Source organism: Microbacterium sp. NPDC055988 (assembly GCF_042269505.1).
Taxonomy (GTDB): Bacteria; Actinomycetota; Actinomycetes; order Actinomycetales; family Microbacteriaceae; genus Microbacterium.
Genome location: NZ_JBHJXY010000001.1, coordinates 3,394,849 through 3,508,378 on the forward strand (window position 1 = coordinate 3,394,849; position 113,530 = coordinate 3,508,378).

The 113,530-nt window shown below is 67.7% G+C and carries 110 protein-coding genes and 2 tRNA genes (2 of these 112 running past the window's edge); 24 read left to right on the forward strand and 88 right to left on the reverse strand.

Annotated elements, in window-relative coordinates:
- The 10 genes from clpX to ACFC14_RS16345 all read right to left on the reverse strand — a co-directional run.
- Window positions 1–626 carry the start of an ATP-dependent Clp protease ATP-binding subunit ClpX gene (gene clpX / locus ACFC14_RS16300; protein ID WP_136042123.1) on the reverse strand. The gene continues 643 nt to the left of window position 1, outside the view, so only the first 626 of its 1,269 coding nucleotides appear in the window; it begins with the start codon at window positions 624–626; its stop codon lies off the left edge, out of view.
- Window positions 627–802: 176 nt separating this feature from the next.
- Window positions 803–1,654 carry an aldehyde dehydrogenase family protein gene (locus ACFC14_RS16305; RefSeq protein ID WP_376106672.1) on the reverse strand — a complete coding sequence of 284 codons (852 nt, stop codon included), beginning with the start codon at window positions 1,652–1,654 and terminating at the stop codon, window positions 803–805.
- Window positions 1,651–3,093, reverse strand: a complete 1,443-nt coding sequence (locus ACFC14_RS16310; protein WP_376106675.1) for an aldehyde dehydrogenase family protein — start codon at window positions 3,091–3,093, stop codon at window positions 1,651–1,653. The genes ACFC14_RS16305 and ACFC14_RS16310 overlap by 4 nt, the downstream gene beginning before the upstream one ends.
- Before the next feature lie 34 nt (window positions 3,094–3,127).
- Window positions 3,128–4,129, reverse strand: coding sequence for a deoxyribose-phosphate aldolase (deoC, locus tag ACFC14_RS16315; protein ID WP_376106678.1), 1,002 nt, complete (start codon window positions 4,127–4,129; stop codon window positions 3,128–3,130).
- The gene (locus ACFC14_RS16320) at window positions 4,126–5,061 is read right to left on the reverse strand and encodes a sugar-binding transcriptional regulator (RefSeq protein WP_376106681.1); all 936 of its coding nucleotides are present in this window, start codon (window positions 5,059–5,061) and stop codon (window positions 4,126–4,128) included. Before ACFC14_RS16320 ends, deoC begins: the two co-directional genes overlap by 4 nt.
- 154 nt (window positions 5,062–5,215) lie before the next feature.
- Window positions 5,216–5,857, reverse strand: coding sequence for an ATP-dependent Clp protease proteolytic subunit (locus tag ACFC14_RS16325; protein WP_376106684.1), 642 nt, complete (start codon window positions 5,855–5,857; stop codon window positions 5,216–5,218).
- A gap of 20 nt (window positions 5,858–5,877) precedes the next feature.
- A complete protein-coding gene (locus ACFC14_RS16330; protein WP_017830295.1) occupies window positions 5,878–6,474 on the reverse strand; it encodes an ATP-dependent Clp protease proteolytic subunit in 597 nt (198 codons plus the stop codon).
- A gap of 81 nt (window positions 6,475–6,555) precedes the next feature.
- A complete protein-coding gene (locus ACFC14_RS16335; RefSeq protein ID WP_376106687.1) occupies window positions 6,556–7,050 on the reverse strand; it encodes a tetratricopeptide repeat protein in 495 nt (164 codons plus the stop codon).
- Window positions 7,051–7,121: 71 nt separating this feature from the next.
- The gene (gene tig, locus ACFC14_RS16340; RefSeq protein WP_376106690.1) at window positions 7,122–8,600 is read right to left on the reverse strand and encodes a trigger factor; all 1,479 of its coding nucleotides are present in this window, start codon (window positions 8,598–8,600) and stop codon (window positions 7,122–7,124) included.
- Window positions 8,601–8,662: 62 nt separating this feature from the next.
- Window positions 8,663–8,736, reverse strand: a tRNA-Pro gene (locus ACFC14_RS16345).
- Between the two features lie 123 nt (window positions 8,737–8,859).
- Here ACFC14_RS16345 and ACFC14_RS16350 point away from each other — a divergent pair.
- Both ACFC14_RS16350 and ACFC14_RS16355 read left to right on the forward strand, forming a co-directional pair.
- A tRNA-Gly gene (locus ACFC14_RS16350) sits at window positions 8,860–8,930 on the forward strand.
- A gap of 124 nt (window positions 8,931–9,054) precedes the next feature.
- On the forward strand, window positions 9,055–10,290 hold the full coding sequence (locus ACFC14_RS16355; RefSeq protein ID WP_376106693.1) for a hypothetical protein: 1,236 nt from the start codon (window positions 9,055–9,057) through the stop codon (window positions 10,288–10,290).
- A gap of 74 nt (window positions 10,291–10,364) precedes the next feature.
- Here the strand turns inward: ACFC14_RS16355 and ACFC14_RS16360 are convergent, their stop codons facing one another.
- The 17 genes from ACFC14_RS16360 to ACFC14_RS16440 all read right to left on the reverse strand — a co-directional run bounded on the left by ACFC14_RS16360 (window position 10,365) and on the right by ACFC14_RS16440 (window position 27,140).
- The gene (locus ACFC14_RS16360; RefSeq protein WP_017830291.1) at window positions 10,365–10,718 is read right to left on the reverse strand and encodes an RNA polymerase-binding protein RbpA; all 354 of its coding nucleotides are present in this window, start codon (window positions 10,716–10,718) and stop codon (window positions 10,365–10,367) included.
- Entirely contained in the window at window positions 10,718–10,966 is a 249-nt protein-coding gene (secG, locus tag ACFC14_RS16365) for a preprotein translocase subunit SecG (protein ID WP_029261623.1), read from the reverse strand. The genes ACFC14_RS16360 and secG overlap by 1 nt, the downstream gene beginning before the upstream one ends.
- A gap of 81 nt (window positions 10,967–11,047) precedes the next feature.
- Window positions 11,048–11,839, reverse strand: coding sequence for a triose-phosphate isomerase (gene tpiA / locus ACFC14_RS16370; protein ID WP_136042130.1), 792 nt, complete (start codon window positions 11,837–11,839; stop codon window positions 11,048–11,050).
- Window positions 11,830–13,044 carry a phosphoglycerate kinase gene (locus tag ACFC14_RS16375; protein WP_376106697.1) on the reverse strand — a complete coding sequence of 405 codons (1,215 nt, stop codon included), beginning with the start codon at window positions 13,042–13,044 and terminating at the stop codon, window positions 11,830–11,832. The genes tpiA and ACFC14_RS16375 overlap by 10 nt, the downstream gene beginning before the upstream one ends.
- Before the next feature lie 10 nt (window positions 13,045–13,054).
- Window positions 13,055–14,065: a type I glyceraldehyde-3-phosphate dehydrogenase gene (gap, locus tag ACFC14_RS16380; RefSeq protein WP_136042132.1), complete on the reverse strand. Its 1,011-nt coding sequence runs from the start codon at window positions 14,063–14,065 to the stop codon at window positions 13,055–13,057.
- Between the two features lie 115 nt (window positions 14,066–14,180).
- Window positions 14,181–14,807 carry a superoxide dismutase gene (locus ACFC14_RS16385; protein ID WP_029261619.1) on the reverse strand — a complete coding sequence of 209 codons (627 nt, stop codon included), beginning with the start codon at window positions 14,805–14,807 and terminating at the stop codon, window positions 14,181–14,183.
- Window positions 14,808–14,963: 156 nt separating this feature from the next.
- Window positions 14,964–15,734: a hypothetical protein gene (locus ACFC14_RS16390; RefSeq protein WP_376106702.1), complete on the reverse strand. Its 771-nt coding sequence runs from the start codon at window positions 15,732–15,734 to the stop codon at window positions 14,964–14,966.
- A 12-nt stretch (window positions 15,735–15,746) separates the two neighbouring features.
- Window positions 15,747–16,724 (reverse strand): DNA-binding protein WhiA, encoded by a 978-nt coding sequence (gene whiA / locus ACFC14_RS16395; RefSeq protein WP_017202788.1) that lies wholly within the window; start codon window positions 16,722–16,724, stop codon window positions 15,747–15,749.
- Between the two features lie 67 nt (window positions 16,725–16,791).
- On the reverse strand, window positions 16,792–17,664 hold the full coding sequence (rapZ, locus tag ACFC14_RS16400) for an RNase adapter RapZ (RefSeq protein WP_376106705.1): 873 nt from the start codon (window positions 17,662–17,664) through the stop codon (window positions 16,792–16,794).
- A 34-nt stretch (window positions 17,665–17,698) separates the two neighbouring features.
- On the reverse strand, window positions 17,699–19,603 hold the full coding sequence (gene uvrC, locus ACFC14_RS16405) for an excinuclease ABC subunit UvrC (RefSeq protein ID WP_376106708.1): 1,905 nt from the start codon (window positions 19,601–19,603) through the stop codon (window positions 17,699–17,701).
- Complete coding sequence (gene uvrA / locus ACFC14_RS16410; protein WP_376106710.1) at window positions 19,603–22,491, reverse strand: excinuclease ABC subunit UvrA; 2,889 nt, start codon at window positions 22,489–22,491, stop codon at window positions 19,603–19,605. Before uvrA ends, uvrC begins: the two co-directional genes overlap by 1 nt.
- A gap of 9 nt (window positions 22,492–22,500) precedes the next feature.
- Complete coding sequence (locus ACFC14_RS16415) at window positions 22,501–23,037, reverse strand: hypothetical protein (protein WP_376106713.1); 537 nt, start codon at window positions 23,035–23,037, stop codon at window positions 22,501–22,503.
- 44 nt (window positions 23,038–23,081) lie between these two features.
- The gene (locus ACFC14_RS16420; protein WP_376106716.1) at window positions 23,082–24,395 is read right to left on the reverse strand and encodes a DUF58 domain-containing protein; all 1,314 of its coding nucleotides are present in this window, start codon (window positions 24,393–24,395) and stop codon (window positions 23,082–23,084) included.
- On the reverse strand, window positions 24,392–25,363 hold the full coding sequence (locus ACFC14_RS16425; protein WP_376106718.1) for an AAA family ATPase: 972 nt from the start codon (window positions 25,361–25,363) through the stop codon (window positions 24,392–24,394). The genes ACFC14_RS16420 and ACFC14_RS16425 overlap by 4 nt, the downstream gene beginning before the upstream one ends.
- Window positions 25,350–25,874 (reverse strand): hypothetical protein, encoded by a 525-nt coding sequence (locus ACFC14_RS16430; protein ID WP_376106721.1) that lies wholly within the window; start codon window positions 25,872–25,874, stop codon window positions 25,350–25,352. Before ACFC14_RS16430 ends, ACFC14_RS16425 begins: the two co-directional genes overlap by 14 nt.
- The gene (locus ACFC14_RS16435; protein WP_376106724.1) at window positions 25,871–26,626 is read right to left on the reverse strand and encodes a DUF4129 domain-containing protein; all 756 of its coding nucleotides are present in this window, start codon (window positions 26,624–26,626) and stop codon (window positions 25,871–25,873) included. The genes ACFC14_RS16430 and ACFC14_RS16435 overlap by 4 nt, the downstream gene beginning before the upstream one ends.
- 70 nt (window positions 26,627–26,696) lie before the next feature.
- Complete coding sequence (locus ACFC14_RS16440) at window positions 26,697–27,140, reverse strand: MarR family winged helix-turn-helix transcriptional regulator (RefSeq protein WP_376106726.1); 444 nt, start codon at window positions 27,138–27,140, stop codon at window positions 26,697–26,699.
- A gap of 45 nt (window positions 27,141–27,185) precedes the next feature.
- On the opposite strand from ACFC14_RS16440, the gene ACFC14_RS16445 reads away from it, so the two are divergent.
- Window positions 27,186–27,428: a hypothetical protein gene (locus ACFC14_RS16445; protein ID WP_376106729.1), complete on the forward strand. Its 243-nt coding sequence runs from the start codon at window positions 27,186–27,188 to the stop codon at window positions 27,426–27,428.
- 66 nt (window positions 27,429–27,494) lie between these two features.
- Here ACFC14_RS16445 and uvrB read toward each other — a convergent pair whose 3' ends face one another.
- From uvrB to rpsA, 10 genes are all read right to left on the reverse strand, one after another.
- Entirely contained in the window at window positions 27,495–29,567 is a 2,073-nt protein-coding gene (uvrB, locus tag ACFC14_RS16450; protein ID WP_136042142.1) for an excinuclease ABC subunit UvrB, read from the reverse strand.
- Between the two features lie 37 nt (window positions 29,568–29,604).
- The gene (locus ACFC14_RS16455) at window positions 29,605–30,147 is read right to left on the reverse strand and encodes a hypothetical protein (RefSeq protein WP_376106732.1); all 543 of its coding nucleotides are present in this window, start codon (window positions 30,145–30,147) and stop codon (window positions 29,605–29,607) included.
- 157 nt (window positions 30,148–30,304) lie between these two features.
- The gene (gene coaE / locus ACFC14_RS16460; RefSeq protein ID WP_376106735.1) at window positions 30,305–30,904 is read right to left on the reverse strand and encodes a dephospho-CoA kinase; all 600 of its coding nucleotides are present in this window, start codon (window positions 30,902–30,904) and stop codon (window positions 30,305–30,307) included.
- Window positions 30,905–30,936: 32 nt separating this feature from the next.
- Window positions 30,937–31,527: a CoA-binding protein gene (locus ACFC14_RS16465; protein WP_376106738.1), complete on the reverse strand. Its 591-nt coding sequence runs from the start codon at window positions 31,525–31,527 to the stop codon at window positions 30,937–30,939.
- Entirely contained in the window at window positions 31,524–32,828 is a 1,305-nt protein-coding gene (locus ACFC14_RS16470) for an O-acetylhomoserine aminocarboxypropyltransferase/cysteine synthase family protein (RefSeq protein ID WP_376106741.1), read from the reverse strand. Before ACFC14_RS16470 ends, ACFC14_RS16465 begins: the two co-directional genes overlap by 4 nt.
- Window positions 32,825–34,825 (reverse strand): acetate--CoA ligase, encoded by a 2,001-nt coding sequence (acs, locus tag ACFC14_RS16475; RefSeq protein WP_376107236.1) that lies wholly within the window; start codon window positions 34,823–34,825, stop codon window positions 32,825–32,827. The genes ACFC14_RS16470 and acs overlap by 4 nt, the downstream gene beginning before the upstream one ends.
- Window positions 34,822–35,679 (reverse strand): ABC transporter permease, encoded by an 858-nt coding sequence (locus ACFC14_RS16480; protein ID WP_376106744.1) that lies wholly within the window; start codon window positions 35,677–35,679, stop codon window positions 34,822–34,824. The genes acs and ACFC14_RS16480 overlap by 4 nt, the downstream gene beginning before the upstream one ends.
- Window positions 35,676–36,716 (reverse strand): aliphatic sulfonate ABC transporter substrate-binding protein, encoded by a 1,041-nt coding sequence (locus tag ACFC14_RS16485; protein ID WP_376106746.1) that lies wholly within the window; start codon window positions 36,714–36,716, stop codon window positions 35,676–35,678. Before ACFC14_RS16485 ends, ACFC14_RS16480 begins: the two co-directional genes overlap by 4 nt.
- Window positions 36,713–37,564 carry an ABC transporter ATP-binding protein gene (locus tag ACFC14_RS16490; RefSeq protein ID WP_376106749.1) on the reverse strand — a complete coding sequence of 284 codons (852 nt, stop codon included), beginning with the start codon at window positions 37,562–37,564 and terminating at the stop codon, window positions 36,713–36,715. The genes ACFC14_RS16485 and ACFC14_RS16490 overlap by 4 nt, the downstream gene beginning before the upstream one ends.
- A gap of 142 nt (window positions 37,565–37,706) precedes the next feature.
- Window positions 37,707–39,164, reverse strand: a complete 1,458-nt coding sequence (rpsA, locus tag ACFC14_RS16495) for a 30S ribosomal protein S1 (protein ID WP_105710170.1) — start codon at window positions 39,162–39,164, stop codon at window positions 37,707–37,709.
- A 239-nt stretch (window positions 39,165–39,403) separates the two neighbouring features.
- Between rpsA and ACFC14_RS16500 the strand changes: the two genes are divergently transcribed.
- The 3 genes from ACFC14_RS16500 to ACFC14_RS16510 are packed head-to-tail and all read left to right on the forward strand — an operon-like array spanning window position 39,404 to window position 41,671.
- The gene (locus ACFC14_RS16500; protein ID WP_376106752.1) at window positions 39,404–39,955 is read left to right on the forward strand and encodes a hypothetical protein; all 552 of its coding nucleotides are present in this window, start codon (window positions 39,404–39,406) and stop codon (window positions 39,953–39,955) included.
- Entirely contained in the window at window positions 39,940–40,695 is a 756-nt protein-coding gene (locus ACFC14_RS16505; RefSeq protein ID WP_376106755.1) for a hypothetical protein, read from the forward strand. Before ACFC14_RS16500 ends, ACFC14_RS16505 begins: the two co-directional genes overlap by 16 nt.
- A gap of 31 nt (window positions 40,696–40,726) precedes the next feature.
- On the forward strand, window positions 40,727–41,671 hold the full coding sequence (locus tag ACFC14_RS16510; RefSeq protein ID WP_376106758.1) for a 5'-3' exonuclease H3TH domain-containing protein: 945 nt from the start codon (window positions 40,727–40,729) through the stop codon (window positions 41,669–41,671).
- An 18-nt stretch (window positions 41,672–41,689) separates the two neighbouring features.
- On the opposite strand, the gene ACFC14_RS16515 is transcribed toward ACFC14_RS16510, so the two are convergent.
- Both ACFC14_RS16515 and trpD read right to left on the reverse strand, forming a co-directional pair.
- A complete protein-coding gene (locus ACFC14_RS16515; protein WP_376106761.1) occupies window positions 41,690–42,676 on the reverse strand; it encodes a PHP domain-containing protein in 987 nt (328 codons plus the stop codon).
- Window positions 42,677–42,678: 2 nt separating this feature from the next.
- Window positions 42,679–43,749 carry an anthranilate phosphoribosyltransferase gene (gene trpD, locus ACFC14_RS16520; protein WP_376106764.1) on the reverse strand — a complete coding sequence of 357 codons (1,071 nt, stop codon included), beginning with the start codon at window positions 43,747–43,749 and terminating at the stop codon, window positions 42,679–42,681.
- A gap of 299 nt (window positions 43,750–44,048) precedes the next feature.
- Between trpD and ACFC14_RS16525 the strand changes: the two genes are divergently transcribed.
- From ACFC14_RS16525 to ACFC14_RS16555, 7 genes are all read left to right on the forward strand, one after another.
- Window positions 44,049–44,606, forward strand: coding sequence for a heme-copper oxidase subunit III (locus ACFC14_RS16525; protein ID WP_205828862.1), 558 nt, complete (start codon window positions 44,049–44,051; stop codon window positions 44,604–44,606).
- 20 nt (window positions 44,607–44,626) lie between these two features.
- Window positions 44,627–45,427: a c-type cytochrome gene (locus ACFC14_RS16530; protein ID WP_136042154.1), complete on the forward strand. Its 801-nt coding sequence runs from the start codon at window positions 44,627–44,629 to the stop codon at window positions 45,425–45,427.
- Window positions 45,428–45,463: 36 nt separating this feature from the next.
- Complete coding sequence (locus ACFC14_RS16535) at window positions 45,464–46,540, forward strand: ubiquinol-cytochrome c reductase iron-sulfur subunit (RefSeq protein WP_136042155.1); 1,077 nt, start codon at window positions 45,464–45,466, stop codon at window positions 46,538–46,540.
- Window positions 46,537–48,351, forward strand: a complete 1,815-nt coding sequence (locus tag ACFC14_RS16540; protein WP_376106768.1) for a cytochrome bc complex cytochrome b subunit — start codon at window positions 46,537–46,539, stop codon at window positions 48,349–48,351. Before ACFC14_RS16535 ends, ACFC14_RS16540 begins: the two co-directional genes overlap by 4 nt.
- A gap of 79 nt (window positions 48,352–48,430) precedes the next feature.
- Window positions 48,431–48,838 carry a RidA family protein gene (locus ACFC14_RS16545; RefSeq protein WP_376106771.1) on the forward strand — a complete coding sequence of 136 codons (408 nt, stop codon included), beginning with the start codon at window positions 48,431–48,433 and terminating at the stop codon, window positions 48,836–48,838.
- A complete protein-coding gene (locus tag ACFC14_RS16550; RefSeq protein ID WP_376106774.1) occupies window positions 48,838–49,428 on the forward strand; it encodes a GNAT family N-acetyltransferase in 591 nt (196 codons plus the stop codon). Before ACFC14_RS16545 ends, ACFC14_RS16550 begins: the two co-directional genes overlap by 1 nt.
- A 9-nt stretch (window positions 49,429–49,437) precedes the next feature.
- Window positions 49,438–49,857 (forward strand): rhodanese-like domain-containing protein, encoded by a 420-nt coding sequence (locus ACFC14_RS16555; RefSeq protein WP_376106777.1) that lies wholly within the window; start codon window positions 49,438–49,440, stop codon window positions 49,855–49,857.
- Window positions 49,858–49,925: 68 nt separating this feature from the next.
- Here ACFC14_RS16555 and ACFC14_RS16560 read toward each other — a convergent pair whose 3' ends face one another.
- The 5 genes from ACFC14_RS16560 to ACFC14_RS16580 form a co-directional block, all read right to left on the reverse strand.
- Window positions 49,926–50,360 (reverse strand): cytochrome c oxidase subunit 4, encoded by a 435-nt coding sequence (locus ACFC14_RS16560; protein ID WP_029261586.1) that lies wholly within the window; start codon window positions 50,358–50,360, stop codon window positions 49,926–49,928.
- Window positions 50,361–50,363: 3 nt separating this feature from the next.
- On the reverse strand, window positions 50,364–52,097 hold the full coding sequence (ctaD, locus tag ACFC14_RS16565; protein ID WP_205820323.1) for a cytochrome c oxidase subunit I: 1,734 nt from the start codon (window positions 52,095–52,097) through the stop codon (window positions 50,364–50,366).
- A 3-nt stretch (window positions 52,098–52,100) separates the two neighbouring features.
- Window positions 52,101–53,003: a cytochrome c oxidase subunit II gene (gene coxB / locus ACFC14_RS16570; RefSeq protein ID WP_136042160.1), complete on the reverse strand. Its 903-nt coding sequence runs from the start codon at window positions 53,001–53,003 to the stop codon at window positions 52,101–52,103.
- A 140-nt stretch (window positions 53,004–53,143) separates the two neighbouring features.
- Window positions 53,144–53,506: an iron-sulfur cluster insertion protein ErpA gene (gene erpA, locus ACFC14_RS16575; RefSeq protein WP_029261583.1), complete on the reverse strand. Its 363-nt coding sequence runs from the start codon at window positions 53,504–53,506 to the stop codon at window positions 53,144–53,146.
- A gap of 70 nt (window positions 53,507–53,576) precedes the next feature.
- Entirely contained in the window at window positions 53,577–54,980 is a 1,404-nt protein-coding gene (locus ACFC14_RS16580) for a dipeptidase (RefSeq protein ID WP_376106781.1), read from the reverse strand.
- A gap of 45 nt (window positions 54,981–55,025) precedes the next feature.
- Between ACFC14_RS16580 and ACFC14_RS16585 the strand changes: the two genes are divergently transcribed.
- Complete coding sequence (locus ACFC14_RS16585; protein ID WP_376106783.1) at window positions 55,026–55,598, forward strand: DUF3043 domain-containing protein; 573 nt, start codon at window positions 55,026–55,028, stop codon at window positions 55,596–55,598.
- Here ACFC14_RS16585 and ACFC14_RS16590 read toward each other — a convergent pair.
- The 29 genes from ACFC14_RS16590 to ACFC14_RS16730 all read right to left on the reverse strand — a co-directional run bounded on the left by ACFC14_RS16590 (window position 55,573) and on the right by ACFC14_RS16730 (window position 85,812).
- Window positions 55,573–56,610, reverse strand: coding sequence for a quinone-dependent dihydroorotate dehydrogenase (locus ACFC14_RS16590; protein WP_376106786.1), 1,038 nt, complete (start codon window positions 56,608–56,610; stop codon window positions 55,573–55,575). The genes ACFC14_RS16585 and ACFC14_RS16590 overlap by 26 nt on opposite strands.
- A 10-nt stretch (window positions 56,611–56,620) precedes the next feature.
- The gene (gene nrdR, locus ACFC14_RS16595) at window positions 56,621–57,091 is read right to left on the reverse strand and encodes a transcriptional regulator NrdR (RefSeq protein ID WP_136042164.1); all 471 of its coding nucleotides are present in this window, start codon (window positions 57,089–57,091) and stop codon (window positions 56,621–56,623) included.
- 10 nt (window positions 57,092–57,101) lie between these two features.
- A complete protein-coding gene (hisD, locus tag ACFC14_RS16600) occupies window positions 57,102–58,406 on the reverse strand; it encodes a histidinol dehydrogenase (RefSeq protein WP_376106790.1) in 1,305 nt (434 codons plus the stop codon).
- Window position 58,407: 1 nt separating this feature from the next.
- Window positions 58,408–59,616, reverse strand: coding sequence for a hypothetical protein (locus tag ACFC14_RS16605; RefSeq protein WP_376106793.1), 1,209 nt, complete (start codon window positions 59,614–59,616; stop codon window positions 58,408–58,410).
- A 70-nt stretch (window positions 59,617–59,686) separates the two neighbouring features.
- Window positions 59,687–63,205, reverse strand: coding sequence for a DNA polymerase III subunit alpha (gene dnaE, locus ACFC14_RS16610; protein WP_376106796.1), 3,519 nt, complete (start codon window positions 63,203–63,205; stop codon window positions 59,687–59,689).
- 74 nt (window positions 63,206–63,279) lie between these two features.
- Window positions 63,280–64,386, reverse strand: coding sequence for a hypothetical protein (locus ACFC14_RS16615; protein ID WP_376106799.1), 1,107 nt, complete (start codon window positions 64,384–64,386; stop codon window positions 63,280–63,282).
- On the reverse strand, window positions 64,361–64,966 hold the full coding sequence (locus tag ACFC14_RS16620) for an RNA polymerase sigma factor (RefSeq protein WP_376106802.1): 606 nt from the start codon (window positions 64,964–64,966) through the stop codon (window positions 64,361–64,363). The genes ACFC14_RS16615 and ACFC14_RS16620 overlap by 26 nt, the downstream gene beginning before the upstream one ends.
- A gap of 113 nt (window positions 64,967–65,079) precedes the next feature.
- On the reverse strand, window positions 65,080–66,108 hold the full coding sequence (locus ACFC14_RS16625) for a hypothetical protein (RefSeq protein ID WP_376106805.1): 1,029 nt from the start codon (window positions 66,106–66,108) through the stop codon (window positions 65,080–65,082).
- A gap of 22 nt (window positions 66,109–66,130) precedes the next feature.
- Window positions 66,131–66,736 carry an RNA polymerase sigma factor gene (locus ACFC14_RS16630; protein WP_376106807.1) on the reverse strand — a complete coding sequence of 202 codons (606 nt, stop codon included), beginning with the start codon at window positions 66,734–66,736 and terminating at the stop codon, window positions 66,131–66,133.
- A 31-nt stretch (window positions 66,737–66,767) separates the two neighbouring features.
- Entirely contained in the window at window positions 66,768–67,367 is a 600-nt protein-coding gene (locus ACFC14_RS16635; protein WP_376106810.1) for a GNAT family N-acetyltransferase, read from the reverse strand.
- Between the two features lie 48 nt (window positions 67,368–67,415).
- Complete coding sequence (locus ACFC14_RS16640) at window positions 67,416–68,336, reverse strand: RluA family pseudouridine synthase (RefSeq protein ID WP_376106813.1); 921 nt, start codon at window positions 68,334–68,336, stop codon at window positions 67,416–67,418.
- A 2-nt stretch (window positions 68,337–68,338) separates the two neighbouring features.
- Window positions 68,339–69,016, reverse strand: a complete 678-nt coding sequence (gene lspA, locus ACFC14_RS16645) for a signal peptidase II (protein ID WP_136042170.1) — start codon at window positions 69,014–69,016, stop codon at window positions 68,339–68,341.
- Between the two features lie 8 nt (window positions 69,017–69,024).
- Window positions 69,025–69,621 carry a DivIVA domain-containing protein gene (locus ACFC14_RS16650; RefSeq protein WP_136042171.1) on the reverse strand — a complete coding sequence of 199 codons (597 nt, stop codon included), beginning with the start codon at window positions 69,619–69,621 and terminating at the stop codon, window positions 69,025–69,027.
- A gap of 184 nt (window positions 69,622–69,805) precedes the next feature.
- Window positions 69,806–70,102, reverse strand: a complete 297-nt coding sequence (locus ACFC14_RS16655) for a YggT family protein (protein WP_376106817.1) — start codon at window positions 70,100–70,102, stop codon at window positions 69,806–69,808.
- Window positions 70,103–70,105: 3 nt separating this feature from the next.
- A complete protein-coding gene (locus tag ACFC14_RS16660) occupies window positions 70,106–70,579 on the reverse strand; it encodes a cell division protein SepF (protein WP_017830233.1) in 474 nt (157 codons plus the stop codon).
- Between the two features lie 43 nt (window positions 70,580–70,622).
- On the reverse strand, window positions 70,623–71,300 hold the full coding sequence (locus tag ACFC14_RS16665; protein WP_376107240.1) for a YggS family pyridoxal phosphate-dependent enzyme: 678 nt from the start codon (window positions 71,298–71,300) through the stop codon (window positions 70,623–70,625).
- A 26-nt stretch (window positions 71,301–71,326) separates the two neighbouring features.
- Complete coding sequence (gene ftsZ, locus ACFC14_RS16670; RefSeq protein ID WP_376106821.1) at window positions 71,327–72,469, reverse strand: cell division protein FtsZ; 1,143 nt, start codon at window positions 72,467–72,469, stop codon at window positions 71,327–71,329.
- A 186-nt stretch (window positions 72,470–72,655) separates the two neighbouring features.
- Window positions 72,656–73,468, reverse strand: a complete 813-nt coding sequence (locus ACFC14_RS16675; protein ID WP_376106824.1) for an FtsQ-type POTRA domain-containing protein — start codon at window positions 73,466–73,468, stop codon at window positions 72,656–72,658.
- 134 nt (window positions 73,469–73,602) lie between these two features.
- Window positions 73,603–75,003 (reverse strand): UDP-N-acetylmuramate--L-alanine ligase, encoded by a 1,401-nt coding sequence (gene murC / locus ACFC14_RS16680; protein ID WP_376106827.1) that lies wholly within the window; start codon window positions 75,001–75,003, stop codon window positions 73,603–73,605.
- Window positions 75,004–75,043: 40 nt separating this feature from the next.
- On the reverse strand, window positions 75,044–76,120 hold the full coding sequence (locus tag ACFC14_RS16685; protein ID WP_376106829.1) for a glycosyltransferase: 1,077 nt from the start codon (window positions 76,118–76,120) through the stop codon (window positions 75,044–75,046).
- Window positions 76,117–77,334, reverse strand: a complete 1,218-nt coding sequence (ftsW, locus tag ACFC14_RS16690; protein WP_136042177.1) for a putative lipid II flippase FtsW — start codon at window positions 77,332–77,334, stop codon at window positions 76,117–76,119. The genes ACFC14_RS16685 and ftsW overlap by 4 nt, the downstream gene beginning before the upstream one ends.
- Window positions 77,303–78,838, reverse strand: coding sequence for a UDP-N-acetylmuramoyl-L-alanine--D-glutamate ligase (gene murD / locus ACFC14_RS16695; protein WP_376106832.1), 1,536 nt, complete (start codon window positions 78,836–78,838; stop codon window positions 77,303–77,305). The genes ftsW and murD overlap by 32 nt, the downstream gene beginning before the upstream one ends.
- On the reverse strand, window positions 78,828–79,934 hold the full coding sequence (gene mraY / locus ACFC14_RS16700) for a phospho-N-acetylmuramoyl-pentapeptide-transferase (protein WP_376106834.1): 1,107 nt from the start codon (window positions 79,932–79,934) through the stop codon (window positions 78,828–78,830). Before mraY ends, murD begins: the two co-directional genes overlap by 11 nt.
- Entirely contained in the window at window positions 79,931–81,343 is a 1,413-nt protein-coding gene (murF, locus tag ACFC14_RS16705; protein ID WP_376106837.1) for a UDP-N-acetylmuramoyl-tripeptide--D-alanyl-D-alanine ligase, read from the reverse strand. The genes mraY and murF overlap by 4 nt, the downstream gene beginning before the upstream one ends.
- 27 nt (window positions 81,344–81,370) lie before the next feature.
- Window positions 81,371–83,140, reverse strand: a complete 1,770-nt coding sequence (locus tag ACFC14_RS16710) for a peptidoglycan D,D-transpeptidase FtsI family protein (RefSeq protein WP_376106839.1) — start codon at window positions 83,138–83,140, stop codon at window positions 81,371–81,373.
- Window positions 83,141–83,165: 25 nt separating this feature from the next.
- Window positions 83,166–83,726: a hypothetical protein gene (locus tag ACFC14_RS16715; RefSeq protein WP_376106842.1), complete on the reverse strand. Its 561-nt coding sequence runs from the start codon at window positions 83,724–83,726 to the stop codon at window positions 83,166–83,168.
- Window positions 83,723–84,661 carry a 16S rRNA (cytosine(1402)-N(4))-methyltransferase RsmH gene (rsmH, locus tag ACFC14_RS16720; RefSeq protein WP_376106845.1) on the reverse strand — a complete coding sequence of 313 codons (939 nt, stop codon included), beginning with the start codon at window positions 84,659–84,661 and terminating at the stop codon, window positions 83,723–83,725. The genes ACFC14_RS16715 and rsmH overlap by 4 nt, the downstream gene beginning before the upstream one ends.
- Before the next feature lie 102 nt (window positions 84,662–84,763).
- Entirely contained in the window at window positions 84,764–85,195 is a 432-nt protein-coding gene (mraZ, locus tag ACFC14_RS16725) for a division/cell wall cluster transcriptional repressor MraZ (RefSeq protein ID WP_056418591.1), read from the reverse strand.
- 242 nt (window positions 85,196–85,437) lie between these two features.
- Window positions 85,438–85,812, reverse strand: coding sequence for a DUF3040 domain-containing protein (locus ACFC14_RS16730; protein ID WP_376106848.1), 375 nt, complete (start codon window positions 85,810–85,812; stop codon window positions 85,438–85,440).
- A 97-nt stretch (window positions 85,813–85,909) separates the two neighbouring features.
- Here ACFC14_RS16730 and ACFC14_RS16735 point away from each other — a divergent pair, with 97 nt between their 5' ends.
- Entirely contained in the window at window positions 85,910–86,998 is a 1,089-nt protein-coding gene (locus tag ACFC14_RS16735) for a polyprenyl synthetase family protein (RefSeq protein WP_376106849.1), read from the forward strand.
- 12 nt (window positions 86,999–87,010) lie between these two features.
- On the opposite strand, the gene ACFC14_RS16740 is transcribed toward ACFC14_RS16735, so the two are convergent.
- On the reverse strand, window positions 87,011–87,370 hold the full coding sequence (locus ACFC14_RS16740) for an Rv2175c family DNA-binding protein (protein ID WP_376106851.1): 360 nt from the start codon (window positions 87,368–87,370) through the stop codon (window positions 87,011–87,013).
- Window positions 87,371–87,500: 130 nt separating this feature from the next.
- Here ACFC14_RS16740 and ACFC14_RS16745 point away from each other — a divergent pair, with 130 nt between their 5' ends.
- Window positions 87,501–88,688, forward strand: coding sequence for a LysM peptidoglycan-binding domain-containing protein (locus tag ACFC14_RS16745; protein ID WP_376106854.1), 1,188 nt, complete (start codon window positions 87,501–87,503; stop codon window positions 88,686–88,688).
- A 77-nt stretch (window positions 88,689–88,765) separates the two neighbouring features.
- Window positions 88,766–90,721 carry a Stk1 family PASTA domain-containing Ser/Thr kinase gene (pknB, locus tag ACFC14_RS16750; protein ID WP_376106856.1) on the forward strand — a complete coding sequence of 652 codons (1,956 nt, stop codon included), beginning with the start codon at window positions 88,766–88,768 and terminating at the stop codon, window positions 90,719–90,721.
- A gap of 59 nt (window positions 90,722–90,780) precedes the next feature.
- On the opposite strand, the gene ACFC14_RS16755 is transcribed toward pknB, so the two are convergent.
- Together ACFC14_RS16755 and ACFC14_RS16760 are read right to left on the reverse strand one after the other, a co-directional pair.
- Window positions 90,781–92,121 (reverse strand): class II 3-deoxy-7-phosphoheptulonate synthase, encoded by a 1,341-nt coding sequence (locus ACFC14_RS16755; RefSeq protein WP_136042188.1) that lies wholly within the window; start codon window positions 92,119–92,121, stop codon window positions 90,781–90,783.
- A gap of 48 nt (window positions 92,122–92,169) precedes the next feature.
- Entirely contained in the window at window positions 92,170–92,859 is a 690-nt protein-coding gene (locus ACFC14_RS16760; protein ID WP_136042189.1) for a 1-acyl-sn-glycerol-3-phosphate acyltransferase, read from the reverse strand.
- Window positions 92,860–93,009: 150 nt separating this feature from the next.
- Between ACFC14_RS16760 and ACFC14_RS16765 the strand changes: the two genes are divergently transcribed.
- The gene (locus ACFC14_RS16765) at window positions 93,010–94,842 is read left to right on the forward strand and encodes an AMP-dependent synthetase/ligase (RefSeq protein ID WP_376106858.1); all 1,833 of its coding nucleotides are present in this window, start codon (window positions 93,010–93,012) and stop codon (window positions 94,840–94,842) included.
- A gap of 61 nt (window positions 94,843–94,903) precedes the next feature.
- On the opposite strand, the gene def is transcribed toward ACFC14_RS16765, so the two are convergent.
- From def to ACFC14_RS16780, 3 genes are all read right to left on the reverse strand, one after another.
- The gene (gene def / locus ACFC14_RS16770) at window positions 94,904–95,395 is read right to left on the reverse strand and encodes a peptide deformylase (RefSeq protein ID WP_376106860.1); all 492 of its coding nucleotides are present in this window, start codon (window positions 95,393–95,395) and stop codon (window positions 94,904–94,906) included.
- Window positions 95,395–97,197, reverse strand: coding sequence for a MinD/ParA family protein (locus ACFC14_RS16775; RefSeq protein ID WP_376106862.1), 1,803 nt, complete (start codon window positions 97,195–97,197; stop codon window positions 95,395–95,397). The genes def and ACFC14_RS16775 overlap by 1 nt, the downstream gene beginning before the upstream one ends.
- A 67-nt stretch (window positions 97,198–97,264) precedes the next feature.
- Window positions 97,265–100,672: a pyruvate carboxylase gene (locus ACFC14_RS16780; RefSeq protein ID WP_376106864.1), complete on the reverse strand. Its 3,408-nt coding sequence runs from the start codon at window positions 100,670–100,672 to the stop codon at window positions 97,265–97,267.
- Between the two features lie 93 nt (window positions 100,673–100,765).
- On the opposite strand from ACFC14_RS16780, the gene ACFC14_RS16785 reads away from it, so the two are divergent.
- The gene (locus ACFC14_RS16785; protein WP_029261541.1) at window positions 100,766–101,578 is read left to right on the forward strand and encodes a ParA family protein; all 813 of its coding nucleotides are present in this window, start codon (window positions 100,766–100,768) and stop codon (window positions 101,576–101,578) included.
- 73 nt (window positions 101,579–101,651) lie between these two features.
- On the opposite strand, the gene ACFC14_RS16790 is transcribed toward ACFC14_RS16785, so the two are convergent.
- The 3 genes from ACFC14_RS16790 to ACFC14_RS16800 all read right to left on the reverse strand — a co-directional run bounded on the left by ACFC14_RS16790 (window position 101,652) and on the right by ACFC14_RS16800 (window position 103,469).
- Window positions 101,652–102,197 carry a MerR family transcriptional regulator gene (locus tag ACFC14_RS16790; protein ID WP_136042194.1) on the reverse strand — a complete coding sequence of 182 codons (546 nt, stop codon included), beginning with the start codon at window positions 102,195–102,197 and terminating at the stop codon, window positions 101,652–101,654.
- Window positions 102,198–102,297: 100 nt separating this feature from the next.
- Entirely contained in the window at window positions 102,298–102,984 is a 687-nt protein-coding gene (locus ACFC14_RS16795) for a MerR family transcriptional regulator (RefSeq protein WP_376106867.1), read from the reverse strand.
- Window positions 102,984–103,469 (reverse strand): FHA domain-containing protein, encoded by a 486-nt coding sequence (locus tag ACFC14_RS16800; RefSeq protein ID WP_029261538.1) that lies wholly within the window; start codon window positions 103,467–103,469, stop codon window positions 102,984–102,986. Before ACFC14_RS16800 ends, ACFC14_RS16795 begins: the two co-directional genes overlap by 1 nt.
- A gap of 101 nt (window positions 103,470–103,570) precedes the next feature.
- Here ACFC14_RS16800 and ACFC14_RS16805 point away from each other — a divergent pair, with 101 nt between their 5' ends.
- Entirely contained in the window at window positions 103,571–104,221 is a 651-nt protein-coding gene (locus ACFC14_RS16805; RefSeq protein ID WP_376106870.1) for a copper resistance protein CopC, read from the forward strand.
- Between the two features lie 9 nt (window positions 104,222–104,230).
- On the forward strand, window positions 104,231–105,628 hold the full coding sequence (lpdA, locus tag ACFC14_RS16810) for a dihydrolipoyl dehydrogenase (protein WP_376106872.1): 1,398 nt from the start codon (window positions 104,231–104,233) through the stop codon (window positions 105,626–105,628).
- Window positions 105,629–105,695: 67 nt separating this feature from the next.
- On the opposite strand, the gene ACFC14_RS16815 is transcribed toward lpdA, so the two are convergent.
- The 6 genes from ACFC14_RS16815 to ACFC14_RS16840 all read right to left on the reverse strand — a co-directional run bounded on the left by ACFC14_RS16815 (window position 105,696) and on the right by ACFC14_RS16840 (window position 110,093).
- Complete coding sequence (locus ACFC14_RS16815; protein WP_376106875.1) at window positions 105,696–106,817, reverse strand: FAD-dependent oxidoreductase; 1,122 nt, start codon at window positions 106,815–106,817, stop codon at window positions 105,696–105,698.
- A complete protein-coding gene (locus ACFC14_RS16820; RefSeq protein WP_376106878.1) occupies window positions 106,804–107,529 on the reverse strand; it encodes a methyltransferase domain-containing protein in 726 nt (241 codons plus the stop codon). Before ACFC14_RS16820 ends, ACFC14_RS16815 begins: the two co-directional genes overlap by 14 nt.
- Window positions 107,526–108,686 (reverse strand): type III polyketide synthase, encoded by a 1,161-nt coding sequence (locus tag ACFC14_RS16825; protein WP_376106881.1) that lies wholly within the window; start codon window positions 108,684–108,686, stop codon window positions 107,526–107,528. Before ACFC14_RS16825 ends, ACFC14_RS16820 begins: the two co-directional genes overlap by 4 nt.
- Before the next feature lie 62 nt (window positions 108,687–108,748).
- Window positions 108,749–109,363, reverse strand: a complete 615-nt coding sequence (locus tag ACFC14_RS16830) for a CYTH domain-containing protein (protein ID WP_376106884.1) — start codon at window positions 109,361–109,363, stop codon at window positions 108,749–108,751.
- Window positions 109,356–109,571 carry a response regulator gene (locus tag ACFC14_RS16835; RefSeq protein ID WP_136042202.1) on the reverse strand — a complete coding sequence of 72 codons (216 nt, stop codon included), beginning with the start codon at window positions 109,569–109,571 and terminating at the stop codon, window positions 109,356–109,358. The genes ACFC14_RS16830 and ACFC14_RS16835 overlap by 8 nt, the downstream gene beginning before the upstream one ends.
- A 51-nt stretch (window positions 109,572–109,622) precedes the next feature.
- Window positions 109,623–110,093, reverse strand: a complete 471-nt coding sequence (locus tag ACFC14_RS16840) for a prepilin peptidase (RefSeq protein WP_376106887.1) — start codon at window positions 110,091–110,093, stop codon at window positions 109,623–109,625.
- A 133-nt stretch (window positions 110,094–110,226) separates the two neighbouring features.
- Between ACFC14_RS16840 and ACFC14_RS16845 the strand changes: the two genes are divergently transcribed.
- The 3 genes in view from ACFC14_RS16845 to ACFC14_RS16855 are tightly spaced (each overlapping or abutting the next) and all read left to right on the forward strand, a layout consistent with a single transcriptional unit that may run on beyond the window.
- On the forward strand, window positions 110,227–111,009 hold the full coding sequence (locus ACFC14_RS16845) for a hypothetical protein (RefSeq protein ID WP_376106890.1): 783 nt from the start codon (window positions 110,227–110,229) through the stop codon (window positions 111,007–111,009).
- Window positions 111,006–112,544, forward strand: coding sequence for a DNA polymerase Y family protein (locus tag ACFC14_RS16850; protein WP_376106893.1), 1,539 nt, complete (start codon window positions 111,006–111,008; stop codon window positions 112,542–112,544). Before ACFC14_RS16845 ends, ACFC14_RS16850 begins: the two co-directional genes overlap by 4 nt.
- A protein-coding gene (locus ACFC14_RS16855; protein WP_376106896.1) for an error-prone DNA polymerase crosses the window boundary here: on the forward strand, window positions 112,544–113,530 show its start. 2,481 nt of this gene lie beyond the right edge of the window; only the first 987 of its 3,468 coding nucleotides appear in the window; its start codon is at window positions 112,544–112,546; its stop codon lies beyond the right edge, outside the window. Before ACFC14_RS16850 ends, ACFC14_RS16855 begins: the two co-directional genes overlap by 1 nt.

Consider the following 113,530-nt stretch of genomic DNA (forward strand, 5'->3'; position numbering starts at 1 on the left):
GACACGTCGCGGGTGATCGACGGGTTCTCGGCCTTGCGGGCGATCTTGTCGACCTCGTCGATGTAGATGATGCCCTGCTCGGCGCGCTTGACGTCGTAGTCTGCGGCCTGGATGAGCTTGAGCAGGATGTTCTCGACATCCTCACCGACATACCCGGCCTCGGTGAGTGCGGTGGCGTCGGCCACGGCGAAGGGCACGTTGAGTCGCTTCGCGAGCGTCTGCGCGAGGTAGGTCTTGCCGCAGCCGGTCGGACCGATGAGCAGGATGTTGCTCTTCGCGATCTCGACCTCTTCAGCCCGCTGCTCGGCGGTCTGCAGCGTGCCGTGCGCCCGGACGCGCTTGTAGTGGTTGTACACGGCGACGGCGAGAGCGCGCTTGGCGGGCTCTTGACCGACGACGTATTCCTCGAGGAACGAGAAGATCTCGCGCGGCTTGGGCAGCTCGAACTCCGCGACACCGTCGCCGGAGGACTCGGCCATCCGCTCCTCGATGATCTCGTTGCAGAGCTCGACGCACTCGTCGCAGATGTACACGCCGGGTCCGGCGATCAGCTGCTGGACCTGCTTCTGACTCTTTCCGCAGAAAGAGCATTTGAACAGGTCAGCGCTTTCACCGATGCGGGCCATGCGCGTCCTCCTATGGGGGATCAGAGATCGTTCTTCGAGCCTAACCGCTGCATACGACACTGGGCCGCATTGGAACGTACTCGGCATCGGGTCGCGACACGTGAGGGGTCGGAAACCGCCGCGACCCGCGGTTCCGGGGCGGCGATTTCCGACCCCTCACGAGATCGGCAGAGGGCTCAGACCATGCTCTTCGTGTGCCAGACCGTCTTCACCTCGGTGAAGGCGCCGATCCGCTCGGGCGAGGCGATGACCTCGCCGGGCGTGAGGACGCGCTTGAGAGTGTCGGCGGCCGCGATCTGCATGTCGACCCAGTCGAGGTCGCCGGCACCGGCCAGGTCCAGGGCGTTCACGTCCTGGTGCGAGGCCAGCCACGGGGCGATCTCCGCGGGCGAACCGGTGAGCACGTTGACGACGCCGCCGGGGACGTCGCTGGTGGCCAGCACCTCGGCGAGGCTGATGGCGGAGAGTGGATGCCGCTCGCTGGCGACCACCACGACCGTGTTGCCCGCCACGAGGGCCGGAGCGACGACCGCAACCAGACCCAGCAGCGCGGAGTCCTGCGGCGCGACGGTCGCCACGACCCCCGTCGGCTCCGGGACCGAGATGTTGAAGTACGGCCCCGAGACCGGGTTCGCGTTCCCCGCGACCTGCGCGTACTTGTCGCACCAGCCCGCGTACCAGACCCAGAGGTCGATGGCGTCGTCCACCTGCGTGGCCGCGGCGGAGGACGAGAGCCCCTCCTGCGCAACGATCTCATCGATGAACTGTGCACGCCGGCCCTCGAGCACCTCGGCGACACGGTAGAGCACCTGGCCGCGGTTGTAGGCGGTCGCTCCGGACCAGCCCTTGACCGCAGCGCGCGCGGCCACCACGGCGTCGCGGGCGTCCTTGCGGGAGCCCTTCGCGGCGTTGGCGAGGAATGCTCCCTTGGGCGTGAGCACCTCGTACGTGCGGCCGGACTCGCTGCGCGGGAAGGCTCCGCCGATCGCCAGCTTGTACGTCTTCGGGACGGTCAGGCGCTTGCTCATGCTGCGGCTCCCTTGAGGTAGGCGGTGAGTCCCTGACGTCCGCCCTCGCGGCCGTACCCGGACTCCTTGTATCCACCGAACGGGCTCGACGGATCGAATCGGTTGAACGTGTTGGCCCAGATCACCCCGGCGCGCAGCCGGTCGGCCACCGCGAGGATGCGGGATCCCTTGTCGGACCAGATGCCCGCCGAGAGCCCGTAGGGCGTGTTGTTCGCCTTCGCGACGGCCTCGGCCGGCGTGCGGAAGGTGAGCACCGAGAGCACCGGGCCGAAGACCTCGTCGCGGGCGATGCGGTGAGAAGCCTCGACACCGGTGAAGATCGTCGGAGCGAACCAGAAACCCTGCTCGGGGATCGCGCAGTCCGCCGTCCAGCGCTCTGCGCCCTCGGCCGCGCCGATGTCGCTCAGCTCGCGAATCCGAGCGAGCTGAGCGGCGGAGTTGATCGCCCCGATGTCGGTGTTCTTGTCGAGCGGGTCGCCGAGGCGCAGCGTCGACAGGCGCGTCTTGAGCCGGTCGACGACCTCGTCGTGGATCGACTCCTGCACCAGCAGGCGGCTCCCCGCGCAGCAGACGTGGCCCTGGTTGAAGAAGATGCCGTTGACGATGCCCTCGACGGCCTGGTCGATCGGGGCGTCATCGAACACGATGTTCGCAGCCTTGCCGCCGAGCTCGAGGGTCACCTTCTTCTTCGTTCCGGCCACGGCGCGCGCGATGTCGCGACCGACGCCGGTCGATCCGGTGAAGGCGACCTTGTCCACATCCGGGTGGCGCACGAGGGCCGAGCCCGTGGCTCCCGCACCGGTGACGATGTTCACGACACCGGCCGGAAGATCCGCCTGCTGCAGGATCTCCGCGAAGATCAGTGCCGTGAGCGGCGTGGTCTCGGCGGGCTTGAGGACGACGGTGTTGCCGGCGGCGAGAGCGGGCGCGATCTTCCACGCGAGCATCAGCAGCGGGAAGTTCCACGGGATGATCTGCCCGGCGACGCCGAGAGCACGGGGGTTCGCTCCGAGCCCGGCGTGATCGAGCTTGTCCGCCCAGCCCGCGTAGTAGAAGAACCAGGAGGCGACGAGCGGCACGTCGACGTCGCGGCTCTCCTTGATCGGCTTCCCGTTGTCGAGGCTCTCGGCGACGGCGAGCTCCCGAGCGCGCTCCTGCACGAGGCGCGCGATGCGGAAGAGATACTTCCCGCGGTCGCGACCGCTCATGCGCGACCAGGTCTTCTCGTAGGCGCGACGCGCAGCCTTGACGGCTCGGTCGACGTCTTCGTCACTCGCGGAGGAGATCTCAGCGATGTGCTTCTCGGTCGCCGGGGAGATCGTGTTGAAGGACGCGCCCGAGCCGTCGACGAACTCGCCGTCGATGAACAGCCCGTAGCTGTCTTTGAGGTTCAGAACGGCAGTGGACTCCGGTGCCGGAGCGTATTCCAGAAATGTCATTTGAATTCCTTGGGTTGCTGAGCCAGTCGAAGCATCAGTCGATCGTGACGTAGTCGGGGCCCGAGTAGTGGCCGGAGCTGAGCTTCTGACGCTGCAGGAGCACATCGTTGAGAAGGCTGGAGGCGCCGAAACGGAACAGGTGCGGCTGGAGCCACTCCTCCCCCACGGTCTCGGTGACCGTGACGAGGTACTTCACGGCGTCCTTCGACGAACGGATACCGCCGGCCGGCTTCACGCCGATCTTCTCGCCCGTGCCACGGTGCCAGTCGCGCACAGTCTCGAGCATCAGCAGCGTCGTCGGAAGGGTCGCGGCCGGCTGCACCTTTCCGGTCGAGGTCTTGATGAAGTCCCCTCCGGCCAGGATGCCGAGCCACGAGGCGCGCTTGATGTTGTCATACGTGTTCAGCTCACCCGTCTCGAGGATCACTTTGAGGGAGGCGTATGAGCCGTCTTCACGGCGGCAGGCCTCCTTCACCTGAGCGATCTGGTCGAACACGAGGCCGTAGCGACCGGAGAGGAAGGCTCCCCGATCGATGACCATGTCGATCTCATCCGCGCCGGCGGCGACCGCCTCAGCGGTGTCGGCGAGCTTGATCGCGAGCGACGCACGGCCGCTCGGGAACGCCGTGGCTACCGCCGCGACCGAGATCAGACCGTCGTCGGGGTCGCCGTGCAGGCTGCCGAGGGCGGTGACCGCGTCGCCCACCATGTCGCCGTACACACACACCGCGGCGACCCGAGGAGTCGACGTGTCGGCGGCATCCGGGGTCTTCGCCTTGGCGACGAGCGAGCGCACCTTGCCGGGGGTGTCCGCACCCTCGAGCGTGGTGAGGTCGATCAGCTTGATGATGGTGTCGAGCGCCCAGGCCTTCGAGGTGGTCTTGATGGAGCGGGTTCCGAGCCCCGCAGCGCGCTGCTCCAGTCCGACGGCGTCGACACCGGGGAGCCCGTGCAGGAAGCGACGGAGGGTGGCGTCGTCCGGCTCACCGCCGAGGACATCCACCGCCGTCCTGCGGCTGATTTCTGTGGTCGTCACTGTTCCTCCAACAATGCTCGTGCTGTGGTCTCATCGGTCACCAGAACGCCGCACAGACCGCTGGTCACGACCGTGCGTGCGATGTCGTGCTTGGCGGGGCCGGCGGTGACGAAGATCGCGTGGGCGGCTCCGCGCAGCCGATCGAGCGATACGCCGACCGTTCGGGCGTCGAGCTGCGAGTCGACGATGTTGCCCTCGGCGTCGACGTAGCGGCCGAGGACATCGCCGACCGCACCGCGACGTGCAAGCTCCTCGACTTCCTCACCCGTGAGGTAGCCGTTCTCGACGTGGGCGGACGAGGCATCGCAGGGTCCCGCGGTGAACAGGAACGCCTGCGCCTCGGCGGCTTCTTCGAGGACCGCCGCGACCGTGCGATCGGACTCGATGGCCTGCTTGGTCTCCACGCGCTCGAGGATCGCCGGGCTCGGCAGCAGCGACACCTGGCCCGAAGCACGCTGAGCGATCGTGACGGCCAACCCGGCCGCACCGCCCGAGCGGCGGTTCAGGCTGACGCCGCCGTTGAGCTGCACGACGGTGACGCCGTTCGCCCAGCCGTCGGGGAGCGCCTCGGCGACGGCACGGAGAGTGCGGCCCCAGCTGACGCCGAGGGTGCGCGGAACCGGCCGCAGTGCGGTCAGGAAGTCGGCGGCAGCCTGTGCGACGCGTTCGAGCGTCCCGTCATCGCCTTCCGGTGCAGGCACGACGACGGCATCCGTGAGGCCGAACCGCTCCACCAGCATCCGCTCGAGACCGAGCCGGCGGGCGCGCGGGTGCACGATCTCGATGCGCACGATCCCGCGCTCCTTGGCCTGGACCAGGAGCCGGCCGACCTTCCAGCGGGAGATCTTGAGGAGTCCGCCGATCTCGTCCTGAGTCTTGTCCTCGTCGTAATAGAGCTCGGCGACGCGAACCATGAGCAGATCGTCTTCCACGGCATCCTCCTTCCTCGTCCAGAGTATGCCGGAATCCGCGTTCGCGCATCCGAATGCTCATATGAGCATTAGCCGCGGAACAAGTGCACATCCGCCGGGGACGAAGAAAGGGCGTCCGTCGTGATGACGGACGCCCTTTCAGGACCGAACGGTCTCAGGCGCGCTTGCGCGTGGTGAGCACCTGGTCGACGATGCCGTACTCGAGGGCCTGCGCGGCGGAGAGGATGTTGTCGCGATCGATGTCGCGGTTCACCTGCTCCGGCGTGCGCTTGGTGTGCCCGGCCAGGGTCTCTTCGAGCCAGGTCCGCATGCGGAGGATCTCCGCGGCCTGGATCTCGATGTCGGAAGCCTGGCCGTGCCCGGCTTCCCCCATCGCGGGCTGGTGGATGAGCACTCGGGCGTTCGGCAGCGCCAGACGCTTGCCGGGCGCTCCGGCCGCGAGCAGCACGGCCGCGGCGGATGCTGCCTGGCCGAGCACGACGGTCTGGATCTGCGGTGCGACGTACTGCATCGTGTCGTAGATCGCCGTCATCGCGGTGAACGAGCCACCGGGCGAGTTGATGTACATCGTGATGTCGCGCTCGGCGTCCTGGCTCTCCAGGACGAGGAGCTGCGCCATGACGTCGTCAGCAGACGCGTCGTCGACCTGCACGCCGAGGAAGATCACGCGGTCTTCGAACAGCTTGTTGTACGGGTCCTGACGCTTGAAGCCGTAGGCCGTACGCTCCTCGAACTGCGGGAGCACGTAGCGGCTGGAGGGCAGGTCACCGGATGAGCGGAAGGTGGGTGTGTACATGAGCGTCCTTTCGCTTTCCGTTACTCGGTGTCCTGGTCGGTTCCGCCGCCGCCGATGACGTCGGAGGCCGATTCGCGGATGTGGTCGACGAAGCCGTACTCGAGCGCTTCTTCGGCGGTGAACCAGCGGTCGCGGTCACCGTCGGCGTTGATCTGCTCGACCGACTTGCCGGTCTGCGCCGCAGTGATCTCGGCGAGGCGGTTCTTCATCGACATGATGAGCTGCGCCTGGGTCTGGATGTCGCTCGACGTACCGCCGAAGCCACCGTGCGGCTGGTGCAGCAGCACTCGGGCGTTGGGCGTGATGTAGCGCTTGCCCTTGGTGCCCGCGGTCAGCAGCAGCTGGCCCATCGATGCGGCCATGCCGATGCCGACGGTGACGATGTCGTTCGGCACGAACTGCATCGTGTCGTAGATCGCCATACCCGCGGTGATCGAGCCACCAGGCGAGTTCACGTAGAGGTAGATGTCTCGCTCGGAGTCCTCTGCGGCGAGAAGAAGGATCTTCGCGCAGATCTCGTTCGCGTTCTCGTCTCGCACCTCCGAGCCGAGCCAGATGATGCGGTCCTTCAGCAACCTGTCGAAGACGCTCGTTGCGAGGAGGGGTTCTGCAGCCATGTCAGCTCCTGATTCCGTGTTTCAGTGATTCGAATCTACCGGCGACGACGCAGCACTCAGGCCGTGTTCGCCGTCGGCATATCAGGTGTCGGTGCCGGCGATCTCGTGGGCGTATGCCGTCATCGAGCGGTGGTACCGCGGGAGGTGCGGCACGAGCGCGAGCAGTGCCACCGAGAGCCCCTGCGCCGGTCGTCCGGCGCTCGCGAGGATGAGGGCATGGACCGTCGCGACGGCGTCGCGATAGGGCCCGTCCGTCGACAGCTCCTCCTCGGCGCGGATCACGGCGAGAGCCTCGTCGTACTCCCCCAGGTTGCGCAGCGAGCTGGCCAGCTGGATCACGCACTGCGGACGGTGCTCCTCGTCGAGCCCCAGCGCGAGCGCGCGCCGGTACAGCTCCACGGCCTCGGCCGGCTTTCCCGCCGAGTCCCGCGCGCCGGCACGTTCGAACTCCGCGCGTGCATCGTCCGACCCGCGCTCGGCGGCCAGGGCGTCGATCCGCGCGATCGTGTCGTCGCCGACCTCTTCGCCCGACGCATCCGTCCAGACCTCGTCGATGCGGTCATCCCACGTCTTCATCACTGCTCTCCCTCGGATGGAAAAGAGGGCGGATGCCGCAGCACCCGCCCTCTTCACTGGATCGTGTCCGATCACTCGGCCTTGTCGGCCGCCTTCTTGGCCGGAGCCTTCTTGGCGGCAGGCTTCTTGGCAGCCGGCTTCTTCTCGGCGGGCTCCTCCGCAGCGTCGGCGTCGGCCTTCTTGGCCGGAGCCTTCTTCGCGGGCGCCTTCTTGGCCGGAGCCTTCTTGGCGGGCTTCTCCTCGGCTTCGCCCTCGCCCTCGGCGGCCTCATCGTCCGTGACGATGAAGTCGGAGAGGTCGACGGCCTTGCCGTTGCTGTCGACGACCTTGACCTTGCCGAGCGCGATGGCGAGAGCCTTGTTGCGGGCGACCTCGCCGACGAGCGCGGGGAGCTGGTTCGAGGACTGCAGCGCCTCGACGAACTCCTGCGGCGCCATGCCGTACTGCGCGGCCGACTGGATCAGGTACTGGCTCAGCTCTTCCTGCGAGACCTGCACGTCGGCCTGCTCGGCGATCGTGTCGAGCAGCACCTGCGTACGGAACTGCTTCTCGCTCGCCTCGGTGACCTCGGCACGGTGCACGTCGTCCTCGAGGCGGCCTTCGCCCTCGAGGTGGTTGTGCACCTCGTCCTCGATGAGCTGCGGCGGGACCGGGATCTCGATCTTCTCGAGCAGCGCCTCGACGAGCTTGTCGCGCGCGGCGGAACCCTGCGTGAAGACGCCCTGCTGCGCGACGCGCTCGGCCAGGCTCTCACGGAGCTCTGCGATGGTGTCGAACTCGCTCGCGATCTGCGCGAAGTCGTCGTCGGCCTCGGGAAGCTCGCGCTCCTTGACGGCCTTGACGGTCACGGAGACCTCGGCCTCGGAACCGGCGTGGTCGCCGCCCACGAGGGCCGAGCGGAACGTGGTGTCCTCACCGGCGGTGAGCGACTCGATCGCGTCGTCGATTCCCTCGAGCAGCTCGCCGGAGCCGATCTCGTAGGAGACGCCCTCGGCGCGGTCGATCTCGGCGCCGTCGATCGTGGCGACCAGGTCGAGCTCGACGAAGTCGCCCTTGGCGGCCGGACGGTCGACCGGGACGAGCGTGCCGAAGCGGGCGCGCATGTTGTCGAGCTCGGCATCCAGTGCGGCCTCGTCGGCCTCGATGGCGTCGACCGTCACGGTGATGTCGTCGTAGGCGGGAAGGTCGATGTCGGGGCGCACGTCCACCTCGATGTCGACGAGCAGGTCTCCGGAGAAGTCCTTCTCGTTCGGCCACTGCGTGATGTCGGCGGCCGGACGGCCGACCACGCGCAGCTTGTGCTCGACCGTGGCGTCACGGAAGAACTTGTCCAGGCCCTCGTTCACCGCGTGCTCGATGACCGCACCGCGGCCGATGCGCTGATCGATGATGGGCGCCGGGACCTTGCCCTTGCGGAAGCCGGGGATCTGCACGTCCTGAGCGATGTGCTCGTAGGCGTGAGCGATGCTGGGCTTGAGGTCGTCCGGGGTGACCGTGATGCTGAGCTTGACCCGGGTCGGGGTCAGCTTCTCGACGGTGCTGTTCGCCATGCTGGTGTGTTCTCCTTGTGATTTCCGCGCGGTATCGCGGCTGTAAGGTCCGTGGGGCCGTGTCGGGGCGACAGGAGTTGAACCTGCGACCTCCCGCTCCCAAAGCGGGCGCTCTACCAAGCTGAGCTACGCCCCGGGGAATCCGCACGCAGATTCAGCCCCACCGAGTCTAACGGACGAGAGCACGCCCGACTGTCCGGTATGATCGATGAGTCCGGAGTTGCGACTCCGGCCCGTCCCCGAGATTCCGCGGGGATCCGGGGCTGTAGCTTAGTGGTAAAGCCTTAGTCTTCCAAACTAATGATGCGGGTTCGATTCCCGTCAGCCCCTCCGGACAAGAAGGCCCTCATCGAATACGGTGGGGGCCTTCTCGCGTGCTCGGTGACCGGTCCAATACGCTGGCAGCACCGACGCACGCAGTCTCCGACCGGAAGGCAAACGAAATGGGCACGACGTGACCGCCCCGCTTCGGCCCGGCCCCGAGACGCACGCACTCCCCCCGACGCGCGGCGCCCACGAGCTTCCGCCGCGCTTCTCTTCGAGTCCGAGCCCCGTCGCGGGCCCCCGGGCGCGCCGACGCCCGCGCCGAGGCCTCGTCATCGGCATCCTCGGGGGCGCGGCAGTGATCGCTGCGCTGGGCATCACGCAGCTGTCCGCGAATCTCGGTTACGACGACACCGCTGACCGACTCGACGACACCCTCCGCACCGCGACGGCGGTGAAGGCGGAAACCGATCACACCCGCGACACGCTGACGCAGGCGACGGATGCCGGCCACGTCATCCTGGACGTGACCGAGGCGCGGATCGCCGTGACGGAAGATGCCGTATCGGCGCTGTCCACCGCCGTCGCCGAGGGCGAGGAGGCAGGAGCTGCCGCGGAGACGCTCGACGCCATCGCATTCCCGTCTCCGGGCGAGAAGCCGGTCTGGTTCTGGGAGCTCTTCGGAGAATCCGCGGAGCTTGCCGATGACGAGAACTCACTCGAGGATCTGGTGCGGGACCTCGAAGCCGCATCCGAGGATGCGGCCGAGGCCGAGGACGCCGTGCAGGAGACCGGATTGGCGGTGATCTCCGCAGCGGCTGAGGCGGCAGCGGGGTTCGAGGCGGCACACCTCTCCGCGCGCAACGACGCCGTGATCGCACTCCGGGACGCCGCGGCGGATGCACTGGCCGTGACGAGCATCGATGGCGACGCGGCGACGACCTATGTCGCGCTGCAGGACGCCGCCGCTCAGATCATCGCGACAGAGTCCGAGGAACTGGCCGAGAAGTCGGGTCCGCTGCAGGGCGCGCGCCTGGAGATCGAGGCGTTCGCCCGTTCCCTCGCACCGGGCGTGCTGCTCGAGTTCGACTGGTCCCCCGTGGTCAACGGCGCGGGCTACAACGGAAGCATGGGCGGGTACACGACCTGGTGGTGGGACGACCCCGGACGCGCGAACATCGAGCTCTCCGACTCGGTGGCCGAGCAGTGGCCGGCGGAGCGGAGCAAGGCACTCGTCGCGCACGAGGTGGGTCACGCGATCAGCGTGAAGTGCCAGGACATGTACGACTCCTCGACGCAGGACAGCATCGAAAAGTGGGCCACCGCGTGGGCCATCAGCATGGGCTACACCGACGATGCCAACGGCGTCTGGGCATACGGATACCCGCCGCAGGAGTACATCGACGCCGCCGCGGGCTGCCGCTGACCACACAGCGCGACCGCGTGACAGAAGAGGCCGCCGTGATCACTCACGGCGGCCTCTTCGATGTCAGGTCGAGGTCACTGCCCCCGACGTTCGCGCAGCTGCGTGAGCGCGTCGTCGAGAAGCTGGACGGCCTCCTCGTCGGTGCGACGCTCCTTCACATACGCGAGGTGCGTCTTGTACGGCTCCGCCTTCGCGAGAGCAGGAGGGTTCTCCTTGTCGCGCCCAGCCGGGAGACCCGACTGCGGGTGATCGATCGTCTCGGGGATCTCCTCTTCCGGGAGCCCTGCGGCGAAGTAGCGCACCGTCTCGTTGCCGAGACCGTCCCAGTACGAGACCGCGATGCGATCGGCGTGATAACCGTGATCCTGCTCGCCCATCGGGCCGGAGCCCACACGGGTGCCGCGGATGGCGTTTCCACCGGTAGCCATCAGATGACCTCGAATTTCGTGATGAGGCCCAGCGCGACGATGGCGACGAACCATGTCAGTGCCAGGACGACGGTGAAGCGGTTGAGGTTGCGCTCCGCGAGACCGGAGGAGCCGACCGCAGAGGTCATGCCGCCACCGAACATGTCGGACAGTCCACCGCCGCGACCTTTGTGCAGGAGGATGAGGAGGGTCAGCAGAACGCTGGTGATGCCCAGCACGACCTGCAGGACGAACTCGAGAATTGCCACGAGAAAGAGCCTTTCGCTGGGGCCGGAACGCCCCCGTAACGGTCAAGTATACGGTGCAGCGGGGCCGCAGCCCCGCTGCACTCACACGCCGACGTGCTTCTCGAAGCGGATGATCGCTGCGAACTCGTCCACGACGAGGCTCGCCCCGCCGACGAGTGCGCCGTCCACATCGGGCTCGCGCATGAAGCTGGCGATGTTCGCCGCCTTGACCGATCCGCCGTACAGGATGCGGGTGCGGGCCGCAGCCTCGTCTCCGAGAACCTTCGCGATGACCGCGCGCAGAGCGGCGCAGACATCCTGCGCCTGCTGCGGCGTCGCGGCCTGTCCGGAGCCGATCGCCCACACAGGCTCGTACGCCACGACGATGTCCGCCTTCGGTGAGACGCCCTGAAGCGCGGCCTCGAGCTGCGACACCGGAACGGCGCTGGCACCGAACTTCTCCAGATCACCCGCGGTCTCGCCGACGCAGATCACCGGCACGAGGCCGTGCTTGAGCGACGCCTGCACCTTGGCCGCCACGACGTCGTCGCCCTCGGCGTGGTACTCACGACGCTCCGAGTGACCGATGATGACGTACTTCGCGTCGAGCTTCGCCAGGAAAGCCCCGGAGACCTCGCCGGTGTATGCACCGGAGTCGTGAGCCGAGACGTCCTGCGCACCGAGTGCGAACGGGATCTTGTCCGCGTCGATGAGCGTCTGGACGCTGCGGATGTCGGTGAAAGGCGGGAAGACCGCGACCTCGACGGATCCGTCCTCGTGCTTCGCATCCTTCAACGTCCAGTGCAGCTTCTGCACGAACGCGACCGCCTGAAGGTGGTCGAGATTCATCTTCCAGTTTCCCGCGATCAGCGGGGTACGGGAGTTCACGCCCATCCGAGGACCTCCAGCCCAGGTAGTTTCTTGCCCTCGAGGAACTCGAGGCTCGCGCCGCCGCCGGTCGAGATGTGACCGAACTGGTCGTCGGTGAATCCGAGCTGACGCACGGCCGCGGCGGAGTCGCCGCCCCCGACGACGCTGAGGCCGTCGACCTCGGTGAGCGCCTGCGCGACGGTCTTGGTGCCGGCCGCGAACGCCGGGAACTCGAACACGCCCATCGGACCGTTCCAGAACACGGTCTTCGACTCGCGGATGACCTCGGCGAAGCGCGCCGCCGTCTCCGGACCGATGTCGAGTCCGATGCCGGAAGCACCGAACGGTGTCGACTCGATCGCGTCTGCCGCGGCCACTTCGTGCGCGGCGTCCGCGCCGAAGGACGCGGCGACGACGACATCGGTGGGGAGCACGAGCTCCACGCCGCGTTCCGCCGCCTCCGCGATGTAACCGCGGACCGTGTCGAGCTGATCCTCTTCCAGCAGGCTGGAGGCCACGGCGTGGCCCTGCGCCTTCAGGAAGGTGAAGAGCATTCCGCCGCCGACGAGGATCTTGTCGACGCGCGGCAGCAGGTGCGAGATGACTCCGAGCTTGTCGCTGACCTTCGAGCCGCCGAGCACCACCGCGTACGGACGCTCAGGCTTCTCGGTCAGACGGTCGAGCACGTCGAGCTCTGCTGCGATCAGCAGACCGGCCGCCGATGGGAGCAGCTCGGCGAGTTCGTAGACGCTCGCCTGCTTGCGGTGCACGACCCCGAATCCGTCGGAGACGAGCACGTCGCCGAGTTCTGCGAGTTCCGCCGCGAAGGCTGCGCGCGTGGCGTCGTCCTTCGAGGTCTCCCCCGCGTTGAACCGCAGGTTCTCGATGACGACGACCCCGCCGTCCTCGAGGGACGACACGGCTTCCTTCGCCGACTCGCCGACCGTATCGCGTGCGAACGCGACCGGAGAACCGAGCAGCTCCGACAGCCGCTGAGCCACCGGCTCCAGGCTGTACTGCGGGTCGGGCGCGCCATCCGGCCGCCCGAGGTGAGAGCACACGACAACGCGGGCGCCCGCGTTGATGAGTGCATTGAGGGTCGGCAACGAGGCGCGGACACGGCCATCGTCCGTGATGATCCCATCCCGCAGGGGGACGTTGAGATCACAACGGACGATGACGCGCTTGCCCTCGAGCGACCCCAGTGTGTCCAGGGTGCGCAGAGTCATGTGTCTGAGCTTAGAGGCGCTCGGCCACGTACTCGGTCAGGTCGACGAGACGGTTGGAGTAGCCCCACTCGTTGTCGTACCAGCTCGAGACCTTGATCAGGTTGCCGCTCACGTTGGTGAGCGTCGAGTCGAAGATCGACGAGTGCGGGTTGTGCACGATGTCGCTCGAGACGATCGGGTCTTCGTTGTACTGCAGGAAGCCGGCGAGACGACCCTCGGCAGCAGCCTTCTTGTACGCCTCGTTGACCTCGTCGACCGTGAGGTTCTCGCGGTCGGTGATCAGGGTGAGGTCGACGATCGAGCCGGTGGGAACCGGCACGCGGTACGACGAGCCGCTCAGCTTGCCCTGGAGCTCCGGGAGCACCTCGCCGATGGCCTTCGCGGCACCGGTCGAAGCAGGGGTGATGTTGATCGCGGCGGCGCGTGCACGACGGAGGTCGCTGTGCGGGCCGTCCTGCAGGTTCTGGTCGGCGGTGTACGCGTGCGCCGTCATCATGAAGCCGCGGTCGATGCCGAACGCGTCGTTGAAGACCTGTGCCAGCGGCGCGAGGCAGTTGGTGGTGCAGGACGCGTTGGAGATGATGTGATCCGTCTCCGGGTTGTACGTGTCCTCGTTCACGCCCATGACGAACGTGCCGTCGACGCCGGTACCGGGAGCCGAGATGAGGACCTTCTTCGCGCCGGCCTCGATGTGCTTCTTGGCGAGCTCGGCCTTGGTGAAGAAGCCGGTCGACTCGATGACGATGTCGACGCCCAACTCGCCCCACGGGAGACCTGCGGGGTCGCGCTCGGCGAACGCCTTGATCTTCTTGCCGTTGACGGTGATGCTCTCGTCGTCGTAGCTGATCTCGGCGTCGAGGACGCCGCCCACCGAGTCGTACTTCAGCAGGTGCGCCAGGGTCTTGTTGTCGGTGAGGTCGTTGACGGCGACGATCTCAAGGTCCGCTCCCTGCGCGAGAGCCGCGCGGAAGTAGTTGCGTCCGATGCGGCCGAAGCCGTTGATACCGATCTTGACAGACACTCAGGTCTCCCTGTTTCTCGTGCGCTGCACACAGCTTTCCAGCATGAGTGAAGCGCGGGGTTTTTTGGCTGAGAGGGCGTCCCGACGAGCCGGGGCCCGTCGGGACGCGACCCGATTACGACAGTACCAGCAGGCCGTTCGTCTGCTTGCGGGCGACCTCGAGGCGCTGAGCGACGTTCTCCCAGTTCGCGATGTTCCACGCGGCCTTGACGTAGTCGGCCTTGACGTTGAGGTAGTCGAGGTAGAACGCGTGCTCCCACATGTCGAGCTGGAAGAGCGGGATCGTGCCCTGCGCCGTGTTCGACTGCTGGTCGAACAGCTGCTGGATGATCAGGCGCGAGCCGATCGAGTCCCAGCTGAGCACGGCCCAGCCGGAGCCCTGGATGCCGGTCGCCGCTGCCGTGAAGTGCGCCTGGAACTTCTCGAACGAGCCGAAGTACTCGTCGATCGCCGCCTTCAGCTCACCCTCGGGCTGGCCTCCGCCGTTCGGCGACAGGTTCGTCCAGAAGATCGAGTGGTTGACGTGACCGCCGAGGTTGAAGGCGAGATCCTTCTCGAGCTTGTTGACGTTCGCGAGGTTGCCGCTCTCACGGGCCTCGGCGAGCTGGTCGAGCGCGGTGTTCGCGCCGGCGACGTACGTCGCGTGGTGCTTGTCATGGTGCAGTTCCATGATCTTGCCGCTGATGTGCGGCTCGAGGGCTGCGAAGTCATAGGGAAGGTCGGGGAGCGTGTAGGTCGCCATATCGCTTTCATCCAATCCGCGCCGCGCCGCGGCGCTTGCCGATCCTCCGCGCCGCCGATGTGCGGCGTAGAGCGGACATCTTTCATCCTACTGACGACAACGCGGGTGCGCCCCGGAACCTTCCGCCTTATGACGCATCGGGGTGTCCGGGTCGGATCAGGCGTTCAGCCCCATGTGCGGGATTCCGAGAACGAACGGACTGAGCGCGAGCTTCCGACGCTCGATGTACATCAGCGAGTCCTGTCGGAGTGCCGCCGGATTCGGGGCACCCGTGACCGCGACCTGCTCCAGGAGGGCGGCCGCAGCGGTCACCGCGTTCTCGGGCGTGGCGGGGAACGAGATCCGATCCGCAAGCGCCCTTCCTCCCACCGGCATCACATGCATGTTGCCGGTGCCCGCCTTGAAGGCGATGCTCAGCGAGGTCTTGCGTCGCGCCGCCCAGCGCTCGGCCCTGGCGAGGGCGTCGTGCGCGGGGTCGGCGTACCAGAGGTGCAGCTGCGCCTCGGAACGCCCTTCCCCGAGCGCCGCCGTCGCCTCGTGGAGTGTCACGATCGTCCGGCTCAGGACGGGAGCCAGAGCCTCGAAGTCGTCGACGAACCGCTCCCCCGGCAGATAGCTGCCGTCGGGGAGCAAGGCGATGTCATCTGCGCGCCACCGGTAGGGAAGCGCGGAGTCGGGTAGCGACTCGAAGTTCCGGTACTCCTCGGCGGCGGCGGCATCCGCATCCGCGACGAGGATCTGGGCGCCGCCGCTGCTCGATGGACGGACGGAGACCTGCCGCTCACCGTCGTACCAGCGCACGAGAGGCCCCTCGGTGATCGTCGGGGCGACGCCGAGGTGGGTGATCGCCTCGCGGATCGCCTCAGCGAAAGGCGTTTCCACCGTCGTCGCACCGAAGTCTGCTCCGCGCCAGTGGAAGACACTCATGCGGGGATTCTCTCAGACGTCGAGCCCGACAGGGACCGCGGCTTCGGTCCCCGGGATGCCCTCCTGCTGGGCGCGCTTGTCGGCCATCGCCAGCAGGCGGCGAATGCGTCCGGCGACGGCATCCTTCGTCAGCGGCGGGTCGGCGTGGTGGCCCAGCTCGTCGAGGCTGGCGTCCCGGTGCGCAAGACGCAGCTCTCCCGCGACCTTGAGGTGATCGGGCACCTCATCGGCCAGGATCTCGAGTGCGCGCTCGACGCGAGCACAGGCGGCGACCGCGGCCTGTGCCGAGCGGCGCAGGTTGGCGTCGTCGAAGTTCACGAGGCGGTTGACCCCCGCTCGGACCTCGCGGCGCTGACGGAGTTCCTCCCACGCGATGGCGGTCTTCTGCGCGCCCATCTCGTTGAGGATGGTGCGGATCGCCTCTCCCTCACGCACGACGACGCGCGGCATGCCGCGCACCTCGCGCGCCTTGGCGGCCACGCCGAGCCGGTGCGCCGCACCGACGAGCGCCATCGCGGCCTCGGACGACGGGCAGACGACCTCGAGCATCGCCGAGCGGCCCGGCTCGCTCAGGGTGCCGGCGGCGAGGAACGCACCTCGCCACAGACCGGCGACCTCGGCCCGGGAGCCGGTCGTGAGACGGTTCGGCAACCCGCGCACGGGGCGCCGCCGCTGGTCGAGGAGCCCCGTCTGACGGGCGAGCGTCTCGCCCTGCGCGATCACCCGCACGGCCCACCGGGCACCGTCGTTCGCGGTGCTCGACTGCACCTGCGCGATCTCGGGGCGCACGCCGTAGATCTCGGCGAGGTCACGCGCGACGCGGCGCGCGAGCGTCTCGGCATCCACCTCGGCCTCCACGGCCACACGGCCGGCGATCGAATGCAGACCACCGGCGAACCGGAGGATCGCGGTGACCTCCGCAACTCGCACCGTCGGGGGTGCATTGCGGATGCTGACCAGCTCGGCCTTGACGTCGGTGGTTAGTGCCACGACACTCCTTCACGTTCACGCGCCGGGTCGCGGCGCAAACGTCCAGCTTACTCGGCCGGGCGGGCCCCTATTCTCGGCCGAGATCGCGGTGGCGGACGCTGACCGCGACGCCCGGAATCGCGGAGAGTCGGCGTGCCAGCTCCTCCGACATCGCAACCGAACGGTGCTTTCCGCCCGTGCAGCCGATCGCGATCGTGGAATGGCTCTTGTTCTCCCGCTGGTAGCCCTCGAGGACCGGGACGAGCGCGGTCGAGTAGGCATCCAGGAACTCCATCGCCCCCGGGCGGGAGAGAACGTACTCTCGGACCGTCTCGTCTTGCCCGGTCAAGCCGCGGAGATCTTCGTTCCAGAACGGGTTGGGAAGAAACCGCATGTCGGCGACGATGTCGACGTCTGTCGGCAGACCGTACTTGAAACCGAAGCTGAGGAGCGTCACCCGGTGACGTGCCTCGCCCTCCTCGGAGAAGATGTCGGAGACCTGCGTCGCCAGTTGATGGATGTTGAGCGTCGAGGTGTCGATGACCAGGTCGGCAGCCTCGCGGATGGGCGCGAGCCTGGTGCGCTCGATACGGATGCCGTCGAGCAGCGTCCCTTCCCCCTGGAGCGGATGCGGGCGACGAACGGACTCGAAGCGCCGCACGAGCACGTCGTCGGACGCATCGAGGAACAGCACGCGGACGGACCCGCGGGAGCGGAGAGCGCGCGCGACGCCGGGGAAGTCGTCGAAGAGGTTGCGTCCACGGACATCGACCACGGCAGCGACCTTCGGGAGGGCATTGCCTCCCATATCGGTCAGCTCCAGCAGCGGCCGGAGAATCTGTGGCGGCAGGTTGTCGACGACATACCAGCCGAGATCCTCGAGCGCATTCGCCACCGTCGTCCGGCCCGCGCCGGACATTCCTGTGACGATGAGGAATTCGCCCTTTTCCTCGTCAGACATTGCTCAGTGCTCCCTCTCCCCCTCGGCCTCCAGCCTAGCGAGTGGACAGGTGCGAATGAATGTTCTGCGCGAGCACCGGTCCGATTCCCTGTACCTCTTCGATCTGCCCCGGTTCGGCCGCACGGAGCGCCGTCACCGAGCCGAAGTGCTTGAGCAGGACCTTGATGCGGGAGGCGCCGAGCCCTGGGACCTCGGCGAGCACGGAGGAGATGTCGTTGCGGCGTCGCTTGCGCTGGTGCGTGATCGCGAATCGATGCGCCTCATCACGAAGACGCTGCAGCAGATAGAGGGCCTCGCTCGTGCGCGGCAGGATCACCGGGAAGTCGTCGCCGGGGAGCCAGACCTCTTCCAGCCGCTTCGCGATGCCGCACACCGCGATCTCGGTGTGACCGGCGTCGCGGAGCGCACGGGCCGCCGCTTCCACCTGCGGTTGCCCTCCGTCGACGAGCAGGAGCTGCGGCGGGTACGCGAATCGCGGCTTCCGTCGTGCAGTGACCTCGCCCACGTCTTCCGCCACGACACCGTCGGTCGTCGGATCGATGACCTCCGGTTCCTCGGGACGATCCAGGTAGGCGAGTCGACGACGCAGCACCTGGTACATCGAGTCGGTGTCATCCGTCGTCTCGGCGATGTTGAACGACCGGTACTGGTCCTTGCGAGGAAGGCCGTCTTCGAACACGACCATCGATGCCACGACGTTCGTTCCGCCGAGGTGCGAGATGTCGAAGCACTCGATGCGCAGAGGGGCCTCGGACATCCCCAGGGCTTCCTGCAGGTCGGTGAGCGCCTGCGTGCGGGCGACATAATCGCTCGTGCGCCGGGTCTTGTACCGGATCAGCGCCTGCTGCGCATTCAACGTCGCCGTGCGCATGAGGTCGGCCCGCTGGCCACGCTGCGCGACCGCGATCTCGACCTTCTTTCCGCGACGTTCGCGCAGCCACACCTCGAGTTCGGCAGCATCGTCGGGCAGGGTCGGGACGAGGATGCGGCGAGGGACGTCCTGCGCCTCGCCGTACGCCTGCTGCAGCACCTGTTCGACGAGATCACCGCTGGAGATGTCGATCTCCTTCTCGATGGTGAGCGCACGCACACCGCGGACCCTGCCACCGCGGATCACGAAGTGCTGCACCGCGGCGGCCAACTCGTCCTCGGCGATGCCGAAGAGGTCGGCGTCCTCGTCGGACGGAAGCACGAGTGCGCTCTTGCCCAGCACCGCTTCGATCGCCGAGAGCTTGTCACGATATTTCGCCGCCGCCTCGTAGTCCATCGCCGCCGAAGCTGCCAGCATCCGTTTGGTGAGTTCCCGGGTGAAACGCTCGTCACCGCCGGCCATGAACGCCACGAAGTCATCGACCATGGCGCGGTGCTCCTCGATGCTCACCGTCATCGAGCACGGGCCCCCGCACTTGCCGATCTGCCCGGGGAAACAGGGTCTTCCGGTCTGCATCGCGCGCTTGTAGCTGGAGTCGCTGCAGGTGCGGATCGGGAACGCCTTGATCATCAGATCGATCGTCTCGTGCACCGCCCACACCTTCGGGAACGGGCCGAAGTACCGCGCACCGGGGATCTTGCGATTGCGCGTGACGATCACCCTGGGCGCTTCATCGGCGAGCGTCACCGCCATGAAGGGGTACGACTTGTCGTCCTTGTAGCGCACGTTGAACGGCGGATCGAACTCCTTGATCCACATGTACTCCAGCTGCAGCGAGTCGACGTCGGTCGGGACGACCGTCCACTCGACGGACGCCGCCGTCGTGACCATTCGCCGAGTGCGCTCGTGGAGCGTGCGCAGCGGGGCGAAGTAGTTCGACAACCGTTGACGCAGGTTCTTCGCCTTGCCGACATAAAGCACCCGGCCGGAAGCATCACGGAAGCGATACACGCCGGGATCGGTCGGGATCTCCCCCGTCCGCGGCTTGTACGGCAGCACGTCGGCCATCAGCTGGCCTTCCGCGCGGAGCGCCCCTCACCCAGGATCTCGCCGAGGAACAGCCCGGTGTGGCTCGCCTCGACGCGTGCGATCTGTTCCGGGGTGCCCGTGGCGACGATCTGGCCACCGCCGGAACCGCCCTCGGGGCCGAGATCGATCACCCAGTCGGCCGACTTGATCACATCGAGGTTGTGCTCGATGACGATCACGGTGTTGCCCTTGTCGACCAGTCCGTTCAGAACCTCGAGGAGCTTCCGCACGTCTTCGAAGTGCAGACCCGTGGTCGGCTCGTCGAGCACGTAGATGCTGCGTCCGTTGCTGCGCCGCTGGAGTTCGGTGGCGAGCTTGACGCGCTGCGCCTCTCCGCCCGAGAGCGTCGTGGCCGACTGTCCGAGTCGGACGTAGCCCAGCCCGACGTCGACGAGCGTCTTCATGTAGCGGTGGATCGCCTGGATCGGCTCGAAGAACTCCGCGGCCTCCTCGATCGGCATCTCGAGCACCTCGGCGATGTTCTTGCCCTTGTAGTGCACGGCGAGGGTGTCGCGGTTGTACCGCTTGCCGTGGCAGACCTCGCAGTCGACGTACACATCGGGCAGGAAGTTCATCTCGATCTTGATCGTGCCGTCGCCGGAGCACGCCTCGCAGCGGCCACCCTTGACGTTGAAGCTGAAGCGACCGGGCTGATAGCCGCGGACCTTCGCCTCCGGTGTCTCGCTGAAGAGTGTGCGGATGCGATCGAACACCCCCGTGTACGTGGCGGGGTTCGAGCGCGGGGTGCGGCCGATCGGCGCCTGGTCGACGTGCACGACCTTGTCGAGGTTGTCGAGTCCGGTGACGCGCGTGTGCTTGCCGGGGACCGTGCGAGCGCCGTTCAACCGCGACGCGAGCACCTGGTACAGGATGTCGTTCACGAGCGAGGACTTGCCGGAGCCGCTGACCCCGGTGACGGCGGTGAGCACACCCAGGGGGAAGTCGGCCGTGACATTGCGGAGGTTGTTGGCCCGAGCCCCGACCACGCTCAGCATCCGCTTCTTGTCGATCTTGCGGCGCTTGGTCGGCATGGGGATCTCGCGGCGACCGGAGAGGTACTCCCCCGTCATCGAGTCGCTGTCGTCGAGCAGAGCCGAATACGGCCCCGAATGCACGACCTCGCCGCCGTTGACGCCGGCGCCCGGGCCGATGTCGACCACCCAGTCGGCCGCTTCGATGGTCTCTTCGTCGTGCTCGACGACGATCAGCGTGTTGCCGAGGTCGCGCAGCGTGAGCAGCGTCTCGATGAGGCGTCGGTTGTCGCGCTGGTGGAGTCCGATCGACGGCTCGTCGAGCACGTAGAGGACGCCGGTCAGACCGGAGCCGATCTGCGTGGCCAGGCGGATGCGCTGAGCCTCTCCACCGGAAAGGGAACCCGCGGAGCGGCTGAGGTTGAGGTAGGAGAGCCCGACCTGCAGCAGGAAGTCGAGCCGCAGACGGATCTCGCGCAGCACCTGGGCGGCGATCTTCGCTTCACGATCGGTGAGGGTGAGCGTCTCCATGAACGCGCGGGCGTCGGCGAGGCTGAGGTGCGAGACCTCGGCGATGGAGTGGCCGTGCACCTGCACAGCCAGCACCTCGGGCTTGAGGCGATTGCCGTCGCAGACCGGGCACGGCACCTCGCGGAGGTACTCGCCCCACCGGCTGCGCTGGTTGTCGGACTCGGCCTGGAGGTACTGCCTCTCGATGTAGGGCACCACGCCCTCGAACCCCGACGCGTAGCGCATCTCGCGCCCGTAGCGGTTCTTCCACTTGACGGTCACCTTGTAGTTCTCGCCGCGCAGGATCGCGTTCTGCACCTCGGAGTGCAGCTTGCGCCACGGGGTGTCCAGCGAGAAGTCCAGATCACGGGAGAGCCCCTCGAGCAGGCGCTCGTAGTACTGGAACAGCCCCTTGCCCTGGGTGGTCCAGGGGATGATGACCCCCTCGCGGATCGAGAGGTCTTCGTCCCCCAGCATCAGGTCGACGTCGACCGACATGCGGGTGCCGAGCCCGGAGCACGCCGGGCATGCACCGAACGGCGCGTTGAACGAGAACGTGCGCGGTTCGATCTCGGTGAGCGTGAGAGCATGCCCGTTCGGGCAGGCCAGCTTCTCGGAGAACGTCTGCCATGCGTCGTCGCCTTCGCCGTCGACGTAGTTGATCTGCACCACTCCGCCGGCGAGCCCGAGCGCCGTCTCGACCGAATCGGTCACGCGGCCGAGGATGTCATCAGACGCAACGAGCCGGTCGACGACCACCGCGATGTCGTGCTTGTAGCTCTTCTTGAGCGTCGGCGGCTCGGCGAGTTGGACGAGCTCGCCGTCGACGATGGCACGCGAATAGCCCTTCGCGCCGAGTTCGCGGAACAGGTCGACGAACTCGCCCTTCTTCTGGGAGACGATGGGCGCGACCACCTGGTAGCGCGTGCGCTCCGGAAGCTCCATGAGCTGATCGGCGATCTGCTGCACGGTCTGACGCTGGATGCGCTCACCGCACTCGGGGCAGTGCGGGATGCCGATGCGCGCCCAGAGCAGACGCATGTAGTCGTAGATCTCGGTGATGGTGCCGACGGTCGACCGCGGGTTGCGGTTGGTCGACTTCTGGTCGATGGAGACGGCTGGGCTGAGTCCCTCGATGAAGTCGACGTCGGGCCGGTCGACCTGACCGAGGAACTGGCGCGCGTACGCGCTCAGCGATTCGACGTAGCGACGCTGCCCTTCGGCGAAGATCGTGTCGAACGCGAGACTCGACTTGCCCGACCCGGACAGGCCGGTGAACACGACCAGTGAGTCGCGCGGGATGTCGATGTCGACGTTCTTGAGATTGTGGACGCGGGCACCGCGGACACTGAGTTTTCCTGGGGAAGCAACGGGGACGATGGGCACCGAACAAGTCTACGAGGGACCACGGACATCGGCTCCGACTCCCGGTTCTGCTCCCTCTGGGTCCGTTCGCGTCGGTTCGGCATCCGCCCGTCTCGCAGCCCACAGTGCGAGCAGCACTCCTGCGACGAGGACGGCAGCGGCGATCGGAGCGAACCACGCTGTTCCGTCGTCGACCCCGCGCGGAGCGAGCAACCACATCGCGAACACCAACGGCTGCGACAGGAGCTGCACGACGACGAAGCGCAGAAGAGTCGGTCGGAGCACCCGCAGCGCGAGGCGCGATCTCATCGGCACGACCAGGCTGATCGAGGCGAGGACGTGGACGGCGTGCACGAGCAGGAGCGCGAGAGCCGTCCGGCCCGGAGACGGCTCCGTGAGGATCACCCCGAACGGGAGGCAAGCCGCAGCGGCCCACGCCGCGAGCGTGGGAGGGATGACGGCGGAGACCACGGCCGCGACCACCGCGATCCCCTGCCAGAGAGGGAACGGGATCAGCGTCACCGCGCCGACCCACACGACGCCGACGACGAGCAGCCGTATCGTCATCCCCGGTACGGCACCCGGTACCCGGATTCGGCGGACCGCGGCACTCATCGGCGCACGGCCCTCATCCGCTGCTGGCGAAGCGCCGTCAGTCGCATCTCGGCGTCGACGTCGGGCGCCGCCCACGGCACCACCTCGATGCCCGTATGGCGCAGCTCGGTCAGGATGTCGGTCCGTTCCGCGAGGACGGTGCGCAACGCGATGCGCTGCTCCCGAGTGAGCCGCGACTCGTCCGGCGTCGGGAGCACGTCCACCGCGACGACCGCGTGGCCGGCGGAGCGCCATCTCGTGGCCAGCTGAGCGGCCACCCCGTCGAAGAAGGTCGACAGCACGAACACGATGGACCCCGAGGGGACGACGGGCGAACGGCGATATGCCGAGCCGTCGGTGCTCGGCCCGGTCGCGGCGATGACATCGCGCAGCCTGGCGAGGTGTCGTGCTCCTCCCCCGGAAGGAATGCTCCGGCCCCCGCTCGACAGCGCGTGGTAGGCGACCCTGTCCCCCTCACCGATGGCCGAGGCTGCGATCGACAGCGCCGCTTCGCGGGCGAGATCCAACGAGGTCGCACCGGACCGGTCGGGGGCGTCGGCACCCCAGCCCGCCACGACCGCACCGAGATCCTCTGCGGTGTCGATGGCGATGACGACCGACGAGTCGCTCAGAGTGTTGTTGCGGCGCACGAGGAGCTCACCGGGCCGCCGGGCGGCCCGGGCGGTGGCACGCCAGTCGACGCGGCGCAGTTCGTCGCCCGGCGCGAACGGATGGATGTCGCGGAAGTCGCCGCCCTGTCCCGGCCGCGCCCCCTCGTGTGCGCCGTGAAGGCCTGAGAGCCGCGGTGCCACCGGCAACCGCCCGAGACGACGAACCCGGGGCGGCGTCTTCCACCGGATCCCCACGCGCGGAGCCTCATCGGTGATCCATGCGCCGTCCTGCGCCACGCACCGAGCGGTCATGCTCAGCAGGTCCAGCGGGCCCGAGTGCTGCAGGCGCGTCCGCGCAGTGAGGACCGAGGGCCCCGCCACGACGTCAGCGAGTCGCTGGGGTCCACTGTCCTGTTCGACCGCGAGCTGTACCCAGTCAGCGTCGACGTGGACGTCGACCTCGGCGCAAGCCTCCGATCGCTCCCCGTCCTCACCGAGCTGCGCACGTACTTCCACCCGCAGCTCCGCCGTGGCGGGCCGGCGTATCAGCATCCACGCCGTCGTCAGCGCGAGTGGAAGTCCGATGCCGACCACATCCGGCCGCGAGAAAGCGAGCCCGACGGCGACGAGCAGCGCGGCTCCGGACAGGCCGATCGCGACGACGGGTGTCCGCCGCCACGGGAGCGTCGCGCGCTCGGTGACGCGGATCGGATCGGTCATCGCACCGCGGAGACTGTCGGCGGCACCGAGGTCTTGGCGACGACCGACGCGACCACCGAACGGGGATCCACGCCCTGCGCCCAGGCTTGCGGAGTGAGGGTGAGGCGATGCGCCAGCACGGGCTCCGCGATGCGTTTGATGTCGTCCGGTCGCACATACGCCCGTCCCTCCAGCGCAGCGAGAGCGCGTCCGAGCAGCACCAGCGACTGCGAACCGCGTGGAGAGGCGCCCACCGACACATTCGTCGCCTCGCGCGTGCCGCGGACCAGCTCGACGCAGTAGCGGGCGACGTCCTCGTCGACGTGGATCCGCTCCACCGCTCGTTGGATCGCCAGCAGGCCTTCGGCGTCGACGACCGGCTCGATGGATACATCCGGCGACTGCCGTCGCACGCGGTCCAGGATGATGCGGGTTTCGTCGGCTTCCGCGGGGTAGCCGATCGAGAGCCGTACCATGAAGCGGTCGAGCTGAGCCTCGGGAAGCGCGTACGTTCCCTCGTACTCGATCGGATTCGACGTGGCGATGACGTGGAACGGCCGGGGCAGCGGGAAGCTGTTCCCCTCGACGGTGACCTGATGCTCGGCCATCGCCTCGAGCATCGCCGACTGCGTCTTGGGGGTGGTGCGGTTGATCTCGTCCGCCAGCAGCAGCCCGGTGAAGATGGGCCCGGGCCGGAATTGGAACTCGCCCGTCGCCGGAGCATAGACGTACGACCCGGTGACATCTCCGGGGAGCATGTCCGGCGTGCACTGCAATCGGCGGAAGTCCAGGCCCAGCGCGGAGGCCAGGCTCCGCGCGGCGAGTGTCTTGCCGAGCCCAGGGACATCTTCGAACAGCACGTGGCCTCCGGCGAAGATCGCGGCCAGGGCGATCGTCAGGGGCTCGTCCATTCCGACGACGGCGGTGCCGACGCTCTCCCGCACGCGGCGGCCGAGAGCGGCGATCCGTGTGATCTCATCCGTGTTCATCGGTTCTCCTCTGTTCCGGCCTCGCGGCGGTCTTCGGCTCTGTGTTCGCGGCGGAGTCGTCGGCGATGCGCTCGACCGCATCGAGGACCTGTTCGAGATCGGCGGCGTGAACCTCGCGCTTGTGCAGCGCGTCACGCACGCCCCGCCCGAGAAGTGCGTCGATCATCGCGTAGTGGGAGGGATCGTCGAGGTCGAGACCCCGGAGTGCCAGTCGGCGCCGCAGCACGTTCTGCACTCGACGAACGACCACATGCCCGGCGAGGCCCGTGCGCGAGTTGATCGACCAGGCGAGACGCGACACCTCGGAGCCGCGCTCTGCGCGTCGGCGCCGCTCCGGAGGCCAGATGGAACCCTCTTCGAAGAAGACCTGGCGACTCACGAGCGCGGTCGTCAGGACGAGCAGCAGCCAGGAGACGGCGAACATCACCGGCGCGCCGATCACGACGAGCAGCACGAGGACCACTGCCGCGACCACTACCCCGATCCCGACGAGGATGAGCCGCCCCGTCATCGCCACCCCGCCTGGATGCCGCGCAGACAGGACGCTGCCGTGGCGCGGTCGTGTTCGCCTGCGACGAGACCGCCGAAACGGACCTGCTCGTACAGTCCGAGCAGCGTGATGACTTCGGCGGCGATGCCCTCTCGCCGTCCGAGGATCCGGACGGTGAACTCGGACGGCGTCTCGTTGGGCGCGCGACCGGCACCGGCATCCGCCGCCGATTCCTCCAGGCCGACCCAGGCCGCGACGATGCTGTCTCCCGGTTCCGGGTCGAGGTCGATCGCCCGCAGCGCTTGATCAATCCCTCGTCGGATGGTCGTCGTGTCCGGCTCGGCTTCCACCTCGGTGGCGCCGATGGCCGATGCATCGATGTCGGCGCCGTCGCGCTGTGCGAACGGTCGATCCCGCCAGAGACCACGCAGGTGGCGGATCAGCATCCTCGCGCCGAAGAACAGCAGCGTCAGGACCGCGATCGCGACGAGGGTCGCCATGATCGCGCCGATGACGTCACGCAGCGGAGAATCCTCGGGCTCCTGGATGGGCACGGGCGGCGTCGCACCGGGTGCGGGTTCGCCGGTCACCCCGTCGACCGGGTCCGCACCGTTGCCCGGTAGCGGGCGGAATCGCGGAAGACCCTGGTGCGCGGCGACGAACATCAGGATCGTGAACAGACCGGCAAGGATGACGAGCGGCAGCAGAACACGGACTGCGCGAGAGCCGCCGACGCGCCGATCCCCGGAAACCGGGGATTCGTGGCGCGACATGACTCCACCATAGGACGGAGATCCCGGCGAGTCGCTCCCTGGCGCGCTCAGCGGCCGGGATCGCTCGGGTTCAGCCGAGGTCCGAGCGCCGTCCGGCGAACGGGCCGAGGCCGTCGCGGAGCGCCGCGATCTCGTCGATGCCCATGCCGACCGCCGCCATGACCTGATGAGGAACATCGACGGCACGCTCGCGCAGCGCCGCGCCTGCCGCTGTCAGCGTGATCTCCAGTCGCCGCTCGTCCTCATTGCTCCGCTGCCGGGCCACGAGACCTTCTGCTTCGAGCCGCTTCACCAGCGGCGACGCGGTCGCAGGTTCCAGTGCGAGATCCAGGGCGAGGTCGTTCAGCGTCCGCGGCGCCTTCTCCCACAGTGCGAGCATCACGAGGTATTGCGGGTGCGTGAGGCCCAGGGGCTCGAGGATGGGGCGGTAGAGGGCGACGACGTTTCGTGCCGCAGTCACCAGGGCGAAGCACAGCTGGTTCTCCAGCTTGAGCAGGTCGTCTGTAGCCGTCACACGGAAAACTATACATCTGCACTAATCGTTAGTACACTAAGCAACATGGCACAGGACTCTGACCGCCCGCCCCTTCGCACCCGCATCCGCGAGGCCGGTGGCCTCTACTCCTGGGTGAACACGAACCTCATCCGGTTCGCCGGCCCCGCCTCCGTCGGCCCGTACGAGAAGACTCCTCCGCCGAGCCCAGCAGAGCGCGCCGAACGCGCGTGTCCGCTGTGCGGTGCGCCGATGACCCAGCACGAGATCGACCGATCGGGACCGAAGCCGCTGATGCACTGCCCCTAGGCCAGTCTGAGCCGAGAGTGCCGGGCGTCGAACGGTAGTCTTCCCGCCCGACGCCCGCGGCCTCGCCTATGCGTGCCCCGCGCGTTCCATCGCCCGGAGCTCCTTCTTCAAGTCCTGCACCTCGTCGCGCAGGCGTCCGGCGAGTTCGAACTTGAGCTCCGCCGCCGCCGCGAGCATCTGATCGGACAGATCCTGGATCGTTGCTTCGAGCTGCTGCGCACCCTCGGCCGCGATACCGGTGCGGCGCAGGTTGGGCGTCGGGGACTTGCCCTTCCCCGATGCGCGGCCGCGCCCCGACATCATCTCCGCGGTGTCTGCACCTTCGCGGGCGAGCACCTCGGTGATGTCGGCGATGCGCTTGCGGAGAGGCTGCGGGTCGATGCCGTGCTCCTTGTTGTACGCGACCTGCTTCTCGCGACGACGGTCGGTCTCCTCGATCGCTTTCGCCATCGAGTCCGTCATCTTGTCGGCGTACATGTGCACCTCGCCCGAGACGTTTCGAGCGGCGCGACCGATGGTCTGGATGAGCGACGTCCCCGATCGCAGGAAGCCCTCCTTATCGGCGTCCAGGATCGCCACGAGGGAGACCTCCGGAAGATCGAGGCCTTCACGCAGCAGGTTGATGCCGACCAGCACGTCGTACACGCCGGCACGAAGCTCGCTGAGGAGTTCGACACGTCGCAGAGTGTCGACGTCGGAATGCAGGTATCGCACGCGTACCCCGTGCTCACCGAGGAAGTCGGTCAGCTCCTCGGCCATCTTCTTCGTGAGGGTCGTGACGAGAACGCGCTCGTCCCGCTCGACGCGCACGCGGATCTCCTCGAGCAGGTCGTCGATCTGACCCTTCGACGGCTTGACCACGATGTGCGGGTCGACCAGGCCGGTCGGACGGATGATCTGCTCGACGATGCCGTCGGCGATCCCCATCTCGTACTTGCCGGGGGTGGCCGACAGGTACACGGTCTGTCCGATCCTGTTCTTGAACTCGTCCCATCGGAGCGGCCGGTTGTCCATCGCGCTCGGAAGCCGGAAGCCGTGGTCGACGAGGGTGCGCTTGCGGGAGGCATCTCCCTCGTACATCGCGCCGATCTGCGGCACCGTGACATGCGACTCGTCGATCACCAGGAGGAAGTCATCGGGGAAGAAGTCGAGGAGTGTGTGCGGTGGCTCCCCGGGCATGCGCCCGTCCATGTGACGCGAGTAGTTCTCGATTCCCGAGCAGAAGCCCAGCTGCTGCAGCATCTCGAGGTCGAAGGTGGTGCGCATGCGCAGACGCTGTGCCTCGAGGAGTTTTCCCTGCCGCTCGAACTCGGCCAGACGCTCCTCCAGCTCGTGCTCGATCGTGCCGATGGATCGCTGGATCACGTCGGTGCCGGCCACGTAGTGGGACGCCGGGAAGATGGGGACGGCGTCGAGCTTCTCGATGACCTCTCCGGTGAGCGGGTGGAGTGAGTAGAGGGCCTCGATCTCGTCGCCGAACAGCTCGATGCGGATGGCGTGCTCTTCGTAGACGGGGATGATCTCGATCGTGTCGCCGCGCACCCGGAAGTTGCCGCGCGAGAAGTCGACGTCGTTGCGGTTGTACTGCATCGCGATGAACTGGCGGATCAGCGCGTCGCGGTCGTACCGCTCGCCCACCTGCAGGGCCACCATGGCGCGCAGGTACTCCTCGGGAGCTCCGAGTCCGTAGATGCACGACACCGTCGAGACCACGATCACGTCGCGACGACTGAGCAGCGAGTTGGTCGTCGAGTGCCGCAGCCGCTCGACCTCCGAGTTGATCGACGAGTCCTTCTCGATGAAGGTGTCGGTCTGCGGGACGTAGGCCTCGGGCTGGTAGTAGTCGTAGTACGAGACGAAGTACTCGACGGCGTTGTTCGGCATGAGCTCGCGGAATTCGTTGGCCAGTTGGGCTGCGAGCGTCTTGTTGTGCGCCAGCACGAGGGTCGGCCGCTGCACCTGCTCGACGAGCCAGGCCGTCGTCGCCGACTTACCGGTACCCGTCGCGCCGAGCAGCACGACGTCGGTCTCGCCCGCGTTGATGCGCGCCGCCAGGTCGGCGATCGCCTGCGGCTGGTCGCCGGCAGGCTCGTACTCGCTGATGACCTCGAAGGGGCGGACACTGCGCGTGGGTTGCATACCTCCAGCGTATGCCGCCCCTCCGACATCGAGGCCGTCAGGCGACGATGGTGGCCGTCTTCGCCGACGGCTCCGACGACCAGGTGGTCGTGCCCCCACCCATGAGTCCCATCGTGGCCGTCGAGGTGAGCGTCCCGGCGGCGGAGCCGATCACGTTGAACGTCAGCGAGTCGCCGAAGCTCGCCGGCGTCTTCGTGAAGGTGAATGTCCGTGCGGAGGAACCGCCCGCAGGGACCGGAGTCCATGACCCGACGGACGGACCGGAGTCGAGCGTCACGGGTGCACTGAACTCGACGACGACCACGAGCGAAGCGCCGGCCGGAGGATTCACCCAATCGGGCTGGGACCGATAGCTGATCTGCGTGCTGAAGGTCGCTCTGAGCTCGCCGGCTGCGGGCACGAGCGACGTGTAGCCGCCCTGGGCTTCGGCGTCCCAATAGTAGTTCGCCAGATCGTTGCTGGTGTTGCTCCCGCTCGCTGCCGCCAGCGGCAATGCCACCGCTGCGGCGATCACCGGCACCGACCAGGCTGCGCCCGCCACGAGGGTCCGACGCGAGATTCCGCGGTTGTCCTGAGTCACTTCTCCACTCCCCAGAGCGCGCGGAAAAGCTATCCCCCAGCAGACCATCCCCTGGTGCGTCCCCACGCCCACAACCAGAATACCAGCGACGCCCAGCCCCCCTGAGCGGGACGCCGGCCACCGATGCACCCGCATCCCGAAGCGCGCCCGGAGACGGTCAGCCGCGCCGGATCCGCTCCCAGAGCGCGTCGACCTGCTCGTGCGTGTGCGCCAGGGTGCCTGCCGTGTCGATCACGACGTCCGCGATGGCGAGTCGCCTCTCGTCGGAGACCTGCGCATCGATCCGCTCCCGCGCAGCTTGCTCGTCCATGCCGCGCAGCTCGATCAGTCGTCGGAGCCGTTCCGACGCGGGTGCGTGCGCGACGACGATCAGGTCCCACGGGTCATCGACCCGCGCCTCGACGAGCAGGGGCACGTCGTACACGACCACGGCATCCTCATCCGCCGTGAACGCCGCGTCGAATCGGCGCTGCGACTCCTCTCGCACGGCCGGGTGCACGATCGCGTTCAACTGCCCGAGGAGCTCGGGGGCTCCAAAGACCTTCGTACCCAGGGCCGCTCGATCGAGCGCCCCCTCACCGTCGATCACCGATGCGCCGAACGTCTCCGCTATCCGCTCCAGCACCGGCGAGCCCGGCGCCTGCACGTCGCGGACGATCTGGTCGGCGTCGACGATCACCGCTCCGTGCTCCGCCAGTCGCCGGGCTATGGTCGATTTCCCCGACGCGATGCCGCCGGTGAGCGCGATGAGTGGCATCTCGCCAGTCTATGTTTCGATGAGGCCGGCGCTCAGCGGGCGAGCAGTTGACGCCGAGAGCTGATCACGCCGGTATCGAACCCCGCGAGGTGCAGACCGCCGTGGAACCGCGCGTGCTCGATCTTGATGCAGCGATCCATCACGACCGACAACCCGGCCGCCTCGGCGATCGCCGCCGCATCCTCGTTCCACGATCCCAGCTGCAGCCACAGTGTCTGCACCCCCGCGTCGATCGCCTCCTGCGCGACACCGGGCAGGTCATCGTGCCGGCGGAACACGTCCACGATGTCGGGGACGACGGGGAGGTCGCTCAGCGACGCATAGACCGGCTGCCCGAGGATCTCGGTCTCGCGCGGGTTGACGAGATAGACGTCGTACGACGTGCTGGAGAGCAGATAGGTCGCCACGAAGTACGACGCCCGTGCCGGATTGTTCGACGCTCCCACGATCGCGATCGACTTGGCGTTCCGGAGCAACCCGAAGCGCTCCTGCTGACTCGGCCCCGCCCAGGTCCGCTCGGGGTGAGCAGCGGGCGCGCCGGGCAGCGCGCAGGCGACCGCATCCACGACCACGGGCACGGGCACGGTGCAGGAGTCTCCGGGGGTCGTCTGCGTCTCGCTCATCGGTTCGCTCCCGTCGCCGTCGTGAGGGCCTGGTCGAGGTCCCAGATGATGTCCTCGGCGTCTTCGAGGCCCACCGAGATGCGGATCAGGTCGGGGCGCACACCGGCGGCGACGAGCTGCGCCTCGGTGAGTTGGCGGTGCGTCGTCGAGGCCGGGTGGATCACGAGTGTGCGGGCATCGCCGATGTTCGCGAGGTGCGAGGCGAGCTGCAGGTTCTCGATCAGCGCCTCCCCCGCTGCTCGACCGTCGTCCGCCGCGACGCCGAACGCGAAGACCGAGCCGGGGCCGAGCGGGAGGTACTTGGCCGCGCGCTCATGATGCGGATGCCCTTCGAGACCCGCCCACGTCACATAGGCGACACGAGGATCGGAGGCGAGCCAGTCGGCGACGACGCGGGCGTTCGCGAGGTGCGCGTCGATGCGCTGCGGCAGCGTCTCGATCCCCTGCAGCAGGTTGAAAGCCGACTGCGGACTGAGCGCCGGACCGATGTCGCGCAGCTGCTCCGAGCGCAGCTTGGTGAGGAACCCGTACACACCGAAGTTGTCCCACCACTTGATGCCACCGTAGGAGTCGACGGGTTCGGTCATCTGCGGGAACTTGCCGTTTCCCCAGTCGAACGTGCCCTTCTCGATGACGACGCCGCCGAGGGTCGTCCCGTGTCCGCCGAGGAACTTCGTCACGGAGTGGATCACGATGTCGGCACCGTGCTCGAGCGGCCGTGCCAGATACGGCGTGGCGAGCGTCGCATCCACCACGAGGGGGACCCCGGCCTCGTGGGCGACGGCGGCCAGCCCCTCGATGTCCGCGATCTCCCCGGACGGGTTGCCGATCATCTCGACGTAGACGACCTTGGTCTCCGGCCGGATGGCGGCCGCGTAGTCGGCGGGGTCGGTGGACGCGACGAACGTCGTCTCGACGCCGAACCGCCGCAGCGTCACGTCTAGTTGCGTCACCGTCCCGCCGTAGAGCTGTGCCGCTGCGACGACATGGTCACCCGCGCCGACGAGAGCCGCGAACGTGATGAACTCGGCACTCATCCCCGAGGCGGTCGCAACAGCGCCGATGCCGCCTTCGAGCGATGCCAGACGCTCCTCCAGTGCGGCGACAGTGGGGTTGCCGATGCGCGAGTAGATGTTGCCGTACTTCTGCAGGGCGAACAGGTTGCCGGCATCCGTCGCGTCCTCGAACACGAACGAGGTCGTCTGGTAGATCGGCACCGCCCGTGCACCGGTCGCCGCGTCGGGCGTGCCTCCGGCGTGCAGGGCCCTGGTGCGGAATCCGAAGCGGTGTTCTTCCGTCATGCTGTCCTCAGTTCGGCGGCGGTGAGCACGTCGGCGATGTCGTCGACGGCCCAGGGGTTCTGCAGCGAGGTGGTATCCCCGAGGGGGCCCGGCTCTCGTCCGGCTCTGCGATCCTGCTCGGCCTCCCACAACTGTGCCAGGAGTCTGCGCATGATCTTGCCCGAGCGGGTCTTCGGCAGATCGGGCACGATCACGATGTGGTTCGGCTTGGCGACGGGGCCGATGGCCTGGGAAACCTGCGCTCGTAGGTCGGAGGGCGTGATCTCGGCTCGGCCGGACGGGGTCACGAAGGCGACGACGGCCTGCCCTGTGACCGGATCGGACACGCCGGCAGACCCGGCCTCCCCCACGGTGTCGTGTGCGACCAGCGCTGATTCGATCTCGATCGTGGAGAGTCGGTGTCCGGAGACGTTCACGACGTCGTCGAGTCGGCCGAGGATCCAGATGTACCCGTCGGCATCCCGGGTCGCTCCGTCACCGGCCACGTAGAATCCCCCGTGCTCACCCCGACCCGCGAATGTCGACCAGTAGGCATCGCGATACCGCGCGGGGTCACCCCAGACCGTCCTGGCCATTCCGGGCCAGGGCCGGCGGACCACGAGGATTCCCGAGCGGCCGGGCGCGACCTCGTCGCCCCGCTCGTCCACCACGGCCACGTCGATACCGGGGAGCGGGACAGAGGCCGACCCCGGCTTGAGAGCAGTGACGCCCGGCAGCGGGGCGATCATCGCTGCGCCGGTCTCCGACTGCCACCAGGTGTCGATGACGGGCAGCTCGTCGCGGCCGAAGTTGTGCCGGAACCACACCCAGGCCTCCGGGTTGATCGCCTCGCCGACGGTGCCGAGCAGCCGCAGCGTGGAGAGGTCGTGTCCCGCGGGCAGCTCCGCCCCGAACCAGGTCATGAACGTGCGGATCAGCGTGGGCGCCGTGTAGTAGACGGTCACCCCGTAGCGCTCGATGATCTCGAGGTGCCGCTCCCGGTGCGGCGCGTCGGGTGTGCCCTCGTAGATGACCTGCGTGAGCCCGTTCGAGAGCGGACCGTAGATCTCGTAGGTGTGCGCCGTGACCCACGCGAGGTCTGCGGTGCACCAGTGCACGTCGTCGGGCTTCGCGTCGAAATGCGCCCAGTGCGCCCAGCTCGCCTGCGTGAGATACCCGCCGGACGTGTGCACCAGCCCCTTCGGCCTTCCCGTCGTGCCGGACGTGTAGATGATGAACAGCGGATGCTCGGCGTCGAACGAATCCGCTTCATGCACGGGCGAGGCCGTGTCGACGACGTCGTGCCACCACACGTCGCGACCTTCCGTCCACGGGACGTCTTGCCCCGTGCGACGCAGCACGAGCACGTGCTCGAGGGCGGGAAGATCCGCCGCGGCCGCATCAGCCGTCGACTTCACCTCGGTGGCGGTTCCGCGGCGATACTGACCGTCGCTGGTGACGAGCAGCTTCGCGCCGGTGTCGGCGAGACGGAAACGCACCGCTTCAGCGGAGAAGCCGCCGAACACGAGTGAGTGCACCGCGCCGATGCGCGCGCAGGCGAGAGTGATCACGATCGTCTCGACCAGCACAGGGAGGTAGATGACGACGCGGTCGCCGGGACGGATGCCGAGGGCGACGAGCGCGTTGGCGGCCTGCGACACGCGCTGCTGCAGATCGGCGTAGGTGACCGAGAGACGGTCGCCCGGCTCGCCCTCGAAGTGCAGAGCGACCTTGTCGCCGCGTCCGGCGAGCACATGGCGATCCACGCAGTTGACGGCCACGTTGAGCCTGCCGCCGAGGAACCAGCGGGCGGCCGGAACGGCGTCCCCGACCGGCGGATCCCACTCGTGGACTGCGTGCCACGGCTCGAACCAATCCAGCCGGCGCGCGGCCTCTTCCCAGAACGCGACGGGGTCGGCTGCCGCCCGCGCATAGGCCCCGGCAGTGACGTTCGCGTCCGTGAATCCAGCAGCCGGGTAGACGCGCGATTCCTGCAGTCGTGCCTCGGTCACGCTCACACCCACCGGCGCAGCAGGTACTTCTCGACCAGCACGAGGACCGCGTTGGTGAGCGTTCCCAGAACTGCGAGCAGCACGATGGAGAGCAGGATGCGGTCGACGCGGCCACTGTTCTGCGAGTCGGTCAGCAGGAATCCGAGGCCCATGGACGACGCGATGAGCTCGGCGGCAACGAGGAACAGCCACGCCTGCGCGAGGGCGAGACGCAGACCCGAGACGACAGACGGCACGACCGCCGGCAGCTGCACGATGCGGAACAGCGACCAGCCCCGCAGGCTGAACGATCGACCGGCCTCGACGAGCTGCGGATCCACATGCCGGAGCGCCGAAGCGACCGTCGTGTAGACGGGGAAGAACGCGCCGATCGCGATCAGCGTGACCTTCGACTCCTCGCCGATTTGCATCCAGAGGATGAGGAGCGGCACCCAGGCGAGTGACGGTACTGCGCGAAGCGCGGCGAGGGTCGGGCTGAGGAGCACATCCCCCAGTCGCGAGAGTCCGACGACGCCGGCGACCGCGAGCCCGATGACGGATCCGATCGCGAAGCCGAGCAGCACACGCTGCACGGAGATCGCGATATGCGTCCAGAGCTGTCCGGTCTCGGCCAGCTCCACTCCCGCCTGGAACACCGACGCCGGTGTGGGCAGGCGGTACGGCGGCACCATCCCGCTGGTCGTCACGACCTGCCAGGCCACCAGGATGATCACGGGCAGCAGGAGCCCGGCGATGATCCGCACGCCCGGCCGATCCCACGAGCGCCGAGCCGCGGCATCGGGACGCCGGTAGCGGCCCTTCGCGAAGTCGAGCGCGTCCCGGGACTCCTCGGGAACGATCAGTCGGTCGGGAATCGTCACTCGCCGTCGACCGCCTTCTTCGCGAACGTGTCGTTCACGATCGACGACAGCGCCTTGTCGACGGAGCCCTTGCCGCCCTGCACGTCACCGGATTCGACGAGCACAGGCGCGATCTTCTTGAGCACCGCGATCTGGTCGTCACCGGGGATGCCGCTCACGTCGAGGTTCGAGCGCTCCTCGATCACTGTGGTGGCGACGTCCGGGTCGATGCCGGCGACCTCGGCGAGCAGCGCGGCGGTCTCCTCGGGGTTCTCGAGCGCCCACTCGCGGGCCTGCTCGTACGCGTCGACGACGGCCTGCGCCAGGTCGGGGTGGTTGGTGATGAAGTCCTCGGTCGCGTTCAAGAAGCCGTAGGTGTTGAAGTCGACGTTGCGGTAGATGAGCTTGTCGCCCGACTCCACCTCGGCCGCGGCCATGATGGGGTCGAGCCCCGACCAGGCGTCCACCGAGCCACCGTCGAGCGCAGCCCGGCCGTCGGCGTGCTGCAGGTTCTGCACCTCCACGTCGGAGAGCGACAGGCCCCCCTCTTCCAGCGCCTGCAGCAGGAAGAAGTACGGGTCGGTGCCCTTGGTGGCCGCGATCGATGCGCCCTTGAGGTCTTCGACCGACGTGATGTCGCTGTCCGGGCCGACGACGATGGCTGCCCACTCGGGCTGCGAGAAGATGTCGATGACCTGGATGGGCGAGCCGTTCGCGCGGGCGAGCAGCGCAGCCGATCCTGCCGTCGAGCCGACGTCGACAGAGCCGGAGCGCAGCAGTTCGTTGGCCTTGTTCGAGCCGGCGGACTGCACCCACTCGACCTCGACGCCATCGCCGAGGATCTCCTCGAGGATGCCCTGATCCTTGATCACCAGGCTCAGCGGGTTGTAGGTGGCGAAGTCGATCGACAGGGTGTCGGATGACCACTCCGTCGCACCGGAGGTGGGCTTCGTGTCGGCTGCCCCGGCGTTCTCCCCCGCCACGCAGCCGGTCGCGACGAGCATCATCGTCCCGGCGATCGCGATCGCGGGGATGATTCGGCGGGTGGTGGTGCTCATCGGGACTCCTCGGTGATGCGGTGGTGGGTGTCGACGCCGAGGCCTTCGAGAAGGTCGGCGCGCAGGTCGGCGAGGCCGCGGTCTGCGCGGTCGCGGGGGCGGACGCCCGGCACGGAGATGGTGCGGGCGACGGACGGTTCGCCGTCGCCTCCCGTGTCATCCAGGGTCCGCAGGAGCAGCACGCGGTCGGCGAGGTAGAGCGCCTCTTCGACATCGTGGGTGACCAGCAGGATCGTAGTGGGCTCCGCAGAATGGATCTTCAGCAGCAGGTCGTGCATGCGCAGGCGCGTCAGCGCGTCAAGCGCGCCGAACGGTTCGTCGAGCAGCAGAACACCGGGGTTTCGGGCGAGAGCCCTGGCAAGGGAGGCGCGCTGGGCCATACCGCCGGAGACCTCGCGCGGGCGCTGGTCGGCCGCGTGCTGGAGTCCCACGAGGTGCAGCAGTTCGTGCACTCGCTCGCGGCCGACTCGGCGGGCAGTGCCTCGCGGCAACCCCAGCTCGACGTTCTGGGCGATGGTGCGCCATGGGAGCAGTCGCGGCTCCTGGAAGGCGATCGCGGTCCGATCGTCCACGTCGGCGACGCCGATGTCGTCGAGGAGGATGCGTCCACGCGTCGGAGCATCGAGTCCGCCGACGAGCCGGAGGAGGGTGGACTTCCCGCACCCGGAGGGGCCGACGACCGCGAGGATCTCCCCTGCGGCGATCTCGAGATCGATGCCGCGGAGCACGTCCCGACGACCGCGCGGCAACGCGAAGGAACGCTCGATCCCGTCGAGTCGGACGGTCTGCGCTGTGCCTGCCGACGACGAAGCGCCGGCGGTGCGCGACGCAGGCAGCAGAGCAGTCATATCCCCATGGTGGCGGGGTGGCTCGATTGTTACGAATGCCGTCGTAATGTTCCGTCACGCAGCGGAAGCAGCACCCAGGAAACGCGAAACGGGCCGCCACTCCCGCCCGAAGGCGAGGTGGCGACCCGTTTCAGAGTGCTGCTTAAGCGTTGCCGCCCGAGAGCTTCTCGCGCAGAGCCGCGAGAGCCTCGTCGTCCGCGAGGGTGCCGGCGCCGGCAACCTCGCTGGTGAAGGACTGGCCGCCGCCGAAGTCTTCGCCGGCTGCTGCCTCGGCCTCGGCCGCCTTGACGACCTGAGCCTTGTGCGCCTCCCAGCGAGCCTGGGCCGCAGCGTACTCCTGCTCCCATGCCTCGCGCTGGGCGTCGAAGCCTTCCTTCCACGCACCGGTCTCGGCGTCGAAGCCCTCCGGGTACTTGTACTCGCCGTTCTCGTCGTACTCGGCGAGCATGCCGTACAGGGCCGGGTCGAACTCGGTGCCGTTGGGGTCGACCGACTCGTTGGCCTGCTTCAGCGACAGCGAGATGCGACGACGCTCGAGGTCGATGTCGATGACCTTGACGAAGACCTCTTCGCCGACCGACACGACCTGCTCAGCCAGCTCGACGTGCTTGCTGGAGAGCTCGGAGATGTGGACGAGGCCCTCGATGCCGTCTGCGACGCGGACGAACGCACCGAACGGAACGAGCTTGGTGACCTTACCCGGCGTGACCTGACCGATCGCGTGGGTACGGGCGAAGACCTGCCACGGGTCCTCCTGCGTCGCCTTCAGCGACAGGGAGACGCGCTCGCGGTCGAGGTCGACCTCGAGGATCTCGACGGTGACCTCCTGGCCGACCTCGACGACCTCGGAGGCGTGCTCGATGTGCTTCCAGGACAGCTCGGAGACGTGCACGAGGCCGTCCACGCCGCCCAGGTCGACGAACGCACCGAAGTTGACGATCGACGACACGACACCCTTGCGGACCTGACCCTTGTGCAGGTTGTTCAGGAACGTGGTGCGCGACTCCGACTGCGTCTGCTCGAGCAGCGCGCGGCGGCTGAGGACGACGTTGTTGCGGTTCTTGTCGAGCTCGAGGATCTTGGCCTCGATCTCCTGGCCGAGGTACGGCGTGAGGTCACGGACGCGACGCAGCTCGATGAGCGACGCCGGCAGGAAGCCACGGAGTCCGATGTCGACGATGAGTCCACCCTTGACGACCTCGATGACCGTACCGGTGACGACGCCGTCGTTCTCCTTGATCTTCTCGACGTCTCCCCAGGCACGCTCATACTGTGCGCGCTTCTTGGAGAGGATCAGACGGCCTTCCTTGTCCTCCTTCTGGAGAACGAGGGCCTCGACCAGGTCGCCGACAGCGACGACCTCGTTGGGGTCGACGTCGTGCTTGATCGAGAGCTCGCGCGAGGGGATGACACCCTCGGTCTTGTAGCCGACATCGAGGAGAACCTCATCGCGGTCGATCTTGACGATCGTGCCTTCGATGATGTCGCCGTCGTTGAAGAACTTCAGGGTCTTCTCGACCGCGGCCAGGAAGTCCTCAGCAGATCCGATGTCGTTGATGGCGACCTGCTTGGTGGCCGGGGCGGTCGTTGCGGTAGTCATGTAGTGGGTTGTCCTTGTTGAATGGAGACTCGGGCTGAGACTCAACGGCCGCGCACGGCCGACTGCATGCTTCTCAGCGGTTGGATTTTGGTTTTCTCGCCACGAGGGCATGCGCGTGCACGCCACGAGTGACGATTAAGGCTATCAGAAGTTCGGATGCTGCAGGGAGTCGGATTCGGGCCTGCCGGAGCTGTGGATAACTCGAACGGGCATCCCGTCCCCCGAGTTAGCGTGACCGGGTGATCTCCCCGATACCTTCGCCCCGCTCGTTCGCGCGCACTGCAGCCCTGACGAGCGCTCTTCTCCTGCTCGTCGGCTGCACGCCCGATCCCCCGCCGTCTCCCACACCGACGCCCGCCTTCGCCTCGGAAGAAGAGGCCTTCGCCGCCGCCGAGGCGAGTTTCGATAGATATACGCGAGCACTCAACGGCATTGATACCTCGAATCCTGAAACCTTCGAGGCGCTGTTCGACCTCTCTAGCGGCAGCGTAGAAAAGGCCGACCGCGAGAACTTCTCCTCGATGCACGCGGAGGGGCAGTCCATCGAGGGTGAGACGCGAATCCTCTCTTTCTCCGGCCTGCGTAGTGACGTCCCCTTGAGAAGCGTCACTGCGGCAGTATGCCTCGATGTCGGCAACGTATCCGTCGTCAACCCCGATGGAACCTCTGCTGTAAATCCGAACCGCCCAGATGTCTACGCCTTGGAAGTCACCTTCCAGGCGACGCAGGCGGGAACGCTACTCGTTGACAGCGCCACTCCGACCGATGAGTTCGAGTGTCCCGCGTCGTAGCCATACTCGGGATCGTTGCAGCGCTCGCCCAATTCAGCGATGACACCGAGGCTCCCGGCTTTTCTGACTTCCTCGCGGGGACCGACGGGAGCGCGGTCACAGTGATGGCGCACGAGCATCGTCCGAACGATGCCGTCCCCGAGCCCAACTCGCCCGAACGCCGTGGCGCGACTGACAAACCCAAGCCCTGCACGACCGATCCCGTACGCCAGGCGTCCTGCAACATCACCGCTGAGCGGGTGACGAACGACGAAGGTCGCCCCCTCACCATCACCGACGTGGCGCAGTTCGCCCCTGCTCCCGCCACCACCGTCGGGGAGCCGGGCAATGTCGGCATCGCGGGCATGCCCGCGAACTTCGTGGCGGCGGCATCCGTGCACACCCGCGCAGGGACGCTGTTCGACAGACCGACCAGGGTGCGGTTCACCCCGGTCCGATTCAGCTTCACGTACGGCGACGGCGCGACGACGACGACGAACACCGGCGGGCGGTCCTGGGCTGCGCTCGGTCAGGCGCAGTTCACGCCGACCTCGACGAGCCATTCGTATCGCGAGCGCGGCACCTACTCGGCGCACGTCACCGTCCACTACACGGCCGAGGTCGACATCGGCGGTGGATGGTTCCCGATCGACGGCGAACTGTCCATCGACGGCCCTGCGCGGCAGATCCGTGTCTACGAGGCGGAGACCGCTCTCGTCGCGCGCACCTGCGCCGAGCAACCCGGCGCGCCCGGTTGCTGACCGCGGACCGACCGCGCTCTACGCTGAGTCCATGACCCGCGCCGACCGCCTCATGCTGCTCGACACTGCCAGCCTTTACTTCCGTGCCTTCTACGGTGTTCCCGACAAGGTGACGGCGCCGGACGGATCGCCGATCAACGCCGCCCGCGGTTTGCTCGACATCATCGCCAAACTCGTCACCCTGTACGAGCCGACGCACGTGATCGCCTGCTGGGACGACGATTGGCGCCCGCAGTGGCGTGTCGACCTCATCCCCAGCTACAAGACTCATCGCGTCGTCGAAGTCGTGGCCAGTGGGCCCGACGTCGAGGAGGTACCCGACCCGCTCGAGGCGCAGATCCCGCTGATCCGCGAGACGCTCGCCGCCATCGGCATCCCCATCATCGGCGTCGCCGAGCACGAGGCCGACGACGTGATCGGCACACTCGCGACCGATGCGACGATGCCGGTCGACATCGTCACGGGCGACCGGGACCTGTTCCAACTCGTCGACGACGCCCGCGACGTACGCGTCATCTACACCGCTCGCGGCATGAGCAACCTCGAGGTCGTCACCGATGCGACCGTCGTCGCCAAGTACGGGGTGCTTCCTTCGCAGTACGCGGACTTCGCCACGATGCGCGGCGACGCCTCCGACGGCCTGCCCGGCGTCGCGGGCGTGGGAGAGAAGACGGCGGCGACGCTCCTGCAGACCCACAGCGACCTCACCGGCATCCGCGCCGCGGCGGAGGCCGGCGAGGGGATGAGCGCGGGAGTCCGCGCGAAGATCCTGGCCGCTTCGGACTACCTCGAGGTCGCGCCCACCGTGGTCGCCGTGGCGACCTCGCTGCCGATCAGCGCACCCGACATCCCGCTGCGGGTTCTCGACCCCGCCGAAGTAGACGCCGCAACCGCCCTCGCCGAGAAATGGAACCTCGGCGGTTCGATGACGCGCGCGGTCGCGGCCGTATCGAAAGCCCCCCTGCGAGCCGACTGATCGAAGTAGCGGCGCGACTCACCCCGCCCAGGCGAGCAACCGCGAGAGACCCCAGGTCGTCACGATCCGCGACGGAGGTATCCCCGCCCGTTCGGCGCGCTCTGCGCCGTGATCGAGCAACGACAGCTGTCCCGGCGCGTGCGCATCCGAATCGATCGAGAACAGACACCCCGCGTCGAGCGCGATGGCGATCAGCTCGTCCGGAGGGTCCTGCCGCTCCGGACGCGAGTTGATCTCCACCGCCACACCGTTCTCCGCGCACGCGGCGAACACGGCGGCAGCGTCGAACGCCGACGGCGGACGCGTTCCCCGGTCGCCCTGCACGAGCCGCCCCGTGCAGTGCCCGAGCACGTTCACCCGCGGATGCGAGACGGCCGCGATCATGCGCGCCGTCATCGGCCGTGCGTCCATGCGCAGCTTGGAATGCACGGAAGCCACGACGATGTCGAGTTCCGCGAGCAGGTCGTCCTCCTGATCGAGCGTGCCGTCCTCCAGGATGTCCACCTCGATGCCTGCGAGCAGGGTGAAACCCTCGACCGATTCAGCTCGCACCAGGGGCATCTGCTCCCGAAGACGTTCGGCAGACAGACCGCGCGCCACCTGCAGTCGTGGAGAGTGGTCCGTGATCGCCTGATATTCGTGCCCCAGCGCCCGCGCGGCCGCGGCCATGACCGGGATCGGAGTGGTGCCGTCGGACCAATCGCTGTGCGCGTGCAGGTCGCCTCGCAGCTTGGCACGCAACGCCGATACGCGCTCCGGCTCGACGTCGCCGCGCAACTCGACCAGATAGTCGGGCACCTGCCCCGACTGCGCCTGGCGGATGACGGCGAACGTGGATTCGCCGATCCCCTTGGCTGCACGGAGCCGCGTGGGGTCGGTCTGCACGTCGTCCGGCAGATCCTGCAGTGTCGCGGCGGCCTGGCGGAAAGCCTTCGCGCGATACCGCGACGCGCGCTCGCGCTCCAGGAGGGAGGCGATCTCGAGCAGCGCGTCGACGGGGTCCACGGTCACTCCTGGGCTGCCGCCAGCTCGCGACTGACGCCGATCCACTGATCGAGCTTCGCCAGGGCGCGACCATCGTCGACGGCCGCAGCAGCCTTGTCATACCCCGCGCGCAACCTCTCGAGGATGGGCCGCTGCACCTGTGTCGCGTCTTGCGAGAGCTCGAACGCGACGATGCCGGCAGCGGCGTTGAGGAGCACGATGTCGCGCACCGCGCCGGTCTCCCCCGCGAGCGTGCGCCGCAGCACCTCGGCATTGTGCTGCGGCGAGCCGCCGATCAGGTCGGCGAGGTCGGCGATCGGGATGTCGAGGTCGCGCGGGTCGAGGTCGTGTTCGTGGATATCTCCCCGCGTGACCTCCCAGATACGGCTGTGTCCGGTCGTCGTCAGCTCGTCGAGGCCATCGTCGCCGCGGAAGACGAGTGCTGTCGCTCCACGCGTGCGGAACACGCCCGTGATCAGTGGGACGCGTTCGATCTGCGCCACCCCGACAGCATTGGCTTCTGCCCGAGCCGGGTTGCACAGCGGACCGAGCATGTTGAAGACGGTCGGCACCCCGAGCTCGGCGCGCACAGAGCCTGCGTGCTTGAAGCCGGGATGGAACGCCCCCGCCCATGCGAACGTGATCCCGGTCCGATCGAGGATGGATGCCACGTCAGCGGGGTCGAGCGATAGCTCCAGACCGAGAGCTCCGAGCACGTCGGAAGAACCGGAGGCAGAGCTGGCCGCTCGGTTGCCGTGCTTCACGACCGGCACCCCCGTGGCGCCGATGATGATCGCCGCGGTCGTCGACACGTTGACGGTGCCGACACGATCCCCGCCCGTTCCGACGATGTCGAGCACGTTCGGTGACACCGGCAGCGGCACCGCGGCTTCGAGGATTGCATCACGGAAACCGACGATCTCGTCGATCGTCTCGCCCTTCGCTCGGAGAGCGACGAGGAAGCCGGCGAGCTGAGCCTCACTGACTCCGCCTTGCATGATCTGACGCATCGCCCACGTGGACTCCCAGACACTGAGATCGCGGCGCTCCAGCAGGGAGGTGAGCACATCGGACCAGGTCAGCGAATCAGGCATGTGTGCGATCCTATCGGCGCGAAGAAAACGCGGAGAAAACATGCAGATGCTTCCGCACGCATGCGCAATTCGCCCCCACCCGCTGTTTCCCGCGGATTCACCGGGTATTCGCAGTGTTTTCTTAGGGTCCCCTAAGTCAGCGGCGAGCGATTCGAAGGCCGTGGGTGCAAGAATCACGCCCGAGGATCGGCCATAATGGAGGGGTGACGACCTCAGCGACGTATGCCCCGGCGGCGAGAACGATTAAGCGGCCCAACCCGGTAGCTGTCGGCACCATTGTGTGGCTCGGCAGTGAGGTGATGTTCTTCGCGGGACTCTTCGCGATCTACTTCACCCTCCGCAGCACCTCCCCGGAGCTGTGGGCAGACCGGACCGAGCTGCTGAACGTCCCGTTCGCCGCAGTGAACACTGCGATCCTGGTCCTCTCCTCGTTCACGTGCCAGATGGGCGTGTTCGCGGCAGAAGACCTGCAGCCCTACAAGATCGGCAAGGGGCAGAAGAACGGCGCCGGACGCCGTCGCCTCTTCGGCTGGGGAATGGTCGAGTGGTTCTTCCTCACCTTCGCCCTCGGCGCGATCTTCGTCTCCGGCCAGGTGTGGGAGTACGCACAGCTGGTCGCTGAAGGCATGCCGATCAACGCCGACTCGTATGCCTCCGCCTTCTACCTGACGACCGGCTTCCACGCCCTTCACGTCACGGGCGGCCTCGTCGCGTTCCTGCTCGTCATCGGACGCGCATACGCCGTCAAGAACTTCCGGCACAAGGAGGCGACCTCCTCGATCGTGGTGTCCTACTACTGGCACTTCGTCGACGTCGTCTGGATCGTGCTGTTCCTCGTTATCTACTTCCTGAAATAAGAGCGGAGCTGATCCCCGAGATGGCACGAGAGAAGAAGCGCCGTTCCAGCGGTCGTCGCAGCCCTTTGGCGGCGGCCGCGCTCATCGGCGCAGGCCTCATGATCACCGGCGCCGTGTACGCCGGTGCATCGGCTGCGTTCGCCGCATCCGACACGCAGACCGCGTCGACGCAGCTGACCGTCGAAGACGGCGAGAAGCTGTTCCAGGCGAACTGCGCCACCTGCCACGGCCTCGACCTGCAGGGCACCGCCAACGGCCCCAGCCTGTACGGCGTGGGTGAGCTGGCCACCGAGTTCCAGCTGTCCACCGGTCGCATGCCCCTGCAGATGCAGGGACCGCAGGCTCCGCAGAAGACGCCGCAGTTCACCGAGGACCAGATCCTCGCGATCTCGTCGTTCGTGCAGTCCGAGGCTCCTGGCCCGACTTTCCCCGCCGACCACATCCTGGACGGAGAGGGCGACGTCGCGAACGGCGCCGAGCTGTTCCGCGTCAACTGCGCGATGTGCCACAACGTGGCCGCCGCCGGTGGAGCACTCACCGAGGGCAAGTACGCTCCTGGACTCCAGGAGACCAGCGCGCTGCACATGTACGCGGCCATGGTCACCGGCCCGCAGAACATGCCGGTCTTCGGCGACATGAACCTGTCCGACGAGGACAAGCGCGACATCATCTCGGCGCTGCTCTTCCAGCAGCAGTCCGTGCAGATCGGCGGATTCTCGCTCGGTTCGCTCGGACCGGTCTCCGAGGGCCTGTTCGTGTGGATCTTCGGAATCGGCGCGCTCGTCGCCATCACCGTGTGGATCACGGCGAAGTCCAACTGACGCTTATTCATCGAAGAGGAACGTACGAGGAGCACCATGGCACACGACGACGACTCGCAGGCTCTTGACAGGGCCTACCAGCCCTCTCCGGGGCTGGGTGTCGCAGTCAGCGATCCCGTGCAGAACCCCGGGCTTCCGCCGCACCGCGAGCGGATGACCGACAAGGACCCGCGCGCTGAGAAGGCCGCTGTCCGCACTGTCTACACGCTGTTCTACCTCTCGCTCGCCGGCAGCATCTGGGCGGTCGCCGCCTACATGCTGTTCCCTATCGAGAGCGGCGCGCTCATCGACATCCGGCAGAACAACCTCTTCATCGGTCTCGGCATCGCTCTCGCGCTGCTGGCCCTCGGAATCGGTGCGATCCACTGGTCCAAGGCGCTCATGTCCGACAAGGAGTTCGTCGAGCACCGTCACCCCACCCGGGGCAAGGATGCGACCCGCGAGGCCGCCGTCCAGGCCTTCGCCGACGCGAACGAGGAGTCCGGCTTCGGACGCCGCACCGTGATCCGCAACTCGCTGTTCGCCGCCCTCGTCGCCTCGATCATCCCCGGTGTCACCCTGTTCCGAGGCCTCGCCCCGCACTCGACTCCGGATGACCCCACCGCGGGCGACCCGGTCGTGCTGCTCAAGCACACGATGTGGGAGAAGGGCGCGCGCCTCGTCCGCGACCCCGACGGCACCCCGATCCGCGCAGCGGACGTGACCCTCGGATCCGCGTTCCACGTGATCCCGGAAGAGCTCGCCACGCTGAGCCACCACGACGGCTACCTCGAGGAGAAGGCCAAGGCCATCGTGCTGATGATGCGTCTGCGCCCCGAACAGCTGATCGAGGCCGAGGACCGCAAGGACTGGTCCTACGACGGAATCGTCGCCTACTCCAAGGTCTGCACGCACGTCGGATGCCCTGTGGCTCTGTACGAGCAGCAGACCCATCACCTGCTGTGCCCGTGCCACCAGTCGCAGTTCGACGTCACGGACCACGCAAAGGTCATCTTCGGCCCGGCGGCTCGTCCGCTGCCGCAGCTGCCCATCACCGTCGATGACGAGGGCTACCTGGTCGCACGAAGCGACTTCAAGGAACCCGTCGGCCCGAGCTTCTGGGAGCGCCATTGAGCACCGCAACGCTGTCCAAAGACGACAAGGACACCAAAGCGCCCCTCGGCGGTCGCTTCGTCGGTGCCGCGTCGAACTACATCGATGAGCGCACCAGCCTCTCGGGCTTCGTCAAGGAGCTCGGACGCAAGATCTTCCCCGACCACTGGTCGTTCATGCTCGGCGAGATCGCGCTGTGGAGCTTCGTCGTCGTGTTCCTCTCCGGAACCTTCCTGACGTTCTTCTTCCAGGCATCGATGGTCGAGACCCACTACACCGGCGCCTACGCCCCGATGCGAGGCATTGAGATGTCTGCGGCTCTCGAGTCGTCGCTGCACATCTCGTTCGACCTCCGCGGCGGTCTCCTGGTCCGCCAGATCCACCACTGGGCAGCGCTCGTGTTCATCGCCGGCATCGGCGTGCACATGCTTCGCGTGTTCTTCACCGGTGCGTTCCGCAAGCCGCGTGAGCTCAACTGGGTGATCGGCTTCATCCTGTTCATCCTCGCGATGGCAGAGGGCTTCACCGGCTACTCGCTCCCCGACGACCTGCTCTCGGGTAACGGCCTCCGCATCATCGACGGAATGATCAAGGGTCTCCCCCTCATCGGCACGTGGACCTCGTTCCTCCTCTTCGGCGGCGAGTTCCCCGGCACCGACATCGTGGGGCGTCTCTACACGCTGCACATCCTGCTGCTGCCGATGATCGTCATCGCCCTCATCGTCGTGCACCTGATGCTCATGGTCATCAACAAGCACACGCAGTTCGCCGGCCCCGGCCGCTCGAACGACAACGTCGTGGGCTACCCGATGATGCCCGTCTACATGTCGAAGATGGGCGGCTACCTGTTCATCGTGTTCGGCGTGATCGTGATGATCGCGACGTTCTTCCAGATCAACCCGATCTGGAACTACGGCCCGTACGACCCGTCCCCGGTCTCCGCCGGCACCCAGCCGGACTGGTACATCGGCTTCGCCGACGGTGCGCTCCGTCTGGCACCGTCGAACTGGGACATCGTGTTCCTCGATCGCACGTGGTCCTTCGGAATCATCGCTCCCGTGCTGGTGCTCGGCCTGTTCATCGTGGTCGTCGCGATCTACCCGTTCATCGAAGCGTGGGTCACCGGTGACAAGCGCGAGCACCACATCGCACAGCGTCCCCGCAACGCGGCGACGCGCACGGCCATCGGCGTTGCCGGCGTCGTCTTCTACGCCGTCCTCTGGGCAGCGGCATCGTCCGACCTCATCGCGACGCACTTCATGCTCACGATGGAAGGCGTGATCCACACGCTGCAGGCGCTGCTCTTCCTGGGCCCGATCCTCGGATACTTCGTCACGAAGCGCATCTGCATCGCGCTTCAGAAGAAGGACCGTGAGATCGTGCTGCACGGCTTCGAGTCCGGCCGCATCGTGCGCCTTCCCGGTGGCGAGTTCATCGAGGTCCACCAGCCGGTCGACAAGTACGACCGCTGGAAGCTCATCGATGTCGACTCCTACGAGCCCCTCGTGGTTCGCCCCAACGCCAAGGGTCGCATCCCGTGGACGGAGAACCTCCGTTCCTCGATCTCGCGCTGGTTCTTCGAAGACCGCCTCGCCCCGCTCACGCAGGCCGAGGTCGAGGCAGCCGACGCACACCAGCACCACGTGACGGCTCAGAACGACGAGACCGAGGCTGCAGAGATCCAGGGCGCTCACGAGCGCGCCGGCTTCCCTGACGCCCCCCTCACGGTCGGTGAGACCCACGTCGACGAGACGGCGAACACGCCCAGCACCGTGATCTCCACCAAGCCGGTGAAGAAGCCTCGCAAGAAGGACTCGGAGGACGGCGAGTAGCCGCCACTCCCCCACTGATGAAGGCCTCGTCCACCAGGACGAGGCCTTCATCGTTAATCCGTGATGAGAGGATCGAATCATGTCTTCCGTCGTCCAGCTGATCCGTTCCACCACCCTCGCCGACGCACCATACGCCTATGCAGCGACCGCTCCCGTCGGGGCGCGACTCATCTTCCTCGCCGGTGCTTGTCCGCTCAACGATGACGGCACCACCGCAGCGCCCGGCGACTACGCCGCGCAGGCAGCCCGGTGCATCGAAACTCTGAAGAGCGCACTCGAGATCGCCGGTGCCACCCTCACCGATGTGATCAGCACTCGGGTGCTGGTCGCCTCCTCCGCCCAGGCCGACCTCGTCGCCGCGTGGGATGTGGTGCATGCTGCTTTCGGCGCCCACGACGTCCCCAGCACCCTCCTGGGTGTCACCGTCCTCGGTTACGACGACCAGCTCGTCGAGATCGAAGCCATCGCCGCCGTCGCTGGAGAGTGATGGAGATCCGGATACGTCCTGCACAGCAACCGGATGACCCGGCGATCGAGAAGATCGAACTCGCCGCAGACGCCTTGCTGGTCGATCTTTTCGCCGCCGTCGACTGGCCTCCGCCGACCAGCGCGCAAGACCGAGCGTCGATGCCCGGATTCGTACTTGTCGCCGAACCCGACGAAGTCGGCGCTCCATCTCCCGAGCCCGTCGGTTTCGTGCATGTCCTGGAGATCGACGGACACGCTCATCTCGAGCAGCTCTCGGTTCTCCCCTCCTTCGGGCGTCGCGGAATCGGGCGTCGACTCGTGCAGGCCGCGCTCTCCGAGGCTCGTCGCCGGGGGCACCGCACGATCACCCTGCGCACCTACCGCGATGTCCCGTGGAACGCCCCCTTCTACACCTCCGCCGGCTTCTCCGTGACCGAGCCGGACTCGCCTCTACTCCGCTCCCTCATCGAGACGGAGACCACCCTCGGGCTCTTCAGATACGGCGCTCGTGTGCAGAGATGGCGGCGACTCTCTGAGGGGACGACGCTGACGGTATTCGCTCTCTGCACGACAGGAATCTGCTCGGATCAGCGGATGGCCTCGTCCTAGGCTGAGATCATGATCGATCGCACCGACTTCTACGCCGCCAAGCTCGCCTACGAGACGGATCCCAGCGATGTGCACGCCGCGCTCAAGGCCGGCGAGGACGTCATCGTCGTGGATGTCCGCTCCGAAGAGGCGTGGACGCAAGGCCGGGTGGCCGGCGCGGTGCACATGCACTACAGCGAGATCGCGTCTCGCGCTCGGTCCGAGGTGCCGGAGGGAGCGGACGTCGTCGTCTACTGCTGGAGCCCCGGCTGCAATGCCGGAGCGAAGGGCGCCCTCGAGTTCGCCCGACTCGGCTTTCGGGTGCGCGAGATGATCGGAGGCTTCGAGTACTGGGTGCGCGAGGGCCTCCCGGTGGAGGACGCCGATGGCGTTCATCGCCGCCCCGTTGATCCGCTGACCGGTATCGCACGCGTCCGTACTCGCGCCTGACAGCGGACCCCTCATGACACGAAGAAGGCCCCCGGACGAATCCGGGGGCCTTCTTCAATGCGGCTGTCTCAGCGAGCGAAGTTGCCGCGGTAGTACTCGTACACCCAGCCGACGATCGCGACGACGAAGATCGCGAGTCCGATCGGGAGCAGGAAGTGACCGACGGCCAGGCCGACGACGAAGACACCAGCCGAAGCCGCGAGAACGATGGGCCACCAGGACCACGGGCTGAACTCGCCGAGCTCGGGGTCACCATCGTCGATGTCGGCCGTGAGGATGTCTTCCGGCAGCTCACCGTTCTGCGCCTTGTGCGTGCGGTCGAGGTAGAACGCGACCATCGCCGCCATGAAGGCTGCGAAGAACAGGGCGACAGTTCCGACCCACTCGATACGCATCGCGAAGTTGTCGGACGGAGTGACCAGGATGTGCCAGCCGGTGTACACCACACCGACGAGGGCGAAGAACGCCGTCAGCACCCACCAGAGAATGACGTTGTCGCGCATGACTTAGTGGGCCTCTCGCTCGCCGGGTGCCGTGGTCGCGAACTCGGCAGCCTCCGGGTGGTTCAGGTCGAACGCGGGACGCTCGCTGCGGATACGCGGGATCGACGTGAAGTTGTGCCGCGGCGGCGGGCACGACGTCGCCCACTCGAGCGAGGCGCCGTAGCCCCACGGGTCGTTGACCGTGACCTTCGGAGCCTTGCGGGCCGTGATCCAGACGTTCAGGAAGAACGGCAGCATCGAGGCGCCGAGGATGATCGCTCCGATCGTGGAGACCTGGTTCTGCCAGGTCCAGCCGTCGGCCGCCGAGTAGTCCGCGTAACGACGGACCATGCCGTCGACACCCAGCCAGTGCTGAATGAGGAACGTCATGTGGAATCCGATGAACAGCATCCAGAAGTGCACGTAGCCGAGACGCTCGTTCAGCATGCGACCGGTCCACTTCGGCCACCAGAAGTAGAAGCCGGCGAACATGGCGAACACGACGGTACCGAACACCACGTAGTGGAAGTGAGCCACCACGAAGTACGAGTCGGACAGCGCGAAGTCCAGCGGCGGGGCGGCGAGGATGACACCGGTCAGGCCACCGAAGACGAAGGACACCAGGAAGCCGAGGGCGAACACCATCGGAGTCTCGAAGGTCACGGACCCTCGCCAGAGCGTGCCGATCCAGTTGAAGATCTTCACACCCGTCGGCACGGCGATGAGCATCGTCATCAGCGCGAAGAACGGCAGCAGCACCGAGCCGGTCACGTACATGTGGTGTGCCCACACGGCGACGGAGAGGGCAGCGATGGCGATGGTCGCATAGACCAGGGTCTTGTATCCGAAGATCGGCTTGCGGCTGAAGACCGGGAAGATCTCGGAGACGATGCCGAAGAACGGCAGCGCGATGATGTAGACCTCGGGGTGCCCGAAGAACCAGAAGAGGTGCTGCCACAGCAGGACTCCGCCGTTGGCCGGGTCATAGATGTGCGCACCGAGGATGCGGTCGGCGGCAGCGGCGAAGATGGCTGCTGCCAGCACGGGGAACGCCATCAGGATGAGCAGGCTCGTGATGAGCGTGTTCCACGAGAAGATCGGCATGCGCCACATGGTCATACCAGGAGCACGCATCGTGATGATCGTGGTGATGAAGTTGACGGCACCGAGGATGGTTCCGAAACCGGAGATGCCCAGTCCGACCATCCAGAGGTTTCCACCTGCACCCGGCGAGAACGACGCGCCCGCCAGTGGCTGATACGCGAACCAACCGAAGGAGGCCGCTCCCTGCGGGGTGAGGAACCCGGCGACCGCGATGGTCGAGCCGAAGAGGAAGAGCCAGAACGCGAAGGCGTTCAGACGCGGGAAGGCCACGTCGGGAGCACCGATCTGCAGCGGCAGGATCGCGTTTGCGAAACCCGCGAACAGCGGCGTCGCGAACATGAGCAGCATGATCGTGCCGTGCATCGTGAACAGCTGGTTGTACTGCTCCTTCGTCGGGACGATCTGCATGCCCGGCGCGAAGAGCTCGGCGCGGATGACGAGCGCCATCACACCACCGAGGAGGAAGAACAGCACGGATGCGATCAGGTACATGTACCCGATGGTCTTGTGGTCGGTGGAGGTGATCCACTTGACGACGATGTTGCCCTTCTGCTCCACGCGCGAGGAGCTCATCAGAGCGGCCTGGCGGGCGGGCAGAGTGGTGGGACGCGACCTGGGGGTCTCGTCGGTACGGGGAGCTTCTGTGGTCGACATGACTTACTCCCCTCCTTCCTCGGTGTCGGTCTTCGCGGTCGTTCCCGGGAAGTTCGCGAGACGGTCGTACGCGTCGGTGATGTCGCCCGTGTTGCCCTTCTCCTCGAGCGACTCGAGGTACGCGTCGTAGTCGTCCTGAGAGACGACCTTCACGTTGAAGAGCATCATCGAGTGATACTCACCGCAGAGCTCGGCGCACTTGCCGGCGTACTCGCCCTCACGGGTGGGGATGAACGACCAGGAGTTGTCCTTCCCGATGAACATGTCCTTCTTGTAGAGGAAGTCGATGATCCAGAAGGAGTGGATGACGTCGCGGGACTGCAGGTCGATCGTGACCTTCTTGTCGACCGGCAGCACCAAGGTCGGCAGCTGCGACTGGTCGATGTTGCCTTCCGCATCGGGCTGGGCCTGGATGCCCATGGTCCACACGGCGTCGGAGTTGTCCTCCTCTTCGCCGTCGTACTGGAAGTCCCACGCCCACTGCTTGGCGATCGCGGTGATCTCGACGTCGGGGTCGTCCCACTTGGCCTCGATCTCGGTCTGATCCCGAGCGGTGAAGAAGAACATGCCCAGCACGAGGATGAGCGGCACGATCGTGTAGAAGATCTCGATCGGCATGTTGTAGCGCATCTGCACCGGGAGGCCGGTCTGCCCCTTGCGCCGGCGATACGCGATCGCGGCCCACGCCATCAGGCCCCAGGTGATGATGCCGACGGCGAGAAGCACGATCCAGGAGTTCACCCAGAGCGACGAGACACGCTCGGTCTGATTGGTGGCTGCAGGGCCACCCTCCACGAAGCCCGGAAGAAAGCCGTTCAGCTCGGTGGGAGAGCATCCCGCCAGGGCCACGGCTGCCACGACTCCCACAGGGAGTGCGGCCCAACGAAGGCTGCGTTTCGAGGGCACGATGCACCTTTCAGATCGCGAACAGAGCACACCCAAGTCTAGGGCAAGCTCACACCTGATTCATGCCAACCACGCAGGTTCCGAAAGCGGAACGGCCGCCGTCACCAGTGGTGACGGCGGCCGATCCGGCAGACGGAAGATCAGTGGAAGCTGTCGCCGCATGCGCAGCTGCCCGCTGCGTTGGGGTTGTCGATGGTGAACCCCTGCTCGGAGATCGTGTCCTTGAAGTCGATCGCCGCCCCGTCGAGGTACGGGACGCTCATGTTGTCGATGATCACCTCGACACCGTCGAAGTCGACGGTCTCGTCGCCCTCGAGGTACCGCTCGTCGAAGTACAGCTGGTAGATCAGGCCCGAGCATCCGCCGGGCTGGACGGCGACGCGCAGACGGAGATCGTCGCGGCCTTCCTGCTCGAGGAGGTTCTTCACCTTGACGGCGGCAGCGTCGGTCAGGGTGACGCCGTGTGCGCGGGTGGTCTCTGGGGAGAGTGTGGTGTCGCTCATGTCGCTCCTTGTGACGGGCCGCAGGTGCACGGCTTCTCGGATGATTCTACCGCCGTAGATCCTGTGAGGCTCAGAGTTCTGCCGCATTCATACGGGTGAGCAGAAGCGCCTCGGTCGCAACCGCATGGCGGAAGGTGTCGAGGTGCAGCGACTCGTTCGGGCTGTGCGCCCGAGAATGCGGGTCCTCGACGCCGGTGACGAGGATCTGCGCGGACGGGAACTCCCGCACCAGGTCGGCGATGAACGGGATCGAACCGCCGACACCCAGATCGACGGGCGGGACACCGTAGCCGTCGCGCATCGCGTCGCGCGTCAGCTGCACCGCCCACCCGCTGGTGTCGACGAGGAAGCCATCGCCAAGGTCGACATCCGAGAACGTGAGCTCCGCGCCGAACGGGGCGTGTGCCCGCAGGTGGCTCTCGAGGGCGTCGTACGCGTCCTGTCCCGTCTGCCCGGGCGCGACGCGCGCACTGATCACCACCGTGACCTCGGGAAGCAGGGTGTTGGATGCCGCTGCCACACTCGTCGCATCGATCCCGATCACGGTCACCGCGGGCTTGTTCCAGATCCGGCTGAGGATCGTGCCGTCGCCGATCGGAGTCGTGCCGGGAAGTAGGCCTGCCTCGTCGCGGAGCGTCGCCTCGGTGTAGTCGGGGGTGGGGGCGTCGCGCTCGGTCATTCCGGCGACGGCCACCGAACCATCGGCGTCCCACAGCGTCGACAGCAGCTTCACCGTCGTCATCATCGCGTCGGGCACCGCACCCCCGAACATGCCCGAGTGCGATGCGTGGTCCAAGGTGCGCACGCGCAGCGTGAAGCGGGCGTTGCCGCGGAGAGAGACAGTGAGCCCAGGGGTGACGGAATCCCAGTTGCCGGAGTCGGCGACCACGATGGCATCGGCACGAAGCGCATCCTTGTTGTCGGAGAGGAACTGGGCGAACGAACGGGACCCGTACTCCTCCTCCCCCTCGATGAACATCGCGATGCCGAGGTCGAGGTCATCGCCGAGCACCTCGTGCACCGCTCGGATCGAGGCGATGTGCGCCATGATCCCGGCCTTGTCATCTGCGGCACCGCGCCCGTAGAGGCGCCCGTCTCGCACCGTCGGCTCGAACGGCGGGGTCTCCCAGAGTGCGTCATCGCCGGGAGGCTGCACATCGTGGTGTGCGTAGAGCAGGATCGTCGGCTTGCCGTTGCGGGCCGCGCGCGTGGCGAGGACAGCCGGCTGTCCCTGCTCATCGGTGCCGGGGATCGCAGCGCGCAGCACTCGAACGTCGTCGAAGACTCCGGTGTCCGAGGCCAGCGCTGCCACGGCTTCCGCACTGCGCTCCAGCTGGGTCTGGTCGAACGCGGGCCAAGCCATCCCGGGAATGCGCACGAGGTGGCCGAGGTCCGACAACGCGGAGGGGATACCGGTCGCCACGGCCTCGAGGACAGCGGCATCGGGCTCACGGGGAGGAACAGGAGAGGTCATGCGAGTAATCTTAAGGTGATCCCCCGCAGCGAACCGAGGAACTCCGTGGCCACTACCCCTGTCTCCCCTTCGACGAACGACGACGCCCCCGAGACGCCAGCCGTCGGAAAGGGACGCGCGACGCCGACCCGTGCGGAGCAGGAGGCTGCTCGTCGCCGCCCCCTGGTCGCCAACACCAAGGAGGCCAAGGCAGCTGCCAAGGCCGAGCTGAACGAGCGCCGAGCCAAAGCGCAGGCCGGTATGGCCGCCGGCGAGGAGAAGTACCTCCCCGTCCGCGACAAGGGCCCCCAGCGTCGTTGGGTGCGTGACTACGTCGACGCGGGCTGGCACCCGGCCGAGTTCGTGATGGCCGTGATGGTGCTGGTCATCCTCGCCTCGCTGCTGCCCACGAACATGATGATCTCGTTCTATGCGTACGCGGTGATGATGGGCTACCTGGTGATCGCGATCGGCGGCATGATCCTGCTGAGCATGCGGGTCAAGCGCAAGGCCGCGGCGAAATTCGGCAAGGAGCGCCTCGAGCGCGGTCTCGGCTGGTACGCAGCGATGCGCGCCCTGCAGATGCGGTTCATGCGCCTGCCGAAGCCGCAGGTCAAGCGCGGGCAGTACCCCGACTGACCAGTCCCCTGTTGATCTCGCGGCCCCAGAACGGGCCGCGGTACAGGAACGCCGTGTAACCCTGCACGAGAGTGGCGCCCGCTTCCAGACGCTCTTGCACGTCGGCAGGCGTCTCGACACCACCCACCGCGATCACGCAGAAGTCGGCGGGGACTGCAGCCCGCACGACGCGGAGCACCGCGAGCGAGCGCTGCTTCAGTGGCGCACCCGACAGACCGCCTGCTCCGGCAGCCTCGACTTTCGCCGCGTCCGCGAGCAGGCCGTCTCGGCTGATCGTCGTGTTGTTCGCGATGATTCCGGCAAGCCCTTCGGTCACCGCCAACTGCGCGATCGCCGCGATCTCCTCATCCGGCAGGTCGGGGGCGATCTTGACGAGCAGTGGAGTGGCGCCGGAGGCCTGCTTGACCGCGCGCAGGAGTGGGGCGAGAGTCTCCACCGCCTGCAGCCCGCGCAGCCCCGGCGTGTTGGGAGACGACACGTTCACCGCGAGGTAGTCGGCGAGCGGGGCGAGGCGGGTTGCGGAGGCCACGTAGTCGGCAGTCGCGTGCTCCACGTCCACCACCCGGCTCTTGCCGATGTTGACACCGACGACCGCGTCCGGGGCACCACGACGCAGACGGGCGAGACGGCGCGCTGCCGCATCCGCGCCGGCGTTGTTGAAGCCCATCCGATTGATGACGGCGCGATCAGCGATGAGCCGGAACAGGCGCGGCTTTGGGTTGCCGTCCTGCGGAACCGCCGTGATCGTCCCGACTTCCACGTGCCCGAAGCCGAGCGCAGCCAGACCACGCACCCCGACCGCGTTCTTGTCGAACCCGGCCGCGATGCCGAACGGGGAGGGGAAGGTCAGACCGAGCGCCTCGACACGCAGCGACGGATCCGGGCGCGTCATCGCACGCGTCGCCCAGGAGAAGGGCGGCACGCCGAGAACTCGGATCACCGCCATTCCGGCGTGATGGGCGAACTCGGGGTCGAAGCGCGAGAGGACAGCGCGGAAGAGCAGCGGATACATCCCTGCCAGATTACCGGTCCGCGGGCTCCTGCTTCGTGTGGTCGGCGCGGAGGTCGGTGATCGCGGCCTCGAAGTCTTCGAGGGAGTCGAATGCCTGGTACACACTGGCGAAGCGCAGGAACGCGACCTCGTCGAGCTCACGCAGCGGCCCCAGGATCGCGAGACCGATCTCGTTCGCGTCGAGCTGCGAGACACCGGTCTGGCGAACGGCCTCCTCCACCCGCTGCGCGAGGATCGCGAGGTCGGCTTCGGTCACCGGCCGGCCCTGGCAGGCTTTGCGCACGCCGGAGATGACCTTCTCGCGACTGAACGGTTCCATGACGCCGGAGCGCTTGATGACGTTGAGGCTCGCCGTCTCGGTGGTCGTGAACCTGCCCCCGCACTCGGGGCACTGACGGCGCCGTCTGATCGAGAGCCCGTCGTCGCTGGTGCGCGAGTCGATGACGCGGGAGTCGGGGTGACGACAGAAGGGGCAGTGCATCTGACCGATCCTACGCGCTGAAACGCGCCTCGATCGCCTCACCGTGCGCGGGCAGCACCTCGGTCTCGGCGAGGGCGACGACACCGGCGCGAACAGCGGCCAGCGCGGCGCGGTCGTAGGAGATGACCTGCTGCGGGCGCAGGAACGTGTACGACCCGAGACCCGGCGCGTACCGCGCCTGACCGCCTGTCGGGAGCACGTGGTTGCTCCCCGCCATGTAGTCGCCGAGGCTGACGGGAGTCTGGTCGCCCACGAACACCGCACCGGCGCTGGTGAACGCAGCTGCCGCATCGTCGGCGTCGACGAGATGCAGTTCGAGGTGCTCGGGAGCATAGGCGTTGCTGAACGCGGTCGCCATGGCGCGGTCGTCGACGAGGACGATCGCCGACTGGGGACCATTCAGAGCCGCGGCGACACGTTCGCTGTGGCGTGTGAGCGCCGCCATCCGCTCGACCTCGGTGGCGACCTGATCGGCGAGCTCACCAGCATCCGTGACCAGGACCGCGGAGGCCTGCTCATCGTGCTCCGCCTGGCTGACGAGATCCGCAGCGATGAGTCGCGGGTCGGCATCGGCATCGGCGACGACGAGGATCTCCGTCGCGCCGGCCTCGGAATCCGTACCGACGACGCCGGCTACGGCGCGCTTCGCAGACGCGACGTAGTTGTTGCCGGGACCCGACACCACATCGACCGGGTCGAGGCGCAGCGACGGAACACCATACGCGAAGGCGCCGATTGCGCCGGCTCCCCCCATGGCATAGACCTCGGTGACGCCCAACAGGGCGGCGGCCGCCAGGATCGTCGGGTGGATCCGGCCTCCCTGATCGGCCTGCGGTGGCGAAGCCAGCGCGATCTGCTCGACGCCCGCCACCTGCGCGGGAACCACGTTCATGATCACACTCGAGGGGTAGACCGCCTTACCGCCGGGGATGTAAACGCCCACGCGGTGCACGGGCTGCCAGCGCTGCAGAATGCGGGCCCCGGGGCCGATCTCGGTGGTCCGAGCCGTCGGCACCTGGGCTTCGGACCCGCGGCGCACACGAACGATCGCCTCTTCGAGCGCGGCACGGACGGCGGGTTCGAGGGATGCGAGGGCCTCGGCGATGTGCTCCGCAGGAACGCGCACCTCGTGATCGGTCACCCGGTCGAACTGCTCGGCCTGCTCCCGGAGCGCCGCTTCGCCGCGGACGCGCACGTCCTCGACGATGCGTGCGGCGGTGTCGAGCGCCTCCGCACGGGCCTGCGCGGCGCGGGGTACGGCCGCGAGCATGTCAGCGGGCGAGAGCTCGCGCCCCCGCAGGTCGATCGTGCGCATTTCAGCCCTTCGAGATGTCGGAGATGTCGTGGAGATAGCCGATACGTCCGTCGTCATGTCGGACGACGTACGCACCGCCACGGTCTTCGATCACGAGCGCCCAGGCGCTCGGCCCGATGCGGAACAGCGGCTCTCCGCGCTCATCATGCACATCCCGTTCGGAGGCGGCGAGAATCCAGAACGGCTGCGCGGCGGGCGTCGTCTCGCGCGGTTTCGTCGCATCGAGATCGGGGTCGGCATCGGCCAGGCCCTCCACGATGCGGGGCTCGTTCTCGGCTGCGACATCGCCGGTCTCGTAGGTCGCCGCCGTCTCGAGCAGCGACTCGATGCTCCCGGTGTCCGAGACGATCTCGGGCTCCTGTCCGCGGGAACGACGTGAGTACGCAGGCGTGTAGTCCTCGTCGGAGGCGTCGTGATCCGTCCCGATTCCGCCGCCGGACGCATGCGCCGTGAGGGGGACCTGCTCGGCGAGGTCGAATCGCGCGATCTCGTCCGTCGCCTGTCGGCCGGTCGTGTCGTCGTCGAGGCCGGTCACTGGCGGCAGTGCCGATCCGTCTACCGTGGCATCGGCCGGAGTGTCACTGGTGGCGGCGGTCGATTCGGCGACGGGCGCGGGCTCAGGGCGCGGGCGCGGGATCACCGGTCGCACCGGATTGGCATTGCGATGGGCGAGCGTGACGAGGCGGCCGTGGAAGTCCTCTTTCAGGCCCGGGACGATCGGGGCGAAGACGGTGAGAACGACCAGCGCAAGAGAGGTGATGACCATTCCCACGCCGTTCCACGGGAGCCCCCAGTAACCGGTGGCGATGAGCCCCGAGATCGAGAGCCACAGGTTCCCGACCCAGACGACAGCCGCGACGGAGAACGTCACCGAGGCGAACTGATCGATGCCCAGCGAGCCCACCCTGCGGATGCCGTCCGGCGAGAAGCGGCGCAGCACCAGAAGGAACACGGCCACCGTCGGAAGTGCGATCGGAAGGATCCACTGGATGCCGACGCCCCACAGCGACAGGCCGCCGGTCAGCGGGAAGAAGGACAGGATGAAGGAGACCGCCCACACGCCGACGATCAGCAGCTCACGCAGCGTGAACCCGAAGATGCCGAATTCCGGCGTCACCTCATCGTCGTACAGAACGCCATCGTCGTCACTGAAGATCGAGTCCTCGGGGTCGGACTCGGGAAGGTCGGGTTCGGAGGTGTCCGTACTCATGATGGTCCTTTCGTCACAGTGCTCGACGGGAAGTTTCGCCGTGCTGTCGACGGCTCACGATCCTACCTGCTCACCCCAGACAGGTGGGTCCGAGCAGCGACTTGAGGTCGCCGAAGAGGTCGGCCGAGACCTTGACCGGCATCGGCACTTCGAACACCTTCGCGGTACCTCCGCGGTGCACTCGGAGCAGCACCTCGGTGTCACCGTTGTGCCGGCGAAGGACCTCGGCGAGCTCCGTCATCACGCGTTCCGTCGCACGCTGCTCGGCGAGGACGAGCGCCAGCGGACCCGCGGCATCGAACGATCCGATGTCGGGCGCGAACGCCGATTGGGCATGGAGGTTGAGCCCGTCATCCCGTCGCGAGACGCGCCCGCGGACAGCGAGGATCGCATCCTGCTGCAGCGTGTGCTGGAACTCGGTGTAGGTCTTCCCCATGAACATCACGGTCACCTCACCGTTGAAATCCTCGACGGTGATCATGCCGTAGGGGTTTCCGCTGGCCTTGGCGACGCGGTGCTGCACGCTGGTGACGAGCCCCGCGACCGTCACCTGGTCGCCATCCTGGAGGTCCTCGGAGTTGTTGAGGTCGTGAATCGAGATCGACGCGTGCTTCGCCAGTGGAACTTCGAGCCCCGCGAGCGGATGATCGGAGACGTAGAGCCCGAGCATCTCCCGCTCGAAGGCGAGCTTGTCTTTCTTGATCCACTCCGGACGGGCGGGCACCTTGGCGGGCGCCGCCTCTTCCATGCCGTCGTAGAGGCTGTCGAAGTCGAAGCCGATCGCGCCCTGGGCCTCGTTGCGCTTGCGGTCGACGGCCGCCTCGACCGCGTCTTCATGCACCTCCATGAGAGCCCGCCGCGAGTCTCCCATCGAGTCGAAGGCGCCGGCCTTGATCAGCGACTCGACGGTGCGCTTGTTCGAGACGTGCAGCGGCACCTTGTCGAGGAAGTGGTGGAACGAGGTGAAACGCTCGTCCTTTCGGGCCCGCACGATGCCGTCGACGACGTTGCTGCCGACGTTGCGCACAGCGCCGAGGCCGAAGCGGATGTCGTCGTCCACGGCCGCGAAGTAGTTGATCGAGTCCGACACATCGGGCGGGAGCACCTTGATACCCATGCGGCGGCACTCGTTCAGGTACAGCGCCATCTTGTCTTTGGAGTCGCCCACGCTGGTCAGCAGCGCCGCCATGTACTCGGCGGGATAGTGCGCCTTGAGATAGGCGGTCCAGTACGACACGAGGCCGTACGCGGCAGAGTGCGCTTTGTTGAAGGCGTAGTCGGAGAATGGGAGCAGGATGTCCCAGAGTGCCTTGATCGCCGCCTCGCCGAACCCGCGCTGCTTCATGCCGCCCGCGAAGCCCTCGTACTGCTTGTCGAGCTCGGACTTCTTCTTCTTTCCCATGGCGCGGCGCAGGATGTCTGCCTGTCCGAGGCTGAACCCGGCCACCGCCTGGGCGATCGCCATCACCTGCTCCTGGTAGATGATGAGGCCGTAGGACTCCTGAAGGATGTCTGCCAGCGGCTCCTCGAGCTCGGGATGGATCGGCGTGATCTCCTGAAGACCGTTCTTGCGCAGCGCGTAGTTGGTGTGCGAGTTCGCTCCCATGGGGCCGGGACGGTACAGGGCGATGAGGGCCGAGATGTCACCGAAGTTGTCGGGCTTCATCAGGCGCATCAGCGAGCGCAGCGGCGGGCTGTCGAGCTGGAAGACACCCAGGGTGTCGCCGCGCGCGAGCAGCTCGTACACGCCCGGGTCGTCGAGGCCGAGGTGCTCGAGGTCGAGCTCCTCGCCACGGTTCGTCCGGATGTTGTCCAGCGCGTCCGAGATGATCGTGAGGTTGCGGAGCCCCAGGAAGTCCATCTTGATCAGACCGAGAGACTCGCACGACGGGTAGTCGAACTGCGTGACGATCTGGCCGTCCTGCTCGCGCTTCATGATCGGGATGATGTCGAGCAGCGGGTCGGACGACATGATGACGCCGGCGGCGTGCACGCCCCACTGCCGCTTCAGTCCCTCGAGCCCGAGCGCGCGGTCGAAGACCGTCTTCGCCTCGGGGTCGGTCTCGATCAGCGCACGGAACTCGCTCGCCTCTTTGTAACGGGGGTGCGCAGAGTCGAACATCCCGTCGAGCGGCATGTCCTTGCCCATGACGGGCGGCGGCATCGCCTTGGTCAGGCGTTCCCCCATGCTGAACGGGAAGCCGAGCACACGACCCGCGTCCTTCAGAGCCTGCTTGGACTTGATGGTGCCGTACGTGACGATCTGGGCGACGCGCTCCGAGCCGTACTTCTCGGTGACGTAGTCGATGACCTCGCCACGACGCCGGTCATCGAAGTCGACGTCGAAGTCAGGCATCGAGACGCGGTCGGGGTTCAGGAACCGCTCGAAGATCAGACCGTGCTCGAGGGGGTCGAGGTCGGTGATCTTCATCGCATACGCGACCATGGAACCGGCACCGGAGCCACGGCCGGGACCGACGCGGATGCCGTTGTCCTTGGCCCAGTTGATGAAGTCGGCGACGACGAGGAAGTAGCCGGGGAAGCCCATCTGCAGGATGATGCCGGTCTCGTACTCCGCCTGCTTGCGCACCTTGTCGGGGATGCCACCCGGGTACCGGTAGTGCAGACCCGTCTCGACCTCTTTGATGAGCCAGCTGTCTTCGGTCTCGCCGTCCGGCACCGGGAACCGCGGCATGTAGTTCGCCGAGGTGTCGAACTCGACCTCGCAGCGTTCGGCGATCAGCAGGGTGTTGTCGCACGCTTCGGGGTGATCGCGGAACAGCTGCCGCATCTCGGCGGCGGTCTTGATGTAGTAGCCGTCGCCGTCGAACTTGAACCGGTTCGGGTCGTCCATGGTGGAGCCCGACTGGACGCACAGGAGCGCCTCGTGCGCGTCGGCCTCGTGCTGGTGCGTGTAGTGCGAGTCGTTGGTGGCGACGAGCGGGATGTTGAGGTCTTTCGCGAGCCGGAGCAGATCGGTCATGACCCGTCGCTCGATGGAGAGACCGTGGTCCATGATCTCGGCGAAGTAGTTCTCCTTGCCGAAGATGTCCTGGAACTCTGCGGCCGCCGCCCGTGCCGCGTCGTACTGCCCGAGCCGGAGTCGTGTCTGCACCTCGCCCGACGGGCACCCCGTCGTCGCGATGATCCCCTTGCCATAGGTCTGGAGCAGCTCGCGGTCCATGCGCGGCTTGAAGTAGTAGCCCTCCATGCTCGACCGGGAGCTGATCCGGAAGAGGTTGTGCATGCCCTCGGTGCTCTGGCTCCACATCGTCATGTGGGTGTAGGCGCCTGAACCGGAGACGTCGTCGCTCTTCTGGTCGGGCGAGCCCCACTGCACGCGTGTCTTGTCGCTGCGGTGGGTGCCCGGGGTCATGTACGCCTCGAGCCCGATGATGGGCTTGATGCCCGCGTTCCGCGCCGCGTTGTAGAACTCGAACGCCGCGAAGGTGTTGCCGTGATCGGTCACCGCGATGGCCGGCATGCCGTATTCGGCGGCCGCCTGGGTCATCGCATTGATCTTCGCCGCACCGTCCAACATCGAGTACTCGCTGTGCACATGAAGGTGGACGAAGGAGTCGGATGCCATGCCTTCGAGTCTACGGCGGAGCCCCGACACCGGAGGTCGGTGCCGGGGCTCGCTCGGCTGTCGATCGAGAGTCGCTACGGACCCGAATTCGCGATGGAGACGGTATACGTCGTCCGAATGTCGGGCACGTCTGTGGGCACCATGTCCCCCGTCGCGCCGGCCTGACGGTCGTAGCGCACGGTGTGCACGGTCGCCCACCCTGTCGATTCGTCGACGATCAGCTTCTCCGTCCGCGGAGAGTACTGTTCTCGGCGGAGCTCGAAGCTCACCGTCCCGTCGTCCGACGAACTCGTCTGAGCGAGGCCACTCAGCGTCAGTGCACCCACGTACGCCTTGCGGACATCGGCCGGTGCGAAGTTCGACAGCAACGTGGACGTCATGTTCTCGAGGAGCGCATCGTCCGTCTCCTCCGGGCTGGACGTCCATGTGCCGACGACCGCTCGTAGATGATCGAGAAGCGCTCGCGGTTCCCGTGGGAGGTCGGCGTAGTACTCCGTCGACCCCACAGGCGGAAAAGCGTCGCCCGCCAGCCCACCCGTGCTCGATGTCTCCCCTACCGTGCTGTCCTCCGGCATGATCGTGTTCCACGCCTGGTCCTCATCCGGACCCTGCACCCCCGGGAAGAGCTCCACCCTCTCGGCCTTCGGACCGTGCACCTGATACCAGTCGCCTGAGCGATCCGCCGGAACATACTGCTCCTCGCGATCGCGCGCCAGCAGAGCCGAGACGGGCGGAGACGACGACTCGGACATCCAGGCCCACGGGAACGCCCCGCCCGACGAGGCTCGATAGTGCAGACGTTCGGTGACGCCGACGATGCGGAGGTACTGCCCCGCTTGCGGCGTCGTACCGGGGAAAGGCTCGGTCGCTCCGGTTCCCGAAGTCGGGGAGGGCTGCGGACTCGGCGTCGCCGGCTGCTGCGGCGTCACCGTGGGTGTCGGAATCGCCTCGACACGCGGAGGCGGCGCGGTCTCTTGTGTGAAGACCACCACTGCCGTGGCCACCGCAGCCGTGGCGGCCACGGTGCCGGCGATCAGCAGGGTTCGAAGCGCGAGACGTCTGCGATTCTGCTCCCTGCTCTCGTCGATCCCGCTCAGAAGGCGAGCACGCGCCGCGGCTACACGGTCGTCCGTGAGGCTCGCGCTCGTGTTCACCTCACGCACGCGTTCGAAAACGTCCATCGACCTCTCCTTCCTTCCCGCTCACAACTCGTTCTCGGCGACTCCCCCTGCTCGGGTCGAGTCGAGTCCGTATTCGGTTCATTCGCGAACGGACGGTTCCCACAGGCACGCCGAGGGCGACGGCGACCTCCTCATACGTCAGGTCTCCCCAGGCGTAGAGCAGCAGCGTGTCCCGTTCCTTCGCCGATAGCGCAGCGATGCGGGGCGCCAGCTCCCGGGTGGATATCTCGGCGTCGAGGCGGGCGATCGTCCCCTCGAGGTCGCCGAGCGAGACGTGCTCCTCGCGGTTCGCTGACTCCACACTCGAGCGGTGGTGCTTCGCCTCCCGAGCTCGGTGTTTCTTGATCAACCGCGAGGCGATGCCGTACAGCCACGGCAGCGCGGAGTCCCACGCCGCGTCGAACGACTTCCGCCGCGCGAAAGCGACCAGGAACGTCTCGCTGAGGATGTCCTCACCGGCATCAGGGCCGAGGCGGCGAGCCGCATATCGACCCACCGATCCCGCGTGCCGATCGAACAGTTCAGCGAAGGCTCGGGGTTGCCCGAGCGACCGCTGAATGATCTCGCTGTCTGTGCTCACACTATGTATTGCCCTTGAACCGCCAAACGGTTCGAAGTTGGTCGGGCGCACCGCCCGAGTTTACGGCGGGGCCCCGACACCGGAGATCGGTGCCGGGGCTCCCTGGCGGGTCGCTACGACTGCGGTACGGAGTCCACGACGGAGGTGTGCACCGTCGTGACGGCGTCGACCGTGTCGCCTGCGGGCCCGCCGCTTCCATAGTCCTCGGCGATCGAGTCGATGAGTCCCTCGTCGGTGTCGATCACGATCGTCGTCGTCCGGTGGCCGGGGACGACGTACTGCAACGTTGCCGTCGAACCCTCCTCAGCCACCACCTCGAATCCTGGGATCAGGGCGATCGCGAGGAAGAACGCCGAACGCAGGTCGGCCGGCATCAGGTTGATCGCCGACGGATCGGAGAGACCCGCCACAAGCCACCGATCCGCTTCTTCGCCCGTCATCCCCGACTGTCCACGGAGCCAGTCGAGCAGCTTCTGGGGATCCCTCGGCATCTCGTCGTAGTACGGCCGGTACCGGTCCGCCAGGTACGGCATGGGTGGCTCGTCGCCGCCTACGGCGAGGTACTCCCCCGCCGGGAGGTTCTCGATCGTGCCGCGTTCACGAATCTGGGAGCCGGGCGAGGAGGACCAATCTCGTGCCGCCTCGGCGCCGCGGTCGCCGAACGACTCCACGACCTCGGCGTGTCCCCAGTCGTAGAACCAGTCTCCTGAACGGTCAGCAGGGATGAACAGCACGCGCGTGTCGCGCACCAGCACGGCGGCGTCACTGCCATCTCGAGAGGCATTGAACGGCATCGTGTTCTCGTCGTCGTCGTCGGCCCACTCTGCCTTCCAGAACTGCAGGTTTTCGCCGACGGTCTCGATCCGCAGATACTGTCCGGCGACCAGCGTGGTGTCCTGCGCGTCGAACGTCACGGCAGACGCGCGTTCCAGTACCTCGGCTGCTGCCGCATCGGGAGCGGTCGGGGGCGCGATGACCGGGCCGGCGACGATCGCGGTCACGGCCGCTCCGGCGACGAGCCCCCCGATACCGATCCCGGTCCACGTGCGTCGTCGGTACGGCCGTGCTCGCTCCGGACGCGCACTCCCCGCCATCTCTCGAGTCAGCGCCCGCCGCGCGGCGAGAACGGTGTCATCATCCACATGGGACTCATCGATCCCGATCTCACGAACTTGTTCCAAAAGCTGCATCGCTCTCCTCCTTCGCCATCCATGTCAGCCGGGCAGATCCGTGCGAGCCGGGCGGCGCGAGCTTTCGACGAACGCGATTCAGCCGGGACCGAACGGTTCCTACCGGCACACCGAGCGCTGCGGCGATCTGCTCATATGTGAGATCACCCCACGCATGCAGCAACAGCGTGTCCCGGTCCTTGGCTGCGAGGGCGGCGATCCGCGGGGCCAGTGCCCGCAGGGCGGCGTCGGCGTCGATCCGCGAATCGGAGGCGACGTGCGGAGTCTCTTCCGCGACCTCCTCCGCTGATGCCGAGGCTTCGAAGGCCCGCCACTGCCGCGCTTCCGCGGCCCGATGGCTCTTCACCACCTTGGTCGCGATGCCGAGCAGCCAGGGCCGCGCCGACTCCGCCCCGAGGTCGAAGGACGCGCGCCGCCGGAAGGCGACGAGGAACGTCTCGCTCAGGACGTCATCGACGGCGTCCGCTCCCACCCGTCGCCGGATGTAGCCGCCGACGGGTCGGACGTGCCGCTCGAAGATCTCGGAGAAGACGCCGGGCTCTTCGAGCGACCGCTGGATGATCTCGCTGTCCGTGCTCACACTGAGTATTGGGGCGAATCACGAAAACGGTTCACGCTTTCTTCGAAGACCTTCGTGAGGTGCCGAGATCGAGCCTCATCAGCACCCGAGGCAACCCGTCGAGCACGGAACCCGTGTCCGCCGCCTTCGCGAACCCCGCGCTCTCGAAGAGCGCTCGAGTGCCGACGTACGCCATGGTGAGATTCACCTTCTCTCCACCGTTGTCGACGGGGTACCCCTCGATGGCCGGGGCTCCGCGTTCTTTCGCGTATGCCACCGCTCCCTCGATAAGCGCGTGGGAGACGCCCTGTTTGCGGTGCCCCGGCCGCACGCGGAAGCACCACAGCGACCACACGTCGAGGTCGTCGACATGTGGGATCAGCCGATTACGGGCGAAGCTCGTCTCACGCCGCGGGTGCAGCGCCGCCCAGCCCACCGGCTCATCATCGAGGTACGCGATCACGCCGGGTGGCGGATCCTGATGACACAGCTCCCGCACACGATCAGCGCGCTGCTCCCCGCGCAGCGCGACGTTCTCCTTGCTGCCTATGCGATAGCTCAGGCAGAAGCAGACATTCGACGTCGGTTTCTTCGGGCCGACGAGCGCCGCGACATCGTCGAACTCCGTTGCTGGTCGAACCTCGATGTCCATGCGATCAGTGTGCCGGAGACGGCCGACATCGCAACGCCGACGCACGGGCTATTCGCCGCGCAGCACATCCAGTGCGTGCCGGAAGTCCTCCGGATACGGGGATTCGAACTGCACCCAGTCCCCCGTCGCCGAGTGGGCGAACGCCAGCTGGTGCGCGTGCAGCCACTGCCGAGTGAGCCCGAGCCGAGCCGACAACGTCGGGTCGGCTCCGTAGAGCGGGTCCCCGACGCAGGGATGCCGATGCGCCGCCATGTGCACACGGATCTGGTGAGTGCGGCCCGTCTCGAGATGGATCTCCAGGAGCGAAGCACCGGGGAAGGCCTCGAGCGTCTCGTAGTGAGTGACCGAGGGCTTGCCGTCCGGAACCACCGCGAACTTCCAGGAGTGGTTCGGGTGCCGCCCGATCGGCGCGTCGATCGTCCCCGCCAGCGGATCCGGATGCCCCTGCACCACGGCGTGATAGATCTTCTCGACCGTGCGGTCCTTGAACGCCTGCTTCAGAACCGTGTAGGCGTGCTCGGACTTCGCGACGACCATCAGACCGCTGGTACCGACATCGAGCCGATGCACGACGCCCTGACGCTCGGGCGCGCCACTCGTGGCGACACGGAATCCTGCGGCCGCGAGAGCGCCGACGACCGTGGGGCCCTCCCAACCGACCGACGGATGCGCCGCGACGCCGGTGGGCTTGTCGACCACGACGATGTCGTCGTCGTCGTACACGATGCCGAGTTCGGGCACCGCGATCGGGACGATCTTCGGTGCTTCCTTCGGCCGCCACTCCACATCGAGCCACCCGCCGCCGCGGAGGCGGTCGGACTTGTCGAGTGTCACGCCGTCCAACCGCACACCGCCTGCTGCGGCGACGTCGGCGGCGAAGGTGCGGGAGAAGCCCATGAGCTTCGCCAGGGCTGCGTCGACGCGAGTGCCGTCCAAGCCGTCGGGCACCGGCAGAGACCGGGATTCCACGATCAGCGTCCTTCGGATGCGGGAGCCGCACCCTCCGAGGGCGCATCGTCGTCGTCTGCGCGACCGGCGGGCGCGTCCGCTGGCATGACGTCGGCGTCGGTCTCGGTGGCGGCGACAGCAGCCGCCGCTGCGGCCTCTGCTTCCTCCTCCGTCTCGACCACGGCATGGTCGCGCTCGCGCGTGCCGTCGAAGCGAAGCCCGAACACGACGAGAAGTGCGACCGAGATCATGCCGGTCACGATGAAGATGTCTGCCACGTTGAAGATCGCGGGCATCATCCACGGCATGGAGATCATGTCGACGACATGTCCGACAGGGAAACCGGGCTCACGGAGCAGACGGTCCGTGAGGTTGCCCAGCACACCGCCGAGCAGGCAACCGAGCACCACGGCCCACAGCCGCGACCTGAGGCCGAACGCCTTCCAGATGATGATGGAGGCGACCACTGCGAGGGCGATCGTGAAGATCCACGTGACCTCGGAGCCGAGCGAGAAGGCCGCGCCGGGATTGCGCACGTAGTAGAGCTGAAGGAACTCGCCGAGAACCGGGACCGGCTCATGCAGCGGCAGGTTCTCGATCGTGAGGTACTTCACAAACTGATCGGCGGCCAGCACGAGCGCTGCGAGAATCGCAACGATCGCACCGGCCGCCGACCGACGAAGGGGCGGGCGTCCTGACAAGAGGCGCCTTACAGACCGATCGCGGAGACGGGCGTGGAGTCCGTGGACGCCGACTTCTCGTCGAGCTCGCGAAGCTGGCCCTCGATGTAGCCGCGCAGCTGCGAGCGGTAGTCGCGCTCGAAGTTGCGGAGTTCGGTGATGCGGGCTTCGAGCGTGTTGCGCTCGCGCTCCAGGCGTGCCGACTCTTCGCGCTGCTTCGCCTCGGCCTCGGTGCGGATGCGCGCAACCTCGGTCTCGGCCTCGGCGATGAGCGCGTTGCGCTTCGCCTCGCCCTCGGCCACGTGCTCGTCATGCAGACGCTGCGCGAGCTCGATGATGCCGGCCGTCGCGGTCGCGGAACCCGTCGGAGCAGGCTCTGCAGGCACCTCGGCGACGGGCGCGGGGGCCTCGGTCGCGGCGGGAGCGGCCGGTGCGGCAGCCTCGGGAGCGGCGCCGGATTCGTACGCTGCCAGCTTGGCCTTCAGCTCGACGTTCTCCTCGAGAGCCTTGCGCCACTCGATGACGATCTCGTCGAGGAAGTCGTCCACCTCGTCCGGGTCGAAGCCGTCCTTGAAACGGACGTGCTGGAACTGCTTGGTGACGACGTCATCCGGGGTAAGTGCCATGAGTGGCTCCTCTTTCGATGAGTTCGAATGCCAGTATCGATGTATGGCGTGGTCGTGATGTGGCGCGAACCCGGGGCGCGCACCTGGGTGCCAGCATAGCCCCCGCGCCACAGCGCCGCGATGTCGCGACACCCAGACTGCGGGAACTCGGGGCGTGGCCGACGGGAGAATCAGGCGGAGTTCGTCAAATGAAAAGCCGCACGATGTTCATCAGGATCAGTACCACCAGCAGGGTGAGCGTGAACCCGAAGTCGAGGGACAGCGACCCGATCCGCAGGGGCGGGATGAGCCGCCGGAAGAACCGGATGGGTGGATCGGTGACCGTGTAGACGGCCTCAGCGGCGACCAGACCGAAGCCCTTCGGACGCCATTCCCGATTGAACATCGGGATGTAGTCCAGGATGAGGCGCGCGAAGAGCACGAAGATGTACAGCAGCAGCACCAGATGGACGATGCTCGCCGCGACGGAGACCAGCTCCACGAGTTACGACTGGTCGAAGCCCGCAGACTCAGCGTCTGCGTGTGCGATGCCCCCGTGGCCCGAAACCGCGATGTTCTCCGGCGAGAGCAGGAACACCTTCGAGGTGACGCGCTCGATACGGCCATAAAGACCGAGGGAGAGCCCGCTCGCGAAGTCGATGAGGCGACGCGCATCGGCATCGCTCATCTGGGAGAGGTTGATGATGACGGGGACGCCCTCGCGGAAGCTCTCGGCGATCAGCTGCGCATCGCGGTACTGCTTCGGGTGGACGGTGAGGATCTCGTTCACGGCTCCTGCAGACGGCTGGCGGACGGCGACGGGGCGACGCAACGGCGTGACGGGAGCCGGTGCCGGCTCTTCACGGTCACGGTCGCGTTCGCGGTGAGCGCGGGCAGGTGCCTGCGTCTCTTCCTCGTAGACCTCTTCCTCGTCGGCGAGGCCGAGATACACCATGGTCTTCTTCAGCGGGTTACCCATCGTGTCCTCCGGTTCGAACGTTTGGGGCTGGTCTTTTCACAGGTTAACCCCGGTCGGGCCGGGGTCCGGTGATTGCGGAGCCGATCCGCAGGTGTGTCGCGCCGGCGGCGATCGCCTCGGCGAAGTCTCCGGTCATCCCGGCCGAGATCCAGGATGCGGAGGGGTCGGCGACGCGGACGGCATCAGCAATGTCGCGCAGCCGAGCGAACGCGGCAGCCGGTTCCTCATCGAGGGGCGCCACCGCCATCACGCCGCGCAGGCGCAACGACGGGAGGGAGAGCACGTGCTCGGCAAGAGCCACCGCATCCATGGGAGCGACGCCGCCTCGGCCCGGATCGTCCGTCAGGTTGATCTGGACGAGCACGTCGAGCACGTCGTCGCTCTCGGCCGCCCTGTGCAGGGCATCGGCGAAGCGCTCACGGTCGACCGAGTGCACCACGTCGGCGCTGCGACGAATGGCGGCGGCCTTGTTGGTCTGGCCCTGACCGATGAAGTGCCAGGTCAGGTCGAGAGCCGCCAACTCGGTCTGCTTCGCCGACAGTTCCTGCTGACGGTTCTCCCCGACCTCGCGCACACCGAGCGCACGCAGGTCGCGCACGAGGGAGCCAGGGTGGAACTTCGTCACCACGATACGGGTGATCTCCTCCTGCTCCCGCCCTGCGGCGCGAGCGGCGACGGCGATGCGTTCATCGATCGCCGTCAACCGCTCGGCCAGGCCCAGATGGTCGTGGCCGTCGACCTCCGAGGTCACTTCAGGAATTCGGGGATGTCGATGTCGTCGTCGGCGAAGGCCGGCTCGATGCTCGTGGTCGGCACACGCTGCTGCACGGGCTCGGGCTTCGCCGCCTCGCTCTTGGTCTCGGAATCGTCCGGGAGGGCGACCTCGGGAAGCGTCGCGGCCGACGGACGCGAGACGACCATCGGGTCGAGGCGGAGGGAGGGCTCCCCGCCGTCGAAACCGGCGGCGATCACGGTCACGCGCACCTCGTCGCCGAGCGTGTCGTCGATGACCGTACCGAAGATGATGTTCGCCTCCGGGTGCGCGGCCTCCTTGACGAGGTCGGCGGCGTCGTGGATCTCGAAGATGCCGAGGTTCGATCCACCCTGGATCGAGAGCAGCACACCGTGCGCACCCTCGATAGACGCTTCGAGGAGCGGCGACTCCACTGCCAGTTCCGCGGCCTTGATCGCACGGTCGGCGCCGCGGGCGGAGCCGATTCCCATGAGCGCCGAACCCGCGCCCTGCATGACCGACTTGACGTCGGCGAAGTCGAGGTTGATCAGACCCGGGGTCGTGATGAGGTCGGTGATGCCCTGGACACCGGCGAGCAGGACCTGGTCGGCGGTGGCGAAGGCCTCGATCATCGAGATGCCGCGGTCGCTGATCTCGAGGAGACGGTCGTTCGGCACCACGATGAGGGTGTCGACCTCTTCCTTGAGCTTGGCGACGCCGGCCTCGGCCTGGCTCTGGCGGCGGCGACCCTCGAAGGAGAACGGCTTGGTGACGACACCGATGGTGAGGGCGCCGATCGACTTCGCGATGCGTGCCACGACCGGGGCGCCACCGGTTCCGGTTCCGCCGCCTTCGCCGGCGGTCACGAAGACCATGTCGGCACCGGTCAGCGCCTGCTCGATCTCTTCGGCGTGGTCCTCGGCGGCGCGTCGACCCACCTCGGGGTCCGCACCGGCACCGAGGCCCCGGGTGAGCTCGCGGCCCACATCGAGCTTGACGTCGGCGTCGCTCATCAGCAGCGCCTGCGCGTCGGTGTTGACGGCGATGAACTCGACTCCGCGGAGACCGAGATCGATCATGCGATTGACGGCATTGACGCCGCCACCGCCGACGCCGACGACCTTGATCACGGCGAGGTAGTTCTGGTTCTGGCTCATGGCCGGCCTCCGATTATTCGAGCCTGGAAAAGGGTGAACCTTAAACCTCAACTAGAGGTGTAAAGTATTTCCCGGTATTGCGTTCTCTTTGATCGAAGGTAAGCGCCGCCTGCCCTCGTGCGCGCGATCACGTGGGCGTGTCGCCCCATTCCCTCGCGAAAGCCGTCGGCGTTGCCGCGAAAGCCGTCAACCGACGACGGCCACCTCGGGAGAGGTCACGTCGATGGACGCCGCATCAGGGTTCTTCACCATGGCGGCCGAGAGCGTGAGCGCCTTCAGGCCCGACTCCTCGGCGCTCCCCCAGACCACGATCAGCCCGGAGTCGAGGGTGAGCGTCACATCGTCCGCAGTCGTCGCACGCACTCCGGTGAGAACCGCACGGACATCCGCGGGCAGTGCACGCACGACCAGGCCGGCGCTCTGGAATGCGGGCGACTCCACCCCGCCGTCGACATCGATCACCGGCTGGCCCGGCGGTTGATCGGACGTGGTCGAGAGCGCGACGCCGGCGGCGTCGACGAGTGTGTATCCCGCGGTCGATCGGATGACGCCGACGGGCGTGCGCTCCACGATCCGCACCGTGAGATCGTGCGGAGGGTGCGCTTCCAGCGCGTACGTCTCGATGAGAGGGAACGCCAGCAGCGCGGCCTTCACCTCGCTGGTGTCCACGAGCGCCAAAGGTGTGCCGACCTGGTCGCCGAGCGCGGCCTCGATCGCGGCAGGGTCGAGACTCGCGGCTCCGACCACAGTGATCTTCTCCACGGCGAACAGCGGGCTGTACGCGGCCGCGACACTGCCGCCGATCAGCAGGACCACGGCGCCGATGCTGCTCAGCCAGATGATCCGACGGCGGCGGGAGCGCTGCGTGAAGCGCCGGATCTCCGAGCGGAGCGCCTTGCGCCTGGCCCGAGCCGCGCGCCACACGTCTCGTGTCGATGTCGGCTCCGGCTCGTCCGCGGCAGCGCCCACGGCTTCGTCGCGGGACGAAGGCTCCGGCATCGCGCCATCCGATTCGGTCCGCTCCCCGACCGCGTCATCGCTCCGCGCCCGCGAACGTGCCCTCGCCTGCGACGCGGTGCCCTTCTCCGCCGGGTCCTCGGGGGCGGACGGAAGGGGTGCGGGACGACGCATCGTTATGCCTCGTCGGTCCGGCGCAGCGACTCCAGTACCTGCGGGATGATCTGGTAGACGTTGCCGCAGCCGAGGGTCACGACGAAGTCCCCGTCACGGGCGACCGTGGCGGTGTAGTCGGCCGCCTGCTGCCAGTCGGCGACGTAGTGCACATGAGACGGGTCGCGGAACGCGGTGCTCACCAGCTCGCCCGTGACGCCGGGCACCGGGTCTTCCCGAGCGCCGTAGACATCGAGCATCACCGTGTGGTCCGCGAATTCCTCCAGGACGTCGGCGAACTCCTGGTACATGTGCTGCGTGCGGGAATACGTGTGCGGCTGCTGGATCGCGATGATCCGCCCTGACCCCGCGATGCTGCGCATGGCCTCGAGCGCGGCCTGCACCTCGGTGGGATGGTGCGAGTAGTCGTCGTACACCGTTACGCCCCGCTCGACGCCGTGCTGCTCCAGGCGGCGCACGGTGCCGGCGAAGCCCTCGACGGCGCGCACGGCGTCGACGAGCGCGTATCCGAGCGCCCTGAGCACCGCGACGACCCCCGCCGCGTTGATCGCGTTGTGCACGCCGGGGACCGCGAGCTGCATGCGCACGTGCTCGTCGCCTTGGCTGATGGTCGCGGCGACCGGTCCGGCCGCGACGATGTCGCTGACACGCACGTCGGCGGTTTCGGCCTGACCGAAGGTCAGCACGTTCGGGTGCGTGATCCCGGCGCCGACGCGGAGCGCTCCGGCATCGTCGCTGGAGATGACGACGGCTTCGCTGGCGGCGTCGGCGAACCGCACGAACGCGTCGTGGAACGCCTCCTCCGAGCCGTAGTGGTCGAGGTGGTCGGGATCGACATTGGTGATGAGAGCCACCGCGGTGTCGTAGAGCAGGAACGTGCCGTCGGACTCGTCGGCCTCCACCACGAACAGGTCGCCCGTGCCCGTGGCGCTCGAGGTGCCGAGCTGCTCGATGACGCCACCGTTGACGAAGTGCGGGTCGGCACCGAGCTCGCGCAGTGTCGTGACGATCATCCCCGTCGAGGTGGTCTTGCCGTGCGCGCCGGCCACCGAGACCAGCCGTCGGGAGCCGATCAGCCAGTGCAGCGCCTGCGACCGGTGGATCACGTGGAGACCGCGAGCCTTGGCCGTCACGAACTCGGGGTTCTCAGGCCAGATCGCGCCCGTGTGCACGACGGTGTCGGCATCACCGAGGTGGGCGGCGTCGTGACCGACGTGCACCGTCGCCCCGGCGGATGCCAGAGCACGCAGGTTGTCACTGTCCGCCCGGTCGCTGCCGGAGACGCGGATGCCCGCATCGAGGAACATCTTCGCGAGGCCGCTCATGCCGGAACCGCCGATGCCGATGAAGTGGGCGGCGGTGATCGTCTCGGGAATGGGGAGGGAGAGGTCGGGTCTGATCATGTCCGCTTCAGTCTACTTTTCTTGGCTGTTCTCGGCCGTGTCAGACCGCGTCCAGTGCGCGGTCGATCAGCCTGATCACGTTCTCGGTGCCGTTGCGCGTTCCGGCCGTCTCGGCGGCTGCAGCCATCCGGTCGAGCCTGTCCCTGTCTCCCAGCAGCGGCACGACGATCCGACGGACCGCATCGCCATCGAAGGTCGCGTCGTCGAGGAGCTCGGCGGCACCTGCGGCCACCGCCGACGCCGCGTTCAGGCGCTGCTCGCCGTTGCCGACCGAGTAGGGCACGTAGAGCGCGGGGATGCCCAAGGCGCTGATCTCGCTGACCGTCGCCGATCCGGACCGCGAGACGATCAGGTCCGCCAGCGCGAAGGCCAGGTCCATGCGGTCGATATAGCGACGCAGTGCGTACCCCTCCACGCCAGGATCGGCGAGATCGCTGCGCTCGCCCGTCACGTGCAGCAGCTGCCACCCGGCCGAGAGGATATCGCGCCAGGAATCCGCGAGGGCCTCGTTGAGGCGCTGGGCACCGAGCGATCCGCCGAAGGCGAGCAGGACCGGACGATCGGCGTCGAGGCCGAAGTACTCCGCTGCCTCCGCACGCGTCGCCGCGCGATCGAGTGCGATGACCTCCTGACGCAGCGGCATCCCGACCGTCTCGCTTCCCCGGAGCGGCGTGCCCTCGAAGGCGACCCCCACGGCCGCGGCACGACGAGCCCCGAGAACATTCGCGAGACCGGGCTTGGCATTGGCCTCGTGCACCACGAACGGCACACCCTCGCGCCGCGCAGCCACGTACGCGGGTGCGGACGCGTAACCGCCGAATCCGACGACGACCTCGACGCGGTGGCGTCGGATATGCGCGCGCACCTGAGCGATCGCGCGGCGGAAGCGCACCGGAAAGGCCGCGGCCTGGCGATTCGGACGACGCGGGAAGGGGACCTTGTCGACGACGAGCAGTTCATAGCCTCGAGCGGGCACCAACCGGGACTCCAGCCCCTCGGCGGTGCCGAGCACGAGCACGGTGGCATCGGCGTCGCGTTCATGGAGCGCGTCGGCCACGGCGAGCAGGGGATTGACATGGCCGGCGGTGCCACCGCCGGCGAGGAGGTACGAGGTCACCTGGTGACCCTACCCCGCCCGGCTGATGGCTTCTCGACCGGCTTCTCGACGACGGGAATGGTGCGTGCGAAGGCAAGCAGCACCCCGCAGGCGATCAGCACGGCGAGCAGCGCCGTGCCCCCCTGAGACATGAACGGGAGCGGGACTCCCATCACCGGGAAGACGCCGATCACGACGCCGATGTTGAGCACGGCCTGACCGACGATCCAGACCGTGATGCCACCGGCGGCGACGCGGATGAACGGATCCGGCGTCTTCCGGATCACGTGGAAGGCGCCGACCGTAAAGAACGTGAACAGGGCCAGGACCACGATGCAGCCGATCAGCCCGAGTTCCTCCCCGACGATCGCGAAGATGAAGTCGTTGCCGGCAGCGGGAAGCCAGCCGTACTTCTCCTGGGAGTTGCCGAGCCCGAGGCCGAAGATCCCTCCCGATGCCATCCCCCAGATGCCGTGGATGGACTGATAGCAGTCGCTTTCGTACAGCGCCATGTTGTCGCAGGTCGCCGTGATACGCCGCATCCGGTCCTGGCTCGACAGCGCGTAGGCGAGGACCGCGACGATGCCGATCACCACCGGGATGATGAAGAGGCGGAGCTTGACGCCCGAGAAGAAGAGGCAGCCGAGCAGGATGAGCACCAGCACCATCGCGGTGCCGAGGTCCTTGCCGGCGAGCACGGTGCCGATCGCGAGCGCACCGACCGGGATCACGGGGATGAAGACGTGGTGCCAGGTGCCGAGCATCGCCTGCTTGCGCAGCAGCACCGCGGCGATCCACAGCGCCAGCGCGAGCTTGAGGAACTCGGAAGGCTGCAGCGTGAAGCCGGCGATATCGATCCAGTTCCGGTTGCCGCCGTCTTCGATCCCGAGCGGCGTGAACACCAGCAGCTGAAGGGCGACGGCGCCGAAGAGGGCGGGCCACGCCATCTTCTTGAGGAATGCGACAGGCAGACGGCTGATCAGGAACATCAGCGGGACGCCGAGGAGCGCGAACACCCCTTGGCGGAGGACCCCGCCCATCGGATCGGCCCCGCTGGCGACCGCGGTCGCACTCGTCGCGGAGAGCACCATCACCAGGCCGAAGAGGGTCAACAGCAGAGCGGTCGACGCGATGAGGAGGAACTCGGTCGACACCGGTGTGAACCGGCGCCCGAGCGACACCCTGGCGGCGAGTCCGCCGGACTCAGAGCGCGGAGGGCGGGACACCTGCGTCATCGGCGCTCCCCCGGTCTATCCAGTCACGCACCGCCTCGGCGAAACGGTGCCCTCGATCCGCATAGCTCGAGAACTGATCGAACGATGCCGCCGCCGGGGCCAGCAGGACTGTGCCCTCGCCGTCGACGATCCCCGACGCGATCTCCACGACACGGTTCATGACCTGTCCAGTCTCGCCAGCATCGACCTCGAACACCGGCACCGACGGCGCGTGTCGCCGGAATGCCGCGACGACGGAGGTCCTCTCGACCCCGATCACGACCGCAGCGCGAGCAGTCGCACCGACATCGGCGACGAGGTCGGCGATATCGACGCCTTTCAGGTCTCCCCCGACGACCCACACCGCGCCGGGGTAGGCACGCAACGACGACGCCGCAGCGTGCGGATTGGTGGCCTTGGAGTCATCGACCCAGGTGATGCCCGCATGCCGCGCGATGACCTGGATGCGGTGCGCATCCAGGCGGAACGACTGCAGGGCGGAGTGGATCGCCTCGGGCTCGACTCCCAGCGAACGCACCAGGGCGCTGGCGGCGAGGATGTTCTGCACGATGTGCGGAGCCGCGAGTCCGACCTCGTCCAGTGCCGCGATGGTCGTGAGCTCGAGAGCGCTGCGCGCGCGGTCGTCGAGGAACGCCCGGTCGACGACGAGTCCCTCCACGATGCCCAGATCGCTCGGACCGGGGATGCCCAGGTCGAACCCGATCGCACGAGCTCCTTCGACGACCTCGGCTTCTTCGACCATGAGCCGGGTCGCATCATCGGCCTTGTTGTAGACGCAGGCGACGCGGGTGTTGCGGTAGACCACGGCCTTCGCATCGCGATAGGCCTGAGCGCTGCCGTGCCACACGAGATGGTCGTCGGCGAGGTTGAGGCACACGGCCGCATGCGGGAACAGCTCGCCCTCTGGCCGTGACTGGCCGAGGTACCAGAGTTGGTGGCTGGAGAGCTCGACGACGAGCACGTCGAAGCCGGCGGGATCCCGCACCGCATCGAGGACGGGCACTCCGATGTTGCCGCAGGGCGCTGCCCGGAGACCGCCTTCGACCAGCAGCGACGCCGTGAGCTGGGTCGTTGTCGTCTTGCCGTTGGTCCCGGTGATGAGTACCCAATCGGCCGGCATTCCGTCGGCGCGGACAACCTTGTCGCGGACGCGCCAGGCCAGCTCGACATCGCCCCAGATCGCGATTCCCGACTCCTGCGCCCAACGGATCACCGGATGCGATGGCGAGAACCCGGGCGAGGCGATGACCACTTCGGGGGCGAAGTCCACCAGTGCGGCCGGCACCTCGGCGAGGGAGCCGAGTTCGAGCCCGGCACCGATCACCGGGAGCAGACGCGCATACTCCTCTTCTGCGGACTCGCTGAGCACGAGCACCTTCGCACCGAACTCGGCGAGGGTGTCGGCCACCGAGAAGCCGGTCATCGACAGCCCGAGGACAGCGACGCGGAGATCGCGCCAATCGGCGTTCCAGCTGGTGAGGCGGCTGAGGCGATCAGTCGACACGGGTGAGCCACTCGACGTAGAAGAGGCCGACGGCCGAGACCGCGAGGAGCCCGGCGATGATCCACATGCGCACCACGATCGTGACCTCGGACCAGCCGCGCATCTCGAGGTGGTGATGGAAGGGGCTCATCAGGAACAGGCGCTTTCCTCGCGTGATCTTGAAGTATGCGCGCTGCAGGATGACGGAGCCGGAGGACAGGACGAAGACGCCGGCGATCACCAGCAGGAGAAGTTCGGTGCGGGTCAGGATCGCCATCGCGGTGATGACGCCGCCGATCGCCATCGAGCCGACATCTCCCATGAAGACCTTCGCCTTGGGCGCGTTCCACCACAGGAATCCGATGAGGCTGGCGGCGACCGATGCCGCGATGATGGCCAGATTGAACGGGTCACGCACCTCGTAGCATCCGCCGAGGGCGTCGGGATCGCCGCCGATGCAGGGCTGCTTGAACTGCCAGAACGCGATCACGCTGTAAGCGCCGACGACGATGACGCCGGCTCCGGCCGCGAGTCCGTCGAGACCGTCGGTGAGGTTCACGCTGTTCGAGGTCGCGACGCCGATGATCGAGATCCACACGAGGTAGAGGATCCAGCCGAGCACGACGCCGAAGGCGAAGAGGTTCAGCCAAGTGATGTCGCGGAACAGCGAGATCGCAGGGCTCGCCGGCATCTGACCCCATCTGTTCGGGAAGTTCAGAGCGACGATGCCGAAGGGGATGATGACCAGCAGCTGGCCGATCACCTTGCGCCACCCCGACAGCCCGAGACTGCGCTGGCTGCGCACCTTCATGTAGTCGTCGATGAATCCGACGGCACCGAAACCGACCATCAGCCAGATCACCAGCAGTGCTGAGAGCGCGGGGACCTCTCCGCTGACCAAGACGCCGGTGAAGTACCCGACGATGGATCCGACGATGAAGATGACGCCACCCATGGTGGGGGTGCCGCGCTTCGCCTCGTGACTCGGGTTGTGGACCGACTCGGGGGTGCGGATGACCTGCCCCCAGCCCCACTTCCGGAAGAGCCGGAGGAAGACGGGAGTCAGGAACAGGGTGAAGGCGAGCGAGATCGCCGCCGACATGATGAGTGACCTCACGAGAACAATTCTCCCAGACGATCGCCGAGATGCCGGAGGCCCACGGAATTGGATGACTTCACGAGGACTCGATCACCGTCGCGGAGCTCGGTGCGGAGGTACTCGAAGGCGGCTTCCTGATCAGGCAGGTGGATGGCCTCACTGTCCCAGGAACCCTCGCCGACGGCGGCGAGGTAGAGCCGCCGCGCCTCGGGCCCGACCACGACGATGCGTTGGATGTTGAGCCTCACCGCGAGCAGACCGATCCGGTCGTGCTCCTCCCCCGCGCTCTCGCCGAGCTCGGTCATCGCGCCGAGAACGGCGACGGTGCGCTCCTCGGGACCGGTGATCTGCGCGAGAGTCCGCAGGGCCGCGGCCATCGAGTCCGGGCTGGCGTTGTACGCGTCGTTGATGATCCGCACCCGATCGCTGCCCAGCGGCTGCATGCGCCACCGTTCGGCGATCTCCACCGTCTCGAGTCGCGCGACCGCGTCTGCGGGCGTGACGCCGACGACCACGGCTGCGGCGATGGCCGCCAGTGCATTGGACACATGATGCGCGCCGAGTACCCGCAGGCGCAGCGTCAGATGGTCATCGCCGACCTCGACGGTGCAGGACGTGCCGGAGGCGGAGACCGCGATGTCGTGCGCGCGGACATCGGCGGTGGGCCCCTGCCCGAAGCCGACGACCTGCAAGCCACGCGCTTCGGCGAGCTCCCGCATCGCGGCGACCCTGTTGTCGTCGATGTTGAGGACGGCGGTACCGGGAACCCGAGCAGCTTCGACGAGCTCTGCCTTGGCCTTCGCGGTGGCTTCGATCCCACCGAATCCTCCCGCGTGCGCCATGCCGACCATGAGCACGACGACGACGTCCGGCTCGACGAGACCGGCGAGGTGCGCGATGCTGCCGGGCGCCGCAGCCCCGAACTCGCTCACCAGGAACCGCGTGTTCTCGGTGGCGCGGAGCATCGTGACCGGGGCCCCGACCTCGTTGTTGAACGACTTGACCGGTGCGACCGTCTCGCCCTCGTCCTGGAGGATGCGTGCCAGGAAGTTCTTCGTCGTGGTCTTCCCGTTGGATCCGGTGATCCCGATGATGCGCAGGGAGCCGCCGGCACGCACGCGCGCCACGACCTCTCTGGCCAGTTCGCCCAGCGCCGCGACGGCGTCGGCGACGACGATCTGGCTGACCGGCACATCGACCGGGTGCTCCACGATGGCCAGCACGGCGCCGGCAGCGACCGCGGACCCCACGAATTGGTGTCCGTCGGTCTCCGCGCCGGGCTTGGCCACGAAGATCGAGCCGGGGACCATCGTCCGCGAGTCCGTGTCGACGAGGCCGTCGACGACGGTCTCGGCGGTGTCTTCTCCGGCCACGCGCAGATCACCGCCGATTGCGGCGGTGATCTCAGCGAGCGTCAGGGCGATCATTTCATCTCCATGCGCGGCTCTCGCCGACTATCCGAACTTGGGAAGGAGCTCGTCCATCGGGACAGAGGACGGCATCACGCGATACGTTTTCATCACCTGCGTCATCGCCTTCTGGAAGGCGGATGCGGTGGCCGCGGACGATACAACCTTAGTCGGCTCGTCGAGGGTGACCACGACGACGTACTGCGGATCATCCACCGGCGCGAAGCCGACCATGCTGGTGTAGTACACGCCGTTCTTGTAGCCGCCGTTGACGGGGTCTGCGACCTGAGCGGTACCGGTCTTGCTCGTCACACGGTAGCCGGGGACCTGGATCCGCTCGGCGTTACCACCCTGAACGGCGACGTTCTCGAGCATGCGCGTGATCTCGGACGCGGTCTGCTTCTCGATGATCTGCTCGTGCTTCGGCTTGTCGGGCGTGGCGACGGTGCCGTCCGCCTGCGTGCACGACTCGACGAGCGAGAGGTCGATCTTCTCGCCACCGTTGGCGATCGCCTGGTACGCGCCGGCGAGCTGCGCGGCTGTGACCGTATAGTACTGGCCGAAGGTCGTCGTGTAGAGGGACTGGCTGTCCCATTCGCTGACCGGGTGCAGGGTTCCGCCCACCTCGGAGGGGAAGTCGATCGTCTTGTGGCCGACGCCGAACCGCTCCAGATAGTCGTACCGCACCTCGGGACTCACCATGGTGCCGAACTTCGACAGCGCGACGTTCGACGAGTCGATGAGCCCGCCGGCGAGGGTGTAGTTGTACGCCGGGTGGTTGAATGCATCGTTGATGACCGCGCCGTTGGGGAACGTCTCCCGCGACGACGCCGTGACCGTGCTCAGGGGCGTGAGCCCGGCGCCCTCGATTGCGGCGGCGGCGGTGATCGCCTTGAAGGTCGACCCCGGCTCGAAGTCCCTGTGGAAGATCTGGCTGTAACGCGTCTCCGGCGTCGAGGAGTCGAGGTCGTTGGGGTCCAGGGACGGCCACTCGGCCGCCGCACGGATCTTCCCGGTCTTCACCTCGACGACGGTCACGGTGCCGCCCTTGGCACCCTGCTTCCGTGCCTCTTCGCCGACCATCTGCTGCAGGTACCACTGCAGATCGCTGTTGATGGTCAGCTGCACCGAGCCGCCGTCGACAGCCTCGACCGTGCGCTCGCTGCCCGGGATCACCACGCCGTTCGCGCCTCGGCGGTACGACTCCTCGCCATCGATCGGCGCCAGGCACTTCTCGCCCAGCTGCTCGACTCCGGCCTGGGCGGTTCCCGAGCCGTCGAGGAAGCCGAGGACGTTGCCGGCGACCGCCCCGTTCGGATAGACGCGGGTCTCTCTCGCCTCCATGTGGAGGTAGGCGAGCTTCAGGTCGCGCAGCTCGATGTACTGCTCGGTGGTGAGGGATTTCTTCAGCGGCGCGTACTGACTCTTCGAATCCTTCGCGAGTGCGTCGGCGACGAGCGCGCGCACCTCGTCGCCCGTCTGCCCGGTGATGGCCGCGATCTTCTCGGACGCTTCCGCCCAGGGCACCTTCGGATCCTTCTCCTCGAACTGCGTGATGACGAGCGGGCTGAGTTGCGCGTCGTACACCATGACGCTCGATGCGAGGACGGTGCCACCGGCATCGACGACCGAGCCGCGCTGTCCGGAGATCGTGTCCCCCACGCCGATCTTGGTGAGCGACTGCGCGACGTGCTCGTCAGCGCTCACGACCTGGATGTCGACGAGGCGCACCACGAAGGCCGCCAGCACGGACAGGATGACGGCGAGGGCGACGACGGTGCGTCGCCGCGGTCCGCGGGTGGCTCGTGTCGTCATGGCTCTCTCCGTCGATCGTGTGTGTTCAGCGTGTCGTGGGGCTCGGGAGTCCGTCGGTGATCGCCGGCGGCAGCTCCTGAGTGGTCTGGCCCGTCGCTCCTGCATCGGTCGCCGTCTTCGTCGGCGTGGGCTTGACGATGAGCGAGTTGCTCACCGCACCCGCTCCTCCGGGGTTGACGGTGGAAGTCCAGTCCGCGCCCGCGCCGGTGCCGAACACCGCACCATCGCTGAGCCTCAGGTACGACGGCGATCCCGCCACCACCATCCCGAGCCCCGCGGCGCTGTTGGCGAGCACCTGGGGTGAGCTCAGGCCGGTGAGCTCCTCCTGGAGCGCGTGGGTCTGCAGATTCAGTTCACGCTGCTGAGATGAGAGGCCGGCGAGCGTGAAGGAGTCCTGCGTGATCGCGAGCGACAGCGCGACCTGGATCGCACCGATGGCCAGGGCACCGCCCAGGGCGACCAGTGCGTACGCGAGCTTGGGTTTGCGTCGGACAGCAGGCCGGGCGACCGGTTGAAGCCTCCGCTGCGGCTCACGTGCCGGGGCGACCGGCTGGACCGGTTTGCGGACGACGGCGTTCAGGCTCATGCGCTCTCCCGCAGCTTCTCGGCGGCGCGAAGACGCACCGGGATCGCACGCGGATTGCGCGCGCGTTCTTCGTCGGAGGCGAGTTCCGCCCCCTTGGTGAGGATGCGGAACTTCGGCGCATGCTCGGGAAGCTCGACAGGGAGCCCTGCCGGAGCCGTCGAAGCTGCGGCAGCGGCGAACGCCTGCTTGACCAGGCGGTCCTCGAGCGACTGGTACGACATCACCACGATGCGTCCGCCGACACCGAGCGCGTCCATCGCGGACGGGATCGCGTCGGCGAGCACGTTGAGCTCCGTGTTCACCTCGATGCGCAGGGCCTGGAACACGCGCTTGGCCGGATGCCCGGCGCGCTGAGCAGCTGCCGGCGTCGCGGCGATCAGGATCTCGACCAGCTGGCCGGAGCGGGTGATCGGCTGCTTCTGCCGGGCGTCGATGATGAAGCGCGCGTAGCGACCGGCAAGCTTCTCCTCGCCGTACCGCTCGAAGATGCGCCGCAGATTGCCCTCGCTGTACGTGGCGATCACGTCGGCCGCCGTGACGCCCTTGGTCTGATCCATCCGCATGTCGAGCGGTGCATCCTTCGAATACGCGAACCCGCGCTCGGCCTCATCCAGCTGCAGCGAGGAGACCCCGAGGTCGAAGAGGATGCCCGCCGCGCCCTGGGCGTGCAGGCCGATCTCGTCGTACACCGTGTGCACGAGCGTCACGCGGTCTGTGAACCGAGCGAGCCTCTCCCCCGCGATGCGCAGGGCGTCGGTGTCGCGGTCGAGCCCGACGAGGCGGATGTTCGGGAAGCGCTCGAGCAGCGCCTCCGAGTGACCGCCCATGCCGAGCGTGGCATCGACGAGCACCGCTCCGTCCGCCTGGAGGGCGGGAGCGAGCAACTCGACGCAGCGGTCGAGCAGTACGGGGGTGTGAATGTCTCGGAGGTTCATGATCTTTCTCGGGGTGACCTTCGGCTCTGATCCCCCTCCGCTTCTCGACCCGGCACCGGGGAAGTGTGTCGGGGCGGGAGCGGCGGGGCATCACAGCCGTGGTCAGAAGAGTCCCGGAATCACCTCCTGCTCGAGGTCGGAGTAGGTCTCCTCGCCGGCGGCGAGGTAGGCGTTCCAGCTCTCGGCATCCCAGATCTCGGCGTGGGCGCCGACTCCAGTGACGATGAGCTCCTTCTGCAGTCCTGCGTACTGACGCAGGTGCGCGGGGATGGTGATGCGGTTCTGGCTGTCGGGCATCTCCGCGCTCGCACCGGAGAGGAACAGTCGCATGAAGTCACGCGCCTGCTTGTTGGCGAGCGGAGCCTGTCGGATCCGCTCGTGCATCGTTTCGAATTCGGCCGTGCTGAACACGTAGAGGCAACGCTCCTGGCCACGCGTGACGACGATGCCGCCGCCGAGGTCCTCGCGGAATTTCGCAGGAAGGATGACCCGTCCTTTGTCGTCCAGCTTCGGTGAGTGCGTACCCAGCAACATCGGCCATCACCCCCTCTCCGTCCGGCCAACTCGAGGTGCGCCCCACTTTACTCCACTTTCCTCCACATACCTACGACCAATCCGCGAAACATGGGGCGAGAACAATCCGGGCGCGCTAAAGAACCGCGGAATTCCGCGGTGGAGGAAGGTGGAGCGCCGGTGGAGGATCAGCGAGGGTTCTCGTTAACGACAGAAGCCCGGATGCTCAGCATCCGGGCTTCTGTCGTGAATGATCTGGGGGGTCAGTGACCGTCCTGGCGCCGATCCCAGCGGTCGTTCATCCGATCCATGAACGAGGCGGAATCCTGACGCTTCGAGGTGGTGCGTTCACGGGGCTCTGCGGGGGTCGATCGGCGCACGGGCATGACGGCGATCATGACGCCGGCGAGCATCGCCGCGAATCCGATCACACCGACCACGATGCCCCACACTCCGCCGAGGATGACACCGGCCACGAGGCCGCCGACTCCGGCGAGCAGAAGGAGAGCACCGTAGACCAGATTTCGGTAGCTCAGTGCACGGTCGCCGGACGGCGCGCTGACGACGTCGGCATCGTTGTGAAGGAGATGGCGTTCCATCTCGTCGAGCAGACGCTGCTCCTGTTCGGAGAGTGGCATTTCGTCCCCCTCGGGTATCGTGCGTTCCATTCTACGCGCGCCCGGGCTTCCGGGGCTAGCAGTTCGAGGTCCCCATGCTTTACGTATGCTGGGAGTCGTGCCGTATTCCTCCCCCGTCCCCGGTGCGGTCGCCGCGCGCCTCGACCGATTCCTCACCCGGATGCGCGAGGAATCCTCGGAGTACGGGCCCGATGCCGCCTCGTTCCTTGATGCCGCTGCCGGCACGCTCGAAGGCGGAAAGCGCCTGCGCGCCAGGTTCTGCCATGCCGGATGGCGCGCCGTCGCCCGCTTCGACGCCCGCGATGCGGGCGAGACCGACGCCCTGTGGGACGTCTGCACCGCACTCGAGATCTTCCAGTCGGCCGCCCTCGTGCACGACGACTTGATCGACAACTCGGATACACGCCGCGGCCGGCCGGCCGCCCATCGCGCGCTCGAGGCGTCGCATCGGTCCGCCGGCTGGTCGGGAGACGGCGAGGCCTTCGGGCGCGCCTCGGCGATCCTCCTCGGAGATCTCCTCGTCGCGTGGAGCGATGACCTGCTCGAGTCCGCGCTGGACGCGCAGCCCCACGCTCGGGCTGTGCGCTCCGAGTACGCGCGGATGCGGCGAGATGTGACCACCGGCCAGTTCCTCGATATCGCCGAGGAGTCGGCCTGGAGCGTCAATGACGGTCGACTCCATGCCGAGAGAGCGTTGCGCGTCGCGTCGCTCAAATCCGCCCGGTACAGCATCGAGCAGCCGCTGGTCCTGGGCGCCGCCCTCGCCGGCGCCCAAGCGGATCAGACGGCGGCGCTGCGTCGCTTCGGCCACCCGGTCGGCATGGCGTTCCAGCTCCGCGACGACGTGCTCGGCGTCTTCGGCGATGCCTCCGTCACGGGGAAACCCGCCGGGGATGATCTCCGTGAAGGCAAGCGAACCGTTCTCGTCGCACTCACCCGGCAGACTCTGGACGCATCGGCGAGGAACCTCCTGGACGAGATGCTCGGCGACCCGGACCTGACGGCGCAGCAGGTGTCGTTCCTGCAGGCCACCATCGCCGACTCCGGTGCACTGGACAAGGTGGAGGCGATGATCGCCGAATACGCTCGCGAAGCAGACCGGGCCCTATCCGGCGCACAGCTCGACAACGCCGCCGTCGGCGATCTGCGCGAACTCGCGCGAGCCGCCACCGTGCGCTCAGCCTGACGTCGGCTCGCCTCAGGCCAGGGTACGTGCGAGTCGCCGGACCGCGCTCTTGTGGCCGGCCAGCAGTGCATCGATCGGTGATCGGCCGAGGCTCTCCTCCTCCGCGAGGAGCCAGTCGATGAGCTCGTCGTCGGTGAATCCGGCGTCCTGGAGCACGATGATCGTCCCCCGCAGCGAGCTGAGCGGATGCCCGTCGACGATGAACACCGCCGGAACCGCGAAGACGCCGCTGCGACGCGATCCGACCAGATAGTGGTCGTCGATCAGGCGGCGGACACGACCGAGGGGCTCATCGAGCACCTCGACGAGCTCGGGCATCGTCAGCCACGCGACGTCAGCGGCGGCAGGGGTTCCAGCAACGTTCTCAGACACGTTGCCAACTATCTCATCTCTGCACGGGCATCGCATGTCACCCCTCCAGTCACATCTGTCACTTGCGTCACTTCTGTTGACTTCCGTTTACATCCGTGTCAGCGTGAAGTGCTCGAAAAGGGGGCCCGCCTTGAGAACCAAGACCGCCACGCGTCGAACGCGAAACCTGCAACTCGGAGTGCCTGCCGCCGTTCTCGGCGCTCTCGCCGCCACTCTCACCGCGGCCCCGGCCGATGCCGCAGCGGCCATCGATCTCACTCCGGTCGAACGTCAGCGCAGCACACCCGTGCGGGTGGTGCCCACCCAGGCCGTGCCGGCGAGCTATGTCGTGCGCCCGGGCGACACGGTCTCATCCATCGCGTCGAGATTCGGGCTCCGCACCGTCGATGTGCTGACCTGGAACCATCTCTCCTGGCGCTCGGTGATCTACCCGGGCCAGACGCTGACGCTGCGGACGGCCGCTGCGGCGCCCGCGGCCACCCCTGCCGCTGCTCCCGCGCCGACCTCCGCCGCACACAAGGTGGTCGCGGGCGACACGGTGTACGCCATCGCGCAGAAGTACGGAACCACCGTCGACGCGGTTCTGGCCGCGAACGGGCTCACACGCGCATCGGTGATCTACCCCGGCCAGAGCCTGGTGGTCGCCGGATCCGCTGCGCCCGCCGCCGCACCGGCCGCCGCGCCCGCGCCCGCGCCCACGCCTGCAGCCGCCGCGGCCCACACGGTCGTCGCCGGCGACACCGTCTTCGGCATCGCCCAGAAGTACGGAACAACGACGCAGGCGGTGTTCACCCTGAACGGTCTGGGGCCGTCCTCGGTCATCTATCCCGGTCAGAAGCTCGCCGTCCGTGCGGCTCCGACTCCCGCACCGGCGACAGCCGCAGCAACCACGGGCGGACAGCGGTCGGCGACCCTCGACGGCGAGCAGGCAGCGAACGCGGCCCTCATCATCCGCGTCGGCCGCGAACTCGGGGTCTCCGATCGGGCGATCGCCATCGCGCTCGCGACCGGCATGGTGGAATCAGGACTCCGCAATCTCAACTGGGGCGACCGCGATTCCCTCGGCATCTTCCAGCAGCGTCCGAGCACCGGGTGGGGAACGCCGGCGCAGATCATGGACGCCGACCGCAGCACCCGCGTCTTCTACGGCGGTCGGACCGACCCCAACGGACATGTCACGCGCGGCCTGCTCGACGTCGCCGGATGGGAGAGCATGCCTTTCACCTCCGCCGCGCAGGCCGTGCAGATCTCGGCCTATCCGGACAAGTACGGCCAGTGGGAGACGCAGGCCTACAGCTGGCTCGCCCTCCACGGCTGACCACTTCCATAAAATCCGCAGGGTCGAGAGGTGAGCCGCTCCCCTGTCTTTCAGGCAGTTCTCAATAGAATTCTGACGTGACGACCAATCAGCAGGCCGACCCCCTCATCGGGCGGCTTGTCGACGGTCGGTACCGCGTGCGTGCCCGGATCGCGCGCGGAGGGATGGCCACGGTCTACGTCGCCACTGACCTCCGCCTCGAACGGCGGATCGCGCTCAAGGTCATGCACGCGCATCTCAGCGACGACTCGGCTTTCCAGAGCCGCTTCATCCAGGAGGCCCGAGCCGCCGCCCGCCTGGCGGATCCGCACGTCGTCAACGTGTTCGATCAAGGGCAGGACGGCGAACTCGCCTACCTCGTGATGGAGTATCTGCCCGGCATCACACTGCGCGAGCTCCTGCGCGAGCAGAAGCGCCTCACCATCCCGCAGACGATCACGATCATGGACGCGATCCTCGCCGGTCTCTCGGCAGCACACCGCGCCGGCATCGTGCATCGCGACGTCAAGCCGGAGAACGTGCTCCTCGCGGAGGACGGCCGTATCAAGATCGGCGACTTCGGTCTCGCCAGAGCGACCACGGCGAACACGGCGACCGGGCAGCAGTTGCTCGGGACCATCGCCTACCTCGCCCCGGAGCTCGTGACCCGCGGGACCGCCGACGCCCGCAGCGACATCTACGCCCTCGGGATCATGCTCTACGAGATGCTCGTCGGCGAGCAGCCGTACAAGGGCGAGCAGCCCATGCAGATCGCGTTCCAGCACGCCACCGAGTCGGTGCCGCGTCCGAGCGTGCGAAACCCCGCCGTGCCGGAACAGCTCGACGAACTCGTGCTCTGGGCCACCGAGAAGTCTCCCGACGAGCGCCCGGACGACGCCCAGCAGATGCTCGAACGTCTGCGCGAGATCGAGCGCGAACTCGGCGTCACCCCGACAGCGGCGAGAGCGACCGCTCCGCAGCACAGCCATGGCGACTCCGGCGACCTCACCAAGGTGATGCCGGGGACGATGGTCATCGCAGACCCGACCGCTCCTGTCCCCGCCGAGATCGACAACGCGACGCTCCTTCGACGACGAGCATCGAAACGGCGAGCCCGCGGGGCGTTCCTGCTGACACTGGTGCTGCTGCTGGCGGTGCTCGCCGGCGGCGTGGGCTGGTGGTTCGGGTCCGGGCCCGGCTCGCTCATCGCCGTGCCGGGTGTCGCGGGAAAGACCTACGACGAGGCCGCAGCGCTCCTGGTCGACGCGGGGTTCGTTCCGACGCAGAAGGACGCGTCGTCCGTCGAGGTCGAGGCCGGAGCGGTGATAGAGACCGATCCCGAAGAAGGCGCACGCCTCGACAAGGGCACCACCGTCACGGTCGTCGTGTCATCCGGTCCCGCGTCTCACGACATCGATGCGGTCGCCGGGGTGGCAGTGGACGACGTCCGCTCGGCGCTGCAAGCCGCCAACCTCGAACTCACGGAGGACGAAGAGTACTTCGGCGACCTCGACGACGGCAAGGTCATCAACGTCCGCATCACGCCGCGCGACGGCGGAGACGCGTTCGGCTGCGCCGAGGGCTGCACGGTCCACGAGACCGACACCGCGACGATCCAGGTGTCACGAGGCCCTGTTCCCGATGTCAGCGACCTGAGCGTCGCCCAGGCGACCGACGCTCTCACGGGCAAGGGGCTGAAGGTCAATCCGGAGAGCCTCTACCAGACCAGCGACAACATCGGGAAGGACCGGGTCATCGGGATCGCCGACCGGCCGTCGGAAGGCGCCTGGCGCCCGGGCGAGACCGTGCAGCTCATCATCTCCCAGGGTCCCCCGCTGTTCGACGTGCCGGATGTGTCGGGAATGACCCGCGACGAGGCGACGGGTGCGCTGAACGAGGCAGGCTTCAAGTGGTCGTACACGAGCGGCACGGGGCTCCCGGACTCGGTGTGGGACCTCTTCGCCAACGAGAACACGAAGGTCGAGTCGTACAGTCCGACCGATGCCCAGCGCAAGGGGACGACCATCACGCTCACGATGAGCTTCTCCGGCTGAGGCCGGGTAGACGAAGAGGGGGCCGGAATACGATTCCGGCCCCCTCTTCGCATCGAGCGTCAGCGCTTCTCAAGCTCCTCCGCCACGAGGAACGCCAGCTCCAGCGACTGCATGTGGTTCAGGCGGGGGTCGCACAGGCTCTCGTAGCGCGTCGCGAGGGCTGCCTCGTCGATCTGCTCGGATCCGCCGAGGCACTCGGTCACGTCGTCACCGGTGAGCTCGACGTGGATGCCGCCGGGGAAGGTTCCCACAGCGCGGTGCGCCTCGAAGAAGCCGCGCACCTCGTCGACCACGTCGTCGAAGCGACGCGTCTTGTAGCCGGTCGGCGTGGTGATGCCGTTGCCGTGCATCGGGTCGGTGACCCACAGCGGTTGCGCACCGGAGTCGCGGACGGCCTCGAGCAGCGGCGGCAGAGCGTCGCGGATCTTGCCCGCACCCATCCGCGTGATGAAGGTGAGTCGACCCGGCTCGCGCTCGGGGTCGAGCTTGTCGATCAGTGCCAGAGCGGTCTCGGGCGACGTGGTCGGACCGAGCTTCACGCCGATCGGGTTGCGGATCTTGGAGAAGTAGTCGACGTGCGCGCCGTCGAGCTCACGCGTGCGCTCGCCGATCCAGAGGAAGTGCGCGGAGGTGTTGTACGGGGTGTCCGTGCGGGAGTCGATGCGCGTCATCGGGCGCTCGTAGTCCATCAGCAGGCCCTCGTGGCCGGTGAAGAACTCCACGCGCTTGAGCTCGTCGAAGTCGGCGCCTGCCGCCTCCATGAACTTGATCGCGCGGTCGATCTCGGCGGCCATGCGCTCGTAGCGCTGGTTGGCCGGGTTCTGCGCGAAGCCCTTGTTCCACGAGTGCACCTCGCGAAGGTCGGCGAAACCGCCCTGAGTGAACGCGCGGATCAGGTTCAGCGTGGACGCGGCCGTGTGGTACCCCTGGAGCAGGCGACCAGGGTCGGCTGTGCGGGAGCCCTCGGTGAAGTCGTAGCCGTTCACGATGTCACCGCGGTAGGCCGGCAACGTGACGTCTCCTCGGGTCTCCGAGTCGCTCGAGCGCGGCTTCGCGAACTGGCCCGCCATGCGACCCATCTTCACGATCGGCATCGAGGCGCCGTACGTCAGCACCACGGCCATCTGCAGCACCGTCTTGATGCGGTTGCGGATCTGCTCGGCGGTCGCCCCGGCGAAGGTCTCGGCGCAGTCTCCGCCCTGCAGCAGGAAGGCCTGGCCGGAGGCCGCACGCGCGAGACGGTCGCGGAGGTTGTCGACCTCACCCGCGAACACCAGCGGCGGGAGACCCGCGATCTGACGGGAGACGTCGGCGACGCGGTCCGCGTCAGGCCACTGCGGCTGCTGCTTGATGGGAAGCGAGCGCCATGCATCAAGGGCTTCGATGTGGTGCGGGAGCATGCGTTCCAGCCTAGTGGTCGCGCGTACCGCCCAGACGCGCGCCGAGGGCTATGTGACGCGGGTCGGGAGGCGGTCCTTGACCGTCGACGCGTAGACGTCTTCGTAGGTCTGTTCGCCGAGCCGCTGCAGGGCCACCATGATCTCGTCGGTGACGGATCGGAGGATGTAGCGGTCGTTCTCCATACCGGCGTACCGGGAGAAGTCGAGGGGCTCCCCGATCACGATGCCGACGCGGACGATGCGCGGCAGGCGCCTGCCGATCGGCATCGCCGTATCGGTGTCGACCATGATCACGGGTACGACCGGAACCTTCGCCTCCAGCGCCATCCGTGCGATGCCCGTGCGGCCGCGGTACAGCTTGCCGTCGGGACTGCGCGTGCCCTCGGGATAGATGCCGAGCAGGTCGCCGCCGCCGAGGACCTGCAGCCCCGTGTTGAGGGACGCCTCGGAGGCCTTGCCGCCGGATCGGTCGATAGGGATCTGACCGGTGGCCTTCATGAAGAACTTCGTCGCCCACCCTTTGAGGCCGCGCCCGGTGAAGTAGTCGCTCTTCGCCAGGAAGGACATCGGGCGGTCGATCACCAGCGGCAGGAAGATGGAATCGGCGAAGGAGAGGTGGTTGCTCGCGAGGATCGCCGCACCGTTCGCGGGCACGTTGTTCCGCCCCACGATCCAGGGGCGGAAGACACCCTTGACCACGGGGCCGATAACGACGTACTTCATCAGCCAGTAGAACATCGAGGTGAAGTCTAGCGCCGCTGCGAGCCGCACCCCGGAGTTCTCGCGTTCTCGACCTTGGAAGCGACTGAGTCTCACCTCGGGCGCGACCGGATTCCATGCCCTACACTCGAAGGACACCCGTGCCCGACCGGTACCGAAGGAGCTGCCGTGGTCCAGTTTGAAGTCCCCGCGATCGTCCCCGCCGATCCCGACGCGAACGTCGCCGACCTGCTGGTGAAGCGTGTCGAAGCCACTCCGGATCGTGCGCTCTTCTCCGTGCCCGACGGTGACGGGTGGCGCGACATCTCGGCCGCCGACTTCCAGACCGCCGTGGTCGCGCTGGCGAAAGGTTTCGCCGCGGCCGGCATCCAGCCCGGCGAGAAGATCGGCTTCCTCGCGCGCACGACGTACGAGTGGACGCTCGTGGACTTCGCGCTCTTCTATGCCGGCGCAGTGATGGTGCCGATCTACGAGACCAGTTCGCCGTCGCAGATCCAGTGGATCCTCGAGGACTCCGGTGCGATCGCTCTGATCGTGGAATCCCCGGAGCACTTCGCCCGCGTCGATGAGGTCCGCGGAGACCTGCCGCTGATCCGCGAGGTCTGGCAGCTGCACCTCGGGGCCATCGACACCCTGACCGCTCAGGGCGCATCGGTGAGCGATGAAGAGATCGAACGACGCCGCACCCTCGCGGTCGGTTCCGACATCGCGACGCTCATCTACACCTCCGGCTCCACAGGACGGCCGAAGGGCTGCGTCCTCACGCACAGCAACTTCGTCGAGCTGTCCCGCAACTCCGCCAAGGCGCTGGACGCCGTCGTGCAGACGCCGGGGGCCTCGACGCTCCTCTTCATCACGACGGCGCACGTGTTCGCGCGGTTCATCTCGATTCTCGACATCCACGCCGGCGTCCGCACCGGGCATCAGCCCGACACGCGCCAGCTCCTGCCGGCTCTCGGGTCGTTCAAGCCGACCTTCCTCCTCGCCGTGCCACGCGTGTTCGAGAAGGTCTACAACTCCGCCGAGCAGAAGGCCGAGGCCGGAGGCAAGGGCAAGATCTTCCGCGCCGCCGCCGACGTCGCCATCGAGCACTCGAAGCTGCTCGAAGCGGGCAAGAAGATCCCCTTCGGGATGAAGCTCAAGTTCGCCCTCTTCAACAAACTCGTCTACAGCAAGCTCCGCGAGGCGATGGGCGGCAACGTCGTATACGCCGTCTCGGGTTCCGCTCCCCTGGGCTCGCGCCTCGGACACTTCTTCCACAGCCTCGGCGTGGTCATCCTCGAGGGATACGGCCTCACCGAGACGACCGCACCTGCGACGGTGAACCTGGCGGACAAGTCGAAGATCGGGACGGTCGGTCCTGCCCTCCCCGGCGTCGGCGTCCGTCTCGCCGACGACGGCGAGATCGAGGTCCGCGGCATCAACGTGTTCAGGGAGTACTGGAACAACCCCGAGGCGACAGCCGAGGCCTTCAGCGAGGGCGGGTGGTTCCACACCGGCGACATCGGCAGCTTCGACTCCGAGGGCTTCCTGACGATCACCGGCCGGAAGAAGGAGATCATCGTCACCGCCGGCGGCAAGAACGTCGCTCCCGCGGCTCTCGAGGACCCGATCCGCGCCAACCCGATCATCGGACAGGTCGTCGTGGTGGGCGACCAGCGTCCTTTCATCTCGGCGCTCGTCACCCTCGACCCCGAGATGCTGCCCACCTGGCTCGCGAACAACGGCCTCGACGCCAAGATGTCTCTCGCGGATGCGTCGAAGAGCGACGCTGTCCGTACCGAGGTGCAGCGCGCGGTGGACATCGCGAACGCCCACGTCTCGCGCGCCGAATCGATCCGGAAGTTCACGATCCTCGACTCGGAGTGGACGGAGGCATCCGGTCACCTGACGCCGAAGCTCTCGATCAAGCGCAACATCATCATGAACGACTTCGCCGACGAGATCGCCGCGATCTACGACGAGCCCGTCGCCACGACCAACGTGGCGATCGGCGGCTGACTCTCCGCCACGCGCATGCATGAAGAAGGGCCCCGTGTAAGCGGGGCCCTTCTTCATGCATTCAGAACCAGGCGCTCTCGCGCACCTCTCGCATGGCCACCTTGCGGGTCTCCGGATCGAGGCGCGTCAGGAAGAGCTTGCCGTCGAGGTGATCGGTCTCGTGCTGCAACGCCTGGGCGAGCAGACCCTCCCCCTCGAGCACCACCGGTTCGCCGTCGAGGTCGATGCCTTCGACGCGCGCCCACGGGTAGCGCTGGGCGTCGTGCCAGAGGCCGGGCACCGAGAGGCATCCCTCCCCCGTCGGCTGGGGTTCGCCGCGCACCTCGGTGAGGACGGGATTGAGCACGTATCCGATATCACCGTCGATGTTGTAGCTGAAGGCGCGGAGCGCGACACCGATCTGCGGCGCGGCGACGCCGGCACGTCCGGGGAGCTCGACGGTGTCGACGAGGTCGGCCACGAGCGCCCGCACACCGTCATCGATCTCGTCGATGGGTGCACAGACGCTGCGCAGAACCGGGTCGCCGAAGATACGGATCTCACGCACCGACATCAGGCGGCCTTCGCCCGCAGGCCCTCGACCAGCAGTGCCGCCAACTCTCGGGCGGCGATCCGGGTCTCCGGGAGCAGGTTCGCGAACACGATCGTCCCGCCGCCGGCAATCTGCGGGTCATACGGGACCCGGACGACGTTGCGTGCTCGTGTGGCGAAGTGGGCCTGCAGTTCATTCAGTCGCACCAGCGGGGTTCCCGGCGTGGACTGGTTGAGGACCACGATCGCATCGCGCGCCTGCTCCGCGTAGCCGTTGGTCTCGAGCCAGGTGAGGGTCTCGGATGCGAGGCGCGCCTCGTCGACGCTGAGTCCCGAGACGATGACGATCTGATCCGCGAGATCGAGGGTGGCCGACATCACCGAATGGACGATGCCGGTCCCGGTGTCCGTCAGGACCAGGGAGTAATAGTGCGCGGCGACGTCGGCGACATCGCGATAGTCGCAGTCGCTGAAGGCTTCGGCGATGCGCGGATCGGAGTCGGAGGCGAGCACGTCGAGTCGTGTCGCATCCCTCGCGACGATGGCCGAGATGTCGTGGTATCCCCTGACATCGTCGTGGATGCGAACGAGGTCACGCACCGACTTGCTGTGGTTCGGGCGCACGATGCGGTCCGCGAGCGTGCCCCGATCAGGGTTGGCGTCGACGGCGATCACCCGATCCTCACGGGCGTCGGCCAGGGCCATGCCGAGCAGTGCGGTGATCGTCGTCTTGCCGACGCCGCCCTTGCGCGACAGCACGGGGACGAACCGCGCCCCTCCGGCGAGCGGAGCGGCGATCCTCGCCGACAGCGCCTTGCGCTGACGTGCCCGACGCCCATCTCCGATGTTGATGCGCCGCCCCGAGACGGCGTAGAGGAAGTGGCTCCACGCGCCCTCCGGTTCGGGCTTCGAGAGGCGGTGGGGGTCGAGCAGCCGGTCCGCGGTCAGGAGGTCGGCCGATTCCCTCGAGGAATCACCCAGATCGTCCAGGCGCTTGGATGTGAGCGTGACGTCGACTCGCGGCGCGGGGCGCACGGGCTGGGACGCGACGGAGTTCTTCTCATCGGGAGTGGACACGGATCTGTTCTCCTTCTGGACGGAAGCTCGCGCGGACGTCGGTGCAGCGGCCTTCGGCGCAGCAGGCACCGATGCAGCGGGCGCGGATGCGACGTCGGCCTTCGCTCTGGCGAGGAAGCGCTCCGCGGTAGCCGCCTCTTCGGACCGATCGCCGACGTCGTCCGGCGTATCGACGTGCGCGGTGGCGTCGGGCTCTTCGACGACCACGGCATCGACGATGTTCTCCGAACGCGGATGGACGAGCGGAGGCGAAGACACCGGGCCGTCGTCGATCGCGGTGGCATGGACGACCGACGGCTCGGTGACGTGGATTTCGGGCTCCTCGACCTCGACCTCGGGCTCCTCGACCACCGGCGCCGAGCGCACGAGATCTTCGGTCGCGGCCTTCTTCGGGGCCGGGATCGCGCCCGCTGCCTTTTCCTTCTTCGGCTTCTTCGCAGCGGTCGGGGGCTCCACGGGAGCAGCGGTCTTCTGCGGGGAGGACTCCCCCGGTGCCAACAACTTCGCCGTGGATGCGGGGTGCGCCTCGGGCTGTGCGGCGACGGGTGGGTCGATCACGAGGTCGCCGACGACCTCGCCCTCGATGACCCCGTCATCGGTGAGGTCGTCGTCCTCGTCCTTGGGCAACGTCACGCTGACCTGCGCGGTTCCGCCGAGGATGCCGATGCCGGCCGTGTCGAGCGATGCGGCCTCATCCAGCATCCCCAGCGGGTTCTCCTCGGGGTCAGCAGTGTTCTTCGGTGTCACGATCTCGCTCCAAGCCTGCGCGGGCCTCGGGATGCGCACACAGTGCGCAGGCCTCGCCCGCACAAGATTAGTGCGCGGGGCGGATCACGACCAAAAGATCTCCCGCGTCCACCTGCTGCGTCTCGGCGATCGCATGGCGTTCGATGACGCCGTCGACAGGTGCGGTGATAGCCGCTTCCATCTTCATCGCCTCGATCGAAGCGACGGGATCGCCGGCGCGGACGGTCGCCCCGACCTCGGCCTTCAGAGTCACGACGCCCGAGAACGGAGCCGCGACCTGACCGGGAACGGAGGTGTCTGCCTTCTCCACCTCGTGTGCATCCACGACGATCGAGCGATCGCGCACGAATACGGGGCGAAGCTGGCCGTTGAGCGTCGTCATCACGGTTCGCATGCCCTTGTCGTCCGCCTCACCGATGGCTTCGATGCCGACGTAGAGCTGCACTCCGCGATCGATCTCGATCATGTGCTCCTGCCCGGCGACCAGCCCATAGAGGTAGTCGCTGGTGTCGAGCACCGAGAGATCGCCGAACAGCTCACGACGCTCCACGAATTCCGCGCTCGGTCCCGGGAACAGCAGGGTGTTCAGGCGTGTCCGCCGCTCAGCGCCGGTGCCGGCGAGTGCCGCCTCGTCCTCCGACGTGATCTCCGTGAGGCCGAGTCGCACCGAGCGTCCGGCGAGAACCTTGGTACGGAAGGGCTCCGGCCACCCGCCGGGAAGATCACCGAGCTCACCCGCCATGAAGCCGACGACCGAATCCGGCACGTCGTACTTCTCCGGGTTGGCCTCGAAGTCGGCGGGATCCGCCTTCACCGCGGCGAGGTGGAGGGCCAGGTCGCCGACCACCTTCGAGGAGGGAGTCACCTTCGGCACGCGGCCGAGGATCCGGTCGGCGGCCGCGTACATGTCCTCGATGAGCTCGAAGTCGTCGGCTAGGCCCAGCGCCTTCGCCTGCTGGCGCAGGTTCGAGAGCTGACCGCCGGGGATCTCGTGGTGGTAGACGCGTCCGGTCGGTCCCGGCAAACCGGACTCGAACGGAGCGTAGGTCCGACGCACCGCTTCCCAGTACGGCTCGAGATCGGACACGCCATCGAGCGAGATTCCGCTGTCCCGCTCAGTGTGCGCAAGAGCAGCGACGAGCGAGGACAGCGACGGCTGGCTCGTGGTGCCCGACAGAGGTGCCGACGCCGCATCCACCGCATCGACGCCGACGGCGCTGGCTGCGAGGAGGGTGGCCAGCTGACCGCCCGGGGTGTCGTGCGTGTGCAGATGGACCGGGAGGTCGAACCGCTCACGCAGCGCCGCGACGAGCTTCGCGGCGGCCGCCGGGCGCAGCAGACCCGCCATGTCCTTGATCGCGATGATGTGCGCGCCCGCCTCGACGATCTGGTCGGCGAGCTTCAGGTAGTAGTCGAGCGTGTAGAGGTCTTCTGCGGGGTCGAGCAGATCGCCGGTGTAGCAGAGCGCCACCTCGGCGACTGCAGTGCCTGTGTTGCGGACGGCCTCGATCGCCGGCCGCATCTGCTCCACATCGTTGAGCGCGTCGAAGATGCGGAAGATGTCGACGCCGCTGGCAGCTGCCTCCGCGACGAACGCCTCGGTGACAGCGGTCGGGTACGGCGTGTAGCCGACCGTGTTGCGGCCACGCAGGAGCATCTGGATCGCCACGTTCGGCAACGCGGCACGCAGCTTGTCGAGGCGCTCCCACGGGTCCTCGCCGAGGAACCGCAGGGCGACGTCGTAGGTCGCACCGCCCCAAGCCTCGACGGACAGCAGGCCGGGGGTCAGACGCGCCAGGTGCGGAGCGGCGGCGACGAGATCCTTCGTGCGCACCCGGGTCGCCAGGAGGGACTGGTGCGCATCGCGGAACGTGGTGTCGGTGATGGCCAGTGCGGTCTGCTCGCGGAGGCTGCGGGCGAAGCCCTCCGGCCCCAACTCGAGGAGCCGCTGGCGGGAGCCTGCCGGCGGGGCGGCGGTCAGATCGACCGCCGGCAGTTTGGACGCCGGGTCGATGACGCCGGGGTGGGCGCCGTGCGGCTTGTTGACGGTGACGTCGACCAGCCAGTTCAGGTACTTCGTCCCGCGGTCCTTCGAGACCCGGCCGCGCAGAAGCTCGGGACGCTCATCGATGAACGAGGTGCTCACATCGCCCGCGATGAACGCGTCATCCTCCAGCAGTGCCTGCAGGAAGGGGATGTTGGTGGAGACGCCGCGGATGCGGAACTCCGCCAGTGCGCGACGGGCTCGGGCGACGGCTGCGGGGAAGTCGCGACCACGGCAGGTCAGCTTCGCCAGCATGGAGTCGAAGTGCGGGCTGATCTGCGCGCCCTGGTGGACGGTTCCGCCGTCGAGACGGATGCCCGCGCCGCCGGGCGAGCGGTACGTCGTGATCTTCCCTGTGTCGGGGCGGAAGCCCTGCGTCGGGTCCTCGGTCGTGATCCGGCACTGCAGCGCCGCGCCCCGCAGATGCAGGTTCTCCTGGTGCAGGCCGAGCTCCGCGAGGGTCTGACCGGATGCGATCCGCATCTGACTCTGCACGAGGTCGACGTCCGTGACCTCCTCGGTGACCGTGTGCTCCACCTGGATGCGCGGGTTCATCTCGATGAAGACGACCTCACCCGTGCGCTCCCCCGCCGTCTCGAGCAGGAACTCGACCGTGCCGGCGTTCTCGTAGCCGATGGACCGTGCGAACGCGACCGCGTACCCGTGCAGTGCGGTGCGGACGCTGTCGTCGAGGTTCGGGGCCGGAGCGATCTCCACGACCTTCTGGTGGCGCCGTTGCACCGAACAGTCGCGCTCGAACAGGTGCACGGTCTCGCCGGTCTTGTCCGCGAGGATCTGCACCTCGATGTGCCGCGGGCGCACGACCGCCTGCTCGAGGAACATCCGGGCATCTCCGAAGGCGCTGGCCGCCTCGCGCATGGCCTCGGCCAGCGCGGGAGCGAGATCGCCGAACGACTCGACCCGGCGCATGCCGCGCCCGCCACCACCCGCGACCGCCTTGGCGAACAGCGGGAATCCGATGTCCTCGGCCTGGGCGACGAGAGCGTCGACGTCATCGGAGGCCTCGGTGGAGCGGAGGACCGGCACACCGGCTTCGATCGCGTGGCGCTTGGCCTCGACCTTGTTCCCCGCCATCTCCAACACGTTGGAGGGAGGCCCGATGAAGACGATGCCGTTGGCTGCGGCCTTCTCGGCCAGCTCAGGGTTCTCCGAGAGGAACCCGTATCCGGGGTAGATCGCATCCGCGCCCGACTCGAGAGCGACACGGATGATCTCATCGACGTTCAGGTACGCGCGGACGGGATGTCCGCGTTCACCGATCTCGTAGGCCTCATCGGCCTTGAGCCGGTGCACTGAGCCGCGGTCCTCATGCGGGAAGACCGCGACGGTGCGCGCCCCCACTTCGACTGCCGCACGGAATGCGCGGATCGCGATCTCGCCGCGATTCGCCACAAGGATCTTCTGGAACATGCACACCTCTGAAAGCTCGATGCGCAGCGTTTTCGATGCGCATGGGGCGGGGCTGAGTGTTCCCTCAGCCTAGGGGAAGGTAACGTGGTGTCCGTGCACGTACTCAGCGTCAGCTCTCTCAAGGGAGGCGTCGGCAAGACGACCGTGACACTCGGGCTGGCCTCAGCGGCTTTCGCTCGGGGAGTCCGGACTCTCGTCGTCGACCTCGATCCGCAGTCCGACGTCTCCACCGGGATGGACATCCAGGTTGCCGGACGACTCAACATCGCCGACGTCCTGGCCAATCCGAAAGAGAAGGTGGTCCGGCAGGCGATCACCTCCAGCGGCTGGGCGAAGGTCCACCCCGGCACCATCGACGTGCTGATCGGAAGCCCCTCCGCGATCAACTTCGACGGACCGCACCCGAGCGTCCGAGATGTCTGGAAGCTCGAGGAAGCGCTCGCCTCTGTCGAGGCCGACTACGACCTCGTGCTCGTCGACTGCGCACCGTCGCTGAACGCCCTCACCCGCACGGCCTGGGCCGCGAGTGATCGCGTCATGGTCGTCACAGAGCCCGGTCTCTTCTCGGTCGCCGCGGCCGACCGTGCCCTTCGCGCCATCGAGGAGATCCGTCGTGGCCTCTCTCCCCGGCTGCAGCCGCTCGGCATCGTCGTGAACCGCGTGCGTCCGCAGTCCATCGAGCACCAGTTCCGCATCAAGGAGCTGCGCGACATGTTCGGCCCCCTCGTGCTCTCCCCGCAGCTCCCGGAGCGCACCTCCCTGCAGCAGGCGCAGGGTGCCGCCAAGCCGCTGCACATCTGGCCCGGTGATTCCGCACAGGAGCTCGCCGCCGATTTCGATTCGCTCCTCGATCGCATCATCCGCACCGGACGGATCGCCGTTCCCGAGAGCGGTCCGCAGAGCTGACACCCGCCACGCGCACAGCGAAACGGCCATCCTCATCGAGGACGGCCGTTTTCTGTATGACGAGACGTGCGATCTAGGCGGAGCGCTTGGTGCGGCGGGCCGAGAGTTCGTCGACCGGATCCGGAGCGGTCGCGTCGAACGCGACGAGCGTCGACTCCACCTCGCGGAGGACCTTGCCGACCGCGATGCCGAAGACACCCTGGCCTCGGCTCACGAGGTCGATGACCTCGTCGTTCGAGGTGCACAGATAGACCGACGCGCCATCGCTCATGAGGGTCGTGCCGGCGAGATCGCGGATACCCGCGCGTCGCAGCTCTTCCACGGCGGTGCGGATCTGCTGCAGGGAGATGCCCGTGTCGAGAAGGCTCTTCACGAGCTTGAGCACGAGGATGTCGCGGAAGCCGTACAGACGCTGCGAACCGGAGCCGCTCGCTCCGCGAACGGTGGGTTCCACCAGCTCGGTGCGCGCCCAATAGTCCAGCTGACGGTAGGTGATGCCGGCTGCGCGAGCGGCGACCGCACCGCGGTAGCCGACCTCGTCGTCCATGGCCGGAAGACCGTCCGTGAAGAGGAGTTCGGGTACGAACCGCGGGTCTGCTGCGAGCTCATCCGCATTCATCTGAAATCCTCCCTGGAACGGTTATCTTCCACGGTAGAGCAGTGCCTGGGCACCGGCAATCACATCCGCGGGACCGCGAAGGTGTGTCGCAACCAGTTCGTTACGAAAGCACGCGCGACAACGCGTCCTTCACGAAGAGCGAGCGCACTTCGTCGATCCGCGCGGCCAATTCCGGCGCCAGTTCACTGGCCTTGGCCCGCGACGGCGCATCCGTCCGACGCAGCAACGCGGACATCGCCGATTCGATGAGCGCGACCTCGCGGTCTGCTCCCTGACGCAGCGAGCGCAGGTGCCGGGGCTCGATGCCGTGGCGGTCGAGGGCGACGAGACCGCGCAGCAGCGTGACCGTCGCCTCCGGGTAGCTCTCCTGCGCGACGATGACGCCCGTGCTGATCGCGTCGTTGAGCAGCTGCGGACCCGCGCCGGCCGCGGCCAGCAGCTCATCGCGTCGATATCGGCGTGGCGCCGGCGTGATCGAGGGCGGCGGAGCGAGCGGAGCGGCTTCCCCGCCGGCATCGACCTCGTCGAGCTGCTCGCGGATCACGCTCAACGGAAGGTAGTGGTCGCGCTGAAGGGTGAGTCCGAGACGCAGTCGCTCGATGTCCGCCGCGGAGAACTTGCGGTAGCCGGAATCGGTGCGAGAAGGACTGACGATGCCCTGCACCTCGAGGAAGCGCAGTTTGCTGGACGTGAGGTCGGGGAACTCCGGTGTGAGCCGAGCGAGGACCTGGCCGATGCTCAGCAAGCCCGCGGACGCGGAACGTTCGCGGGCGGGAGTAGCCGCCATCAGTCGTTCGCCGCCGCGCGATCGCGAGGGGAGGCGAAGAAGTTCAGGCGGAACTTGCCGACACGCAGTTCGGAGCCGTCGACCAGCGGGCTGCGGTCGACGCGCTCCCCGTTGACGTACGTTCCGTTGAGCGAGCGCTGGTCGATGATCTCGAACGTCGACCCGGTGCGGGTGATCTCCGCGTGACGACGGGACACGGTGACGTCGTCGAAGAAGATGTCGGCCTCGGGGTGACGGCCGACCGTGGTCACGTCGGTGTCGAGGAGGTAGCGTGCACCGGCGAGAGCGCCGGAACGGACCAGCAGCAACGCCGATCCTGCGGGCAGGGCGCTGATCGCGCTCTGCTCCACGTCGGTGAGTTCCACTCCGAACGGCACGAAAGACAGGTCGGAATCGTGCCCGAACGTCTGCGTCACGTCGTGTCTCTGCTCACCGGAACGGTGGATCGCGGCTTCTCCGGCCGGTCGGCTGTCGCTGTCAGTCACAGTGCCCTCCTTGGTTTTCCAGACTAACGGATGCCGAGGCGCTCGCGGGAGGCAGCTTGCATACTCAGCCATCACATACCGCGGATTCATAGGGTGGACTCGTGAAGATCAAAGCTCTGCGCCATCCGGCCGCCCCGATCACCCTCGCCGTGACACTGCTCGCCGCGTTCCTCGTTCTCTTCTCCCCGGTCTCCGCCTCCGCGCACGACGCGCTCGTATCGTCGTCTCCGGCCGCCGATGAGTCGGTCGAGACCGTGCCGGAAGAGCTGACGCTCACCTTCAGCGCGAAGCTCATCGACGGCGAGGGCGCGACCGAGGTCGTCGTCACCGCCCCCGACGGCTCCTCGGTCTCCGATGGCGCAGCGACGGTCGACGGCGCGATCGTGACGCAGCCGCTGCGGGGCTCGGGTCCCGCCGGCGACTATCACGTCATCTGGAAGGTCGTCTCCAGCGACGGCCACCCCACCTCCGGCGAGTACTCCTTCACCGTGACCGTCGGAGACGACGCGACACCGACCGAGGAACCCACTGCCGCCCCCACCACCGCGGCGCCGACGGCCGAGCAGACCGCAGCCCCCGAGGCGACCACGACCCCGGCAGCGGATTCCGACGACACCACGGACGGATCCCCGTGGGTCTGGGTGCTTGCGATCGTCGCTGTCCTGGTGGTCGCCGGCGTGGTCATCTGGATCGTCCTGAGCCGTCGCCGGGGCGGTTCCGCGTCCGGTTCCGACGCCCCGACGGAACGATAGGCTTAAGGCATGCCACACTACGACGTCGTCATCCTTGGTGCAGGTCCTGGCGGATACGTCGCTGCGGTTCGCAGCGCGCAGCTCGGTCTCTCCACCGCCATCATCGAGGAGAAGTACTGGGGCGGTGTCTGCCTCAACGTCGGCTGCATCCCCTCCAAGGCTCTTCTGAAGAACGCGGAGCTCGCACACACGCTCAACCACAAGGCCGAGTTCTTCGGCATCTCGGGTGAGTTCACGATCGACTACGGCAAGGCGTTCGACCGCAGCCGTGTCGTGGCCGACGGGCGCGTCAAGGGCATCCACTTCCTGATGAAGAAGAACAAGGTGACCGAGTACGACGGTCGCGGCACCTTCACCGGTCCGAAGGCGATCTCGGTCGCCAAGGCCGACGGCACCACCGAAGAGGTCACCTTCGACAACGCCATCATCGCGACCGGATCCAAGGTCCGCCTGCTCCCCGGAGTGCAGCTCAGCGACAACGTCGTGACCTACGAGGAGCAGATCCTCAGCCGTGAGCTCCCGAAGTCCATCGTCATCGTCGGCGCCGGTGCCATCGGCATGGAGTTCGCCTACGTGATGACGAACTACGGCGTCAAGGTCACGATCATCGAGTTCCTCGACCGCGCACTCCCCAACGAGGATGCAGACGTATCGAAGGAGATCACGAAGCAGTACAAGAACTACGGCGTCGACATCCTCACCTCCACCAAGGTCGAGTCGGTCGTCGACAACGGCTCGTCCGTGACCGTCTCCTACACCGGCAAGGACGGGCAGCAGTCGTCGATCGAGGCCGACAAGGTCCTCATGTCGGTCGGCTTCGCCCCGAACATCGAGGGCTTCGGACTCGAGGCGACCGGTGTCAAGCTCACCGAGCGCGGCGCGATCGACATCGACGACCACATGCGCACCAACGTCGAGGGCATCTACGCCATCGGCGACGTGACCGCCAAGCTGCAGCTCGCCCACGTGGCCGAGGCGCAGGGCGTGGTCGCGGCCGAGACCATCGGCGGCGCCGAGACGCAGACGCTGGGCGACTACCGGATGATGCCGCGCGCGACGTTCTGCTCGCCGCAGGTCGCCTCGTTCGGTCTCACCGAGCAGCAGGCCAAGGATGAGGGACGCGAGATCAAGGTCGCGACGTTCCCGTTCATGGCGAACGGCAAGGCGCACGGCCTGGGCGAGCCGGTCGGCTTCGTCAAGCTGATCGCTGACGCCGAGCACCTCGAGCTCATCGGCGCCCACATGATCGGCCCGGACGTGTCCGAGCTGCTGCCGGAGCTCACGCTGGCCCAGAAGTGGGACCTCACGGCGCTCGAATTGGCCCGCAACGTGCACACGCACCCGACACTGTCGGAGGCGCTGCAGGAGGGCTTCCACGGCCTCGCCGGCCACATGATCAACTTCTGATCCACCCTCCCGAAGGCCCGGTCCCGCGCAATGCGGACCGGGCCTTCGTGCGTCAGCGGCACGAGCGTCAGAGTCCGCGCATCGTGAGGAGCCCGGCCGTCCAGCCCCGGACCGGCGGCGCGCCGAGCGCGCGCATCAGCAGCTCCCTTCCGCGGACCACGGGCATCGGCACCGGAGCACCCATCGACATGTAGAACGCCGAGCGACGCTGTGCGCGCGAGGCGGAGCGCAGCACGTGCCACTCGAACTTCGCCAGCTCCGGCATCCGATGCGGCAGCGACCGCACGAGTTCGGACGCGAGACGGCGAGCGTCCACCCAGCCCAGGTTCATCCCCTGCCCGCCGATCGGACTGATCTCATGCGCGGCATCCCCGAGGAGCACGACCCGGCCCCTGGTCAGCCGTGTCGCTCGGTGCTGCGCGGCGACGAAGGAGGTCGGCTCCGCGTCGGGCGGGAGCTCGATGCCGAGCCCGGTGCGCGCCTCGATCGCCGTACGGAAGGCATCGGCGTGGTGCAGGTCGTCTCCCGCGCCGTGGCGGACCACCCACCGCCTGCGTCCGCCGGGGAGCGGAAACGACTCGACGAGACCCGCGGGTTCGCAGTGCAGCACCGCACGGTCCCCCGCTCCGGGGTCGTCGATGTCGATCATCGAGTACGAGGCACGCCCGGCACGACGTCGCCACCCGACGTCGAGATCCCCGCGGAGACGGCTCCGCACGCCATCGGCGACGACCACCATCGACGCCGTGTACTCGCGGGGGCCTCCAGCGGTCTCCGCCGCCACCAGCACGGCGTCCGCGTTCTGCCGGAGGGCCCGCACGGTGCATCCGGAGATCAACGCATCCGGCGAGAGAGCCTGCACGCGGGCTCGGAGCAGCGCGCTCGTCCGCGGCTGCGGGAGGATCAGGACGGGACGGTCCGGCGCGAAGGTCAGCGTCGCGAGTGTCCGTCGGCGGCTGCGCACCTCTCCGCCGTCGAGCCGCAGCGCTTCGGATCGGACATCCGTCCCGATCCCGATCGCATCGAGAGCATCCAGCCCCGGCCGGTGGATGCCGATCGCTCTGGTCCGATCGTCGGCATCCGGCTGCCGCTCGCAGACCACCACCCGCAACCCGTCCTGCAACAGCAAGCACGCCAGGAGCAGACCGACGGGCCCCGCTCCCACGATCAGCACGTCATGATCGGGCACTGCCTTCCTCCCACCGCAGTTCCAGTCGTGAGGGCAGCCCCCCGCGGACGGTCCACCCGGTCGGAGCGATCGCCGTGAGCTCGGCGGCCGTGTACGAGCGTCGGATGCTGATGAGTCCGTCCTCGCGGATGAACGAATCGGCGAGGAGGGTTCGAGAGATCGGCCAGGTCGCGGCGGCGAACAGCACGTGAGCGACCCGGCTCCGGGCGATGTCGTGGTGGGACACCAGCCCGTTCGGCGCGACGAGTCGCACCGAGTCACTGATCACCGTCTGGAGCTCGCCCTCGTCCAGGTGGTGCAGCACGTGGTTGGACAGCACGACGTCGTAGGTGTCGCCGGCGTCGACCAGCTCGGAGGTCAGCGCGCGTCGGTAGCGGATGCCGGCCCCGCGGTCGTGCGCCGAGGCCCATCGGATCGCGCGCTCGTCGGCGTCGAGAGCGGTGATCTCGGCGTCGAGCCCATCGTGACGCAGCCGCCCGGCGAGCAGGCGGCAGAGGTCTCCCCCGCCGGCTCCGACATCGAGGATGCGCAGTCGCCCCGACCGCTCCGCGCGCGGCCGGATGTCGCGACGATAGAGCGTGCCAGGACGGGAGACCAGCGCATTCACGAAGCCGAAACGTCCGTAGGTCCGTGCGAGCATCCGCGCATCGGCGTGCGGGTCGTCCATCAGCTCAGGGGTGTCGACGTCCCTGACCGCCAAGACTGGCCTCACGAGGCAGAGGGAGCGACGACGGTGAACAGCGCGCTCTCGGCCGTCAACCCCGGGCCGAAGGCCATCGCGGCGACGCGTTCGCCCGCTGCAGCCTCTTCCTCCTCCAGGATGCGCTTGAGCACGAAGAGCACGGTCGCACTGGACATGTTGCCGTTCTCGCGCAGGACTTCGCGGGCGGGGTGCAGCTGCGCATCGCTGAGATGCATCCGCTCCTGCACTCGGTCCAGGATGCTGCGGCCGCCGGGGTGGATCGCCCAGTGCTCGACCTTCTCCCCCACCCGCCCCACCTCGAAGGCCTCGGCCATCTCCGCATCAGCGGAGTACAGCGGCCGGAGGGCGCCGATGATGGTCTCCCCGATGATCTGCGGAACGGCGGTGGAGAGGATCATCTCGAAACCGCTGTCGCCGATCGTCCAGGCCATGTCCTTCTCGCCCTCCGGCGCGATGGCCGTGTGGAAGCGGTCCAACCGCAGGGCGGGTGAGGCCGACGCAAGGTCCCGGGCCGTGACGATGCCGGCCGCGGCGCCGTCGGCGAACAGGGAGGAGGCGACGATCGTGTCGGGGTTCTCCGAGGAGCGCAGATGCAGAGTGCAGAGTTCGACGCTGACGACCAGGACCACCGCGTTCTCGTCGGCGATGCAGAACTGACTCGCCGCCCGCAGCGCCGGCATGGACGCGTAGCAGCCCATGAACCCGAGATGGAACCGCTGAACGGCGTCGGACAGCCCGAGTGCGCGCACGATCTCGTACTCCGGGCCAGGAGCGTGGAACCCGGTGCAGGAAACCGTGATGACGTGCGTCACATCCTCCGGGCCGATCTCGGGGTCGGCATCCAGAGCCTTCCGTGCGACGTCGACGAAGAGCTTCGCAGCCTCGCGGGTGTAGATGTCGTTGCGTGCCTTGGTGCCCGGGGCCAGCAGCTCGCCGGAACGCCGGTCGAAGAAGACGGGCTCGGCCACGTCGGATTCGAGTGACAGCTCGTCGATCACGGTGTGGCGCCGGTCGATGCCTGAGACGTTGAACGATGTCGTGACGATCCGCTGTGCCAAACGCCCGAGGTCGGGCTGCTGGGCGAAGACGTCGCGCACCTGCTCCTGGACGAGAACGGTGTCGGGGACGATCGTCTGCAGCGATCGGAGCACAGGCGGTCGACTCATGCTGTCACTCAAGCATGCGGTGTCGCCCCGGGGGAAGGGGTTGCGTTCGGTCCTGCGTCTGACTAGAAGCCGAGGGCGCGGGCGAGCTTGGAACCGGATGCCGATTCCCGGCCTCCCACGGCCAGGACGGCACGCTCCACCGCATCGAAGAAGGCGGCGCGCGCCTCGTCGTCGGCCGGAGCTGCGGGGCCGAGCTCCATCTCCCACTCCCGCCACTCGCGCTGCACTCCGCCCCGGAGATCCGTCGCCTGCACCCGGTCGTCGACGAACTCGGCCACGACCCCGGCTGGGCCCGTGAGGAGGTAGGCGGTGCGGTCGTTCCGGATGCGGGCGAGCGGGGTGAGCGGAGCGGTCGTCCATGCGGACACGGTCTCGGCCACGGCCTCGGGCAGCGCATCGCCCTCACCGAGCGGCCAGCCGAGTTCGAGACGGCCGTCGCCCTGTCTCGGTCCCTTCACATGCCAGCCCTCGTCCGGACCGCCGGTGCGACGGCGCAGCGCCACCCCGGCACGGCCGAGATCTCCGTCGGCGGTGTCGAAGTACTTCGCGTCGAGCGCCCGGGCCTCCCCGGAGGTGACGGCGTCGACCCCGGGAATCGCTTCCCAGACCGGCAGCGGGGTCTCGCCGTCGACGTCGTACTTGCGCTCGACCTCGACCGTGCGGGACGGTTCAGTCATCGTCGTTGAGAGTGAGATCCTCGAGAGACTCTTCGAACCAGTAGTCGACCTCGGTCGGCCCATCGGTCGGGCCGGTGTTCTGCGGTTCGCTGCGGCGGTTGTACACCACCTGCGTCTCGCTGTAGGGGACGATCAGCTTGTCGTCCGCGTCGCCGAGGGGGATGATCTGCCCGTCGAGCGGGCCGCCGTGAAGCCGTGCAAGTGCCATGTGCTTCAGGGTAGCCCCGACATCGGACTATCCGTGCGAGACCCGACGGATTCAGCCCAGGACGACACCGAGGAGAGCACCCGCGATCATCCACGGACCGAAGGCGATGCGGGTGGCACCGTCCGCTCGGCGCAGGAGGATGAGCACGAGTGCGTACAGTGCCCCGAGCACGAAGGCCGAAGCGGCGCCGATCGCGAGCGACTGCCAGCCGTGCCAGCCCAGCACGAACCCGATGACCGCGGCGAGTTTCACGTCGCCGCCGCCCATCCCCGCACGACTGATCCCGCGCAGCACGGCGTAGAAGCCGCCCAGGATCACCATGCCGAGGAGGGCGCGGAGGAACGCGATGCCCTGCCCTGTGACCAGGGCGTCGAGAGCTGCGAGCACGATCAGCACGGCGAGCGTCGGCAGCACGATGCGATTGGGGAGGCGGTGGGTGCGCGCGTCGATCACGATCAGCCATCCGCCGATGCCCGCCAGCATGATGTGCACGAGCGAGATGAGTGCGAGTCGCGGGTCCATAGGCGCAGGTTAGGAGATTCGCGGACCCGGGGCCCGGGGGCCTGTGGAGAACTTCGGCCGATGTCCGATGTACGAACTATCGTTATCCACACGACTTGGTATATTAGAATATATCTTCGAGAAAGGATGCAGGGTGCTCGGGCTCGATGCAATCGCCTCGCTCTCTCCGGGGAGCGACTCCCGCGCGGGAGAAGTGCTGCGACTGCGCCGTGAGATCAGCCGGATGCAGCGCCGGCGAAGCGAGCATACGCTGATCCCCCTCGACCCCGCCTTCTCGGCACTCCTTCCCGAGGAAGGGCTGCAGACCGGAACCTCCTACACCGTCTCCCCCTCGCCGAGCCTGGTGCTCGCACTGCTCAGTGCCGCATCGCAGAAGGGGCACTGGTGCGCCGTCGTCGGCATGCCGACGCTGGGCGTCGAAGCGGCAGCCGCATTCGGCATCGATCTCGCCCGGCTGATCCTCGTCCCCGACCCGGGAGAGCGCTGGCTCGCGGCGACCTCCGCGCTGGCCGAGGTCGTGCCCCTGATCGTCGTGCACCCCGCCACACGGGCGCGGGATGCCGACGTCTCCCGTCTGAGTGCACGTCTGCGCGATCGCGGATGCACGCTCCTGGTCACCGAGACGCCCGGCACCGGACGCTGGCCGCAGAGCGAGGGGACGATACGCCTTCACGACCCGCACTGGCACGGTCTCGGCGCCGGCTGGGGACTGCTCTCCGACTGCACCGTGACCGTGACCGCGCAGACCCGGCACACCTCTCGCCCGTCGAGCGTGCACGTGCGGCTGCCGGGAGTCCACGGCGCCGTCGAGACCGTCGCGACCGAGCTCACCGCGCTGCCTTCCCTCTCCCCTGCCATCGCCGGCCAGGGAGAGGCCGCTCCACCGGAGCTCCTGCGATGGGCGGAAGCCGGATGAACAGTCCGCTCCGCGTGCTCGTGCTGTGGTTTCCCGACTGGCCCCTGCGGGCCGCGCTCGGCAGCCCGCCTCCGCACCTGCCCACCGCCCTGGTGCAGGCGAACACGATCGTCGCCTGCACCGCCTCCGCCCGAGAGCACGGCGTGCGCACCGGTCAGCGCCGCCGCGTCGCCCAGGGCCACCTCTCCTCGCTGCGCGTGCTCCCCCACGACCCCGACCGCGACGAGCGCGCCTTCCTCCCCGTGCTGCACCTCATAGAGAAGCAGGCCCCCGGGGTCACCTTGCTGCGACCAGGACTCGCGATCGTCCGCGCCCGGGGCATCTCCCGCTATCACGGCGGAGAGGCGGAAGCGGCCGAGGCGCTCATCGCCGTCCTCGCGGAGGCCGGCTTCCCCGAGGTGCGCATCGGAGTGGCGGACGGCCCGTTCACCGCCGAGATCGCCGCGCGGGGGCCCACACCCTGCACGGTCGTGCCGCCCGGCGGATCCCGCGAGTTCCTCGCCCCCTTCCCTGTGCAGGTGCTGCGCGACGAGCAGATCGCCGGCCTCCTCGTCCGCCTCGGAGTGCGCACCCTCGGCGAGTTCACCGCGCTCGCCCCGCTCGACGTGCGCGACCGCTTCGGCGAACACGGTGCGCGCCTGCACGCGCTCGCCGCCGGCGCCGACTCCCGCCCGCTGACACCGCGTCCCCCCGACCCGGAACTCGTTCGGAACATCGAGTTCGACTCGCCGTTGGGCGGAGCGGATCAGGTCGCCTTCGCGGTGCGGCAGACGGCGGATGCGGTCATGCTCGCGCTCGGTGACGCCTCGGTCGTGTGCACGGAGGTGCGGATCGATCTCACCGACGACAACGGCGTGGTCTTCTCCCGACCCTGGCTGCATCCGACCTGCTTCGATGCCACCGACCTCGTGGACCGGGTGCGCTGGCAGCTGGAGGCCCTGGCCGCGCAGTCAGCGAAGGAACCGGTCGATGAGGCACGGGCGTTCGGCGGCATCATGGCGGTGCGCATCGTCCCCGCCGCCGTGGACGACGCCGCCCATCACCAGCCGGGTCTCTTCGGATCCGGCACCGACGAGCGCCTGCACCACGCGGTCTCCCGCGTGCAGACCATGCTGGGGCATCAGGGCGTGCTCACCGCCGCGGTATCCGGCGGCCGGTGGCTCGCCGATCGCCAGGTGCTGACGCCCTGGGGTGAGCGCACGGTCGCCCCTCGCGACCCGGAATCGCCCTGGCCGGGGAGCCTGCCAGATCCGCTCCCGGCAGAGGTGTTCCGCCCCCCGCGTCCGATCGGGGTGCTGGCGGCAGACGAGACCACGATCACCATCGACGAGCGCGGGGCGCTCTCGAGCGATCCCGCCCGCATCGACGGGGCGACCGTGCAGGCGTGGGCCGGCCCCTGGCCCGTCCACGAGCGCCGCTGGGCATCCGGCGGCGGCAAACGTGGGCACCGACTGCAGATCGTCGACGATCGCGACCGTGCCTGGCTGGTCTTCCACACCGGCGAGCGCTGGTGGGTCGAGGGGAGGTATCGCTGATGGGCTGGCACAACCCGCCACTCTCCTGGAACGACCTGGAGCGCACCCTCAGCGGCGAGGAGTCGCCCCCGGCCCCTCCCGGCGCCGAACCGCGCGGCCAGCGGACGGATCCCGGACCGGTGAGTCGGCGCCGCAAGCGCACTCCTCCCACCGCCACCGCGCGCCCCGAGGATGCGGTCCCCTATGCCGAGCTGCACGCCCATTCCTCGTACTCGTTCCTCGACGGCGCCTCCTCCCCGGAGGATCTCCTCGCCGAGGCCGACCGCCTCGGCCTGACCGCGCTCGCCCTCACCGACCACGACGGCTTCTACGGTGCCGCACGCTTCGCCGAGGTCGCCGACCTCATGGAGAGCCCGCTGCAGACCGTGTTCGGGGCCGAGCTGTCACTCGACCTGCCCGCACCGCAACGAGGCTCCGCCGATCCCGCGGGCGAGCACCTGCTCGTCCTCGCCCGCGGGATGGAGGGCTACCACCGGCTCTCGGGCGCGATCTCCGCGGCGCAGCTTCGTGGCGGAGAGAAGGGGCGTCCCGTGTACGACCTCGACGACCTCGCGGCGCGCGCGGGCGGGCACTGGACGATCCTGACCGGATGCCGCAAGGGTGCGGTGCGCCGCGGGCTCGAGGCCGGAGACGCGGCCACTCCGCTGCGCTCCCTCATCGACCTGTTCGGAGCCGACCACGTCGCCGTCGAGCTCTTCGACCACGGAGATCCGCTGGACACCCGCCGCAACGACGCCCTCGCCGATCACGCCCGTCGGATGCGGCTGCCGGTGGTCGCGACCAACAACGTGCACTACGCCACCCCCGCACAGGCACCCCTCGCCGAGGCGGTGGCCGCGGTCCGCGCGGTGCGCAGCATGGATGAGCTCGACGGCTGGCTGCCTTCACACGGCGGCGCACATCTGCGCAGCGGCGCCGAGATGTCCGCGCGCTTCCAGCGCTACCCCGGAGCGATCTCGTACGGGCTCGAGCTGGCGGCGGCATCC

What these genes read in the sequence shown, in the direction of transcription:
- ACFC14_RS16555 (WP_376106777.1), top strand. Translation starts at nt 49,438, where the DNA reads ATGATCGATCGCACCGACTTCTACGCCGCCAAGCTCGCCTACGAGACG.
- ACFC14_RS16375 (WP_376106697.1), bottom strand. Translation starts at nt 13,044, where the DNA reads ATGACTCTGCGCACCCTGGACACACTGGGGTCGCTCGAGGGCAAGCGC.
- coaE (WP_376106735.1), bottom strand. Translation starts at nt 30,904, where the DNA reads ATGCCACTCATCGCGCTCACCGGCGGCATCGCGTCGGGGAAATCGACC.
- tpiA (WP_136042130.1), bottom strand. Translation starts at nt 11,839, where the DNA reads ATGGGCGTGAACTCCCGTACCCCGCTGATCGCGGGAAACTGGAAGATG.
- def (WP_376106860.1), bottom strand. Translation starts at nt 95,395, where the DNA reads ATGTCGGTGCGTGAGATCCGTATCTTCGGCGACCCGGTTCTGCGCAGC.
- uvrC (WP_376106708.1), bottom strand. Translation starts at nt 19,603, where the DNA reads ATGGCCGACGTGCTGCCGTACAAGCCGCGGACGGGGGAGATCCCGACC.
- ACFC14_RS16710 (WP_376106839.1), bottom strand. Translation starts at nt 83,140, where the DNA reads ATGACGACACGAGCCACCCGCGGACCGCGGCGACGCACCGTCGTCGCC.
- ACFC14_RS16635 (WP_376106810.1), bottom strand. Translation starts at nt 67,367, where the DNA reads ATGGACATCGAGGTTCGACCAGCAACGGAGTTCGACGATGTCGCGGCG.
- ACFC14_RS16415 (WP_376106713.1), bottom strand. Translation starts at nt 23,037, where the DNA reads ATGACGATACGGCTGCTCGTCGTCGGCGTCGTGTGGGTCGGCGCGGTG.
- ACFC14_RS16560 (WP_029261586.1), bottom strand. Translation starts at nt 50,360, where the DNA reads ATGCGCGACAACGTCATTCTCTGGTGGGTGCTGACGGCGTTCTTCGCC.
- ACFC14_RS16490 (WP_376106749.1), bottom strand. Translation starts at nt 37,564, where the DNA reads ATGACTGCTCTGCTGCCTGCGTCGCGCACCGCCGGCGCTTCGTCGTCG.
- nrdR (WP_136042164.1), bottom strand. Translation starts at nt 57,091, where the DNA reads ATGCACTGCCCCTTCTGTCGTCACCCCGACTCCCGCGTCATCGACTCG.
- ACFC14_RS16590 (WP_376106786.1), bottom strand. Translation starts at nt 56,610, where the DNA reads ATGTATCCGCTGCTCTTCCGCGCTGTCCTCTCGCGCTTCGACCCCGAG.
- ACFC14_RS16335 (WP_376106687.1), bottom strand. Translation starts at nt 7,050, where the DNA reads ATGAAGACGTGGGATGACCGCATCGACGAGGTCTGGACGGATGCGTCG.
- hisD (WP_376106790.1), bottom strand. Translation starts at nt 58,406, where the DNA reads ATGCGCACGATCGACCTGCGGGGGCGCGAGCTCTCGCCCGCTGACATG.
- uvrB (WP_136042142.1), bottom strand. Translation starts at nt 29,567, where the DNA reads ATGCAACCCACGCGCAGTGTCCGCCCCTTCGAGGTCATCAGCGAGTAC.
- ACFC14_RS16825 (WP_376106881.1), bottom strand. Translation starts at nt 108,686, where the DNA reads ATGAGTCGACCGCCTGTGCTCCGATCGCTGCAGACGATCGTCCCCGAC.
- ACFC14_RS16470 (WP_376106741.1), bottom strand. Translation starts at nt 32,828, where the DNA reads ATGACGGAAGAACACCGCTTCGGATTCCGCACCAGGGCCCTGCACGCC.
- ACFC14_RS16525 (WP_205828862.1), top strand. Translation starts at nt 44,049, where the DNA reads ATGTTCTTCGCGGGACTCTTCGCGATCTACTTCACCCTCCGCAGCACC.
- ACFC14_RS16425 (WP_376106718.1), bottom strand. Translation starts at nt 25,363, where the DNA reads ATGAACACGGATGAGATCACACGGATCGCCGCTCTCGGCCGCCGCGTG.
- ACFC14_RS16530 (WP_136042154.1), top strand. Translation starts at nt 44,627, where the DNA reads ATGGCACGAGAGAAGAAGCGCCGTTCCAGCGGTCGTCGCAGCCCTTTG.
- ACFC14_RS16330 (WP_017830295.1), bottom strand. Translation starts at nt 6,474, where the DNA reads ATGGCTGCAGAACCCCTCCTCGCAACGAGCGTCTTCGACAGGTTGCTG.
- ACFC14_RS16445 (WP_376106729.1), top strand. Translation starts at nt 27,186, where the DNA reads ATGGCACAGGACTCTGACCGCCCGCCCCTTCGCACCCGCATCCGCGAG.
- murF (WP_376106837.1), bottom strand. Translation starts at nt 81,343, where the DNA reads ATGATCGCCCTGACGCTCGCTGAGATCACCGCCGCAATCGGCGGTGAT.
- ACFC14_RS16535 (WP_136042155.1), top strand. Translation starts at nt 45,464, where the DNA reads ATGGCACACGACGACGACTCGCAGGCTCTTGACAGGGCCTACCAGCCC.
- ACFC14_RS16435 (WP_376106724.1), bottom strand. Translation starts at nt 26,626, where the DNA reads ATGTCGCGCCACGAATCCCCGGTTTCCGGGGATCGGCGCGTCGGCGGC.
- ACFC14_RS16850 (WP_376106893.1), top strand. Translation starts at nt 111,006, where the DNA reads ATGAACAGTCCGCTCCGCGTGCTCGTGCTGTGGTTTCCCGACTGGCCC.
- ACFC14_RS16325 (WP_376106684.1), bottom strand. Translation starts at nt 5,857, where the DNA reads ATGTACACACCCACCTTCCGCTCATCCGGTGACCTGCCCTCCAGCCGC.
- ACFC14_RS16385 (WP_029261619.1), bottom strand. Translation starts at nt 14,807, where the DNA reads ATGGCGACCTACACGCTCCCCGACCTTCCCTATGACTTCGCAGCCCTC.
- tig (WP_376106690.1), bottom strand. Translation starts at nt 8,600, where the DNA reads ATGGCGAACAGCACCGTCGAGAAGCTGACCCCGACCCGGGTCAAGCTC.
- ACFC14_RS16615 (WP_376106799.1), bottom strand. Translation starts at nt 64,386, where the DNA reads ATGGACGTTTTCGAACGCGTGCGTGAGGTGAACACGAGCGCGAGCCTC.
- ACFC14_RS16360 (WP_017830291.1), bottom strand. Translation starts at nt 10,718, where the DNA reads ATGGCTACCGGTGGAAACGCCATCCGCGGCACCCGTGTGGGCTCCGGC.
- ACFC14_RS16675 (WP_376106824.1), bottom strand. Translation starts at nt 73,468, where the DNA reads ATGCCGGAGCCTTCGTCCCGCGACGAAGCCGTGGGCGCTGCCGCGGAC.
- ACFC14_RS16835 (WP_136042202.1), bottom strand. Translation starts at nt 109,571, where the DNA reads ATGGCACTTGCACGGCTTCACGGCGGCCCGCTCGACGGGCAGATCATC.
- ACFC14_RS16430 (WP_376106721.1), bottom strand. Translation starts at nt 25,874, where the DNA reads ATGACGGGGCGGCTCATCCTCGTCGGGATCGGGGTAGTGGTCGCGGCA.
- ACFC14_RS16840 (WP_376106887.1), bottom strand. Translation starts at nt 110,093, where the DNA reads ATGGACCCGCGACTCGCACTCATCTCGCTCGTGCACATCATGCTGGCG.
- rsmH (WP_376106845.1), bottom strand. Translation starts at nt 84,661, where the DNA reads ATGAACCTCCGAGACATTCACACCCCCGTACTGCTCGACCGCTGCGTC.
- ftsZ (WP_376106821.1), bottom strand. Translation starts at nt 72,469, where the DNA reads ATGAGCCAGAACCAGAACTACCTCGCCGTGATCAAGGTCGTCGGCGTC.
- ACFC14_RS16305 (WP_376106672.1), bottom strand. Translation starts at nt 1,654, where the DNA reads ATGAGCAAGCGCCTGACCGTCCCGAAGACGTACAAGCTGGCGATCGGC.
- ctaD (WP_205820323.1), bottom strand. Translation starts at nt 52,097, where the DNA reads ATGTCGACCACAGAAGCTCCCCGTACCGACGAGACCCCCAGGTCGCGT.
- ACFC14_RS16310 (WP_376106675.1), bottom strand. Translation starts at nt 3,093, where the DNA reads ATGACATTTCTGGAATACGCTCCGGCACCGGAGTCCACTGCCGTTCTG.
- ftsW (WP_136042177.1), bottom strand. Translation starts at nt 77,334, where the DNA reads ATGACGCAGGTGTCCCGCCCTCCGCGCTCTGAGTCCGGCGGACTCGCC.
- ACFC14_RS16755 (WP_136042188.1), bottom strand. Translation starts at nt 92,121, where the DNA reads ATGCTCCCGCACCACATCGAAGCCCTTGATGCATGGCGCTCGCTTCCC.
- ACFC14_RS16420 (WP_376106716.1), bottom strand. Translation starts at nt 24,395, where the DNA reads ATGACCGATCCGATCCGCGTCACCGAGCGCGCGACGCTCCCGTGGCGG.
- ACFC14_RS16780 (WP_376106864.1), bottom strand. Translation starts at nt 100,672, where the DNA reads ATGTTCCAGAAGATCCTTGTGGCGAATCGCGGCGAGATCGCGATCCGC.
- ACFC14_RS16605 (WP_376106793.1), bottom strand. Translation starts at nt 59,616, where the DNA reads ATGAGTACGGACACCTCCGAACCCGACCTTCCCGAGTCCGACCCCGAG.
- ACFC14_RS16550 (WP_376106774.1), top strand. Translation starts at nt 48,838, where the DNA reads ATGGAGATCCGGATACGTCCTGCACAGCAACCGGATGACCCGGCGATC.
- dnaE (WP_376106796.1), bottom strand. Translation starts at nt 63,205, where the DNA reads ATGGCATCCGACTCCTTCGTCCACCTTCATGTGCACAGCGAGTACTCG.
- ACFC14_RS16485 (WP_376106746.1), bottom strand. Translation starts at nt 36,716, where the DNA reads ATGAGCACCACCACCCGCCGAATCATCCCCGCGATCGCGATCGCCGGG.
- ACFC14_RS16545 (WP_376106771.1), top strand. Translation starts at nt 48,431, where the DNA reads ATGTCTTCCGTCGTCCAGCTGATCCGTTCCACCACCCTCGCCGACGCA.
- ACFC14_RS16790 (WP_136042194.1), bottom strand. Translation starts at nt 102,197, where the DNA reads ATGAATGCGGATGAGCTCGCAGCAGACCCGCGGTTCGTACCCGAACTC.
- ACFC14_RS16730 (WP_376106848.1), bottom strand. Translation starts at nt 85,812, where the DNA reads ATGCCACTCTCCGAACAGGAGCAGCGTCTGCTCGACGAGATGGAACGC.
- murC (WP_376106827.1), bottom strand. Translation starts at nt 75,003, where the DNA reads ATGATCAGACCCGACCTCTCCCTCCCCATTCCCGAGACGATCACCGCC.
- rapZ (WP_376106705.1), bottom strand. Translation starts at nt 17,664, where the DNA reads ATGTCTGACGAGGAAAAGGGCGAATTCCTCATCGTCACAGGAATGTCC.
- ACFC14_RS16795 (WP_376106867.1), bottom strand. Translation starts at nt 102,984, where the DNA reads ATGGCGGCTACTCCCGCCCGCGAACGTTCCGCGTCCGCGGGCTTGCTG.
- erpA (WP_029261583.1), bottom strand. Translation starts at nt 53,506, where the DNA reads ATGAGCGACACCACACTCTCCCCAGAGACCACCCGCGCACACGGCGTC.
- ACFC14_RS16390 (WP_376106702.1), bottom strand. Translation starts at nt 15,734, where the DNA reads ATGAGTGTCTTCCACTGGCGCGGAGCAGACTTCGGTGCGACGACGGTG.
- trpD (WP_376106764.1), bottom strand. Translation starts at nt 43,749, where the DNA reads ATGCCTGATTCGCTGACCTGGTCCGATGTGCTCACCTCCCTGCTGGAG.
- ACFC14_RS16830 (WP_376106884.1), bottom strand. Translation starts at nt 109,363, where the DNA reads ATGACTGAACCGTCCCGCACGGTCGAGGTCGAGCGCAAGTACGACGTC.
- ACFC14_RS16580 (WP_376106781.1), bottom strand. Translation starts at nt 54,980, where the DNA reads ATGACCTCTCCTGTTCCTCCCCGTGAGCCCGATGCCGCTGTCCTCGAG.
- mraZ (WP_056418591.1), bottom strand. Translation starts at nt 85,195, where the DNA reads ATGTTGCTGGGTACGCACTCACCGAAGCTGGACGACAAAGGACGGGTC.
- ACFC14_RS16760 (WP_136042189.1), bottom strand. Translation starts at nt 92,859, where the DNA reads ATGTTCTACTGGCTGATGAAGTACGTCGTTATCGGCCCCGTGGTCAAG.
- ACFC14_RS16660 (WP_017830233.1), bottom strand. Translation starts at nt 70,579, where the DNA reads ATGGGTAACCCGCTGAAGAAGACCATGGTGTATCTCGGCCTCGCCGAC.
- lpdA (WP_376106872.1), top strand. Translation starts at nt 104,231, where the DNA reads ATGCCACACTACGACGTCGTCATCCTTGGTGCAGGTCCTGGCGGATAC.
- ACFC14_RS16510 (WP_376106758.1), top strand. Translation starts at nt 40,727, where the DNA reads ATGACCCGCGCCGACCGCCTCATGCTGCTCGACACTGCCAGCCTTTAC.
- ACFC14_RS16465 (WP_376106738.1), bottom strand. Translation starts at nt 31,527, where the DNA reads ATGAGCGAGACGCAGACGACCCCCGGAGACTCCTGCACCGTGCCCGTG.
- rpsA (WP_105710170.1), bottom strand. Translation starts at nt 39,164, where the DNA reads ATGACTACCGCAACGACCGCCCCGGCCACCAAGCAGGTCGCCATCAAC.
- ACFC14_RS16715 (WP_376106842.1), bottom strand. Translation starts at nt 83,726, where the DNA reads ATGAGCCTGAACGCCGTCGTCCGCAAACCGGTCCAGCCGGTCGCCCCG.
- ACFC14_RS16650 (WP_136042171.1), bottom strand. Translation starts at nt 69,621, where the DNA reads ATGGCACTTACCCCGGATGACGTCGTCACCAAGCAGTTCCAGCACGTC.